This window comes from Paenibacillus sp. PvP094 (assembly GCF_040546835.1).
In the GTDB taxonomy this organism is placed as follows: Bacteria; Bacillota; Bacilli; order Paenibacillales; family Paenibacillaceae; genus Paenibacillus; species Paenibacillus illinoisensis.
Map to the genome: position 1 here is coordinate 2,757,060 of NZ_JBEPOM010000001.1, position 115,343 is coordinate 2,872,402.

Annotated in this window: 103 protein-coding genes, 1 tRNA gene, 3 rRNA genes, 2 pseudogenes and 1 other annotated feature (2 of these 110 cut by a window edge); of the genes and pseudogenes, 103 read left to right on the forward strand and 6 right to left on the reverse strand. The window is 46.8% G+C overall.

Annotated elements, in window-relative coordinates; genetic code table 11:
• The 4 genes from ABIC22_RS12630 to ABIC22_RS12645 form a co-directional block, all read left to right on the forward strand.
• Positions 1–335, forward strand: partial view of an ABC transporter permease gene (locus tag ABIC22_RS12630; protein ID WP_354481200.1) — the final stretch only. 850 nt of this gene lie to the left of the window's left edge; 335 of the gene's 1,185 nt are visible here — the last part of the coding sequence; the start codon falls outside the window, past its left edge; the stop codon is at positions 333–335.
• 340 nt (positions 336–675) lie between these two features.
• Positions 676–2,373, forward strand: coding sequence for a molecular chaperone HscC (locus ABIC22_RS12635; RefSeq protein WP_095359889.1), 1,698 nt, complete (start codon positions 676–678; stop codon positions 2,371–2,373).
• A gap of 7 nt (positions 2,374–2,380) precedes the next feature.
• Positions 2,381–5,014: a tetratricopeptide repeat protein gene (locus ABIC22_RS12640; RefSeq protein WP_354481203.1), complete on the forward strand. Its 2,634-nt coding sequence runs from the start codon at positions 2,381–2,383 to the stop codon at positions 5,012–5,014.
• Between the two features lie 17 nt (positions 5,015–5,031).
• On the forward strand, positions 5,032–5,718 hold the full coding sequence (locus ABIC22_RS12645; protein ID WP_354481206.1) for a DUF1266 domain-containing protein: 687 nt from the start codon (positions 5,032–5,034) through the stop codon (positions 5,716–5,718).
• A gap of 91 nt (positions 5,719–5,809) precedes the next feature.
• On the opposite strand, the gene ABIC22_RS12650 is transcribed toward ABIC22_RS12645, so the two are convergent.
• Both ABIC22_RS12650 and ABIC22_RS12655 read right to left on the reverse strand, forming a co-directional pair.
• Complete coding sequence (locus ABIC22_RS12650; protein WP_354481209.1) at positions 5,810–6,619, reverse strand: flagellar motor protein MotB; 810 nt, start codon at positions 6,617–6,619, stop codon at positions 5,810–5,812.
• Positions 6,603–7,400, reverse strand: coding sequence for a flagellar motor protein (locus ABIC22_RS12655; protein WP_127540963.1), 798 nt, complete (start codon positions 7,398–7,400; stop codon positions 6,603–6,605). The genes ABIC22_RS12650 and ABIC22_RS12655 overlap by 17 nt, the downstream gene beginning before the upstream one ends.
• Before the next feature lie 169 nt (positions 7,401–7,569).
• On the opposite strand from ABIC22_RS12655, the gene uvrB reads away from it, so the two are divergent.
• The 8 genes from uvrB to galU all read left to right on the forward strand — a co-directional run bounded on the left by uvrB (position 7,570) and on the right by galU (position 25,117).
• Positions 7,570–9,561, forward strand: a complete 1,992-nt coding sequence (uvrB, locus tag ABIC22_RS12660) for an excinuclease ABC subunit UvrB (protein ID WP_095291456.1) — start codon at positions 7,570–7,572, stop codon at positions 9,559–9,561.
• 756 nt (positions 9,562–10,317) lie between these two features.
• Positions 10,318–13,176 carry an excinuclease ABC subunit UvrA gene (uvrA, locus tag ABIC22_RS12665; protein WP_154894942.1) on the forward strand — a complete coding sequence of 953 codons (2,859 nt, stop codon included), beginning with the start codon at positions 10,318–10,320 and terminating at the stop codon, positions 13,174–13,176.
• Between the two features lie 443 nt (positions 13,177–13,619).
• A complete protein-coding gene (locus tag ABIC22_RS12670; protein ID WP_095291462.1) occupies positions 13,620–13,829 on the forward strand; it encodes a DUF2759 family protein in 210 nt (69 codons plus the stop codon).
• Between the two features lie 260 nt (positions 13,830–14,089).
• The gene (locus ABIC22_RS12675; protein WP_354481214.1) at positions 14,090–15,256 is read left to right on the forward strand and encodes a S1C family serine protease; all 1,167 of its coding nucleotides are present in this window, start codon (positions 14,090–14,092) and stop codon (positions 15,254–15,256) included.
• A gap of 42 nt (positions 15,257–15,298) precedes the next feature.
• A complete protein-coding gene (locus ABIC22_RS12680) occupies positions 15,299–17,197 on the forward strand; it encodes a stalk domain-containing protein (protein ID WP_354481217.1) in 1,899 nt (632 codons plus the stop codon).
• A gap of 491 nt (positions 17,198–17,688) precedes the next feature.
• On the forward strand, positions 17,689–20,202 hold the full coding sequence (locus ABIC22_RS12685) for a U32 family peptidase (RefSeq protein WP_354481220.1): 2,514 nt from the start codon (positions 17,689–17,691) through the stop codon (positions 20,200–20,202).
• A 172-nt stretch (positions 20,203–20,374) separates the two neighbouring features.
• Positions 20,375–24,160 (forward strand): DEAD/DEAH box helicase, encoded by a 3,786-nt coding sequence (locus tag ABIC22_RS12690; RefSeq protein ID WP_354481223.1) that lies wholly within the window; start codon positions 20,375–20,377, stop codon positions 24,158–24,160.
• A 78-nt stretch (positions 24,161–24,238) separates the two neighbouring features.
• Positions 24,239–25,117, forward strand: a complete 879-nt coding sequence (galU, locus tag ABIC22_RS12695; RefSeq protein WP_354485953.1) for a UTP--glucose-1-phosphate uridylyltransferase GalU — start codon at positions 24,239–24,241, stop codon at positions 25,115–25,117.
• 100 nt (positions 25,118–25,217) lie between these two features.
• Here the strand turns inward: galU and ABIC22_RS12700 are convergent, their stop codons facing one another.
• On the reverse strand, positions 25,218–27,683 hold the full coding sequence (locus tag ABIC22_RS12700) for an O-antigen ligase family protein (protein WP_483312544.1): 2,466 nt from the start codon (positions 27,681–27,683) through the stop codon (positions 25,218–25,220).
• A 108-nt stretch (positions 27,684–27,791) separates the two neighbouring features.
• Here ABIC22_RS12700 and ABIC22_RS12705 point away from each other — a divergent pair, with 108 nt between their 5' ends.
• From ABIC22_RS12705 to ligA, 16 genes are all read left to right on the forward strand, one after another.
• A complete protein-coding gene (locus ABIC22_RS12705) occupies positions 27,792–28,589 on the forward strand; it encodes an ABC transporter permease (protein ID WP_354481229.1) in 798 nt (265 codons plus the stop codon).
• Positions 28,579–29,826: an ABC transporter ATP-binding protein gene (locus tag ABIC22_RS12710; protein WP_354481232.1), complete on the forward strand. Its 1,248-nt coding sequence runs from the start codon at positions 28,579–28,581 to the stop codon at positions 29,824–29,826. The genes ABIC22_RS12705 and ABIC22_RS12710 overlap by 11 nt, the downstream gene beginning before the upstream one ends.
• A 2-nt stretch (positions 29,827–29,828) precedes the next feature.
• Positions 29,829–31,253 carry a class I SAM-dependent methyltransferase gene (locus ABIC22_RS12715; protein ID WP_354481235.1) on the forward strand — a complete coding sequence of 475 codons (1,425 nt, stop codon included), beginning with the start codon at positions 29,829–29,831 and terminating at the stop codon, positions 31,251–31,253.
• A gap of 14 nt (positions 31,254–31,267) precedes the next feature.
• Positions 31,268–33,052 carry a glycosyltransferase family 2 protein gene (locus ABIC22_RS12720; RefSeq protein WP_354481238.1) on the forward strand — a complete coding sequence of 595 codons (1,785 nt, stop codon included), beginning with the start codon at positions 31,268–31,270 and terminating at the stop codon, positions 33,050–33,052.
• Positions 33,053–33,219: 167 nt separating this feature from the next.
• Positions 33,220–35,463, forward strand: a complete 2,244-nt coding sequence (locus ABIC22_RS12725) for an LTA synthase family protein (protein WP_354481241.1) — start codon at positions 33,220–33,222, stop codon at positions 35,461–35,463.
• A gap of 16 nt (positions 35,464–35,479) precedes the next feature.
• On the forward strand, positions 35,480–36,223 hold the full coding sequence (locus tag ABIC22_RS12730; protein ID WP_354481243.1) for a sugar phosphate nucleotidyltransferase: 744 nt from the start codon (positions 35,480–35,482) through the stop codon (positions 36,221–36,223).
• Between the two features lie 22 nt (positions 36,224–36,245).
• Positions 36,246–36,803 carry a dTDP-4-dehydrorhamnose 3,5-epimerase gene (gene rfbC / locus ABIC22_RS12735; protein ID WP_354481246.1) on the forward strand — a complete coding sequence of 186 codons (558 nt, stop codon included), beginning with the start codon at positions 36,246–36,248 and terminating at the stop codon, positions 36,801–36,803.
• A 22-nt stretch (positions 36,804–36,825) separates the two neighbouring features.
• The gene (rfbB, locus tag ABIC22_RS12740; protein WP_354481249.1) at positions 36,826–37,848 is read left to right on the forward strand and encodes a dTDP-glucose 4,6-dehydratase; all 1,023 of its coding nucleotides are present in this window, start codon (positions 36,826–36,828) and stop codon (positions 37,846–37,848) included.
• Positions 37,848–38,711, forward strand: coding sequence for a dTDP-4-dehydrorhamnose reductase (gene rfbD / locus ABIC22_RS12745; protein WP_354481251.1), 864 nt, complete (start codon positions 37,848–37,850; stop codon positions 38,709–38,711). The genes rfbB and rfbD overlap by 1 nt, the downstream gene beginning before the upstream one ends.
• A 93-nt stretch (positions 38,712–38,804) precedes the next feature.
• Positions 38,805–39,740, forward strand: a complete 936-nt coding sequence (locus ABIC22_RS12750; protein ID WP_354481253.1) for a glycosyltransferase family 2 protein — start codon at positions 38,805–38,807, stop codon at positions 39,738–39,740.
• Positions 39,741–39,834: 94 nt separating this feature from the next.
• On the forward strand, positions 39,835–40,827 hold the full coding sequence (locus ABIC22_RS12755; protein WP_354481256.1) for a glycosyltransferase family 2 protein: 993 nt from the start codon (positions 39,835–39,837) through the stop codon (positions 40,825–40,827).
• Complete coding sequence (locus ABIC22_RS12760; RefSeq protein ID WP_354481259.1) at positions 40,824–42,224, forward strand: undecaprenyl-phosphate glucose phosphotransferase; 1,401 nt, start codon at positions 40,824–40,826, stop codon at positions 42,222–42,224. Before ABIC22_RS12755 ends, ABIC22_RS12760 begins: the two co-directional genes overlap by 4 nt.
• Positions 42,225–42,404: 180 nt before the next feature.
• Positions 42,405–43,280 (forward strand): phosphatidylinositol-specific phospholipase C/glycerophosphodiester phosphodiesterase family protein, encoded by an 876-nt coding sequence (locus ABIC22_RS12765; protein ID WP_354481262.1) that lies wholly within the window; start codon positions 42,405–42,407, stop codon positions 43,278–43,280.
• Positions 43,281–43,544: 264 nt separating this feature from the next.
• Positions 43,545–44,240, forward strand: a complete 696-nt coding sequence (pcrB, locus tag ABIC22_RS12770) for a heptaprenylglyceryl phosphate synthase (RefSeq protein WP_095359864.1) — start codon at positions 43,545–43,547, stop codon at positions 44,238–44,240.
• Positions 44,241–44,532: 292 nt separating this feature from the next.
• Positions 44,533–46,893 carry a DNA helicase PcrA gene (pcrA, locus tag ABIC22_RS12775; RefSeq protein ID WP_183526789.1) on the forward strand — a complete coding sequence of 787 codons (2,361 nt, stop codon included), beginning with the start codon at positions 44,533–44,535 and terminating at the stop codon, positions 46,891–46,893.
• Between the two features lie 213 nt (positions 46,894–47,106).
• Positions 47,107–49,125, forward strand: coding sequence for an NAD-dependent DNA ligase LigA (gene ligA / locus ABIC22_RS12780; RefSeq protein WP_354481267.1), 2,019 nt, complete (start codon positions 47,107–47,109; stop codon positions 49,123–49,125).
• Positions 49,126–49,246: 121 nt separating this feature from the next.
• Here the strand turns inward: ligA and ABIC22_RS12785 are convergent, their stop codons facing one another.
• Positions 49,247–50,608 carry a molybdopterin-dependent oxidoreductase gene (locus ABIC22_RS12785; protein ID WP_354481269.1) on the reverse strand — a complete coding sequence of 454 codons (1,362 nt, stop codon included), beginning with the start codon at positions 50,606–50,608 and terminating at the stop codon, positions 49,247–49,249.
• A 561-nt stretch (positions 50,609–51,169) separates the two neighbouring features.
• Between ABIC22_RS12785 and ABIC22_RS12790 the strand changes: the two genes are divergently transcribed.
• The 12 genes from ABIC22_RS12790 to pssA all read left to right on the forward strand — a co-directional run bounded on the left by ABIC22_RS12790 (position 51,170) and on the right by pssA (position 66,432).
• A 16S ribosomal RNA gene (locus ABIC22_RS12790) occupies positions 51,170–52,721 on the forward strand.
• A gap of 107 nt (positions 52,722–52,828) precedes the next feature.
• A tRNA-Ala gene (locus tag ABIC22_RS12795) sits at positions 52,829–52,904 on the forward strand.
• 203 nt (positions 52,905–53,107) lie between these two features.
• Positions 53,108–56,035, forward strand: a 23S ribosomal RNA gene (locus tag ABIC22_RS12800).
• Positions 56,036–56,180: 145 nt separating this feature from the next.
• A 5S ribosomal RNA gene (gene rrf, locus ABIC22_RS12805) occupies positions 56,181–56,297 on the forward strand.
• Together the 16S, 23S and 5S rRNA genes with 1 tRNA gene alongside form the textbook arrangement of a ribosomal RNA operon.
• A 222-nt stretch (positions 56,298–56,519) precedes the next feature.
• Positions 56,520–57,704 carry a GNAT family N-acetyltransferase gene (locus ABIC22_RS12810; RefSeq protein ID WP_354481272.1) on the forward strand — a complete coding sequence of 395 codons (1,185 nt, stop codon included), beginning with the start codon at positions 56,520–56,522 and terminating at the stop codon, positions 57,702–57,704.
• Positions 57,705–58,192: 488 nt separating this feature from the next.
• Entirely contained in the window at positions 58,193–58,654 is a 462-nt protein-coding gene (locus tag ABIC22_RS12815; protein ID WP_095293442.1) for a CtsR family transcriptional regulator, read from the forward strand.
• 32 nt (positions 58,655–58,686) lie between these two features.
• Positions 58,687–59,205, forward strand: a complete 519-nt coding sequence (mcsA, locus tag ABIC22_RS12820) for a protein-arginine kinase activator protein McsA (protein ID WP_154896984.1) — start codon at positions 58,687–58,689, stop codon at positions 59,203–59,205.
• Positions 59,206–59,233: 28 nt separating this feature from the next.
• Positions 59,234–60,304 (forward strand): protein-arginine kinase McsB, encoded by a 1,071-nt coding sequence (mcsB, locus tag ABIC22_RS12825; protein ID WP_127540915.1) that lies wholly within the window; start codon positions 59,234–59,236, stop codon positions 60,302–60,304.
• Positions 60,305–60,492: 188 nt separating this feature from the next.
• Positions 60,493–62,955: an ATP-dependent protease ATP-binding subunit ClpC gene (gene clpC, locus ABIC22_RS12830; protein ID WP_153980071.1), complete on the forward strand. Its 2,463-nt coding sequence runs from the start codon at positions 60,493–60,495 to the stop codon at positions 62,953–62,955.
• A gap of 226 nt (positions 62,956–63,181) precedes the next feature.
• Positions 63,182–64,549: a DNA repair protein RadA gene (gene radA / locus ABIC22_RS12835; protein ID WP_095293438.1), complete on the forward strand. Its 1,368-nt coding sequence runs from the start codon at positions 63,182–63,184 to the stop codon at positions 64,547–64,549.
• Positions 64,550–64,562: 13 nt separating this feature from the next.
• On the forward strand, positions 64,563–65,639 hold the full coding sequence (disA, locus tag ABIC22_RS12840) for a DNA integrity scanning diadenylate cyclase DisA (RefSeq protein ID WP_127540919.1): 1,077 nt from the start codon (positions 64,563–64,565) through the stop codon (positions 65,637–65,639).
• 61 nt (positions 65,640–65,700) lie between these two features.
• Positions 65,701–66,432: a CDP-diacylglycerol--serine O-phosphatidyltransferase gene (gene pssA, locus ABIC22_RS12845; RefSeq protein WP_095293436.1), complete on the forward strand. Its 732-nt coding sequence runs from the start codon at positions 65,701–65,703 to the stop codon at positions 66,430–66,432.
• Between the two features lie 134 nt (positions 66,433–66,566).
• On the opposite strand, the gene ABIC22_RS12850 is transcribed toward pssA, so the two are convergent.
• Positions 66,567–66,962 (reverse strand): nucleoside triphosphate pyrophosphohydrolase family protein, encoded by a 396-nt coding sequence (locus ABIC22_RS12850; RefSeq protein WP_095293446.1) that lies wholly within the window; start codon positions 66,960–66,962, stop codon positions 66,567–66,569.
• 174 nt (positions 66,963–67,136) lie between these two features.
• On the opposite strand from ABIC22_RS12850, the gene ABIC22_RS12855 reads away from it, so the two are divergent.
• The 63 genes and pseudogenes from ABIC22_RS12855 (at position 67,137) to ABIC22_RS13165 (ending at position 114,746) form a co-directional block, all read left to right on the forward strand.
• Positions 67,137–68,222 carry a PIN/TRAM domain-containing protein gene (locus ABIC22_RS12855; protein ID WP_127540921.1) on the forward strand — a complete coding sequence of 362 codons (1,086 nt, stop codon included), beginning with the start codon at positions 67,137–67,139 and terminating at the stop codon, positions 68,220–68,222.
• A 101-nt stretch (positions 68,223–68,323) separates the two neighbouring features.
• A complete protein-coding gene (ispD, locus tag ABIC22_RS12860; RefSeq protein ID WP_336784375.1) occupies positions 68,324–69,016 on the forward strand; it encodes a 2-C-methyl-D-erythritol 4-phosphate cytidylyltransferase in 693 nt (230 codons plus the stop codon).
• Positions 69,013–69,489, forward strand: coding sequence for a 2-C-methyl-D-erythritol 2,4-cyclodiphosphate synthase (gene ispF, locus ABIC22_RS12865; protein ID WP_354481281.1), 477 nt, complete (start codon positions 69,013–69,015; stop codon positions 69,487–69,489). Before ispD ends, ispF begins: the two co-directional genes overlap by 4 nt.
• A gap of 36 nt (positions 69,490–69,525) precedes the next feature.
• Positions 69,526–70,989, forward strand: a complete 1,464-nt coding sequence (gene gltX / locus ABIC22_RS12870; RefSeq protein WP_127540925.1) for a glutamate--tRNA ligase — start codon at positions 69,526–69,528, stop codon at positions 70,987–70,989.
• Positions 70,990–71,587: 598 nt separating this feature from the next.
• Positions 71,588–72,256: a serine O-acetyltransferase gene (cysE, locus tag ABIC22_RS12875; RefSeq protein ID WP_154896980.1), complete on the forward strand. Its 669-nt coding sequence runs from the start codon at positions 71,588–71,590 to the stop codon at positions 72,254–72,256.
• A gap of 27 nt (positions 72,257–72,283) precedes the next feature.
• Entirely contained in the window at positions 72,284–73,684 is a 1,401-nt protein-coding gene (gene cysS, locus ABIC22_RS12880; RefSeq protein ID WP_354481285.1) for a cysteine--tRNA ligase, read from the forward strand.
• Positions 73,681–74,205, forward strand: coding sequence for a Mini-ribonuclease 3 (locus ABIC22_RS12885; RefSeq protein ID WP_154896979.1), 525 nt, complete (start codon positions 73,681–73,683; stop codon positions 74,203–74,205). The genes cysS and ABIC22_RS12885 overlap by 4 nt, the downstream gene beginning before the upstream one ends.
• 79 nt (positions 74,206–74,284) lie before the next feature.
• Entirely contained in the window at positions 74,285–75,031 is a 747-nt protein-coding gene (gene rlmB, locus ABIC22_RS12890) for a 23S rRNA (guanosine(2251)-2'-O)-methyltransferase RlmB (RefSeq protein WP_154896978.1), read from the forward strand.
• A 5-nt stretch (positions 75,032–75,036) separates the two neighbouring features.
• Complete coding sequence (locus tag ABIC22_RS12895; protein WP_095293429.1) at positions 75,037–75,558, forward strand: NYN domain-containing protein; 522 nt, start codon at positions 75,037–75,039, stop codon at positions 75,556–75,558.
• A 171-nt stretch (positions 75,559–75,729) separates the two neighbouring features.
• Entirely contained in the window at positions 75,730–76,374 is a 645-nt protein-coding gene (sigH, locus tag ABIC22_RS12900) for an RNA polymerase sporulation sigma factor SigH (protein ID WP_024633601.1), read from the forward strand.
• A gap of 304 nt (positions 76,375–76,678) precedes the next feature.
• Positions 76,679–76,828: a 50S ribosomal protein L33 gene (gene rpmG / locus ABIC22_RS12905; protein ID WP_072735843.1), complete on the forward strand. Its 150-nt coding sequence runs from the start codon at positions 76,679–76,681 to the stop codon at positions 76,826–76,828.
• Positions 76,829–76,849: 21 nt separating this feature from the next.
• Positions 76,850–77,041 (forward strand): preprotein translocase subunit SecE, encoded by a 192-nt coding sequence (secE, locus tag ABIC22_RS12910; protein WP_024633600.1) that lies wholly within the window; start codon positions 76,850–76,852, stop codon positions 77,039–77,041.
• A 22-nt stretch (positions 77,042–77,063) separates the two neighbouring features.
• Entirely contained in the window at positions 77,064–77,597 is a 534-nt protein-coding gene (nusG, locus tag ABIC22_RS12915; RefSeq protein ID WP_056697652.1) for a transcription termination/antitermination protein NusG, read from the forward strand.
• 68 nt (positions 77,598–77,665) lie between these two features.
• Positions 77,666–78,091, forward strand: a complete 426-nt coding sequence (gene rplK, locus ABIC22_RS12920; RefSeq protein ID WP_053779217.1) for a 50S ribosomal protein L11 — start codon at positions 77,666–77,668, stop codon at positions 78,089–78,091.
• Positions 78,092–78,186: 95 nt separating this feature from the next.
• On the forward strand, positions 78,187–78,879 hold the full coding sequence (gene rplA / locus ABIC22_RS12925; RefSeq protein WP_127540933.1) for a 50S ribosomal protein L1: 693 nt from the start codon (positions 78,187–78,189) through the stop codon (positions 78,877–78,879).
• Between the two features lie 67 nt (positions 78,880–78,946).
• Positions 78,947–79,093: a sequence feature (ribosomal protein L10 leader region), on the forward strand.
• 24 nt (positions 79,094–79,117) lie between these two features.
• Complete coding sequence (rplJ, locus tag ABIC22_RS12930) at positions 79,118–79,621, forward strand: 50S ribosomal protein L10 (RefSeq protein WP_095293427.1); 504 nt, start codon at positions 79,118–79,120, stop codon at positions 79,619–79,621.
• A gap of 73 nt (positions 79,622–79,694) precedes the next feature.
• Positions 79,695–80,057 carry a 50S ribosomal protein L7/L12 gene (gene rplL, locus ABIC22_RS12935; RefSeq protein WP_095293426.1) on the forward strand — a complete coding sequence of 121 codons (363 nt, stop codon included), beginning with the start codon at positions 79,695–79,697 and terminating at the stop codon, positions 80,055–80,057.
• A 96-nt stretch (positions 80,058–80,153) separates the two neighbouring features.
• The gene (locus ABIC22_RS12940; protein ID WP_336784369.1) at positions 80,154–80,771 is read left to right on the forward strand and encodes a class I SAM-dependent methyltransferase; all 618 of its coding nucleotides are present in this window, start codon (positions 80,154–80,156) and stop codon (positions 80,769–80,771) included.
• A gap of 393 nt (positions 80,772–81,164) precedes the next feature.
• Positions 81,165–84,710, forward strand: a complete 3,546-nt coding sequence (gene rpoB / locus ABIC22_RS12945) for a DNA-directed RNA polymerase subunit beta (RefSeq protein WP_354481295.1) — start codon at positions 81,165–81,167, stop codon at positions 84,708–84,710.
• Between the two features lie 112 nt (positions 84,711–84,822).
• Positions 84,823–88,437, forward strand: coding sequence for a DNA-directed RNA polymerase subunit beta' (rpoC, locus tag ABIC22_RS12950; protein WP_154896977.1), 3,615 nt, complete (start codon positions 84,823–84,825; stop codon positions 88,435–88,437).
• A gap of 203 nt (positions 88,438–88,640) precedes the next feature.
• On the forward strand, positions 88,641–88,889 hold the full coding sequence (locus ABIC22_RS12955) for a ribosomal L7Ae/L30e/S12e/Gadd45 family protein (RefSeq protein ID WP_076292165.1): 249 nt from the start codon (positions 88,641–88,643) through the stop codon (positions 88,887–88,889).
• A gap of 154 nt (positions 88,890–89,043) precedes the next feature.
• On the forward strand, positions 89,044–89,466 hold the full coding sequence (gene rpsL, locus ABIC22_RS12960; RefSeq protein ID WP_017692070.1) for a 30S ribosomal protein S12: 423 nt from the start codon (positions 89,044–89,046) through the stop codon (positions 89,464–89,466).
• Positions 89,467–89,552: 86 nt separating this feature from the next.
• Entirely contained in the window at positions 89,553–90,023 is a 471-nt protein-coding gene (rpsG, locus tag ABIC22_RS12965) for a 30S ribosomal protein S7 (RefSeq protein WP_056697679.1), read from the forward strand.
• A 47-nt stretch (positions 90,024–90,070) separates the two neighbouring features.
• The gene (gene fusA / locus ABIC22_RS12970) at positions 90,071–92,149 is read left to right on the forward strand and encodes an elongation factor G (RefSeq protein ID WP_127540939.1); all 2,079 of its coding nucleotides are present in this window, start codon (positions 90,071–90,073) and stop codon (positions 92,147–92,149) included.
• 98 nt (positions 92,150–92,247) lie between these two features.
• Positions 92,248–93,438 (forward strand): elongation factor Tu, encoded by a 1,191-nt coding sequence (gene tuf, locus ABIC22_RS12975; RefSeq protein WP_095293421.1) that lies wholly within the window; start codon positions 92,248–92,250, stop codon positions 93,436–93,438.
• 436 nt (positions 93,439–93,874) lie between these two features.
• The gene (rpsJ, locus tag ABIC22_RS12980; RefSeq protein ID WP_017692074.1) at positions 93,875–94,183 is read left to right on the forward strand and encodes a 30S ribosomal protein S10; all 309 of its coding nucleotides are present in this window, start codon (positions 93,875–93,877) and stop codon (positions 94,181–94,183) included.
• A 43-nt stretch (positions 94,184–94,226) separates the two neighbouring features.
• Positions 94,227–94,850 (forward strand): 50S ribosomal protein L3, encoded by a 624-nt coding sequence (gene rplC, locus ABIC22_RS12985; RefSeq protein ID WP_095293420.1) that lies wholly within the window; start codon positions 94,227–94,229, stop codon positions 94,848–94,850.
• A 25-nt stretch (positions 94,851–94,875) separates the two neighbouring features.
• Positions 94,876–95,499 carry a 50S ribosomal protein L4 gene (rplD, locus tag ABIC22_RS12990; protein WP_095293419.1) on the forward strand — a complete coding sequence of 208 codons (624 nt, stop codon included), beginning with the start codon at positions 94,876–94,878 and terminating at the stop codon, positions 95,497–95,499.
• The gene (gene rplW, locus ABIC22_RS12995) at positions 95,499–95,789 is read left to right on the forward strand and encodes a 50S ribosomal protein L23 (protein WP_024633586.1); all 291 of its coding nucleotides are present in this window, start codon (positions 95,499–95,501) and stop codon (positions 95,787–95,789) included. The genes rplD and rplW overlap by 1 nt, the downstream gene beginning before the upstream one ends.
• A 31-nt stretch (positions 95,790–95,820) precedes the next feature.
• On the forward strand, positions 95,821–96,651 hold the full coding sequence (gene rplB / locus ABIC22_RS13000) for a 50S ribosomal protein L2 (protein ID WP_095293418.1): 831 nt from the start codon (positions 95,821–95,823) through the stop codon (positions 96,649–96,651).
• Between the two features lie 71 nt (positions 96,652–96,722).
• On the forward strand, positions 96,723–97,001 hold the full coding sequence (gene rpsS, locus ABIC22_RS13005) for a 30S ribosomal protein S19 (RefSeq protein WP_095293417.1): 279 nt from the start codon (positions 96,723–96,725) through the stop codon (positions 96,999–97,001).
• Between the two features lie 35 nt (positions 97,002–97,036).
• Entirely contained in the window at positions 97,037–97,369 is a 333-nt protein-coding gene (gene rplV, locus ABIC22_RS13010; RefSeq protein WP_095293416.1) for a 50S ribosomal protein L22, read from the forward strand.
• 15 nt (positions 97,370–97,384) lie between these two features.
• Complete coding sequence (rpsC, locus tag ABIC22_RS13015) at positions 97,385–98,050, forward strand: 30S ribosomal protein S3 (protein ID WP_090924673.1); 666 nt, start codon at positions 97,385–97,387, stop codon at positions 98,048–98,050.
• A gap of 2 nt (positions 98,051–98,052) precedes the next feature.
• The gene (gene rplP, locus ABIC22_RS13020) at positions 98,053–98,487 is read left to right on the forward strand and encodes a 50S ribosomal protein L16 (protein WP_017692082.1); all 435 of its coding nucleotides are present in this window, start codon (positions 98,053–98,055) and stop codon (positions 98,485–98,487) included.
• On the forward strand, positions 98,477–98,674 hold the full coding sequence (gene rpmC, locus ABIC22_RS13025; protein ID WP_017692083.1) for a 50S ribosomal protein L29: 198 nt from the start codon (positions 98,477–98,479) through the stop codon (positions 98,672–98,674). Before rplP ends, rpmC begins: the two co-directional genes overlap by 11 nt.
• Positions 98,675–98,722: 48 nt before the next feature.
• Positions 98,723–98,989, forward strand: coding sequence for a 30S ribosomal protein S17 (gene rpsQ, locus ABIC22_RS13030; protein WP_095293415.1), 267 nt, complete (start codon positions 98,723–98,725; stop codon positions 98,987–98,989).
• A gap of 35 nt (positions 98,990–99,024) precedes the next feature.
• Positions 99,025–99,393: a 50S ribosomal protein L14 gene (gene rplN, locus ABIC22_RS13035; protein WP_090905289.1), complete on the forward strand. Its 369-nt coding sequence runs from the start codon at positions 99,025–99,027 to the stop codon at positions 99,391–99,393.
• A 41-nt stretch (positions 99,394–99,434) separates the two neighbouring features.
• Complete coding sequence (rplX, locus tag ABIC22_RS13040) at positions 99,435–99,788, forward strand: 50S ribosomal protein L24 (protein WP_024633578.1); 354 nt, start codon at positions 99,435–99,437, stop codon at positions 99,786–99,788.
• 32 nt (positions 99,789–99,820) lie between these two features.
• Positions 99,821–100,363: a 50S ribosomal protein L5 gene (rplE, locus tag ABIC22_RS13045; protein ID WP_095293414.1), complete on the forward strand. Its 543-nt coding sequence runs from the start codon at positions 99,821–99,823 to the stop codon at positions 100,361–100,363.
• Positions 100,364–100,437: 74 nt separating this feature from the next.
• Positions 100,438–100,623 carry a type Z 30S ribosomal protein S14 gene (locus ABIC22_RS13050; RefSeq protein WP_095362279.1) on the forward strand — a complete coding sequence of 62 codons (186 nt, stop codon included), beginning with the start codon at positions 100,438–100,440 and terminating at the stop codon, positions 100,621–100,623.
• A 32-nt stretch (positions 100,624–100,655) separates the two neighbouring features.
• Positions 100,656–101,054, forward strand: a complete 399-nt coding sequence (gene rpsH / locus ABIC22_RS13055) for a 30S ribosomal protein S8 (protein WP_095293413.1) — start codon at positions 100,656–100,658, stop codon at positions 101,052–101,054.
• A 30-nt stretch (positions 101,055–101,084) separates the two neighbouring features.
• Positions 101,085–101,627: a 50S ribosomal protein L6 gene (gene rplF, locus ABIC22_RS13060; protein ID WP_090924669.1), complete on the forward strand. Its 543-nt coding sequence runs from the start codon at positions 101,085–101,087 to the stop codon at positions 101,625–101,627.
• Between the two features lie 117 nt (positions 101,628–101,744).
• A complete protein-coding gene (gene rplR, locus ABIC22_RS13065) occupies positions 101,745–102,113 on the forward strand; it encodes a 50S ribosomal protein L18 (protein ID WP_095293412.1) in 369 nt (122 codons plus the stop codon).
• 27 nt (positions 102,114–102,140) lie between these two features.
• Positions 102,141–102,638: a 30S ribosomal protein S5 gene (gene rpsE / locus ABIC22_RS13070; RefSeq protein ID WP_017692091.1), complete on the forward strand. Its 498-nt coding sequence runs from the start codon at positions 102,141–102,143 to the stop codon at positions 102,636–102,638.
• A 12-nt stretch (positions 102,639–102,650) separates the two neighbouring features.
• Positions 102,651–102,836, forward strand: a complete 186-nt coding sequence (gene rpmD / locus ABIC22_RS13075; RefSeq protein WP_017692092.1) for a 50S ribosomal protein L30 — start codon at positions 102,651–102,653, stop codon at positions 102,834–102,836.
• Positions 102,837–102,878: 42 nt separating this feature from the next.
• Entirely contained in the window at positions 102,879–103,319 is a 441-nt protein-coding gene (gene rplO, locus ABIC22_RS13080; RefSeq protein ID WP_095293411.1) for a 50S ribosomal protein L15, read from the forward strand.
• Complete coding sequence (gene secY, locus ABIC22_RS13085; RefSeq protein WP_095293410.1) at positions 103,319–104,617, forward strand: preprotein translocase subunit SecY; 1,299 nt, start codon at positions 103,319–103,321, stop codon at positions 104,615–104,617. Before rplO ends, secY begins: the two co-directional genes overlap by 1 nt.
• Before the next feature lie 90 nt (positions 104,618–104,707).
• On the forward strand, positions 104,708–105,352 hold the full coding sequence (locus ABIC22_RS13090; RefSeq protein ID WP_095293409.1) for an adenylate kinase: 645 nt from the start codon (positions 104,708–104,710) through the stop codon (positions 105,350–105,352).
• 4 nt (positions 105,353–105,356) lie between these two features.
• Complete coding sequence (gene map, locus ABIC22_RS13095; RefSeq protein WP_127540943.1) at positions 105,357–106,109, forward strand: type I methionyl aminopeptidase; 753 nt, start codon at positions 105,357–105,359, stop codon at positions 106,107–106,109.
• Between the two features lie 10 nt (positions 106,110–106,119).
• Positions 106,120–106,428, forward strand: coding sequence for a KOW domain-containing RNA-binding protein (locus ABIC22_RS13100; RefSeq protein ID WP_095293407.1), 309 nt, complete (start codon positions 106,120–106,122; stop codon positions 106,426–106,428).
• Between the two features lie 3 nt (positions 106,429–106,431).
• On the forward strand, positions 106,432–106,647 hold the full coding sequence (gene infA / locus ABIC22_RS13105) for a translation initiation factor IF-1 (protein WP_017692098.1): 216 nt from the start codon (positions 106,432–106,434) through the stop codon (positions 106,645–106,647).
• Between the two features lie 150 nt (positions 106,648–106,797).
• On the forward strand, positions 106,798–106,911 hold the full coding sequence (gene rpmJ / locus ABIC22_RS13110; RefSeq protein WP_003333770.1) for a 50S ribosomal protein L36: 114 nt from the start codon (positions 106,798–106,800) through the stop codon (positions 106,909–106,911).
• Positions 106,912–106,931: 20 nt separating this feature from the next.
• Positions 106,932–107,300, forward strand: coding sequence for a 30S ribosomal protein S13 (gene rpsM, locus ABIC22_RS13115; protein ID WP_095293406.1), 369 nt, complete (start codon positions 106,932–106,934; stop codon positions 107,298–107,300).
• A 19-nt stretch (positions 107,301–107,319) separates the two neighbouring features.
• On the forward strand, positions 107,320–107,715 hold the full coding sequence (rpsK, locus tag ABIC22_RS13120; protein ID WP_017692100.1) for a 30S ribosomal protein S11: 396 nt from the start codon (positions 107,320–107,322) through the stop codon (positions 107,713–107,715).
• Between the two features lie 136 nt (positions 107,716–107,851).
• On the forward strand, positions 107,852–108,796 hold the full coding sequence (locus tag ABIC22_RS13125; RefSeq protein ID WP_024633566.1) for a DNA-directed RNA polymerase subunit alpha: 945 nt from the start codon (positions 107,852–107,854) through the stop codon (positions 108,794–108,796).
• Positions 108,797–108,830: 34 nt separating this feature from the next.
• Positions 108,831–109,196: a 50S ribosomal protein L17 gene (rplQ, locus tag ABIC22_RS13130; protein ID WP_017692102.1), complete on the forward strand. Its 366-nt coding sequence runs from the start codon at positions 108,831–108,833 to the stop codon at positions 109,194–109,196.
• A gap of 158 nt (positions 109,197–109,354) precedes the next feature.
• Positions 109,355–110,128, forward strand: a complete 774-nt coding sequence (truA, locus tag ABIC22_RS13135; protein ID WP_354485955.1) for a tRNA pseudouridine(38-40) synthase TruA — start codon at positions 109,355–109,357, stop codon at positions 110,126–110,128.
• Positions 110,129–110,332: 204 nt separating this feature from the next.
• Positions 110,333–110,770: a 50S ribosomal protein L13 gene (gene rplM / locus ABIC22_RS13140; protein WP_127540947.1), complete on the forward strand. Its 438-nt coding sequence runs from the start codon at positions 110,333–110,335 to the stop codon at positions 110,768–110,770.
• A gap of 19 nt (positions 110,771–110,789) precedes the next feature.
• The gene (gene rpsI / locus ABIC22_RS13145; protein ID WP_056697740.1) at positions 110,790–111,182 is read left to right on the forward strand and encodes a 30S ribosomal protein S9; all 393 of its coding nucleotides are present in this window, start codon (positions 110,790–110,792) and stop codon (positions 111,180–111,182) included.
• 620 nt (positions 111,183–111,802) lie between these two features.
• Positions 111,803–112,495, forward strand: a complete 693-nt coding sequence (locus ABIC22_RS13150) for a phosphoadenylyl-sulfate reductase (protein WP_354481314.1) — start codon at positions 111,803–111,805, stop codon at positions 112,493–112,495.
• A 121-nt stretch (positions 112,496–112,616) separates the two neighbouring features.
• Positions 112,617–112,742: pseudogene (gene sat, locus ABIC22_RS13155) on the forward strand (sulfate adenylyltransferase); the annotation flags it as partial.
• 68 nt (positions 112,743–112,810) lie between these two features.
• Positions 112,811–113,566, forward strand: coding sequence for an N-acetylmuramoyl-L-alanine amidase CwlD (cwlD, locus tag ABIC22_RS13160; protein ID WP_354481316.1), 756 nt, complete (start codon positions 112,811–112,813; stop codon positions 113,564–113,566).
• A 79-nt stretch (positions 113,567–113,645) separates the two neighbouring features.
• A complete protein-coding gene (locus ABIC22_RS13165) occupies positions 113,646–114,746 on the forward strand; it encodes an Mrp/NBP35 family ATP-binding protein (protein ID WP_354481319.1) in 1,101 nt (366 codons plus the stop codon).
• A gap of 113 nt (positions 114,747–114,859) precedes the next feature.
• On the opposite strand, the pseudogene gerD reads toward ABIC22_RS13165, so the two are convergent.
• Positions 114,860–115,343: pseudogene (gerD, locus tag ABIC22_RS13170) on the reverse strand (spore germination lipoprotein GerD); it runs 297 nt beyond the window's last position.

Consider the following 115,343-nt stretch of genomic DNA (forward strand, 5'->3'; position numbering starts at 1 on the left):
CTGCTTTTATGCTGGTATCCATGGGGATTGCGAGTACGGTGGCCGGATTGATTCGCGAATCCAAAAACGCAAACGTCCTGAATTCGCTTATTATCACACCAACCTGCATGATCGGAGGGTGCTTCTGGCCGCTGTCGATTATGCCGGATTATATGCAAAAGCTGGCGAACTTTGTCCCGCAAAAATGGACGATCCAAGCCGTTGAGACGATCTCTGCAGGCGGCACGCTGTCCGACATCAAACTGCCGCTGCTCATTCTGTGCGGCATGGCTGCCATATTGCTGACGGTCGGATCGGTTATTCTCCGTCCCAATCAGCCTGGTGTGGACGCATAACAATGTAAATCTACTGCGACCATTCAGGATTAGTTCATTTAATCACTAGAAAGACTTCCATAAATTCGAACGGCCGGGTGCACATTTGTGTATCCGGTTTTTGGGCTGTAATCAGGTAGGGAAGGTGCCAAGGGTCTGATTCGTGGTGCCTGCTTTTGGGTAAATCAGTGAAGTTATACCTATGTCCTCAGGTTGTTAATCTATGATAAATTGTTCGTTAAGGAATGAATTAGACAGGGTCCATCCGGTATGCCGGACTTGTATATGCCAGCATATAACAAGGCCTGTGGGATTGTCCTGTCATTTTATAGATGTTGAACAGAAAGAGGGTAAGTACTCCATGACAATCATCGGTATTGATCTGGGAACAACGAACAGCCTGGTATCCTGCTGGGCTGGCGGAGAACCCGTTATTATTCCAAATGCACTCGGCAACCGCCTGACGCCTTCCGTCGTTAGTGTCGACGACAACGGGGAGATGCTCGTCGGTGAAGTGGCCAAAGAGCGGCTGATTACACACCCCGAGCGGACAGCTTCTGTCTTCAAGAGGTATATGGGGACCGGGCGAACGTTCCATTTGGGTACATATCATTTTTTGCCGGAAGAATTATCGGCTTTTATATTGAAATCGCTGAAGGCGGATGCTGAAGCCTATCTGGGGGAGTCCGTGACCGAAGCGGTTATTAGCGTGCCTGCGTATTTCAATGATGCCCAGCGCAAGGCTACACAGCGAGCAGGAGAACTGGCTGGCCTCAAGGTGGAGCGCTTGCTCAGTGAGCCTACAGCCGCAGCTATAGCATACGGTCTGCATCAGCAGCAGCCAGAGACGAAATTTCTGGTATTTGATCTGGGCGGCGGTACATTTGATGTATCGGTCCTGGAACTGTTTGATCAGATCATGGAAGTGAAGTCGGTTGCCGGAGATAACTTCCTGGGGGGCGAGGATTTCACAAGACTATTGGCGGACATGTTTGCCGAGCAGCATCAGATTGAGCAGGATACGTTGTCAGGCAAGGCACAGTCAGCCCTTTGGAAGCAGGCCGAATCTTGCAAACGTGCGCTTGTTGATGGACGAGAAGGTACGATGTCCTTAACGCTGGAAGAGGGAGTAAGGGAACTTCGTGTTGACCGTGCAAGATTTGATCAGGCGGCTAAACCGTTATTGGCACGATTACAAAAACCGGTCGAGCGCGCATTGCGTGATGCTTCAGTCAAACTCAATGAGCTGGATGCCGTAATCCTGGTAGGCGGGGCTACGCGTATGCCGCTTATTTATTCTTTTACAGGCAAGTTGTTTGGCAGATTGCCTGCGAACCATCTGCATCCGGATGAGGCTGTAGCCCTCGGTGTGGGAATCCAGGCCGCAATGAAGGAACGCCATGCCGATCTGGAGGAAGTGATTCTGACAGACGTATGCCCGTATACACTGGGAACCTCTGTGTCGATGTCGCTTGGCAATGGACGTTTCGAATCAGGCATGTTTGCGCCGATCATTGAACGGAATACAGTCATCCCCGTTAGTAAAGTCGAGCGATACTATACAATGCACAACAATCAGGCATCCATTACTGCGGATATATATCAGGGAGAGAGCCGGCTGGCGAAGAACAATGTCAAGCTGGGGGAACTGACGATCTCGGTACCGCCTGCACCCGCGGGGCAACAGGCCGTAGATATCCGTTTCACGTACGATATTAACGGCATCCTGGAAGTGGAAGTGTCTTCGGTGGAGACAGGGGAGAAAAAGGTAGCGATCATACAGGGCAAAGAAAGTGACCTGTCCAAAGAGGAAATTGCCGAGCGATTCAAAGCGCTGGAAGCGATCAAGATCCATCCGCGGGACCGGATGGAGAACCGATTGCTTCTGGCTCGCGGAGAACGGATGTATGAAGAATCACTGGCCGAGTACCGTACGATTATTGCCGAGGCCATGCTGCAGTTCGAAGAGACACTCAAACGTCAGGACGACCGTGAAATCAGGAAAGAAGCAGAAAAGTTGAAGGAAGTACTGGATCAAATTGAAAGAGTGCGGGAGTGATATGTGAATGGACATCTGGACAAGATTGGGTCTTGAGCCTACGCAGGATACGGGAGCCATTAGACGTGCGTATGCGAAGCAGCTGCGAAGTACACATCCGGAAGATGATCCGGAGGGGTTCCAAGAATTGCGGTCAGCTTACGAGCAGGCCCTGAAGGCTGCGAAAGAACCGATGCCGGATCAGGAGCAGCTTACGGCGCAGGCCAGCCCGCAAGCACAGAATCAGTCCGATATGGAGCTCCGCTCTGTTCAGGCGGAAGGCTCTATGCATGAAGCGGCTTCCGAATCTGAAGAAGGTCCCGTCTACTTTACCGTGGATCACTGGGAGGCTCCTGTTGAGACGGCAGCCACTTCGCTTCAAGATGCCGCTTCCGTGGATGACACGGTCCACTTGCTTGGACGAGCACGTTTTATTGTAGAGGATGTATTCAAACGGGCAAATTCCGCCGTATGGGAGGACTGGCTGCAGAGCGAGGAACTATGGCAGCTGGACGTGAAATTTTATACGGGAACGGAATTGCTGCGGATGCTGTATGAACGTCCTTTTTTACCGAAAGCCATCTGGGGACGGTTGGATGACTTCTTCAGCTGGACGGAACAGCGGGAAGAGCTGAAAGAGGTGCTTCCGGAGGAAATCGCAGAGTATCCGGGCATGGAACTGGGGCGTCCGTGGGAGCTTCGTTATGACACGTTTGATCCGGGAAGAGAAGTAGACTATGAAACCTTCATTCGTTTGCGTGAAACTGCATTCCAACTGATGCTTCGAGGTGATATTGCGGAAGCCGCATCACACATTGATGCAGGTATGGCACTGTATCCGGATGACCCGGACCTGGTCCGGCTGGCCGCCAAATTCCACCTCTGGAACAAGGAGGAAAACGCCGCATTGGTATTGTTTGAAAGGCTGGCTGCACTCGAACCAGATGCAGTGGACGGGCTGCTGCATAGCGCAAGACTTCTGCATGCCGCCGGGCAGAGGGAGCAGGCTGAGCAGCTATACCGCAAGGTACTGGAACGCGAACCTCACCAACTGGATGCATTGAATGGATTGGCCTTGTTCTATCAGGAGCAGGGGGAATTGGAGACAGCACTCCACATGGTTGAGCAGATCGTTACTCAGTATCCTCACGACCTGGAGATGCAGATTACGCTGCTGGAACTGAAACAGAAACGGGTTGAGCAAAAGATCAGAGCGGCTGAGCAGCAAGCGGATGCGGTCGTTCGTCGCACGCTGCAGCGTGAAGCTGCCGAGGGGTATGCTGAACTGTGGAACGATGAGCAGCTTGTTCAGTATTTGGGCGAAATTAATGTAAACGAGGAGTTGGATGCAGCTTTGTATCTGCTCTGGGCCCAGGGCTTTGTTCGAATAGGCAAAGGCGAGGAAGGGATTGAAGCCCTGCAGTACGCTGAGGCTGCTGCGAGCAGGGAAGGAATCAGCAGCTTTCCGATTTTGCTTGAACGGGGCCAACTACACCTGCGGATGGACAATAATACGGCTGCCATAGAGGATTTGGGTAGAGCAGCAGAGATGGATCCGTCGCATGCGGAGGTCAGGCATTTGCTTGCGAGTGCTTACCAGAGAGAAGATCAGCTTGAGCCTGCCATTGAACTATCCGGTCAGGCGATTGCGCTGAATCCCGAGCCCTATGAATATTATTCGCTGCGGGCGCTTTGTTATTTTAGAATGGGACGTTATGAAGAAGCGCTTGCCGATTATGAGATTGTTGTGGTTAAGGAGCATGATTTTGCAAATGCCTGGTACCGGAAAGGGTTCGCACATTTGAAACTGGGGCAGTATGCTGAGGCCGTACAATCCCTTGAAACTTCTTTGGTCCATGAGCATGAAGCGGTCATTTATTATTATCTGGCCATTGCGCGAACGAAACTGGGGGAGATGGAACAGGCGCTGCACGATATCCGGCAATTCCGGAGCGAGAATCCGGGGGACCAGGACGGCCCTCTGATTGAAGGAGATATCCTGCGTTTACAGGGGCAGCTTATGCCGGCACACGATACATACGTCAACGGGTTAAATGAGCATCCGAACGTATATGAGCTTGCTAAAATGGCAGTCGTTTGCGTGATGGAGTCTGATATGCAGGACAAGGACCCACATTTGAACAAACTTGCGGACATAATGTCCAACATGGAGACCGTCGAAACGTGGGGATTGCTGTTCATTACACGATATCTGGTAGATGTCCAAGACTGGGCAAGTGTCCGAGCATATGTGGAAGCTTATATAGACGGAGAAGAACCGGAGGATATTGATCCTCATATCTGGTTGTATTCCGGGATTGCAGCCTATCATGCGGGGGATATGGACCAAGCCATTCTTGAACTGGGCAAAGCCTACGGCGCAGGTCTGCGGGGCGATGTGTGCAGTGTTCTGAGCATGGTGTATTACGATAAACATGATTGGGATCAGGCGCTAGCCTATGCCGAAGAGGCTATTCACAGTCAGCCAGACCACCCGGATTATGTTACGCGTCGTGACGCTATTTCTGCTCGTGCTGCAGAACGGGGATTTTCCTTTTTGAAAAAGCTTCGCAAATCCAAGCCGGCGTATGAACTGTGGCCTTCGGCTGTACCCCTTCAGCATCTGGAGCCAGATGAAGTCATGGACTTGCATTTTACATAGGAAGGAGGACAAGGATCATGGGACAGGACAGAGGAGCGGCTCAGGCTGTGCAGGGTGTTACGGATAAACAGCTGTGGTTTCGGGGCATGAGCGCCATCATGGATGAGATGAATGGACTGGATATACGCAACGATTACGAACATGATGAGAATGAAGAGGAAAAAGATCGATTCCGTACCTCTCTGGAAGAAGAATGGCGTATTCATAACAGGGAAGAGCTTCTGTCGGGTCTGGAATGGATCCGGGAAGGCGGGCATCGGGTTGCGTTTGAACAAATGAGGACTTTTATGAATGCATTATCGGAAGCCGATCAATGGAAGTGCATTCACTCCCTTAATCCGGAAACGGGCCGATATCATGAATACCTGGTGGTCAAAACGTATATGTACAAACTGCCCCCTGCCGGCATTGCAGCTTGGGATTGGGGAAGATACGCCAACCTGTGCCGTAAGAGTGCATATGTCGGGTTTATCACTGAAGTGGAGGCAGAACAATTGATTTTGGAGGCGGCCCTTGAAGCGCAATCGGCTTATTCTTCGTGGAAAGAGTACGCGATTGCTTTCCTGGCAGGCAGATTGTACTGGTTGGAGCAAACGGCCGAGCCGCTCGTTCAGCGTCAGGTGAATTATGTGCGTAATTTGTTCGTGCAATCGAACAGCATTTATAACAAAGTGGACTGGAATTTGAATTTGTCCCTACAGTAAAATAGAAACACAAAAGCACGTTCTACTGAATTCGGTTCAGCAGGAACGTGCTTTTTTGGTGAAGTGACGGGATGCCTCGTCCAATTGGAAATTAGGCTTGGGGTTGCAGCTGACGCAGTACGGTGATTTCGACCCGGCGGTTCTTTTGCCTACCGGCTGCGGTGGAATTATCACCTGTGGGACGTGTGTCTGCATAGCCTGCGTACTGAAACCCGTCAGGGTCCAGATTTTCTTTGTCCAGGAAAAACCGTAGCACAGATAGTGCGCGTTCACCGGAAAGTTCCCAGTTGTCTTTGTATGTGGAATTCGCGCCGACAGGCACGTTGTCGGTGTGTCCCTCGATGCTGACGACAGTGCTCAGGTCACGAAACAGGCTTGCGAGCTTGCTGAGTGTAGGTGCAGCGTCACTTTTGAGGGCAGCCTGTCCCTGATCGAACAGAAAGCGGTCACTCAGGGTGATGGAGATCCCCTGCGGATTATCTGCCACAAAAATCTGATTTTCCAGTTTATTATCTTCGATATACTGGGTAATCACATTGAACAGATTCTGCAGCTCCTCTTCCTGGGATCGAAACTGTTCTTCCCGCTCGGTCAGTGGCTGACCTTCTTCGGGAGATGTTGTATCTTCACCTTGGACCTCGGTTGGAGGAACTTCAGTGATGGTATGACCTGCAGTTTCATCGACTCCATTGCCAAGGTCAAGAATGGAATCGGATTGATTAAATGTATTTTGCAGTGATTGGGTTACCACGTCGTATTTGCCGGAGTCCAGATTGCTCATGGCGTACATGATGACAAAAAAGATCAGCAGAAGCGTAATGAGATCGGCATAGGTAATCATCCATCGATCCCGATGGTCACCAGGTTCACGTTTTCCGCGCCTTCTACTGCGCCGACTCATCCAATCCCTCCTTCACTACAGAACGTGAGATTTGACGATGAGTGAGTGTGAAGGACTCAAGCCGTTTCCGTACAAGATGAGGATTCTCCCCATTCTGAATGGCGAGCACACCTTCAAGCAGCATCTCCATCATCTGAATATCTTCAGCACCTCTGGACTTAATTTTGGAGGCAATGGGCAAAAAGATAAGATTGGCACTGGCTACCCCGTATAAGGTTGCCGTAAAGGCAACAGCGATGGCCGGGCCCAGTCCGGTAGGATCCGTCAGGCTGCCTAGAACCTGAATCAGTCCCATGACCGTACCGATAATACCCATGGTTGGAGCGTATCCTCCGGCGGACTCGAAGATTTTGGCATAGCCCTCATGCTTCTGTTCTACCGAATCGATCTCCAGCTCCATGATCTGACGGATCACATCCTGATCGGTGCCATCGACAACCATCTGGATACCGTCTTTCAGAAATGGATGCGGATGATCCATCACCTGGCGTTCCAGTGCAAGCACGCCCGAACGACGGGCAATGGAGGACATGTCCACCAATTCTTCCATCCACTTGCGCGGATCATTGTCATTACGACCAAACGCCATGCGCAGTGCTGCCGGAATGGTACGCAGCCGATGAGACGGGAAGCTGGCAACCACTGCAGCAATTGTTCCACCGAATACAATCAGAGCAGCCGTTTTTTGCACGAGGCCGGACAATTGACCGCCTTCCCACAAAAAACCGCTAATCACTGCGGCAATCCCGGCTATAATGCCGATAAGTGTCGCAATATCCATAAATTAACCCACTCCTGTCTTTACTTCACGTTTGCATCACATGTACGAACGAGGTATAATTATACGGGAACAAATATTCCTATTACTATAAGTTTTCCCATATGAAAATTCGGGGAACTTCGACAATATATAGTGACTATTATTTTAGACGATAGGGTGAGATACGGCAATGAGCGATATTATAATGAGCGACAAAACGTTCGAGATCGAGTCCGAGTTTTCTCCCCAAGGTGACCAGCCTGCTGCCATTGAAGAATTGGTGCAGGGTGTTCAGGAAGGGAAAAGATATCAGACGCTGCTGGGTGCAACGGGAACGGGTAAAACCTTCACAATTGCGCAGACGATTGCCAAGCTGCAACGTCCCACGCTGATTATTGCCCACAATAAAACGCTGGCAGCACAGCTTGCGAGTGAATTCAAAGAATTCTTTCCAAATAACATGGTTGAGTATTTTGTCAGTTACTACGATTACTATCAGCCAGAAGCATATATTCCGTCTTCCGATACGTATATCGAGAAGGACTCCAGCATCAACGAGGAAATTGACAAGCTTCGTCACGCCGCGACCAGTTCGCTGTTTGAACGCCGTGATGTCATTATTGTAGCGAGTGTGTCCTGTATCTACGGTTTGGGATCGCCGCATGACTACTCCAGCATGCTGCTGTCACTGCGCGTAGGGATGGAGAAGCCGCGTAATCAGATCTTGTCCCGATTGGTCGAGATTCAATATCAACGGAATGACATCAACTTCGTACGGGGAACATTCCGTGTGCGTGGCGACGTCGTAGAGATTTTCCCGGCATCCAAGGGTGAACATGCGATTCGGGTAGAGCTCTTCGGAGATGAGATTGAGAAAATTACGGAAATTGACGTGTTAACCGGAGAACTGATCGGTGAGCGCGATCATATTGCGATCTTCCCGGCATCTCACTTCGTAACCCAGGAAGAAACGATGCGGGTCGCACTTGTCAACATTGAGCGTGAACTGGAAGAACGGCTTGAAGTGCTGCGCGAACAAGGCAAATTGCTGGAGGCGCAGCGACTGGAGCAGCGTACACGTTATGATATCGAGATGATGAAGGAAGTTGGATTCTGTTCGGGGATCGAGAACTATTCAGGCCCGCTGACATTCCGTGAACGCGGTGATACGCCTTACACGCTGCTGGATTACTTCCCGGACGACATGCTGATCGTTGTCGATGAGTCCCACGTGACCCTGCCGCAGATCCGAGCCATGTATAACGGTGACCAGGCAAGGAAGACTGTTCTGGTGGATCATGGATTCCGCCTGCCGTCAGCACTGGATAACCGTCCGCTGAAATTTGAAGAGTTTGAAGAGAAGATGAACCAGATCATCTATGTATCTGCGACGCCAGGACCGTACGAGATTGAGCATACAGATACAATGGTGCAGCAGATCATTCGTCCGACCGGTCTGCTTGATCCAGTCATTGAACTTCGTCCAACGAAGGGACAGATCGATGACTTGATTGGCGAGATTAATGACCGGATTGCCAAGGACGAACGTGTGCTTATTACAACGCTGACGAAGAAGATGTCCGAGGACCTGACGGATTACCTGAAGGAAATTGGTATCAAGGTCCGCTATCTGCACTCCGAGATCAAGACATTGGAACGTATGGCGATCCTGCGTGATCTGAGGCTGGGAACATTCCATGTGCTGATCGGGATCAACCTGCTAAGAGAAGGTCTCGATTTACCGGAAGTTTCGCTTGTTGCCATTTTGGATGCCGATAAGGAAGGTTTCCTCCGTTCCGAACGTTCACTGATCCAAACGATCGGCCGGGCGGCACGGAACAGCGACGGTAAGGTTATTTTGTACGGTGATAAAGTGACCGATTCGATGGATAAAGCAATAAAAGAGACTGAACGCCGTCGTGAAATTCAAATAGCATATAACGAGAAGCATGGAATTACTCCACAGACGATCCGCAAAAAAGTGCGCGATGTGATCGAGGCAACCAAGGTTGCCGAATCCAAGAACGAGTATCTTACTGGCGCTGCCGAGAAGATGTCGAAGAAGGAGCGTCAGTCGCTTATTCAGCGTCTTGAGGCTGAGATGAAGGACGCCGCGAAGAACCTGCAGTTTGAGCGTGCAGCCGAGCTTCGCGATGCGTTGCTGGAGCTGCGTGCGGAGTAAATTGATAAATAGATATGCAACAAGAGAACGGCCAGTTGGCCGTTCTCTTGTTGAGTAAAGAACCGGCAAGGAATGACCGATAATTAGTCATGTTGAAAACCTGGAATCAGGTCTATACTGATAGAAATGTTGAAATTGGTTAAAAGGTTTATAGGAATGCACTTGGAAGTCGTGTAGAGGGGAGCCGAGCCGAAGGTAATGGCGACCACCGCGAGCGAGGCGGAGCAGTGAGCGCTTGGTGTTTAGTGGAGCCGAGCCAAAGGCAATGGCGACTTACCGCGAACGAGGCAGAGCCGTGAGCGCTTGGTGTTTAGTGGAGCCGAGCCAAAGGCAATGGCGACTTACCGCGAACGAGGCAGAGCCGTGAGCGCTTGGTGTTTAGTGGAGCCGAGCCAAAGGCAATGGCGACTTACCGCGAGCGAGGCAGTGCCGTGAGCGCTTGGTGTTTAGTGGAGCCGAGCCAAAGGCAATGGCGACTTACCGCGAACGAGGCAGAGCCGTGAGCGCCCTCTCGCAGTAGAGCAGCCTTCCAGGAGACCGGCAGTAGGCCGGTCTCCTGGAAGAAGCTGCGGGCACACGACACACCTTCACATAGCAAGACCCGACCCCACACCAAGCACAGCCGGTTTCGGGTGTCCAGAGGGCTGCACCCTATGGGGCCCTCCCTTGGAAGGGAGGGTTTGGGTGGGATCGAAACGCTTGAAATGCCTTAAAAAAGGTTGGATAAGATCACAACATTGAGAGGATGGATAACCATTGGCGAGCGAGAACATTGTCATTAAAGGTGCGCGAGCGCACAACCTAAAGAACATTGATATTACCATCCCGCGTGACCGTTTTGTCGTACTGACCGGTCTGAGTGGCTCAGGCAAGTCCTCGCTGGCTTTTGATACGATTTATGCCGAAGGACAGCGGCGTTACGTGGAATCATTATCTGCTTACGCACGTCAGTTTCTCGGACAGATGGAAAAACCGGATGTCGACTCGATCGAGGGCCTGTCACCGGCCATTTCCATCGATCAAAAAACAACAAGCCGCAACCCGCGTTCCACGGTAGGAACGGTTACAGAGATCTATGACTACCTGCGTTTGCTGTTTGCACGTGTGGGACATCCTCACTGTCCGGATCATGGTGTGGAGATCACATCCCAGACCGTAGAGCAGATGGTAGACCGCGTAATGCAGTACCCGGAACGTACCCGGTTGCAGATCTTGGCACCGATTATCTCCGGCCGTAAGGGCGAGCACAAAAGTGTATTTGCCGATGTATCCAAGCAAGGCTTCGTCCGTGTGCGGGTGAACGGAGAACTGCGTGATTTGTCTGAAGATATTCAGTTGGAGAAAAATAAAAAGCATACCATTGAAGTGGTCGTCGACCGGATTGTAGTCAAGGAAGATGTACAAGCCCGTCTGGCTGATTCCATTGAAACGGCACTGAATCTGTCCGGAGGACAGCTGCTGGTTGATATTATGGGTGAAGAAGAACTGCGCTTCAGTTCCAATTTTGCCTGCCCGGTGTGCGGGTTCAGTATTGAGGAGCTGGCGCCACGGATGTTTTCCTTCAACAGTCCGTTCGGAGCTTGCCCTGATTGTGATGGACTCGGCGTGAAAATGATCGTAGACCCGGATCTGCTCGTTCCGGATCGCAGCAAAACGATTGAAGAAGGTGCGTTTGACGCCTGGACAGGTGGTACGTCCACATACTATCCTCAGTTCCTGAAATCGGTATGCGAGCACTTTAAAATTCCACAGGACGTGCCTGTAGAGGATCTGCCAGCGGATCAGATGAACAAGCTGTTGAATGGTACAGGTTCGGAGAAGGTTCGTTTCCGTTACGAGAATGATTTTGGGCAGCGCAAGGAAGCCATGGTGACTTTTGAAGGAATCGTCAACAACCTGGAACGCCGCTATCGTGAGACGGCATCTGAGGGGATCCGCGAGTTTATCGAAGGTTACATGAGTGCGAAGCCTTGTGGTACCTGCAAAGGAAACCGATTGAAACGGGAAAGCTTAGCTGTTACCATCAACGACCACAACATGGCATATGTGACCGGCCTGTCCATCGGGGAAGCAGGACGTTTCTTCGAATCTCTGCAGCTTAGCGAGAAGGAACAAGCCATTGCCAAACTGATCCTAAAGGAGATTAACAGCCGTCTTGGCTTCCTGGTCAACGTCGGTCTGGATTATTTGACCCTGAGCCGTGCTGCCGGAACATTGTCCGGTGGTGAAGCGCAGCGGATTCGTCTCGCTACCCAGATTGGTTCCAGTCTGATGGGCGTGCTGTACATTCTCGATGAGCCGAGTATCGGTCTGCATCAACGGGATAATGATCGTCTGATCTCCACACTTGCTCACATGCGGGATATCGGTAACACGCTGATTGTCGTAGAGCATGATGAAGACACGATGCTGGCAGCCGACTACATTATCGACATCGGCCCAGGCGCAGGTATTCATGGCGGTACCGTCATGTCACAGGGTACACCGGAAGAGATCATGAATGACGAGAACTCTCTGACGGGGCAGTACCTTAGCGGGCGTAAGTTTATTCCTGTACGGACGGAACGCCGCAGCGTAGGAGATCGCTGGCTGGAAGTGCGCGGTGCGAAGGAAAATAACCTGAAGAACCTGAATGTGAAAATTCCGGTTGGTGTATTCACCGCAGTCACAGGGGTATCCGGATCAGGTAAATCGACACTGATTAACGAAATTTTGTACAAAACGCTCGCACGGGATCTGAACCGTGCACGTGTGCGCCCTGGACAGCACAAAGAGATCCGGGGTCTGGAACATATTGATAAAGTCATCGATATCGACCAGTCGCCAATCGGACGTACACCGCGTTCCAACCCGGCTACGTACACCGGTGTCTTTGATGATATCCGTGATCTGTTTGCACAGACGAATGAAGCGAAAGTTCGTGGTTACAAAAAGGGCCGCTTCAGCTTCAATATCAAGGGCGGACGCTGTGAAGCTTGCCGCGGGGATGGAATTATCAAGATCGAGATGCACTTCCTGCCCGATGTCTACGTCCCTTGCGAAGTCTGCAAAGGGAAACGGTACAACCGGGAAACCCTTGAAGTTAAATATAAAAACAAAAATATTGCGGATGTACTCGAAATGACAGTCGAAGATGCTACACAATTTTTCGAGAACATTCCGAAGATTCATCGCAAAATGCAGACATTGCTTGATGTAGGTCTGGGCTATATTAACCTTGGACAACCTGCAACGACCTTGTCTGGTGGTGAAGCACAGCGTGTGAAGCTTGCTTCCGAGCTGTATCGTCGCAGTACAGGTAAAACAATCTACATTCTGGACGAGCCTACAACAGGTCTGCATGTCGATGATATTGATCGTCTGCTTAATGTACTCCACCGTCTGGTGGATTCCGGTGAATCGGTACTTGTGATCGAGCATAATCTCGACGTCATCAAAACCGCTGATTATATCGTGGATCTAGGTCCTGAAGGTGGTAGTGGCGGCGGAACGATTGTGGCGACAGGGACACCAGAGGACATTATTAAGGTGGAAGCTTCGTATACAGGCAGGTACCTCAAACCGGTATTGGAACGCGACACGGAACGAAGCAAGACGCTGCAATTGACGGAGTAGGTAGCACATTATAGTTCGTTGAAATCAAATGAAACATGAGTGACCATTCACCCTACTTGAATCAAGTACCATTTACTTGTCTCTGTCCTGGCTTCAAGCTGGGTCGAAAACGTAAATTGTTGACTAGCTAAGTGGGGTGGATATATCTCTATAATCAATAACCCTTCTTTTGATGAAGGGCGAGGTATTTATTTTCCGATGAGTGCCTTGCTCCATTCAAAGAGGGGTTATTCCTTTTTCACTGAAGTTAGCATAATAGTTATTTCATTGAAAGTGTTTACATATGAGGTAGGGCAGGCATTACAGCAATCCGAGTTCGAACTGGATTTTTTTCATTTTTCTGGATGATAGGGCTTGCATTACTAGCAGGGGACAGATAACATAGAGGAAGATATTAGGGTATGCGTTAGCTGTTCAACTATGGTGAGGGGGTCTGTCTATCCATGCTGTTTGCAGAAGCTGCCACGGCGAGTACATCCAATTTTAATGCATTTGATATTTTTGTCATTCTGTTTACAATCATTATTTTTATTGGTGTGGTTCGTCTTCTTCGAGCACCGAAGAAGAATCTGTTTGCGATTGGATTTGCAGTAGTTAGTCTGCTTGTCTTCCTAATGACGGACTATGCAATGATTAAGAACTGGTTTAGTTAGGGTGTTCAGAAAATAGCAAACGGAATCAGACAAAACACTTTCCTGGGTAATGGTGGAGGGTGTTTTTTTTGTGTGCTGGTGGGCATGTGTGAAGCAATGTTTTTACGAGTAAAAGTAGGACTGAAAACATTTGTACAGGAAGAATATGTATGTTAAATTGGAGGATACCGGTATAGCAGATGATAGAGACAAGAAATCCATAGAGTTGGATGCTAGGATGTCGCATAACGGAGGATATATGGAGAGGGTTAGGTGAAAAGATGAGATCGTTGGGGAAAAAATGCATGGCGGTGTGTATGGCTGCTGTACTCGGGGTGAGTGTTGCGTCCTCGGCTGGAGCAGCAGAATCGTCAGCTGGCATGAAGGCCAAAGTCGTGGACGGACAAGTGTATGTCAGTGCAGCTGATTTGGTCAAGTCCATCGGTGGGAATGGCCAGTATGATGCAAAAACGGGAACCTATCAGTACAAGGGGAATGAAGCCATTCCTAAAGTAATCGAGAAGGTGTCACCATCTGTTGTTGGTATCATTGGCAAAGCGGATGCAGGGCAGGAAGGGGTCACGACAGACCGCTATAACCTGGCTCATGGGACCGGCGTGATTATACGCTCCAATGGCTGGATTGTGACCAACGCACATGTAGTGGATGGATTAAGCAACGCCTTGGTTGTGACGACCGATGGTAATACATATAAAATTACGAAAACATATAGCGATCCACTGAGTGATCTGGCGCTGATCAAAATCAATGCCAAATCGCTTAAACCGGCGACGTTCGCCAAAGCTTCCCAAACTTCAGTTGGCGAGACGGTTGTCGCTATTGGTACACCTATCTCCTTCTCCCTGCGAAATTCGGCAACCGTGGGTGTCATTAGTGGCCTGAATCGCGGAGTGGAGGCAACCTATCGTTTGATTCAGACGGATACAGCCATTAACCCGGGGAATAGCGGGGGACCTCTCGTTAACCTCAAGGGGGAGGTTGTGGGCATTAATTCCATGAAGTTTTCAGCGGTGGGTGTCGAGAATATGGGATTTTCGATTCCTGTCGATACCGTTGAATATATTATCAATCAGTTTTTTGAATACGGCAAAATCAAACGGGCAAGCCTCGGTCTGCAGCTCGAAGAGAGTTGGTCTGCGATTGTGGGTCTGCCTACGGACGATCCGCTCACAATCACGGGTGTGCTGTCCAGTGAAGCGAAGAAAGCCAAGATCCAGGAAGGAGACGTGTTATACAGCGTAGCAGGTACGCGTGTCTCTTCCGTTGTGGATATTAATGAGCTGCTCAAGAAATATGTACCCGGGCAAAAAGTGAAACTGCTGATGCAAACCGATGGTGATATCGTCACACGTACTTTGGTGCTTGCGGATCGTGCAGATATCCAAGATGAGGATGTAGAGCTGTTTCCGGTAGATGAAGAACAATAAAGCCCGGTGAACGACCCGGATCAGAGAGGACGATGGAACGGAATGAAGAAGTCATTTTTACGTGTGCTGAGCACAGGGGTGTTAACCGGGATGCTGACCATGGGTGCTGTAATGCCTGTATGGGCAGCTGAATATACGACCAACGAGCTGCGTATCCAAGCGGGAAGCACGAGCGCCTACATCAACGGCAGCAAGCAAGCGATCGCCAAACCGTATAAGGTTAAAGGTGTGACGATGGTGCCTGTCGGTGTGTTTAAGAAGGCGTTTGGCAGCGAAATTCGGCTCGAGAATAATGATGTCGTCAAAGTGAAGGAAGGTCCGCATACGGTCACGTTAACGATTGGCAGCTCTATTGCCTGGGTGGATGGGGTCAAAAAGGAAATGGGTGCCGCTCCCAAAATGGTGAATGGCGTGCTTATGGTTCCGCTTCGTCCGGTAGCTGCCGGCATTGGAGCGACGCTCGCTCCAAGCAGTTCCGGGGAAGTGGTCATTCGATTACTGCAAACAGAGGATTCCGTGGAAGAGGATGAGGGCGGTATCGATCTCGACGCAGGCAAAACAAGAATCGGCAACAGCTTTTACGGCTGGTCCATTAATTACCCGGCAGACCTGATGGTTTTGCAAACGGGTGAACAGGAGCGGATGATGACGTTTGGCTCGGCAGACAGCAGCTATTATCTTGAGGTGTATGTTAGCGACCAGGATGTAGCTCTGGATTCGGATGACATGCTGCAGCAGCTGGTGCAGGAGGCCAAGCAATCGGGGGATACGGTGCTGGACCGGGAATCCGTTGCCAAAGGCAAAACGCCTTATGCCCGGATCGTAGTTAAAGATATGGACGGCATGTTATGGGAGATGCGCCAGTACATTAATAATGGGCGTCAATATGACGTTTACCTGGCGGATTACGATGCGATGAACTACAAGGATCTGAACAAACGTGCCGCGTTCCTCAACTCATTCCAGCCTACCTACGTGCAATCGGATCGGACCATTAAGGATCTGTCCACCGTCGATAATGGCATGCGTTCCGCATGGAATGACGATTACGGCATCGAACTGAATGTCCCGGCAGGTTGGTCCATGGATAATACACAGATGACTTATGAGTCCAAGGATGGCGCGTTTTTGCAAATGCGCGTAACCTCAGCGCCAGCCGGGGCAACCGTAAAAGACTGGAGCAGTCAACTGGACAAATGGATGCGAGAAACGTTCACACCTGAAAGTTACGAACCGATTCGTTCGTATACCATTGACGTTTCCGGCGAAACGGCGGAGGTCAATGAGTTCCGTTATAACTTCGGTGACGGATGGCAGACCGAGTTCGATGTACTTTTGCAGAAGAACGGTTATCGGTATTATGCCGAATACACATTCCCTGAGGAGCAGACTCAGGATCGGGAATGGTTTGAGCGGGTGATGAATAGTGTTGTGATTGATTTTGACACCGTATCCGATAACTTTGGACAACTGGATGAAGATCCGTATTTGACGGATAAAACGAAGACTTTAACACGTACGTCCAAACGGTACCATTATAGCGTCGACATTCCGCGTTACTGGACGGCGTATAACGACCGATTCGAATATTCTCCCGTTGTCTATACGTTCACAGGTGGCCAGTTCTCGATTGGCGTGAACGAGGATCAATCGGTCGAAATGACGGTCAGCCAGCTAAGAGAAGCTTATGAGGAAGCCGCGAAAACGCGGAAAAACTTCAAGCTGCTGAACAGTGGGGAGACGACCATTGCTGGTGTTCTGGCGTTCTCCTTCACGTATCATGAACTGGACAATGGCGTACCGTATACCGGGCAGCAGATCGTCTTTGAACAGAATGGAATGACGTATACGATTACGACGGGACTAAATGATGCCAACAAAACGGATGTGCAGACCGCAGCGCTGGAAAAAGCCGTGAAATCATTTACTTTTACAAAATAATGAAGTTTATGCCGGAGGGTCAGAGACCTTCCGGTTTTTATATTTCAAATCAAATGAATCCAATATTACACGGAACGAAGAGTGCAGAACCAATCTGAAGAAGCGGAGCGTTCGCCTTTATCACGGAATTTTCCCCTTTAATAAAGGGAATCAAAAAAATCCGGGGATAACAGCGATCGGAAGATGGTACTGCAATCGGAGTGGTAAAGTGTAAAATTATAAGTCAGCAGATGGAAATGAAAATGGTAAACGGTTTTTTCAGGAAAGCGTAGAAGAGTGAGTGCAGAAGTGGTACAATATCTTAGTTCAGGAGTTATGACTGCTGATCTGATAAATAAAGATGACTGTAGGCTTGGGAATCAGGCAATACAGACATAATGTATAGATATAGCGATACAGTGACAATGCAGGCGTACGGGATGAAGGTACAGGCTAATGTATGAGGTAACAGGGATGAAATCCGGCGGAGGCCGGTTATGGGGAGGATCTACATGAAAACAGCAACATTACGAAGAGAAGACGTCGAGCTTCTGGCACCTGCAGGTGACTGGGATTGTATGCGTTCGGCGGTGGCCAATGGCGCGGATGCGATTTTCTTCGGAGTCGAAAAGTTTAATGCTCGGGCACGCGCGAACAATTTCCGCATGGAAGAGCTGCCGGAGATTATGGCGTTTTTGCACAGTTATGGCGTAAAAGGGTTCTTGACCTTTAATATATTGATTTTTGAAAATGAATTGACGGATGCCAAGGGACTGATCGACGCATGTGTCGATGCTGGCGTGGACGCCGTGATCGTACAGGATCTGGGCTTGGTGAAACTGATTCGCGAGATCTCACCGGATTTCCCGATTCACGGTTCCACTCAAATGACGATTACATCACCGGAAGCGGTTGAGTTTACGAAGCCGTTTGATATGGAGCGTGTCGTTCTTGGACGGGAAAACAATCTGAAGCAGATTCAGAAGATTGGTGAACAGGCGAAACTTCCAATGGAAGTATTCGTGCATGGTGCACTGTGTGTATCGTATTCAGGACAATGTCTGACCTCCGAGATGTGGGGTGGACGTTCTGCCAACCGCGGTGAATGTGCACAGGCTTGTCGTTTGCCATATGACCTGATGATCGACGGAGAGCATAAGCCGATGGGTGATGTCGCATATCTGCTGTCTCCGAAGGATCTGGCTGCCATCGACCTGATGCCAGAACTGATCGAAGCAGGCGTAACTTCCTTCAAAATCGAAGGACGTCTCAAAACGCCTGAATACGTGGCGAACGTAGTCAGCAAATATCGCAAAGCGATCGACCGTTACTTCGATGGTGACAATACGCCACCAAGCAAGGAAGAAATCCGTGAGCTGCAGCAAAGCTTCTCCCGCGGTTTCACACATGGTTTCCTGGACGGGACGAATAACAAACAGCTGGTAGATGGTACATTCCCGAAAAGCCGTGGTGTCTACCTCGGACGTGTGGATCAAGTTCTTCGTGACGGTGTTGTGTTGAAGCTGGACGCACCTGTGAAGCGTGGAGACGGCATCGTGTTTGACGCTGGTGATCCAACGCAGAAGGAAGAAGGCGGACGGGTATACGATGTACGTCGTAAAGGCGTGAAAATCGAAGGCGAAGCCGGTGAAGGCTGGATCGTGGACATCGTGCCAGGTCGTAGTGACGTGGATCTGCGCCGCGTGAAGGTTGGCGACAAAGTGTGGAAAACGAATGACCCTGCGCTGGACAAACGTCTGCGTCAGAGCTTCGAGACTGAGAAGCCGTACCGTGTATTCCCGGTAAAAGTAAAAGTGATCGGCAGCCCAGGGCAGCCGCTTAGCACTTGGTGGACAGACGTGCAGAAGGGCACGACCGTCCGGATCGATTCCGAGATGGAACTGGACATTGCCCAGAAGCGTCCAATGACCTATGAATTGCTCGAGGAGCAATTCGGACGTCTGGGCGGCACCGTGTTCCAGCTGGAAGAGCTTGACGTCAACCTGCACGGTGACGTCATCATCCCGATGCGCGAGCTGAATAACATTCGCCGTCAGGCGGTGGAACAGCTCGCAGGCGAGCGCCCTAAACCGCCCGTCTACGTGAAACGGGCGGTAGAAGTTTACGGCGATGCGGTTAAACCGGCATCGCCAGTGGCTCGCGGTCAAGCGGAGCTGACCGCGCTCTGCCGCAGCCTGCCTCAAGTCGAGGCAGCGCTGGAAGCGGGTGTCGGCATGATCTACGCCGACTTCGAGTTTATCAAGCAGTTCCCGGCAGCCGTAGAAGCCGTACATGCCGCTGGCCGCAAGATTGCCTTGGCAACGCCGCGTATTCACATGCCTGGCGAGAACGGATACCACAACAACATCCTGCGTCTGAAGCCGGACGCTGTGCTGGTACGTAATACAGGTGCGCTGTACTTCTACCTGCGCCACCGGATGGAGAACCCGGATGCGGTTCATCCGGAACTGATTGGTGACTTCTCATTGAACATTGCCAACCATAAGGCTGTTGAACTGTTCCTGGAAGCAGGATGTGACTGGATTACGCCATCCTATGACCTGAACATTCAACAAATGGTTGATCTGCTTGGTAATTCCCGTACAAGCCAGACCGAAGTGGTTATTCATCAGCATCTGCCGATGTTCCATACAGAGCACTGTGTGTACTGTACGTTTATGAGTGAAGGAACGGATTACACGAACTGTGGACGCCCTTGTGAAGAACAGCGTGCATCCCTGCAAGACCGGATTGGCATGTCTCACCCGGTACGTGTGGATGAAGGCTGCCGTAATACCGTTTATAACGCAGTGGAACAGTCGGGTGCCGAGTACCTGACCAACTTCATGGACCTGGGTGTATCCCGTTACCGCGTAGAGTTCTTGGAAGAGACGCCGGAGCAGGTTATGGAGGTTATTGATCTGTACAACCGTGCACTTCGCGGCGAGATCAGTGGTACACAAGTGTGGAAAACATTGAAAGCAACCAACCAACTGGGCGTTACGCGTGGTCAATTGGTGAAATAAAAGGATCGTAGGCTGCAACTATTAGGACGGCAAGCATAATAGCAAGTAACAAGTTACAAGCATGAAGCAACCCCAAACTCTGCTTTACGGAGCTCTTGGGGTTTTTTCTGTAAAAGGGACAGGTGGATTGAGAGATATCATACCCGCCAGAACGCATAAGGAGGCGAAATACGTGGCGCCATTCACCATGATGGATATCAAATTGCTGTGCGGGGTCACGGCATTTAAACGAGGGGAAGCCTATAACCAGTCCGGTAGGGTGAGCAATCTGATTGTCAGTGACGATCAGCGTCATTATGAAGCCATGGTGCGTGGCACGGAACGCTATCAGGTGAAGGTGGATTTGGACGAAAAAGGGGAAGTTGAGGCAGGCTGCACTTGTCCAGGCGATGGCCGGTATTATGACTATTGCAAACATGTCGCTGCAGTTCTGCTGGCGATTCATGAATGGGGTGAGCAGCAGGAGCTTAACGCTGCCGGTACCGGTAGTTCTCAGGCAACATCCAAACCTTCTTCAGGGAATCCTTCTGGCTCCAGTATAGGCTCCGCTTCCAGAGTAGGTACGCTGGTGGAAGAGAAGGAGTGGGAGCGTCCCAACTCTTCTTCAACCTTAGACTCGGCTAGGAATGACAATCCTGAACGATACGAAGGTTCAAGTTCAAAACGGTATACGGAGTCCAGTACGAGTACAACATCGCATTCTTTTGCACAAAAGAATGGATCCTCGGCTTTCGGGCTTAATTCCGCTTCTGATGCGGATCATCAACCGGTTGCCCATTTTGCCCAGGCAGGCCGCCCAAGCTCAGCCCCAGGGTGGGGTCGTTCGGCAGATAAGCCTTCGTATCGCACAGCTGACCAGATTCTGTCCATCTTTGCCAAGGAACGCAGTCCCTTACATGCGGGTGAACGCAAATATACAGCACCTGTCACCCGCTCATCGCTGCGAGAAGAGCTTCAGGTTCAGTTTATATGCAAGCTCGTTCAGGTTCACAAAGGGGGAGCCAAGCTCGCGCTGGAGCTTAAGGTCGGAAGTAAGCGGCTATACGTGGTGCAAAAGGTGAAGCAATTCCTGAACTGCGTTGAAAAGGGCGAGCCAATGTCGTTTACCAAACTGTTTTTCTATGATCCTTCGATGCATTATTTCAGCCCTCAGGATCAGGAGATTCTATCCATGCTGATTCGTATGAGGCAGAGCGAGGAAGCGTATCGTGAATCCATCTCCGGTTATCTGGGTGCTTCGGATGGCCGGGATATATTGATTGCGCCGCTGGTGTGGAAACCGCTGCTGGAATTGCTGCTTCAGGCCGACAGCCGGATGGAAGGTACGGGACTCGCGAACGGACCGCTCACGTTGGGTGAAGGTGCACTGCCTCTGTTTTATCGAATTGCCCAGGGGGACAATGAGGGGTATCAGCTCGAGATCTCGGGTTTGCGCGAGTTGATTCTACTTCCGGCTTATGATGCTGCAGTGGTCGAAGGACAACTTCATATGCTGGAGCCGATGCAGATGCGCAGTCTGGAAGACTTGAGCAGAGCACTCACTTCGTATGGAATTAAGGAAAGCATCGATATTTCCTCTCAGCAAGTCGATGAGTTCGTACAGCATGTGGTGCCAGAACTGCGTACACTTGGACATCTGTCGATCGACTCTCAGGTACGTGAACGAATTGCTGAACCGGAGCTTGCACCGAAGCTCTATATTGATTTTTACCGGGAACGGATCACTGCGCGTCTGGAGTTTGATTATGGTGTAATGGTGATTAACCCGCTGGCGGAGTATCTGATTGATGAAGAAGAGAAAAAGGTTATTTTGGTGCGGGATCGTCATGCCGAGCGGAATCTGATCGAGCGACTGGATCGTTCCTTCCTGGAACGGGAAGGCAGCGTGTGGGCAAGTGAACGTGAAGATGCCATCTATGATGTAATGTATCATTTGGTGCCTGAATTGGAGCATCAGGTGGAGATCTATGTCCCGAATGCGGTGAAGGCCATGATGCAGTCCTATCCGACACCTCCGAAAGTCCGGGCAGATCTGGGGAAAGGGCTGGACTGGCTTGAGATTTCGTTTGAAATGGAAGGTGTGAACGAGCAAGAACTTCAGGAGATCATGCGCAGCATTGTGGAAAAGAAACCGTATTTTCGCTTGCGCAGCGGTGTCTTTCTTTCGCTTGAAAATGAAGGAGCAGACAGCTTCGCCCACATGGCGGATTCGCTGGGACTGGGAGCGGGCGATATCAAAGGCAGCCACATTCGGCTGCCAGCCGTTCGAGCGTTACAGCTTCCGGGCCGGGATGAGGTTTCCGGACATGTGAAATGGGGAGGTTCCCTGAAGCGTTTCCTGGATGATCTTCGTGATCCCGAGCGTATGGATTTTGCGCTGCCGAATGCGCTCGCTCCCGTGCTGCGGGATTATCAGGCCAGTGGCTACCAGTGGCTGCGTACACTTGCCTTTTATCGTTTTGGCGGGATCCTGGCAGATGATATGGGACTTGGCAAAACGTTGCAAAGTATCGCGTATATCACGGCTGAACTAAGTGAGAAACCAATATTAGACGGAGATGTTGGAAGAGAAGATCGTTACGGGAAAAATGGGATACTACGAGAGGGTGCTTCAGAGCCTGCTTATTCAGGGATTGATCCTGTAACCGGATTGCCATGGGATAAGGCGTCTCTGGTGGGGCTAGGGGGTAATTCCCATGCATCAGGAATATCCCAGGATGGCTTAACCATTCGAAGCCAAGCAACCCATCCCCCTGTGCTTGTCGTCGCACCTGCTTCGTTGACCTACAACTGGGCGAACGAATTTGCGCGCTTTGCCCCGCATTTACGCGTTCTTATCGCTGCAGGACAAAAGGAAGAGCGCGCCAACATGCTCGCGGACATGAATCAGGCGGATGTCATCGTAACGTCTTATCCATTGCTGCGTCGAGATCTGGACATGTATTTGGGAAGAACATTCCATACGCTTATCCTGGACGAGGCTCAGGCGATTAAAAATTCTTCCTCTCAGACGGCTCAGGCCGTCAAGCAGATTCAGGCCCCGCGGCGCTTTGCGCTCACAGGAACGCCTGTAGAGAACTCGCTGGATGAGCTTTGGTCCATCTTTGAAGCGATTTTCCCGGGTCTTTTCCCAAGCTATCGCAGATTCCGTGATCTGCCGCCTGAGCGCATTGCCCGGATGGTTCGTCCGTTCATTCTCCGCCGCCTGAAGAAGGACGTGCTGGAGGAATTGCCGGATCGTATTGAGACGGTACAGCGCTCCGAGCTGACGGTTGAGCAGAAGAAGCTGTATGCTGCCTACCTTTCTCAGCTTCAGGATGAGACATCCAAGGATATGGAAGAGAACGGTTTCCAGAAGAATCGGATCAAAATACTCGCAGGCATCACCCGCTTACGCCAGCTGTGCTGTCACCCTTCCCTGTTTGTTGAAGGCTATCAGGGAGACTCGGGCAAAATGGAGCAGCTGCTTGAAACAGTCCAGGATTGTCTCGCTGCAGGCAAACGTATTCTGATTTTCTCCCAGTTTGCAAGCATGCTGAACTTGATTCGGCAGACATTGACTGCGCAGGGTAGGGATCTGTTTTATCTCGATGGCCAGACACCGTCTCAGAGCCGTGTCGACATGTGCCGCAGATTCAACGAGGGGGAAGGCGAGCTGTTCCTGATCTCGATGAAAGCTGGCGGTACCGGACTGAACTTAACGGGTGCCGACACCGTCATTTTATATGATCTGTGGTGGAATCCCGCTGTGGAGGAACAGGCCATTGGGCGCGCCCATCGGATGGGGCAGAAGCAAGTCGTTCAGGTTATTCGTCTGATTACGGAAGGTACCATTGAAGAGAAGATTCTGGAACTGCAGCAGCGAAAGAAGGATCTTATTGCCGAAGTGATCGAACCGGGAGATGGGGGATCAACCACCTTATCTGAGCAGGATATTCGGGAGCTGTTGATGGTATAATGAAGTCCAATCATATTGGAGCGTGCCATCATTAAATATATTAAAATATGACTCTATCTAGCAAAGGAGTGGGTTCAGCTGCGAATCCGCAAAGCCATTATTCCGGCTGCCGGGCTTGGTACCCGGTTTCTGCCTGCAACCAAGGCCATGCCGAAGGAAATGCTGCCCATCGTCGACAAGCCGACAATTCAGTACATTATCGAAGAAGCAGTAGCTTCAGGTATAGAAGATATCATCATCGTTACAGGTAAAGGGAAGCGGGCCATCGAGGATCACTTTGACTATTCATTCGAGTTGGAACAGAATCTGGCGGGGAAAGAGAAGTGGGACTTGCTGAATGAGGTCCGCAAACCCTCAGAGATGGCAGATATTCACTATATCCGGCAAAAAGAACCGAAGGGCCTCGGCCATGCCATCTGGTGCGCTCGCAAGTTTATTGGGAACGAACCGTTCGCTGTCCTTCTCGGGGATGACATCGTGGAATCCAAGCAGCCTTGTTTGGGGCAGATGATGGAAGTCTATGACGCGCTGCAATCCCCTATTGTAGGGGTACAACCGGTCGACTGGAGCGAAGTATCCCGTTACGGAATCGTGGACGGAGAGGTCGTTTCTCCAACTGATGATCGTGTATTCCGTGCACGACGTTTAATCGAGAAACCGAAGATGGAAGATGCACCTTCGAACCTAGCCATCATGGGACGTTATATTCTTACACCCGATATTTTTGATATTCTTGGTCAGCAGTCTGCCGGTGTCGGAGGAGAGATCCAGTTAACGGATGCCTTGTCCCGCTTGAACGATCAGCGGCAGATCCTTGCCTATCATTTTGATGGTCTGCGTCATGACGTTGGAGAAAAGCTTGGCTTTATTGAGACGACCATTCATTTTGCGCTTCAGCGCCCGGATCTTAGGGATGATTTACTGAATTACTTGAAGAAGATCGTGTCATCGAATTAGCTTGCTTCTAAAGGATTAGAGAAAAAAAGGTTTGCCCATCTAGGGCAAACCTTTTTTAAGTGTGAAATATTATTAATAGAATCGTTAGGACACTTTTTTGTTAGAAGTTCAGTTCAGCAATTTGTTTAATTTCGTCGGCTTCATTAGGTGCTACAGCAATCAATTTATCATACACCGCTTGATCCTGTTGTCCGTCCTTAGTCAGAGCTGCGAGATACCAACGGGCAATTTCACGGTTGGTCGCATCGGACAGATCCTTTGCAATTCCACCTTTAAGAATCGTTACAGCTCCGGCAGAATCGTTTGACATGTATTTCATTTTTCCTGCATTCAGAATCATTGTTGGAGTGAGCTCGAATGGCTGTCCTTGAAGCTGTCCTTCAGGGAGAGTCTTCAGGTGTTCTACACCATCCACAACATGCTGGTAAGCATCCAGACCTGATGTGAAGTAGGATTCTTTCTTAGCTGTATCGCCTTGTCCAAGTGCCTGATATCCGAGATCAAACGAACGGCTAATTAGCGTCTCATGCCAATCCATATCCCAGATATAGTTGATAGCATACTCTTTTTGAAGAGCGTAAGCTTGGTCACTATCGCCCTTCAGTTCGTATAGATTCATGAGTTGCTTAACCATGCTCTTATTAAATGGCTCAGCTTTGAGACCGCTTTGGAGCAATCGTACAGAAGCTGTATAGAACTGATCGTCCTGGGTTTGCTGATAGCCCTGTTGATAAAGGGAAGAAAGCATCAGCAACGAATCTGTATGTGTGCTCCGGATAGACAGATCTTTATCGAGTGGAGCTTTGATCTCCTGGAAGTCCTGGCTAACTTGAGCTACTTCTTTTGCTTCGAAAGCATAATGGTTAGCTTGCAGGAAGCGAACAGATATAATGAGTAGGAGAATTACAGCTACTCCGGCAATCGCGCTGTAGATTCCACGTGCTGTGGAGTCACTGAGCTTTAATCGACGCAGCGGCTTAGGATCCATCGCAGCAGCCATTCCCCCGAGACCAAGGAAAACAAGAATTCCAATAAAGACATAACTCATATTGAAATCAAGAATACTCAGTACCAGAATGGACATGGACAGGATGAAGTACACAAAATGAGATTCGCGTTCTTCCTCACTCCTTTTGACATAGCTACGCACATATTGATAGAAAACAAAGAGTATAAATGCCATAAAAATAATAAATCCTACGATTCCAACCTCAACGAGGTACTGCATGAAGAAGTTGTGAGCTTGAGCGCTGACATAAGGATTGTTCTGATACTTTTCATACAAGGTGGTCCAAGCTCCACCCCCGGCACCTATGATTGGATAGTCCGCAAATAGTTTCGTGGCATCTTTATAAAACGTAATCCGTTCGAGTACACTGTGCTGTTGAAAATTGATGTTTTCAAGTCGTGTACTAATACTGTCCGGCAAAATGTTGCGCACACTCGTGCCGAGCAGAAGCATAGCAACAATGACTGTCAAAATAACAGACCCTAGTGGAATCCATAGACTGGAGCCCTTTCGAGCTGACCAGGATTGAAGTTTGTTCTCCAGTCGTGGTGCGATCCAACGCTGGGTAACCCAACATACGAGAGCCACGATTATGGATGCAGCAATTAAATACATCAAACCTTTAACTGCAAGAGAGTTGGTGAACTGTTGTTGCAATTCAAGTCCTGCTGTATTTATTGGATTCAACACAATCAGTGTACCAATTGCAGCTATTCCGCAATAGATAAACCACAGAATTTGCTTAGCAGGTTTCAACATCAATAGCAGAATAACAAATACAATTGGGAGCATAACAAGCCCGGTCCGAGAAAGTGTCAATAGTAGGGACAGAATGATCGGTACAAGCATGAAGCCATGTAGTATTTGGGTGTATACTTTTTTCGCGCGAATCATACTAAAAACGGTAATAAACAAGAAAGCCATCAAAAATGCGGCGTATGTATTAGGATACTGAAATACCGATGCAAGACGTGGGCCGTTTGAGTCGTTCCAGATGGTTTGATTATAGACACCATTCACCACGCCGGATGAGAACCACCCAACTAGCTTGCCCGCAAAACTAAAAGCACCCAACCAATTTAGCAATCCAAATCCGACAATTACATATGCAATTCCTATTAAGGAAGATTGTATGATATGATTGGTTTTGTTGTTTTTGAGCAGATACATAGTCATTACAAAGATCATGGCATAGATACATTGGATAAGGATCATGTTGACTGCCAAATATTTTGATGCTGCACTTATAAGTGACAAGACGTAGGTGAGTGGCAGTAATATCACCGCAATCTTAAGCCAATCTTGCTGTGTTTCTAGTTTCATGTGTTTAAAATAGGTAGCTACCCAAATAACGAATAGGAGGGTTGAAATTGCAACTGCCCAATAAATGGGGCCCTCGTATTGGAGCAATTGCCCATTAAATAACGCAACTTGGAAAGAGGACCAGAGTAAAAATAAGATGAGTCCTATGGTCAATGTCCATAGTAGTGGCGTAGTCGAGTGACTATTCGATTGTCTCGACGTCTTATTAGATTTCCCGTATACTGGATTCGACAAGGTATGATTCTCCTTTTCTTGTAGATACGACAATATTTTAGCATAAGTAATTATGTTGGAGCTACTATACTAACAATTCGGCCATAAGTAAGATATTCAGGAGGAAACATGAAACAGTCATTATTGCTATATAAGAATAATAAACACCTAATATTTCAATTGGTGAAAAGAGATATTCTCCAAAGATACAGGGGGTCCAATCTAGGTCTGCTTTGGTCATTTTTCACCCCTTTATTTATGTTGATTATTTACACTTATTTCTTTGGTTTTGTCTTCAATAATAAATGGGGAGGGGCATTGAGTGATAACAAGTATGAATTTGCATTGGTATTATTCTGTGGACTCCTTGTATTTAACTTTTTTTCGGAGATCATTACCAAATCTCCATCTCTCATGGTTGGTAATACAAATTTGGTGAAAAAGGTTGTTTTTCCTTTAGAGATCTTACCAATAGTGCTTACTGGTTCGGCCTTATTCCATATGTTTGTTAGCATTGTAATTCTATTTATTGGTGTTCTGATAGTTGGTACGGTGCATTGGACAATCATTTTTTTACCGTTAGTGATTTTTCCAGTTATATTGCTTTCGTTAGGATTTTCATGGTTTTTATCCTCTTTGGGGGTATTTATTCGTGACATTTCTCAATTTATTGGACTTGTTATGCAGGCGTTAATGTTTATGAGTCCAATCTTCTATCCGATTTCAGTGATCCCTGAGAAACTAAGGTTTATATACTATATAAACCCATTAACGTATGTTGTAGAGGATGTAAGAAGAGTAGTAATGTGGGGAGTTTTCCCTAACTGGGAATTCACTTTAATAGGATTTTTATTGAGTTTAATGGTCTATTTTCTTGGGTTTTCATGGTTTATAAAAACAAAAGGGGGATTTTCGGATGTCCTCTAACGATGCCATTCAAATTAATAATGTAAATAAATGTTTTCAGATGTATAACAAACCAGTTGATAGGTTGAAACAATTTTTTACTAGAAATAAAAATGATACTAGTAATCTGTTTTGGGCCTTAAGAGATATTTCTATCAATATTCCGAAAGGGAAAACGATAGGGATTATTGGTAAAAATGGTTCTGGTAAAAGTACTTTGTTGCAACTCATTGTGGGCACGATGCTTCCCACCAGCGGTGATGTCCATATTAATGGAAGAATTTCTGCTTTGCTTGAATTAGGAAGTGGGTTTAATCCGGAGTTTACAGGAAGAGAAAATATTTATCTAAACGGCGCTATTATGGGATTGAGCGAGGCTGAAGTTCATGAAAGAGTTCCTGAGATAGAAAAGTTTGCTGATATAGGAGAATTTATAGATCAGCCAGTTAAAACGTATTCTTCGGGGATGTTTGTTCGTTTAGCTTTTGCATGTGCTGTAAATGTGAATCCTGATATTTTAATTGTTGACGAGGCTTTATCGGTTGGAGATATGCAATTTCAACTCAAATGTATTGAAAAGATGAAGAGTTTTAGGGATCAAGGTAAAACAATACTATTTGTAAGTCACGACACATACTCTATACGGAATTTTTGTGATGAAGTTATATGGATTCGTGAAGGACAGGTTCATATGCGTGGTGATGTTAATGGAATTACGAGAGTTTACGAGGATTTCATGAAAAATCTTGTGGATGTTCCTCATAAGAAAGGGAGTAACGACTCGCGAGAGAAAAGTGATTTGCAAGAGAACAATGATTCGGATAGTAATTCACAAGGGAACACATTGACGATTACTAGTGCCAAATTCTTGAATAGAGGAAAAGTCGAGACAAGCAATTTCCATTTTAAAGATGAAATAACTGTTGAAGTTAGTTATACATTGTATAAAAAAATGGAGGATATTGTTGGCGGCGTTGCAATATTCGATAGAGAAAATAATTATATATGTGGATTAAACACAAAACTTGATAATTATCCATTACCTTCTGAACCAGGAGAATATAAACTGCTGATTAAGTATGACAAACTTGCTTTGTTGCCTGGAACTTATTATATAGATGTTGGTTTTTTTGAAAGTTCAGGTTTAATAAGACTTGATTATAAGGCAAGATATAGTTCTTTTTTAATGAATTCTTCGGAATATGTTGCAGAAGGAATTATATATTTTGAACATTCTTGGGCAATAAAGGAGCTATGAGAATGAATTACAATTTTTCTATAGATACTGCGACTGAGAATCCGCTCTCTATAATTGTTAATCATATTAAACCTGGCTCGAAAGTTTTCGAGTTTGGTCCCTCTAAAGGTTACATGACAGCTTACTTAAAAGAAGTGCTCAAATGCACAGTGTACTGTGTTGAGATAAATAGTGAGGCGGCTCAACAAGCTCAAGTGTACTGTGATCATATGATAGTTGGAGACCTAAATGACAGCTCTTGGTATGATCAATTGGCCGAGGATGATTTTGGAACTTTTGATTATTTGATCTATGCAGATGTACTAGAGCATCTTATAGATCCGGAAAAGGTTCTCAAAAATTCAGTTGAGCAGCTATTGAATGATAAGGGTGAAGTGTGCATTTCTATTCCTCATGTCGGACACACAGCTGTAATTTTAGAACTGTTAGATGGAAAGTTTGGGTACCGGGATACTGGACTGTTAGATCAAACTCATTTACGTTTCTTTACTAGAAGTAATCTAGAACTTCTTTTGAAAAATGTAGGTTTGCTTCCTTCGAAATGGAACATGGTCGTTATGCATCCGGAACAGACCGAGATGAAAAGAAGTTATGACGAAGTTCCTGAAGCTGTTAGAAACTATTTGGAAAATAAAATTGATGCCCATGTGTATCAATTTATAGTCTTTTCATCAAAGAGTGATAAAGAAGTAAAAGAAGTTTCTGAAAGATACTCTCCTCGTCATGCCCAATTCCTGCAATTATTTTGGGATATAGGAGATGGATTTAAGGAGACGCAGTCTTCGAGACACCCTATAAATGTTAAAGATAAATATTTCACTTACAAAATTGAATTCCAAGCTGAAAATCTTTGTTCATTAAGATTTGATCCAACTAATTTTCCTAGTTTTATACATCTGAAAAGAGTTGTTTTAAAAGGTATAACTGAAGGGAATAATGATCTAGTTCAATCAGGAAATTTAATTTCAACGATTCGTCCATACAACAAGGTAGAATTTTCTTGTGACGATCTCGGGGCTCACATACTAGCTTTAAATGAAGATCCGCAACTGTTAATTCCTGTTGATGATGTTTATATTGAACCATTTAAAAATTATATATTAGAAATAGAAATGGAAGTAACCTCAAAATTAGACAGTGGTCTAATTTTGAGGTTGTTAAAAAGCAACGAAGAATTATCCAGAAGAGAAGCAGTTTATTTAGATGCTATTCAGCGCAATAAAGAAATCTTGAACCGATTAAATGTAGTTGATGAGATGTTCTTATCATTGAGTGCAGACAAACAACAATTAGAAAATAAGTTGAATCAATTTCAGAAGGATTATGAACAAGAAATTATCGAAAAGGATAAGGTAATCTCGAATATATTATCATCATTTTCTTGGAGGATTACATCGCCATTGAGAAAATTTAGAAGAAGGAAGTAAAGGAGACAGTGAATTTGGAAAATTTGGACATCATCTTAGTGTCGTATAACTCTGAACGATGGATTGATAATTGTTTAAATAGTATACGTAATTCTAATTACCCACTCTCTAACATTTTTATCACTTTTGTAGATAATAATTCGACGGATCATACAAGAGAGAAAATCAAACAATACCAGAAAAAAGAATTGTTTGGTGGATATGAGCTTCATGAGTTGAAAAGTAACCTTGGGTTTGGAAAGGCGAATAATTTTGGTGTAAGACACACTCAACAAGATTATATTTTCTTTTTAAATATTGATACTGAAATTGATACTGATTGTATTAAAGAATTATTTGAGGCAATTAGTTTGAGCGATCCGAATGTAGCTCTGTGGGAGTCTAGACAATTTCCTTATGAACATCCCAAATTATATAATCCAGTTACTTTAGAAACCTCATGGGCGAGCGGTGCATGCTGCTTAGTTCGTAGAGAACTGTTTGAAGAGGTTGGAATGTTTGATGAGAAAATTTTTATGTATGGAGAAGACGTAGACTTAAGTTGGAGATTTCGTGCTCATGGATATATTTTAAAGTATGTGCCAAAGAGTGTAGTACACCATTATACTTATATGAGTGCTGGCGAGGTAAAACCGAATCAATTCTACAATAGTACGTATATTAATTTGATGTTGCGTTTTAAATTTGGCACGATGAGGGACATTATCAAAGGATACTTATTGTTTTTTTCTTTGTTTTTTGTACAAGGTCCTTCTGAAAAACACAAAAGTATCATTTTAAAAAAAATGTTCAATAGCCCAATGGAAGGTTTTCTCTTTAGGAAATGGAAACGGGTTAATATAAATAGAAATTTTATTCCGGACTTTAAAATATGGGACTATGAGCTTGTTCGTGACGGTGCATTCTATATTAATAAAGCACCCAACGTATTACCTTTGGTGTCCATATTAGTTAGAACATGTGGACGTCCGACTGTATTGAGAGAGACATTATTGAGTTTAAGTAATCAGACTTATAAAAATATTGAAATTGTAGTTGTTGAAGATGGGCCGGATATTTCAAGAAGAATGATTGAAACAGAATTTGGAGACTTGAACCTTGTTTACCAATCTACAGGGGAACATGTCGGTCGTTGTGAGGCTGGAAACATAGCTATGGCAACAGCAACAGGAGATTATTTCAATTTTCTGGATGATGATGACTTGTTCTACTCCGATCACGTTGAGGTTTTAGTCAGTCAGTTGTCAGAAAACTCTAACTATAAAGCTGCTTATTCTATTGCATTTGAGGTTCCCACAGAAACGATTAGTAGGGATCCATACAAGTATAAAGAGTTATTCCATAATGTCCAACATAAACAGCCTTTTAATCGACTGGTATTATTACACCATAACTATTTTCCTATTCAGACAGTGATGTTCAAGAGAGAATTGTTTGATCAAGAAGGTGGTTTTGATGCTGAACTGGAGGTTTTGGAAGATTGGGACTTGTGGCTGAAATACGCATTGAAGCACGAATTTTTATTTGTAGAAAAGCTCACTTCACTGTATCGAGTTCCGTCCGGTGCTATTCAAAGTTCGGAAAGGCAGCATTTATTTGATAAATATCTTTTAATTGTACGTGAAAAGCATTTTAATAAAAAGTTCGAAATTGATATTGAAACGGTTTATAGAGATACAGAATTTTTATTAAATAAACCACCTACAATTATTTATCAATTTAAAAAAATGGGGCTAAGAACATTCATGTTTAAATTGAAAAACAAGCTTTTCTACTGGGGTAAAAAAATTTTGAAATAAAGTAGTTAAACAAACTGCTTAGCCAATCTCATTATTTCTATGTCATTGGTACTATTGGTTGCTTTTATATCTTGAAAAAATAAGCATTGAAATTAAAGTGATTAGTTACTAACCTCATTAACTAGATCATAATAGTAATTTACAGCTAAAGAGAACTGAGGGTAAAAATGATAATTAGTTATAGTAAGGGGAAATTGGTTTATTTATCTTATTTTTGGTTTGTAATCTCTTTAAACCTAAAAATTATATTTTTTGCACATCTAACTGAGATAGGATTAGATTTAAATGGTGTACTTCTATCTGTGGCTGTGTCTTTTCTTTTTTCGATTGTATTATTCAGTATTAAAGGCAGAAATCAAAGGTCTGCTATATGGCTATTGATTAATTTCTTGATCAGTTTAATCCTGTGGGGTGATCTGATATATTTTCGTTTTTTTGGTGATGTTCTATCCGTAGCTTCATTATCGTATGCAGATCAAACGGGTTCCCTTTTGAGTACAGTATTAATGTTAACCTCTTGGATAGATGTTTTCTTTTTTATAGATATACTAGTTATTTCACCGATATTGTTTATGGGAAAGTCGAGTTTCACAATAAGAAATGTTAAAAAAATAAGTGCACTATTAATAGTTATCTGTTCGGTCATTATCGGACATAAAACAATGGAAGTAGTATTGGATAAAGAAAATGTTTACGGAAGTGCCATGTATAAGCCATTAATTGTACAAAAGCTAGGAATAGTTAATTATCATATTTATGATATAGGAAAGTATCTAATGAAAGAGATTAATCGGACTAATTTAAGTGATGCAAGGTTAGGCGAGATCCAAGATTGGTTTGTTGACAATAACCAGTTAACAAGTGATGAATTCTTTGGGATTGCTAATGGGAAAAATGTAATCATGATTCAAGAGGAGTCTTTGCAAAACTTTGTGATAAATCTTAAAGTTAATGGAGAAGAGATTACGCCTAATCTTAACAAGCTTATTCAAAATTCAATTTACTTCAGTAATGTTTTTAATCAAACGGCAAATGGGAGAACATCAGATGCTGAATTGCTTGCTCTTGCCTCAATGTATCCGATCAGTGAGGGAGCAGTTAGTACCAAATACCAAAATAATCACTTCAGCACTTTACCGAAGATACTGGCACAGTATGGGTATTCATCATTTTCCGCACATCCTAGCGTACCAAATTATTGGAATAGACAAAATATGCACAAGAGTTACGGTTTTGAGAAGTCAGATTTTGTAGATGATTATCAGGTGGACGATGTTGTAGGTTGGGGGCTGTCTGATCTATCATTTTTCAGGCAAACTTCCAACAAGCTTGATAATTTAGATGAGCCTTTTTTTTCGTTTTTAATAACTTTATCCAATCATACTCCATATAATACGGTCCCGGATGAATATAAAGATATAGACCTTAGCGAAGTAGAGAATGAAGTTCTCCGCAATTATCTTTATTCTGCCCACTATGCAGACATTGCATTAGGTGAGTTTATCGAAATATTAAAGAATAGGGATTTATATGACAATACTATGCTTGTTATTTACGGAGATCATGATTCGGGGATACCGCAGACCGTTATCAATGAACTTAATCTTGTTGAAGACAACAAAACATTTTTACTTAATCAAATCCCATTAATTTTTCATATCCCTGATTCAATTGAAAATGGAGTTATTGATAATTATGCGGGTGAAATAGATATAGCTCCAACTGTTTTGCATCTAATGGGCATCGATCCTGAAAATTCATTTTTCATGGGCAGAAGCATCTTTTCCAAAAATTCAAATGATTCTGTTGCTTTCAGGAATGGATCATACTTAACAAATGAGTTGTTTTATGATGTCTCAAAACAAACATGCTTCTCTATAAAAACGAATCAAATGGTAGATGGTAATTTGTGCGAAAACCATGAGGAGTCCATTTATAAAATGATGGATTTATCCGATTTAGTTTTGGAACATGATTTAATTTATGGTTTTTCAGAATATATAAAAAATTTCAAGACGGTAAACGGGCTAAATTACAAAGAGCAAGACAAAGTTCCAGAAGAGTCAATTGATCTGAAATGGGCTGTTGATCAATTGGGGGAAGATAAAAAGAATATAATGGTTAATGGATGGGCTTTGGATTTCGAAAAAGAGTCTTCATCGAATCAGATTATTTATATATTGCTTCAATCTGAAGCCAACAACAAGTTTTATAGATACCCAACTGAGTTGGTCTATAGGCCCGATGTTACAGAATATTTCAATAATAACAATAACTATGATTATTCCGGCTTCAATTTAACAATAAAAAAGGAAGAACTAGATAGAGGGAAATATAGCATAGGAGTAATAGTGAAAGATAATGGTGAAGAAAAGTATGTGAAAACGGATAAAACTTTCGAAATAAATTAATTAAGGAGACTGATATATGAAAGGCATAATCTTAGCGGGAGGAACAGGCTCACGCCTATATCCTTTGACTAAAGTAACCAATAAGCATCTTCTTCCGGTCGGAAAGTACCCCATGATCTTTCACTCTGTTTACAAGCTTAAACAAGCGGGTATTCATGATATTTTGATTGTTACCGGTAAAGAGCATATGGGAGATGTAGTAAACTTATTAGGAAGCGGAAGTGCTATGGGAGTCACTTTTACGTATAAGGTTCAGGAAGAGGCAGGAGGAATTGCTCAGGCCCTTAATCTTGCCGAACAATATGTTGGTGAAGATCGAGTTGTTGTGGTTTTAGGGGATAATGTTTTTAGTGAGGATATAACCCCGTTTGTTGATAACTATCTTTCTCAGGGGGGAGGTGCTAAGATACTTATCCAAGAGGTATCGGACCCTCAGAGATTTGGAGTACCTGAGATTGAAGGTAAACAAATTCTATCTATTGAAGAAAAGCCTAAAAATCCTAAAAGTACTTTTGCGGTTACAGGCATATATATGTTTGATAGTGAGGTGTTTAAAATCATCAAGACTCTCAAGCCGTCTGCTCGGGGAGAATTGGAGATCACGGACGTCAACAATGCATATATTGAACGAGGAGACTTGACCTACGACATACTTAAGGGCTGGTGGACGGATGCAGGCACTCATGCATCATTAGCCCGGGCCAATGAATTAGCACGTGATATTGTTTTTGGTGAAGAATTTGGAAAATTGAAGTTATAGAAAAGAAGGGATGGCGGAAAATTTGAAAATCACTCCTTCCAAGCTGAATGGCGCCTGTTTAATTGAACCGGTGGTTCACGGGGATCACCGGGGTTTTTTTATGGAAAGTTATAACGATCACGTCATGCAACAAAACGGTCTCCATTACAACTTCGTTCAAGACAACCAATCCTTGTCTGCACAGCCGGGTGTATTGCGTGGATTGCATTACCAGCTCAACCCAAAATGTCAAACGAAATTGATTCGGGTCCTTGCTGGTGCCATTTATGACGTCATTGTTGACATACGTAAGGAATCACCTACGTATGGGCAATGGGAGGGTTATATCCTCAGCGAACATAATCACCGTCAACTTCTCGTGCCCAAAGGCTTTGCCCACGGTTTTTGCACTTTGGTGCCAAACACCCAAGTCTTGTACAAAGTGGACGAATACTATTCCCCGGAGCATGATCGCGGCATATTATGGAGTGATCCGGCACTCGGCATCGATTGGCCTACATCCAATCCGGTTTTATCGGAGAAAGACAAGAAGCACCCGTTGCTTAAAGATGCGGAGATCAATTTTAATTTTGGGTCGTGAAGGATACAGGAGGGTTCAACATATGAAACTGCTCGTGACCGGCGGGGCCGGGTTTATTGGAAGCAATTTTGTGATATATATGCAGCAGCAGCATCCTGATTATGAAATTATCAATGTGGATGCACTTACGTATGCAGGCAATTTGGAAAACCTGAAGTCCCTTGAAGGTAATGCACGCCACACCTTTGTCAAAGCAGATATAACAGATGCTGCTGAAATGGATCGTTTGATCGGTCAAGGCGTAAATGTTGTTGTCAACTTTGCGGCAGAATCTCACGTGGATCGCAGCATACTGGAACCGGATATTTTCGTGCGCACGAATGTGAATGGAACTCAGGCATTGCTTGAAGCCGCCAAAAAACACAATATAACCAAGTTCGTTCAAGTATCGACGGATGAGGTATACGGTTCATTAGGTCCAACAGGTTTATTTACGGAAGAGACACCATTGCAGCCCAACAGCCCATATTCGGCGTCCAAAGCAGGTGGGGATTTGCTTGTGCGTGCGTATCATGAGACCTTTGGGCTTCCAGTGAATATCACCCGTTGCTCCAACAATTACGGCCCTTATCAGTTTCCGGAGAAACTGATTCCACTTATGATTTCCCGCGCTCTGGCTGATAAGGCTCTGCCTGTATATGGAGACGGATTAAACATTAGAGATTGGCTCTATGTTGAAGACCACTGCAGCGCCATTGACTTGGTGATTCATCAAGGACGTAACGGTGAGGTATACAACATCGGTGGCAATAATGAGCGAACCAACGTGCACATCGTCAAAACTATTTTGGAACAGCTTGGCAAACCTGAGTCACTAATTAAATACGTGCAGGACCGTCCGGGGCATGACCGCAGATATGGCATCGATCCGACCAAAACAATGTCTGAACTAGGCTGGAAGCCAAAGCATACGTTTGAGACTGGGATCAAGGAGACCATTCAATGGTACCTGGATAACAAAGAATGGTTGACCCGTATTCAATCCGGAGTGTATCAACAGTACTATGCCAAGCAATATGGCTCTCGATTGGGAGACGTGAAGTAATGAAGGTTTTGGTTACGGGAGCAAACGGACAATTGGGACGGGATGTCGTTCTTCTTTTGGAGAAGGAGGGGCATTCTGTTCTTGCTTGTGCTCGGGATCAGATGGATATAACCAATCAGGCACAGTGTAATGACGTCATTTCCTCCTATCTTCCTGAAGCGGTCATTCATTGTGCAGCTTATACTGCCGTAGATGCAGCGGAAACAGATATCGATGGTGCATATAAGGTGAATGCGGTAGGAACACGCAATGTTGCTGTAGCAGCAGAAAGAGCAGGAGCCAAACTTATCTATATTAGTACGGACTATGTATTTGATGGCAACTCATTAAATCCCTATCAGGAATACGATAACACGAATCCGCAAAGTGTGTATGGCAAGTCCAAACGGGCGGGAGAATTACTGGTACAGTCGTTGTCCTCCAAATGGTTTATTGTGCGTACTTCTTGGGTTTACGGCTTGTACGGGAATAACTTTGTCAAAACGATGCTGAAATTGGGTCAGGAAAAACCCAAGCTTCAAGTAGTGCATGACCAAAAAGGGTCACCCACCTATACCGTAGATTTGGCAAGATTCCTGGTGAAGCTTATGGCAACAGAAATGTATGGTGTATATCATGCCTCCAACTGTGGTACTTGTACATGGTATGAATTCACAGAAGCTATCTTTGCGGAAGCTCGAAATGTTGGAGGGTTTTCCATCCAAGCACAATTGGAGCCTTGTACGACAGAGCAGTTCCCTAGACCAGCTCCAAGGCCGTGCAATTCCGAAATGGACCATCTATCCATTCGAACGAATGGTTTGACGGATATCCGTCCATGGCGGGAGGGCCTGCGTGAATTTATTAGCTTATTGTCAAAATAGGAACGGCCATAGTAGCACAATGTAACTCTCGCTCTTACTTATAGGCGGGAGTTTTCGTATATAATAAAGAAAAGTCAGATGCTGAGGTGGCACGTGAATAAATCTAAAGTATGCATTATGCTTTCTACATATAACGGAGTAAAGTACATTGATGAACAGATGGAAAGCCTTCTCGCACAACATGAGGTGGACGTCCAGATTAATATTAGGGATGATGGCTCATCTGATGGAACTGTACAAAAATTAAACGAATATGCCAAGTCTCATCCGGGCCAAATCCGAGTTTTTGAAGGTGAAAATTTGGGCGTGATCGGGAGTTTTTTTGAACTGATGCGCCTAACGGAGGCAGTATATGATTTTTACGCTTTTTGTGATCAGGACGATGTATGGAAGCCTGACAAACTTAGTAGGGCAGTAACTAAACTGCAATTAAGTCAATCGAACGTACCATTGATGTACTGTTCTTCTACACAAATGGTAGATCAAGATCTGAACAATCTGAATGTGTGGCCAACCCTCCCTCCTAAGCGGTTAAGCATGTATAATGCCATGGTCGAAAACTGCTGCGTGGGCTGCACTATGGTTCTGAATCCAATCGCGTTTGAACGGATTAGAGGAAGTGTTCCCATTGATTTGAAGCCGCTTATTATGCATGATCGATGGATTTATCTGTATGTTAGTGCGTTTGGAGAAGTGATTTTTGATGAAGAGCCAATGATTTTGTACCGTCAACACCAGGGGAACGTTCTTGGTGGGAGTAGCGAAGGTTGGCTCATGAAATGGAAAAATAGAATGAAACGCTTTTTCAGTGAAGGAAGTTTTAGACTGAGTAAACAAGCATCTTTATTTCTTGAAACTTACTGTGAACATTTATCTGCTCAGCAACAAAGGGAAATACGGCACTTTTTAAAACAATTAGACAGCTCTTGGGTTAAACGTATCAGTTATGCGTCCAAAATGCCTTTTTACCGTCAAGCATCTCTTGATAACCTGGTTCTTAAGCTCATATACATCTTTAAGAAGGTATAAGTTGTAGATTGGCTATGCCTTCCACACCTTCGCCCATAATATGCTATACTTTCAATAGATAAACACAGCATTACAAAGTCAGGAGTTTTACAAAATGGTCGAAACAGCAGATATTCCCTTACGAGGGGGATCGAATAATAATAATATCTACGGTCCAGATGTCAGCATCATCATCGTAAACTACAATACACGCAAGTTGACTTTGGACTGTCTGGCATCAGTATATGAATCCATTACTTCCTTTCAATATGAGCTCATCGTCGTTGACAATGCATCTTATGATGGTTCTGTGGAAGCGATCCGTGACGCATACCCAGATGTTAAACTAATTGCCAATCGTGACAATACAGGTTTCGCCGTTGCAAATAACCAAGGAATGGAAATCGCAAAGGGACGCTATATACTACTACTTAATTCAGACACGGTCGTTCAGAAGGATACACTGGAAATCATGATTGGATTCATGGACCGTCATCCTGAAATGGGGGCATCGGGTTGTAAAGTGATACTTCCTGATGGCTCCTTGGATAAAGCGTGCAAGCGGGGATTCCCCACTCCATCGGCTTCATTTTATTATGCATTTGGCATCTCACGGATATTTCCTGATCGTCCGAAGTTTAACCAGTACCAGCTCGGACATCTCAGCCCGGATGATGAGTATCCTGTAGACTGTCTTGTCGGTGCATTCACGCTCGTGCGGCGTGAAACCATCAACCAAGTGGGCGGCTTGGATGAGACTTTCTTCATGTATGGTGAAGATATTGACTGGTGTTATCGCATCAAAGAAGCGGGCTGGGGCATTTATTATTACCCACGTACATATATTGTGCACTACAAGGGTGCAAGTGCCCGGCGCAAACCTATGAAAATCATTTATGAGTTTCATAGAGCCATGTGGGTTTTTCATCGTAAACATTATGCCAAGCGCTATAGCATGTTGACCAACACAGCCGTATGGCTAGGTATTGCACTAAAATTCTCATTGTCTCTGATCAGTAACAAACTAGTTCGGCCGGGTCCACAAAAGAAATCAGTATCCGGCCATACGACAGCAGTTCATGAGACATCTTCCGAGGTGAAAACATGATTCGGCGTAACCAGCAATTTTTGACTCAACTGTACATTGCAGCTGATTTCATGGTGATACAGTTTTCCTTCTTACTGGCTTGGTGGATGAAGTTTGAAAGTGACCTGCTTATCAACCATGGTTCGTTGCCAATCGAGAAGTATTTTGCATGGAGCTTAGTATACGGGGGACTTTCCGTCATTGCGGGTGTGATGTCTTCCCTTTATATGCCCAAACGGAAAAAACGTTTTGTAGATGAATTCATGAAACTGGTTCAGGTCCATGGCATCGCCTTCTTTATGCTGATGAGTTTGATGTTCTTCTTCAAGGAAGTCGATATCTCTCGTGCTTATCTGGCCATGTACATGATCGGCAACGTTGTCTTCACACTAATCTACCGTTTCATCGTCAAGCTGCAACTGAGAAGACTACGCAAAAAGGGCTTCAACCGCCAATTCGTATTAATCCTTGGAGCAGGCTCTCTAGGTCAACGCTTTTATAATAATCTCCGCAGTTATCCGGAACTGGGATATGAAGTATATGGTTTTCTCGATGATTACCGTCGCTGGGATCAAGAGGAGTTGCAGCGCTACAAGCCGATCAGGGGACGGATCAACCAGTTGGAAGAAATCCTGTCGACTCGTATGATCGACGAGGTGATCCTAGCACTTCCTTTGGATGCTCACGATAAGTATCCGCATATCATTGAAGTATGTGAGAAGGCCGGCGTACGGACACTGATTATTCCAGATTTCTTTGATTATCTTCCGGCCCGTCCCCATTTCGACAATTTCGCCGGCATGCCGATGATTAATGTGCGTGATATCCCCCTGGATATGGCGGTAAACCGATTGATGAAGCGTGCGTTTGACATTCTGTTCTCTCTCGTCGCTATTATTCTGACCTCTCCGGTAATGGCTATCGTGGCACTGGGCGTACGATTGACGTCGTCTGGACCGGTCATTTTCAAACAGGAACGTGTTGGACTTAACCGACGTAACTTCATGATGTTTAAGTTCCGCTCCATGAAAGTCATTCCTGAAGGTGTAGTTGACACGGGCTGGTCCACGAAGGATGATCCGCGTCGAACGGCATTCGGTACATTTATAAGACGCACTAGCCTGGATGAGTTGCCTCAATTCTTCAACGTGCTGCTGGGTCATATGAGTGTGGTTGGCCCAAGGCCGGAACGTCCGTACTACGTGAATCAATTCCGGGATGAAATTCCGAAGTATATGATTAAACATCACGTCCGCCCAGGCATTACGGGATTGGCGCAGAGTAAAGGTTTAAGAGGAGATACGTCCATCGAGGATCGGATCGAACAGGACATCTTTTATATTGAAAACTGGTCTTTATTATTCGATATCAAAATCATATGGGAAACCATTCGAAATGGTCTCAAGAATGCGTATTAGATCCAACAAACCAAACAGTACCACCATTTAACAGCTGCCTCCGGGCGGCTTTTTTTGTTTTACACCTCATCAATTCGGGTAGTTAGCTATCAAAAAGGAAATCCGCACATACGCTGTCATATCTTATTAGCTATACAGTTCTCCTCCCTAAATATCACTCCTAAAGGATGTGAACATCATATGAAACGAATCGCTGCCGTCATTACACTACTGATTGTTACCGTGGGTATCCTCTTTTTTGCCTATGAGAGTCAAAGTGAGGAACAGCACGATGGATTTACAGCCTATCGACTGATTGCTCACGCTATGGGCAGTATCCGTGATCAGCCTTATACCAATGCTTATGAAGCGATGATCGCCAATTATGAGAAAGGCACAAGAGTGTTTGAGATCGACTTCATGCTCACCTCAGATCGCGTAGCTGTAGCCAGACATGAATGGACTGCCAATATGAGCAAACTGCTGGGCCAGGAAGAGGAGCTTCCTGAAGACAAACAGGCTGGGGCACTTACGCACGATGAATTTATGAACACCCCAATTTTGGGCATCTACCAACCCATGGACGCGGATGGCATCATTAATGTGCTGGCGCAATATCCCGATATGTATATCGTAACGGATACCAAAGAGCAGAAAGATGAGGATATTCAGCAGGTGCTATCTTCTCTCGTCAACGCTGCCAAAAAGAAAGATCCATCTGTACTGGACCGCATCGTCGTGCAGATTTATAATGAGCCCATGCTGGACACCGTGAAAGAAATCTATGCGTTTCCGTCCATTATTTATACTCTTTATGCAACGCAGGATACCGAAGCACAGGTCGTTGATTTTGTGGAAAAGAATGATATTGATGCCGTAACCATGCCGGAATATAAAGTGAATCAGAATTTCGTCGCCAAGCTGAAGAAGGCGGGCGCTGTTACTTACGTGCATACCATCAATGACACCGACCAGGTGGCCAACTATGAAAAGTGGGGCGTGTATGGCGTCTATTCAGATGTGTTGACGGAAGAAGAGCTGGATCAGATGAATACTCGTTTTGCCTGGAAGCCATAGCATTTATAAGTGGAAAATCAACATTCCAATCACCTCAGAAAAGTAGCCCTTCATTATTACTCGAGATTACTTGAGCATTGTTTGATTAATAGCGAGATAACATCCTTCCTCTTAAAAATTACAGACCGATTCCTGCACTTTACAGGGAAAAGTCTGTGATTTTTTGTTCCCCTTTTTATGCGAACATTGACACTCACTGCCTGCTGACTTAGACTTAGTTTACAAGCTTTTTAGGATGCAGAAGAACCTCTGGAGGAATGTTCGTTGATAGACATGATTAAGCAGTGGAGACACGTATTTAAGCTCGACCCGGACCGGGAAATCACGGATGAAGCACTCGATCTGGTATGTATGTCGGGGACCGATGCTATTATCGTTGGAGGATCTTCGGGAATCACCTATGACAACACAGTAGACCTGATGTCCCGCGTGCGTCGCTACGAGCTGCCCTGTGTGCTGGAAGTATCCGATCTGGAGGCGGTTGTGCCCGGTTTTGACGGATATCTGATCCCGATGGTGCTGAATGCCACGGATAGCAAATGGATGATTGGGCACCACCAACAAGCCATCGAACGTTTTGGTTACCTCATACCGTGGGATCTGCTAATTGCCGAGGGGTATATCGTGCTGAATGCTGACTCCACCGTAGCGCGTTTGACCGGAGCAGATACAGAGCTGACAACTGGTGCGGCAGTGGCGTATGCCCAAGCTGCAGAGCGGCTACTCAATCTTCCTATTGTATATATGGAGTACAGCGGAACGTTTGGCGATATGGAGCTGGTTGGCGAGACACATAGACAACTGGATCGCGCACATCTCATTTATGGCGGGGGAATTGACAATCCCGAGAAAGCAGCACAAGCTTCCGAAGTTGCAGACACCGTCGTCGTGGGTAACATTGTGTACAGCGATTTGAAGAAGGCACTTGAGACGGTACAAGCTGTAAAAGGAACCGTTTAATCGGTTTAGTTTACCATTCCCCCAATTTCCCCTTGCGATCTGTTAAAATAGAACTTTGCCCTACTAAATATAAAATTATATTAAGCACAATGACGTTTACACAACAACGGAGAGGACAGAAGTAAGCAGGAGAAGCGAAGCGCTCGCCTTTATTCCCGGATTTTCACCTTATAAAAGTGATTCAAAAAAATCTGGGAATAACAGCGATCGGATGCTTATTCTGGCCTCGGAGTGCCAAGTGTAACCTTCTGATTTTGCTTAATCGATCAACCAACGAAAGGAGCATGCATGCATGCAACCTGTAAATATACATGATGCCGTGGCACGGCTTAACACCCCTCAGCGGCAAGCCGTCGAGGCAACCGATGGACCGTTACTGATTATGGCCGGAGCGGGCAGTGGTAAGACCCGGGTGCTGACACACCGGATTGCTTACCTTATCGCAACACGCAAGACACCTCCATGGGGCATTTTGGCGATTACGTTTACGAACAAAGCTGCTCGTGAGATGCAGGACCGGGTATCCCAGCTCGTTGGTGGCTCACAGGGCCGCGACATTTGGGTATCCACGTTCCACTCCATGTGTGTGCGCATCCTGCGACGTGACATTGAACGCATTGGTTTTACTTCGAACTTCAGTATCTTGGACTCATCCGATCAGTTATCCGTTATCCGCAGTTGTATGAAAGACCAGAATATCGACACCAAGAAGTTCGAACCCAAAGCCGTTCAGGCCATGATGAGTACCGCGAAAAACGAACTGATCGGTCCTGACCAATATGAGAAGCAGGCTGGAGACTATTTTGAAGGCATTGTGGCGAAGGTATATAAAATGTACCAGAAACGTCTAAGAGCCAACAATTCGCTCGACTTCGACGATCTCATTATGGCAACCATTCAACTGTTCAAAGAAGTGCCGGAAGTCCTCGACTTTTACCAAAAGAAATTCCAATACATCCACGTCGATGAGTATCAGGATACGAACCGTGCGCAGTATATGCTGTGCCGCATGCTGGCTGATAGTCATCACCGGATCTGCGTCGTAGGGGATAGTGACCAATCGATCTATCGCTGGCGTGGAGCGGATATCAGCAATATCCTGAACTTTGAGAAAGACTATCCAGAGGCACAGACCATCTTGCTGGAACAGAATTACCGTTCGACGTCCAACATTCTGAATGCAGCGAATGAGGTCATTGGCCTGAACTCCGGTCGTAAGCCGAAGAAGCTGTGGACGGACAAGGAGGGCGGTTCGAAGATCAAGGTATACCGTGCGGACTCCGAGCATGATGAGGGGTATTTTGTTACCTCTGAGATTAGTAAAAACGTGAAGAACGGCAAATCCTATCAAAACCATGCCATTTTGTACCGTACCAACGCCCAGTCGCGGGTAATAGAGGAAATTCTGATCAAGTCTGATATTCCGTATCAGATTGTCGGCGGCATCAAGTTCTATGATCGTAAAGAGATCAAGGACATTCTGGCGTATCTGCGCCTGCTTTCTAACCCTGACGACGATATCAGCCTCACTCGGATCATTAATGTACCTAAACGCAGCATCGGGGATACAACGGTGGCGAAGCTGGCAGCTGCAGCAGGAGAGCGGGGGATTTCCATATTCCGTGTGCTTCAGGTTGTGGACGATCTCGGCTTTGCGGGCCGCACGCGGAACGCACTGGTGGAGTTCTACGACATGATTGCTGCACTGCATCAGATGGTAGAGTACCTGTCTGTAACCGAACTGACCGAGAAGATTCTGGAGATGAGTCAGTATCGCCTTGAGATGCAGAACGAAAATACACTTGAATCCCGTGCACGCCTGGAAAATATTGAAGAGTTTCTTTCCGTGACCATGGAATTTGAGAAAAATAATGAAGACAAAACGCTCGTCTCGTTCCTCACCGACCTGGCACTCATTGCAGATATCGACAGCATGAACGATGATGAAGAGGATCAGAGCGACGCCGTTACCCTGATGACCATGCACAGTGCCAAAGGTCTGGAATTCCCTGTCGTGTTTATCGTGGGTATGGAGGAAGGCGTCTTCCCGCACAGCCGGGCCTTTATGGATAATGAAGAGTTGGAGGAAGAACGCAGACTTGCTTATGTAGGGATTACTCGTGCAGAAGAACAGCTCTTCTTGTCTTGTGCCCAGATGCGTACCTTGTTTGGACGCACAACGGCGAACCCACCTTCGCGCTTCCTGGATGAAATTCCGGATGAGCTCAAAGAGGATACTTCCATTGCCCGTGACCGTTACCGTCGTGGTGCCAATGCAGGAGGTTCCTATGGAGGACGTGGACTTGGCTCCAGTGGAGGAAGTAACTTTGGTGGTGGAAGTGCGGCCAAGCTCTTTGAACAGCAGAGCAGAAGTGGCTCCTCGGCTACTTCGTCCACGCCAACTTCCCGTGTGACCACAAGTACCTCGCGTCCAACATATGCTACGCCAACATCTGCCTCCAAGCCCGCAGCTTCTAATAGTGAAGCAGGCTTCAAAGCAGGGGATAAAGTGCAGCATGGCAAATGGGGTACGGGCACCATTGTAGCGGTAAAAGGTACCGGCAATGACACGGAACTGCAAATTGCCTTCCCGGCTCCGGTAGGTGTGAAGCGCCTGCTCGCCGGTTTTGCTCCAATTACCAAAGTAGAATAGATTAAGAACGAAACTTTAATATTGCACAATAACGAAGAGGGCAGAAAATCTGTAGAAGCAATGCGTTCGCCTTTGTCACGGGATTTCAACCTTAATGAATATGACAAGAAATTCAGTGACAACAGCGATCGGAGGATTATTCTGCCTGCGGAGTTCAAGTGCAATATAAGTGTTCGTTCTACATAGATTAAATTAACGGAGGGATGGCCCTGTATGGACCCGATGCACCGGATGGAGCAACTCGTTACGGAGCTGAACCAGCATAATTATCAGTACTACACGATGGATCAGCCGCAGATCAGTGACAAGGAATATGATCTCCTGTATGACGAACTGGTTACCCTGGAACAGGAGAGCGGGATGGTTTTGCCTGATTCTCCAACACAGCGTGTCGGTGGCGAACTGCTGAAGGGGTTTACCCCACATCGTCATCTGTCTCCATTGTGGAGCTTGGACAAAGCCCAAAACATTGAGCAGCTGCGGAGCTGGAATACTCGTGTACTGAAGCTCGTGAATGACTACAACAGCAAAAATCCCGGCAACCCTTTACCGGAACCTGGCTACGTTATTGAGTTGAAGTTTGATGGGCTCACCCTGAACCTGACATACACCAATGGTGAATTGGTACAGGCCTCTACACGCGGGAACGGAACGGTTGGCGAAGGGATTTTGGCTCAGGTTAGAACGATCAAATCCGTCCCGCTCCGAATTCCGTATACTGACGGTACGATTGAAGTACAAGGCGAAGGCATCATGAATCTGTCCGTCCTGAACCGGTACAATGAAACGGCAGCGGAGCCGCTCAAAAACGCCCGTAACGCAGCAGCCGGAGCGCTGCGAAACCTGAATCCGAAGACGACGGCAGAGCGCAGGCTCAATGCCTATTTTTACAATGTAGGGTACTCGGACGACATTCAATTTGCCAATCACCAAGAGATGATGGATTTTCTGCGTGAGAACCGTTTCAAAGTTAATCCGTCGATTACGTACTTCCATGAATTTGATGATGTGATGGAACAGCTTGCCGCCATTCAGGAGAATCGGGGTCAGCTGGACTACCTGATTGATGGGGCTGTTATCAAAATCACCGACATGCACACACGTGAAGTGCTGGGTTATACGGACAAGTTCCCACGCTGGGCTGTAGCCTATAAGTTCGAAGCAGAAGAGACCACAACTGTACTCAAATCCGTTGATTGGAATGTGGGCCGTACCGGCAAAGTAACTCCGCTCGCACGTGTAGAACCGGTCGAACTGGCGGGAGTAACGGTTTCGAACTGTACATTGAATAATGTAGGCGATATTGAGCGTAAAAATCTGAAATTTGCCTTGGGCACGCGTGTCTTCATCCGCCGCTCCAATGACGTCATCCCTGAAATCCTGGGTAAAGTGACGGAAGAGAGCGATGGCGAGGAGATTATATATCCAGAGCAGTGTCCGGCTTGTGGATTCCCGCTCGAGCAGCGCGGAGCTCATCTGTTCTGTAATAACAAATTGGCTTGTAAACCACAGACCGTGGCCCGAATCTCCCATTTTGCTTCCCGTGATGCCATGGATATTGAAACATTCAGTGAGAAGACAGCGATTCAGCTGTATGATGAGCTCAGTGTGCGTGAGCCTGCTGATCTGTATACATTGCAATTTGATGATCTGGTGAAGCTGGAGCGGTTTGGTGAAAAGAAAGCCAATAACCTTCTCGCTGCGCTGGAGCATAGTAAGGATCGTGACCTTGCATCGTTCCTGTACGCGCTGGGCATCCCGAATACAGGTAAATCAACGACACGTATGCTGGCCGACCATTATCGTGATCTGCATGCCATTATGAATGCAACCGTGGAGGAACTTGTTGAACTTCCTGACGTAGGCGGCATTGTGGCCGAGAGTATTGTCACGTTCTTCGCAGATCCGTTTACCCAGGCTGCCATCGAAAAGATGCTGGACTTGGGCGTGAAAGCACAGGCACCTGAGGCACCAGCGGTGATAGTCGAAGACTCCTTCTTTAGTGGTAAAACGGTCGTGCTGACCGGAACACTGCATCAACTGACACGTGACGAGGCAACGCAAAGACTGGAAGCGCTCGGAGCGAAAGTGACAGGCAGTGTTTCGAAAAAGACCGACCTTGTCATTGCCGGAGAGAAGGCGGGCAGCAAGTTGGCCAAAGCTCATGATCTGGGCATCCCAACCATTGAGGATGAGGATGAACTCGTTCGTCTTTTGAATCAGCAGGGCTAACCTATAAGCTATGAAATGAAGGAAACCCCCGATCAGCCACATTAGGTGGATCGGGGGTTTTTGCCATGCATCTGTAGGATGTTTTTCAATTCATAGACTCTACATCGTTGGAGGTGAAACGTTAGGAACTGATATTGGGAATGCGCTGTGCTGCGCCTGTAAGCCATGCATCCTTATCATAACCTCGTTCTTCCCAGTAACCGATATGTTCGCTGTCAATGAGTTCAATGCGATTCAACCATTTTACCGACTTATAGGCATACATCTGGGGAATGACAAGTCGTACCGGACCCCCGAGATCTGCCGGGATGGGTTTGCCATCATGCATGACGGCTATCATGATATCTTCCATCTGTGCCTGATCCAGCGTAATGGCATCCGTATATACCCCATCTCCAGAGTAAAATTTGACACTGTGTGCACCGGGCTTCACTCCAGCTTGGGTTAGCAGATGTTTAAGGGGAATGCCTTCCCAGGTGTTTTTGTATACGGACCAACCAGTTACACAATGGAAATCACTGACCTGTACAGTGCGAGTGAGCTTAACGAACTGTTCCCAATTCCAGACCTGCGCCCGTTCGACAAGCCCATCAATCCGGAATGACCAATTCTCATTCGAAAAGGAAGGGATGGGCGTAACCGTATATACTCGGAAATGACCTTCAGCTCCTCCTCCAATGGGAGGGGAAGAGGCAGCCGCAGGTTGCGGCAACGGACTCATCCGATTAGGGTCGTTCTCCAGCATACTGTCGATGCTATTATCGATACTGAGATTACGTCCAACCCAGGAGACAAAGGTAGGGCCGAGGGTAACGGCTAACCCCACACCTACAGCAGACCGAATAAACGCACGCCGTGTATACACGGGTTCGGGTTTCTGGGGTTGGTCAGGCGATTTTGTTGCAGCAGTACGATCCGAACTAAGAGTCGAAATTGCAGCAGCAGTATTTTCTCCAGATGTACCCAATGAATCCGCAGTGCCATGGATGTCTTTCGTCGATGTGGCGGCACTCACCGTGCGGCGTGTCGTATCTTTCAACCATTTGGTGCGGGTAATGGAGTGGTAGATAATATAGGGCAGACCCAACCAAGTCAACAAATCATGAGTTAGTAACGCTGCATTGGACCACTTTGGTCCTGCGAGTTTAAATTGCCACAATACAATGCCTGAGATTAACCAGCCAACCAGCAGAACAAGCACGATGATTGTATTCACTTTTTGCCAAGGTCTGTTCCGGAGCTGTTTCCAGTGTTTACTCCCTAGTATCAAGTAATAAACAACAGGTGCTAGCATAGCCAACCCGACTATAATATGCAGCCATTTTAGCCATACGCGCCCTATACCGAGTAGTTCACGCCAGAATCCACCGACTAGCATGAGTCCCGTTACGGCGAGAATCACTACGATCCAGGCATTCCAGAAGTGGATAGATACGAGTTTCTTGCCGTACCCTTTGCGAAGTTTTTTTAGCCATTGTTCCAAGAGTAATCACCTCAAATAAAGTTATAAGCAGTAAAATTCCTATGTAGTAAGCGGTGAAAATAAAGAACGTATTAAATGATGCTATGTCATTGCTTTCTCTTTATTGTACATACCTCATTATAGAAGCTTTGGATCACTCACATCAAACTGTTACATTAGAGTGCGTTATGAAGGTATGGTCCTTCTTATTACAAATGAAAAGAAAGGTTTATGGCTGCTTATATATATTGAATGCTCTTTGAAAAGAAAGATTAAAAAATGCTTGCTATCTAAATTCAGACATGGTATATTATTTCTTGTCGCTTCAAACGAGTGATTGTCGAAAGAGTTTGAATGGTGACGAAAAAGAATGTTGACAGTTAGTTGGTTAACATGATAAAATAAATATCCTGTCCGGTTGGCATTGATCAACAAAAACGGACAACAAGTTCCTTGAAAACTGAACAAATGGAAAGTAACTTATGATTTACAATGAATCGTCAGATTCAAAATGAGCTAATCGCTCTTTTCAATACCTCAGATGATTTTCATAGCGTCTAACCGCGCTGCTGAAATTCATCTTTATTGGAGAGTTTGATCCTGGCTCAGGACGAACGCTGGCGGCATGCCTAATACATGCAAGTCGAGCGGACTTGATGAGAAGCTTGCTTCTCTGATGGTTAGCGGCGGACGGGTGAGTAACACGTAGGCAACCTGCCCTCAAGCTTGGGACAACTACCGGAAACGGTAGCTAATACCGAATACTTGCTTCCTTCGCCTGAAGGAAGCTGGAAAGACGGAGCGATCTGTCACTTGAGGATGGGCCTGCGGCGCATTAGCTAGTTGGTGAGGTAACGGCTCACCAAGGCGACGATGCGTAGCCGACCTGAGAGGGTGATCGGCCACACTGGGACTGAGACACGGCCCAGACTCCTACGGGAGGCAGCAGTAGGGAATCTTCCGCAATGGGCGAAAGCCTGACGGAGCAATGCCGCGTGAGTGATGAAGGTTTTCGGATCGTAAAGCTCTGTTGCCAGGGAAGAACGTCCTTGAGAGTAACTGCTCAAGGAGTGACGGTACCTGAGAAGAAAGCCCCGGCTAACTACGTGCCAGCAGCCGCGGTAATACGTAGGGGGCAAGCGTTGTCCGGAATTATTGGGCGTAAAGCGCGCGCAGGCGGTCATTTAAGTCTGGTGTTTAATCCCGGGGCTCAACCCCGGATCGCACTGGAAACTGGATGACTTGAGTGCAGAAGAGGAGAGTGGAATTCCACGTGTAGCGGTGAAATGCGTAGAGATGTGGAGGAACACCAGTGGCGAAGGCGACTCTCTGGGCTGTAACTGACGCTGAGGCGCGAAAGCGTGGGGAGCAAACAGGATTAGATACCCTGGTAGTCCACGCCGTAAACGATGAATGCTAGGTGTTAGGGGTTTCGATACCCTTGGTGCCGAAGTTAACACATTAAGCATTCCGCCTGGGGAGTACGGTCGCAAGACTGAAACTCAAAGGAATTGACGGGGACCCGCACAAGCAGTGGAGTATGTGGTTTAATTCGAAGCAACGCGAAGAACCTTACCAGGTCTTGACATCCCTCTGACCGTCCTAGAGATAGGGCTTTCCTTCGGGACAGAGGAGACAGGTGGTGCATGGTTGTCGTCAGCTCGTGTCGTGAGATGTTGGGTTAAGTCCCGCAACGAGCGCAACCCTTGATCTTAGTTGCCAGCACTTCGGGTGGGCACTCTAAGGTGACTGCCGGTGACAAACCGGAGGAAGGTGGGGATGACGTCAAATCATCATGCCCCTTATGACCTGGGCTACACACGTACTACAATGGCCGGTACAACGGGCAGTGAAGCCGCGAGGTGGAACGAATCCTAAAAAGCCGGTCTCAGTTCGGATTGCAGGCTGCAACTCGCCTGCATGAAGTCGGAATTGCTAGTAATCGCGGATCAGCATGCCGCGGTGAATACGTTCCCGGGTCTTGTACACACCGCCCGTCACACCACGAGAGTTTATAACACCCGAAGTCGGTGGGGTAACCGCAAGGAGCCAGCCGCCGAAGGTGGGATAGATGATTGGGGTGAAGTCGTAACAAGGTAGCCGTATCGGAAGGTGCGGCTGGATCACCTCCTTTCTATGGAGAATCGTTTCCCGAGTGGAAACATTCAAATACGCAGGTTCATTGAACCTGCGACAGCAACATCGTTACTTATCCATTTGTTCAGTTTTGATGGAATTTGAGGGGCCATAGCTCAGCTGGGAGAGCGCCTGCCTTGCAAGCAGGAGGTCAGCGGTTCGATCCCGCTTGGCTCCACCAAAGATTTCGTCTATTTAGCTTGTTCTTTGAAAACTAGATATCGAAACGAAAATTGCGAATTAGAACATTCCTTTTAGCTGAACTTGTGTTAAAACAAGTTTCAAATATTAGCGAAAACTGCTTTGCGATGGTATCGAATTGGAACGGCTTTTGGATTTGCGCAAGCAAACCAAGGGAAGAGAGAATTCGAAACCGGAGCATATGGTTAAGCTACTAAGAGCACACGGAGGATGCCTAGGCGCTAGGAGCCGATGAAGGACGTGGCGAACAACGATACTGCCTCGGGGAGCTGTAAGCAAGCTTTGATCCGGGGATGTCCGAATGGGGAAACCCAGCTGGGGTAATATCCAGTTACACCTAACTGAATACATAGGTTAGTGTGAGGCATACCAGGGGAACTGAAACATCTAAGTACCTTGAGGAAGAGAAAACAATAGTGATTCCGTCAGTAGCGGCGAGCGAACGCGGAACAGCCCAAACCAGAGAGCTTGCTCTCTGGGGTTGTGGGACGTCTCACATGGAGTTACAAAGGAACCGGTTAAACGAAGAGGTCTGGAAAGGCCCGCCAAAGAAGGTAAAAGCCCTGTAATTGAAAGTTGGTTCCCTCCGAGACGGATCCCGAGTAGTGCGGGGCACGTGAAACCCCGTATGAATCCGGCAGGACCATCTGCCAAGGCTAAATACTTCCTAGCGACCGATAGTGAAGCAGTACCGTGAGGGAAAGGTGAAAAGCACCCCGGAAGGGGAGTGAAATAGAACCTGAAACCGTGTGCTTACAAGAAGTCAGAGCCCGTTTTAGGGGTGATGGCGTGCCTTTTGTAGAATGAACCGGCGAGTTACGTTCCCGTGCAAGGTTAAGGTGAAGAGCCGGAGCCGCAGCGAAAGCGAGTCTGAATAGGGCGACATAGTACGTGGACGTAGACCCGAAACCGGGTGATCTACCCCTGTCCAGGGTGAAGGTGCGGTAACACGCACTGGAGGCCCGAACCCACGCACGTTGAAAAGTGCGGGGATGAGGTGGGGGTAGCGGAGAAATTCCAATCGAACTCGGAGATAGCTGGTTCTCCCCGAAATAGCTTTAGGGCTAGCCTCGGAAAACAGAGTCGTGGAGGTAGAGCACTGATTGGGTGCGGGGCCCGCAAGGGTTACCAAGCTCAGTCAAACTCCGAATGCCATAGACTTACTTCCGGGAGTCAGACAGTGAGTGCTAAGATCCATTGTCAAAAGGGAAACAGCCCAGACCATCAGCTAAGGTCCCCAAGTGTGTGTTAAGTGGGAAAGGATGTGGAGTTGCACAGACAACCAGGATGTTGGCTTAGAAGCAGCCACCATTGAAAGAGTGCGTAATAGCTCACTGGTCGAGTGACTCTGCGCCGAAAATGTAACGGGGCTAAACACACCACCGAAGCTATGGCTTGATGCTTTGCATCAGGGGTAGGGGAGCGTTGTATAAGGGTTGAAGGTGTACCGTAAGGAGCGCTGGACATTATACAAGTGAGAATGCCGGTATGAGTAACGAAAAGATCAGTGAGAATCTGATCCGCCGAAAGCCTAAGGGTTCCTGAGGAAGGCTCGTCCGCTCAGGGTAAGTCGGGACCTAAGGCGAGGCCGAAAGGCGTAGTCGAAGGACAACAGGTCGAAATTCCTGTACCACCGTAAATCGTTACGAGCGATGGGGGGACGCAGTAGGGTAGTGACGCAGGCTGATGGATGCCTGTCCAAGCAGTAAGGCTGGTTAGTAGGCAAATCCGCTAACCGTAAGGCTGAGCTGTGATGGGGAGTGAAAATTACAGTAGCGAAGGTCATGATCTCACACTGCCAAGAAAAGCCTCTAGCCAGATGAAGGTGCCCGTACCGCAAACCGACACAGGTAGGCGAGAAGAGAATTCTAAGGCGCGCGGAAGAACTCTCGTTAAGGAACTCGGCAAAATGACCCCGTAACTTCGGGAGAAGGGGTGCCCCGGTAGTGTGAATAGCACGAGGGGGCCGCAGTGAAAAGGCCCAAGCGACTGTTTAGCAAAAACACAGGTCTGTGCGAAGCCGTAAGGCGAAGTATACGGGCTGACGCCTGCCCGGTGCTGGAAGGTTAAGGGGAGCGGTTAGGGAGTAATCCCGAAGCTGTGAACCGAAGCCCCAGTAAACGGCGGCCGTAACTATAACGGTCCTAAGGTAGCGAAATTCCTTGTCAGGTAAATTCTGACCCGCACGAATGGCGTAACGACTTGGGCGCTGTCTCAACGAGAGATCCGGTGAAATTTTAATACCTGTGAAGATGCAGGTTACCCGCGACAAGACGGAAAGACCCCATGGAGCTTTACTGCAGCTTGATATTGAATTTGGGTACGATCTGTACAGGATAGGTGGGAGCCTTTGAAGCATGAGCGCCAGCTTGTGTGGAGGCACCGTTGGGATACCACCCTGATCGTATCTAGGTTCTAACCTGGTGCCCTTAGCGGGTACGGGGACAGTGTCAGGTGGGCAGTTTGACTGGGGCGGTCGCCTCCTAAAGAGTAACGGAGGCGCCCAAAGGTTCCCTCAGAATGGTTGGAAATCATTCGAAGAGTGCAAAGGCATAAGGGAGCTTGACTGCGAGACCTACAAGTCGAGCAGGGACGAAAGTCGGGCTTAGTGATCCGGTGGTACCGCATGGAAGGGCCATCGCTCAACGGATAAAAGCTACCCTGGGGATAACAGGCTTATCTCCCCCAAGAGTCCACATCGACGGGGAGGTTTGGCACCTCGATGTCGGCTCATCGCATCCTGGGGCTGAAGTAGGTCCCAAGGGTTGGGCTGTTCGCCCATTAAAGCGGTACGCGAGCTGGGTTCAGAACGTCGTGAGACAGTTCGGTCCCTATCTGTCGTGGGCGTAGGAAATTTGAGAGGAGCTGTCCTTAGTACGAGAGGACCGGGATGGACGTACCGCTGGTGTACCAGTTGTTCCGCCAGGAGCACCGCTGGGTAGCTATGTACGGACGGGATAAGCGCTGAAAGCATCTAAGCGTGAAGCCCCCCTCAAGATGAGATTTCCCAGTATGTAAGACCCCTTGAAGACGACGAGGTAGATAGGCTGGGGGTGGAAGTGCAGTAATGCATGGAGCTGACCAGTACTAATCGGTCGAGGGCTTATCCAAATTGCAGGTTCTTGTCGCAAGTTTCGTTTCGGATCTAGTTTTCAGAGAATAATCTCTGAAATGAAAATCGGTACATCACTCCAATGTGTGTATGATTTTCAGTTCCACTTTTGATTTAAAGAAGCACATGCTTCGACAAATCACGTTTGGTGGCGATGGCGGAGGGGTTCCACACGTACCCATCCCGAACACGACCGTTAAGCCCTCTAGCGCCGATGGTACTTGGACCGAAGGGTCCTGGGAGAGTAGGACGCTGCCAAGCAAAGAACCACTGCCGAAGATTATCGGTGGTGGTTTTTATTTGTTTACTTTTCTTTGTGTACTTCTACTTAACACATCTATATATGAATCCCCGGGAGATGCGTTTGCATCTCTTATTTGACTTTGTACGACGCCTCTGACACACTCATAGAAGATACATACATCACATTTAAGGGCACAATTTGAGTCGCTTACAATTCTGAAGAATGGGGTGCAGGATGTTATGGATATTCGTAAACTAACGACTGATGATTTCGAAGCGTGTATGACGCTTTCGGAGTACGCTTTTCAGTTTGTATTAAACGAGGAACAGGTTGAAAAGCGCCGTGAGGAGTTCGCCTCACACAATGTGTTGGGAGTATATGAGGATGGACAAGTTGGAGCCAAGCTTCAGATCATTCCTTTTCAAACTTATATTCAAGGTCGATCATTTGCGATGGGCGGTATTGCGGGTGTGGCAACATGGCCGGAATACCGGCGCAAAGGTTGGGTAGCGGGGCTGCTTAAATTTGCACTCGAAGAGATGAATCGGAATAAACAAAGTATTTCCTTCCTGCATCCGTTCTCGTTTGCTTTTTATCGGAAATATGGATGGGAGACCTACGTAGAGTTTAAAAATTACAAGCTGTCTACCGATCAATTACCTGCGAAGAAGCCAACTCCAGGTACTCTCCGGCGGGGCAATCCAGAGCTATCGGTGCTGAAAGAGGTATATGACACGTATGCAGAACGTTATAACGGAACCTTAAGCCGGAATGATGCTTGGTGGGAAAATTCAGTTTATGCTAAGAAAGGTAGCCAGCGGGCTGTTTACTATGATGAAGCAGGACTGCCTCAAGGCTATGTACTTTACGAGGTTAAGGAAAGAAAATTTACCATTGGTGAGATGGTGCATCTAAATGAAGAGGCAAGACAAGGGTTATGGACGTTTATCGCCAATCATGATTCGATGATTGATGAAGTGACGTTAAAAGCGCCTGCGAACGATACACTGGCTTTTCAACTGGATAATCCACGGATTCAACAGGAGGTTACCCCATACTTTATGGCGAGAATCGTTAGTGTGGAGCAGTTCATTTCGCAGTATCCTTTTGCAAGCCAAGACTCTCCGGTACAGATTCAGCTTGAGGTAGAAGATGCACATGCACCGTGGAATGAAGGGGTATGGGAATTGAACGTGGCTATGAACGGAACAGCTTCCATCTGGAAAAAGGGGGAGCTTACTACGGAAGATCAGCCTGCTCAGCATATCAGACTTAACATCCAATCGCTCACGGCAGTGTTGATGGGGTATCGCAGACCCGCTGAGATGGCCCGAATCGACAGGATTCAAGGCTCGGAAGAGGATATTCGGGCTTTGGAAAAAGCGATACCTGTTCGCCAAACCTATCTGATGGATTTCTTCTGATTTTTCAAATGTGTTTATGCGTGTATCCAGAGCCAATTCATCTTGGCTGCCTTCCCTTTTCATATTAATAGAAAAACGTTGCTACAGTGAGACAAACGAACTTCTCTGGCTTTTTTGGAGAGGTTTTTTTGTGTCCGGGGAATATTTCGTGTAAAATCGTAAAAAATGAATAGTGACCCCACTTGGCAAAACCACAAAATATGCTATAATGTATATAAAGTCAAAGAAAGTCAAAGTCAACTGAAGGTTAAATACTTACGTAGCTTTCTTTCTACATTCCGGTGATGAGACACATTTCATGAACGATGGATATCATCGGAAAGAGGCAGTACCAAGAGGACCTTCGTGCGTCCTTACTCTTCCGAATAAGCCAGTGGAAATCAAGATTCGTCGTTTCCCTGTTTGGTTAAATGGGTTGAGAAGGTGTACTCTGTGGGGGCGTGTGGGTCCTTATTGACTTAACGTTTCAGACAGTGGAGGATGAGTGGATGCGTAATATCTCTGATATTATCGAACAATATCTGAAGAGTATTTTGCATGAAAGTCCCGAAGGAATGGTTGAAATTCAGCGCAATGATCTTGCAGATCAATTCTCATGCGTACCATCCCAGATCAACTATGTAATAAGTACACGTTTTACTCTTGAAAAGGGATATTTAGTCGAGAGTAAACGTGGTGGTGGCGGTTATGTTCGCATACAGCGGATCGAATTGCCGGCCCACTCTGCTTTGCATAATCATCTGCACCATAGCATCGGGGATGAGATTGGACAGACAGCTGCCGAAGGCTTGATTTATCAGCTGGAAGAAGCACGTTTCCTGAGTAAAAGGGAAGCGGGGTTGATGCGTGCAGCTGTATCAAGAGAAATTTTATTGGTCAAACTTCCTTACCGGGATCAAATTCGTGCCAGAATGTTAAAGGCGATGTTAATATCTTTGCTCGGTAAATGAAAACCTATCGGGATCAAGGAGGTACATCCTAAATGCTGTGCCAAGAATGCGACAAACGTCCGGCGACTCTTCATTTCACCAAAATCGTGAATGGAGAAAAGACGGAATTCCATATTTGTGAGACATGTGCCCGTGAAAAGGGAGAAATGATTCCGGGAACATCGAATGGATTTTCCATTCACAATCTGTTGTCCGGGTTGCTTGATTTCGAACCTAAGAATGGAAATGCCGGGGCTCCCCCTGCTCAGACTCTTCGCTGTGAAGAGTGCGGCATGACTTACTCACAGTTTAGCAAAATCGGCCGTTTCGGCTGCAGTTCTTGTTATAAATATTTTGACAGTCGTCTGGATCCGTTGTTCAAACGGGTTCATGGCAGCACAACCCATGTGGGCAAAGTGCCTGCACGAGCTGGTGGTCGCATTAAAGTGAAGCGGCAGATTGCCGACCTGAAGCGCGATCTTCAGGAGAGTATCGCCCAGGAAGAATTTGAAGAGGCGGCTCATATCCGTGACCAGATCAGGGAACTTGAAAAAGAAATAGCTCAAGAGTAGAGTTTGTCATGAGTAGGAGGGACGCGTAATGCCTAATCTGCGCTTTACAGAGAAGGCGCTCAGCGACTGGATGCGCAGTGAAGCGGCTGATTCCGAAATCGTCATTAGCAGCCGTGTCCGGATCGCACGTAATCTTCAGCATTACCCATTTCCAATGCTTGCTTCCAATGAGCAATCGGAAGAAGTGCTGAATAAGCTGAGCGAAGTACTTCAATATGATGACGTTCATGCCTTTGGAGATTTCCACACCTTGGACCTGATGGATATTGATGATCTCGATAAGCGGGTGCTGGTGGAGAAACATCTGATTAGCCCCAGTCTTGCGAACGAATCAAAAAATGGTGCGGTTATTCTCAGTGAGGATGAATCCGTCAGTATTATGATTAACGAAGAAGACCATCTTCGTATCCAATGCCTCTATCCGGGGTTCCAGGTGAAAGAAGCCTGGGAGAAAGCTTCCGCCATAGACGATGCTTTTGAAGCGCATGTGGATTATGCTTTTGATGATCGGAGAGGATACCTGACCAGCTGTCCTACCAATGTAGGTACAGGGGTAAGAGCATCTGTAATGATGCATCTGCCTGCTCTGGTGATGACACAGCAGATTGGACGCATTCTGACAGCTGTTTCTCAAGTGGGGTTAACCGTGCGTGGGATATATGGCGAAGGCAGCGAAGCGATGGGCAACCTTTTCCAGATCTCCAATCAGATTACGCTTGGACAGACGGAACAAGAGGTTATCGATAATCTGCATAGCGTTGTGCTTCAGATGATTGGGCATGAACGTACTGCCAGAGAGCGGTTGATTTCTGACTCTAGACTACGGATTACCGATAGAGTGATGCGTTCATATGGGATTTTGTCCCATGCAGCCATTATGGATTCCAAGGAAGCCGCGCAGCGTCTCTCGGATGTTCGCTTAGGTGTAGATCTGGGGCTGTTGAATGGATTGTCCATTACGGTAATGAACGAGTTAAACGTGATGACACAACCAGGCTTTTTGCAGAAAACATTCGGAGAAGATATGCGCACAGATGAGCGTGACATCTACCGGGCCCAGTTGATTCGTGATACGATCAATGCAGCCAGTCAATCCTAGTAATTGTTTTCTTCAGATTTAATATTAAGGTTTCATGCCGCATCTGCGGCTTTATATAAAACGGGCATTGGACTAAATGCCAAATGACTTTATTCGCAGCATGGCTGCAAACAAGAATGATATGAATTATACGGCGGGATCATGATCAAGGCCCACGTTTTATCCAAAACCATGGAGGTGCAGGAGATATGATGTTTGGAAGATTTACGGAACGGGCCCAAAAGGTGCTCGCACTCGCGCAGGAAGAAGCTGTCCGTCTCGGTCATAATAACATCGGTACAGAGCACATTTTGCTCGGCCTCATTCGTGAAGGCGAAGGCATCGCAGCCAAAGCGCTAATCGGCCTGGGACTCGGATTGGAAAAAATTCAAGATGAAGTAGAAACGCTGATTGGTCGCGGCCAAGAGCAACCTACGAACATTGCATATACGCCACGTGCGAAAAAAGTAATTGAACTGTCCATGGATGAGGCTCGCAAATTGGGCCACACCTATGTAGGAACAGAGCATATCTTGCTCGGATTGATTCGTGAAGGCGAGGGCGTTGCAGCACGCGTGCTGAACAACCTTGGTATTAGTTTGAACAAAGCACGTCAACAAGTGCTGCAATTGCTTGGCAGCAGTGAGGCTGTATCCAGTCATAATGGAACGCCTGCTAATGTAAGCACACCAACACTGGACAGTCTGGCACGTGATCTTACCGCTTATGCGAAGGAGAACAACCTGGATCCGGTTATCGGCCGCAGCAAAGAAATCGAGCGTGTCATTCAAGTATTGAGCCGTCGTACCAAGAACAACCCTGTATTGATCGGTGAACCTGGTGTAGGTAAAACAGCGATTGCTGAAGGTCTTGCACAGAAAATCATCGCCAACGAAATTCCGGAGACATTGCGCGACAAACGTGTCATGACCCTGGATATGGGTTCTGTTGTTGCCGGAACGAAGTACCGTGGTGAGTTTGAGGATCGCTTGAAAAAAATCATGGATGAGATTCGTCAGGCAGGTAACATTGTCCTGTTCATCGACGAATTGCACACCCTGATCGGTGCAGGCGGAGCTGAGGGCGCCATTGATGCTTCAAACATTTTGAAACCGGCTCTGGCTCGTGGAGAATTGCAATGCATCGGCGCAACTACCCTGGATGAATACCGCAAATATATCGAGAAGGATGCAGCGCTTGAGCGTCGTTTCCAACCGATTACCGTAGATCAGCCTTCTCCGGAAGAAGCCATTCAAATTTTGCACGGATTGCGTGATCGTTATGAAGCTCACCACCGTGTGAAAATTACGGATGAAGCGATTGTACAGGCGGTTAAATTGTCTGACCGTTACATCACAGATCGTTTCCTGCCAGACAAAGCGATTGACCTGATTGATGAAGCGGGTTCCAAAGTAAGATTGAACTCATACACCATTCCGCCGAACCTGAAACAACTGGAAAGCCGTCTCGAAGATATTCGTAAGGAAAAAGACGCAGCGGTCCAAAGCCAGGAGTTCGAAAAAGCAGCAGCACTGCGTGATACGGAACAAAAAATCCGTGAAGAGCTGGATGTAACGAAGAACCAATGGAAAGAAAAACAAGGTCGTACCGATTCCGAAGTAACGCCTGAGGATATCGCACAAGTGGTAGCCAACTGGACGGGAATTCCGGTAAACAAGCTGAAAGAAGAAGAGACTCAACGCCTGATGAATCTGGAATCCATCCTGCATGAACGTGTCATCGGTCAGGATGAAGCCGTGAAATCAGTCAGCCGTGCGGTTCGCCGTGCTCGTGCTGGATTGAAAGATCCAAAACGTCCAATGGGATCCTTCATCTTCCTCGGTCCTACAGGGGTAGGTAAAACCGAGCTGGCTCGTGCGCTTGCCGAAGCGATGTTCGGCGATGAAAATGCAGTGATCCGGATCGACATGTCCGAGTATGGTGAGAAGCACTCGACTTCAAGACTCGTTGGAGCGCCTCCAGGATATGTTGGTTACGAAGAAGGCGGTCAGTTGACAGAGAAAGTTCGTCGCAAACCGTATTCCGTAGTCCTGCTCGACGAGATCGAGAAAGCACATCCAGAAGTATTCAACATCTTGCTGCAAGTGCTTGAGGATGGTCGTCTGACAGACTCAAAAGGTCGTGTCGTGGACTTCCGCAACACATTGATCATTCTGACATCCAACGTGGGTGCCGAAGCGATTAAACGTAACTCTACACTCGGCTTCACAGCTGTTGTGGATGCAGGTGCGGATTACGATAACATGAAGGGTAAAGTCATGGATGAGCTGAAGAAAAGCTTCCGTCCAGAGTTCCTTAACCGGATTGATGAGATCATCGTATTCCACTCTCTTGAAGAGAAACACATTGCTGAGATTGTATCCCTCATGAGCGAGGAGCTCCGCAAACGTCTGCGTGAATACGAAGTCGACTTCGAGCTTACAGACAACGCCAAGGCCTTCCTGGCCAAAGCTGGCTTCGATCCAGCTTACGGTGCTCGTCCGCTTCGCCGGGCAATCCAGAAGCATATCGAAGACAAATTGTCTGAAGAATTGCTTACAGGTACGGTAACCAAAGGCGATTCGTTGTTGATCGACGAAGAGAATGGTGCACTGTCTGTAACCAAAAAGGAAGCTGCTGTTCCTTCCAATGAAGAAATCGAAACCAAATAAGCAAATTTCAAACCTGAGAAATGGTTTATGATCCTTTCCGGCTTCGGCCGGAGAGGATTTTTTATTTTATTGTTGTTCAAGGAACATGTGTAAAGTTTACGATAATCCTTTACGAAAAATCTCAAACAATGGTAAACTTTTATTAACCCTGCACGTCAGAAATTCAGGGCAAAATTCGTCGAAAAATGCAAAATGCTGTTATAAAATAAATCCTAGGAGTGCTGAAGTGGCCAAAGTTAAAACCAAGTTTCAATGTACGGAATGTGGTTATGAAGCCCCCAAATGGTACGGCAAATGTCCGGGGTGTCAGTCATGGAATTCCATGGTGGAAGAAACGGAAACAGTTGTCAAAACACAAGGGAGAAATTCCCCCCTCTTTGACAGTAAAGATAAACCGCTTCCCATCATAGATATAGATAGCGGTCAGGAACCGCGTGTGCAGACTGGAATCGGAGAGCTGAACCGGGTATTGGGTGGCGGAATTGTTCCGGGTTCTCTCGTGTTAGTAGGCGGAGATCCGGGAATCGGAAAATCAACGCTGATGTTGCAAACCTCGCATGCTCTAACGCATTCTGGTTTGCGCGTGTTATATGTTTCGGGTGAGGAATCGGTGAAACAGACCAAATTGCGGGCTGACCGTCTGGATGCACTCTCTCCTGAACTGTATGTGCTGTGTGAAACGAATATGGAACGTGTAGAGGAAGCGGTGGAGCAGATCCAGCCGCATTTTCTTGTCATCGACTCTATTCAAACGGTTTATCTTCCAGAAGTCACCAGTGCACCCGGTAGCGTAGCACAGGTAAGGGAATGTACTTCCCGGTTTATGCGGATCGCCAAAGGCCGAGGCATTGCAACCGTGCTTGTGGGGCATGTTACGAAAGAAGGAGCTATCGCTGGTCCGCGTATGCTGGAACATATGGTTGACTGTGTTCTTTACTTTGAAGGGGAACGTCATCATACGTATAGACTGTTACGTGCTGTCAAAAACCGTTTCGGTTCAACCAATGAAATCGGTATTTTCGAAATGGGCGAAGATGGCTTGCGTGAAGTGGGCAATCCTTCCGAACTCTTTTTGTCGGAACGACCGCTCGGTGTAGCGGGTTCTACGGTAGTTGCAAGTATGGAAGGCACTAGACCGATGCTGGTTGAGCTGCAGGCGCTCATCTCTGCGACACATTTCCCGTCTCCCCGCCGTATGGCAACAGGGATTGATCATCACAGGCTGAACCTGATTATTGCGGTGCTTGAGAAGCGGATGGGCATGTTTTTGCAAACGCAGGATGCGTACCTGAATGTGGCCGGGGGAGTTCGGCTCGATGAACCGGCGGTGGATTTGGCGGTTGCCGTCAGCATAGCATCCAGTCTGAGGGATGTGCCGACCAAGCCAGATGACGTAATATTTGGCGAAATTGGTTTGACAGGTGAGGTTCGGGCCGTATCACGGGCTGAACAACGTGTGAAGGAAGCCGAGAAACTGGGCTTCAAACGAGTCATTTTACCGGAGAAAAGCTTAAAGGGCTGGAAACATCCTCGCGGGATACAACTGATCGGTGTGAATACCGTGGCAGATGCACTAGCGGTTGCTTTAGATTAGGGGGCATAACAAGATGAAAGATTCGAGCCAACTGGATAATATGAATGAATTGTTGAGGCTGATCGCACCAGGTACACCTTTCCGCGAAGGTCTGGAGAACGTGCTGCGCGCCAAGACGGGGGCACTGCTTGTTGTAGGATACAGCCCTGAAGTAATGGAAGTGGTCGACGGGGGCTTCTCGATCAATTGCGATTTCTCCCCCAACTATCTATATGAACTTGCCAAGATGGATGGTGCCATCATTCTTAGCGAGGATTTAAAGCGTATTCTGTATGCCAATACCCAGCTTATTCCCGATTCCTCCATCTCTTCCTCTGAGACAGGGATCCGTCACCGGACAGCAGAACGTGTAGCCAAGCAAACGGGCAAATTGGTCGTATCCATCTCGCAGCGCCGGAATATTATTACCTTATATCAGGGAACGCTTAGATATTCGCTCAAGGAAATTGGAGTTATTCTGACGAAGGCTAACCAGGCGATTCAAACGCTGGAGAAGTACAAAGCTGTACTTACCCAATCCCTTACGAATCTAAGTGCCTCGGAGTTCGAAGAACTTGTCACCATCCCTGAAGTGGTAAATGTCATTCAGCGTACGGAAATGGTGATGCGCATCAAAACGGAAATCAAGCGCTACATCCATGAACTTGGGAATGAAGGACGACTGATCTCCATGCAAATGGAGGAATTGGTTGGAACAACGGAAGAAGAAGCGTGGTTGCTGTACAAGGACTATGCACGAGATGATAGTGACGAGAAGATCCGCGAAATTATCGTGGGCCTCAAGCGTCTGTCAGATGATGAATTGCTGGATGCGCATCACATCGTCCGTCTGCTCGGCTATCCTTCATCGGCTGCTACATCGGAAGATTCGGTTGCACCTCGCGGATATCGGGTATTGAATAAGATACCACGCCTTCCGAATGTCATTATTCATAACCTTGTGGACCAATTTGAACAATTGCCGCATGTGATTATGGCAACGATTGAAGAGCTGGATGAAGTCGACGGTATTGGTGAGGTACGTGCCCGGACCATTAAAGAAGGGCTAAAGCGTCTGCAGGAGCAAATGTTTATCGACAGACAAATGTAATCCAGAGCTATCAGTATAGGTTTGCCTATAACGGCCCTGAAGATGATGAGGTGAAACAACAATGTTAACCAGATTCATTCCGAACCTCTTTACCTTGGGTAATCTGTTTCTTGGAATGATGGCGATACTGCTTGCAATTGATGGGAATTATAGCCTGGCTGCGATTATGGTGATTGTGGCGATGCTGCTGGATGGGTTGGATGGACGGGTAGCGCGTGCACTCAATGCTCAAAGTGAATTTGGCAAGGAGCTTGACTCTTTGTCTGACATGGTTTCGTTTGGTGCAGCCCCGGCACTCATTATGTTTATGGTTTCCTTCCAGGATGCATCACCGGTTCTCGCCTGGATCGCTACGGCAAGCTTCCCCATTTGCGGAGCCATTCGGCTGGCACGCTTTAATGTAAGACCGGGAATTCCCGGATACTTCACCGGCCTGCCCATTCCGGCAGCTGGAGGTGTGCTTGCAACGCTGACGTTGTTTAACAAGGATATTGGTCCTGTTAGCATGATGATAGCTACATTGTTATTATCCTATCTGATGGTCAGCTCGCTTAAATATCCGAATTTCAAAAAGGTCGGTTTGCCGCGAAAAGCGATCTGGATCGCCCCTTGGGTGGTTGTATTCGCTGTAGCGGTTGCCGTCATTTTTCCGGAACAGCTGTCGAAGCTGATCTTTATACCATTGGTGCTGTACGCTCTATATGGAATGAAGCATAATATGCGCACGGCAGCTTCCCGCAACCGGGCGAAGAAGCGCAAGGAAGAGAAGTCTTCCCGTCCTTCCGATCGGTAATGGTTTACGGATTGGCATACTTGCCTTGGATGAATAAGAAAAAGCACGCATTCTCCTTTTAGGAGCGTACGTGCTTTTTTTGTTGATTCGAATCTATACGGTACCTACTCTTGTACGGCAACTTCGCCAATCATTTACGACAAATTGAACATCCCTAACGTCGAACATTTCTGTGACTCGTGATTCACGACTTCTTCCATGTTGATATCCAGCAGATTACAGAGAGCTGACATATAAAACAGGTTCCGCCCCAGTTCGGAGCTGATGACCTCTTTGCAATTCTCACACAATTCACCTTCCACATGCGTTTCCAGCAGGCCCTTGGTTTGAGCAATACCGCTCTCGGGGGCATATTTCTGCTTGGTGGCGTGCAGCTCAATGCAGCCGCATTCGGTAATGGCCTTGGACACGGCACGATTGACAGAAGCTCCGGCTTGTCCTGTTTTGGACAGTACATCAATCAGACTGCGATGACGCAGCAACAGCTCGGAAACCTGATCCTGAAAAGCCTGTAAACTTAGCGTACTCATTTTGCTACTCACCTCGGGATATGAATTGAATTCATTATATGCCAATAATTTACCTTCTTTCAACTGACGATTGCAAACATTTCCAAAAAGTTCTTGTAACCGGGATTAGCAATCCAACAATTGGATCATACTGGATATGAAGATGAAGAACAATTGAAGGAGGTGCAGGGACATATGTGGAAAAAAGGCATTTTAACTTTTACAGGATTGTGCGGTGCATGGTTTGGCTACACGGCATATCATCTGGCAGGAAAATCCGTCCCGTGGATGGCTGAATGGATTCAGTCAGCAGGGCTGCTGGGGGCAGGGGTAGCAACGGCACTGGGCGCTGTATTGTTTATGGCTGTATGTAATATTGGTGGAACCTTACTGGCAAGCAGGCTGCAAAATGGGATTGATGCTTTGGCTAAAATACCGATGAACGAACTGGCTGCTGGCGCAGCAGGTACCGTTGCAGGGTTACTGGTGGCCTTGCTGCTCTATCCATGTCTGACTTGGCTAGGAACAGCAGGAGAGGTGCTTCAGGTGGCTCTGACGGCCGTAAGCGGTTATTCGGGGTACATGCTAGCTATGGCGAAGAAAGACGACCTCGCTGCATTCTGGATGTCTGGGCGATGGGGACACCCCGAGCTGGATGAAGACAGACGGATGGAAGAACACAAGATTTTGGATACCAGTGTCATTATTGATGGCCGTATTGCAGATATATGCAAGACTGGGTTTATCGAAGGTACAATTGTGATTCCGGAATTCGTCCTGGAAGAACTTCAGCATATTGCAGATTCCTCGGATCTGCTGAAGCGGAATAGAGGACGGCGCGGACTCGACATTTTGAATAAAATCCAAAAAGAACTCGACGTGAAGGTTCTCATTTACGAAGGGGATTTCGAAGAAATATCGGAAGTGGACAGCAAGCTGGTCAAACTCGCCAAAGTGCTTCAGGGCAAGGTGGTTACCAATGACTTTAACCTGAACAAGGTTTGCGAGCTCCAGGGTGTATCTGTACTGAACATCAACGATCTGGCGAATGCGGTGAAGCCTGTGGTGCTGCCTGGTGAAGAGATCATGGTGCAGATCATCAAGGATGGCAAGGAGCATGGCCAAGGTGTAGCTTATCTGGATGACGGTACGATGATTGTCGTGGAAGGCGGACGCGAGTATATCGGCATGATGATGGAAGTGTTGGTAACCAGTGTGCTGCAGACTTCCGCGGGAAGAATGATTTTTGCCAAGCCTAAACTGTTGGAAAAAGCCCAATAAAGGGGTATGATGGGTAGTGTATCGTTCACCGATATTTATATCGCTTGAAGATATTCAGTATCGTAGAACGATAAACTGACAGACAAGGCAGGGATTACGGCATGGATAAAGGGTGGGGTGTCGTCATTGTGGCAGCAGGTCGGGGAACCCGGATGGGAACAACCGAGAGCAAGCAGTTTCTGCTGCTGCAGGACAAGCCCGTTTTCATACATACGCTTGAAGTGTTTGCCGCTCTGGACGAGATCAGCGAGATCGTGCTGGTAACCGGAGCCGCAGATGTTGAACGCTGCCTGGATTGGGTAAAAGAATACCGACTGGAGTCGCGTGTCCGTGTCATCCCCGGAGGGAAAGAGAGACAGCATTCTGTTCATGAAGGCCTGAAGGCTTTACAGACGGATTGGGTTCTCGTTCACGACGGGGTACGTCCTTTTGTTGACCGTAAGCAGATTACAGGTTGCATGGAGGCCGCGATGTCGGGGGGAGCCGCTGTACTTGCCGTTCCCGTTAAAGATACGATTAAACAAGTGAATGCGGAAGGAATCGTTACGGCGACGCCTGACCGCAGCAGTCTGTGGAGTATTCAAACCCCGCAGGCTTTTCGTCTTTCTTCACTGCTGCTTGCTTACGAGTCGGCCGCAAGGGACGGATTTCTGGGGACGGATGATGCCATGCTGGCTGAGCGCCAGGGTATGTCCGTCCAGGTTGTGGAAGGAAGTTATACCAACATCAAATTAACGACGCCGGAAGATTTGGAATATGCCGCGTTTTTGCTTGGGGGAGAGAAGAAGCGATGATACGTGTAGGACAGGGATTTGATGTACACCAATTGGTGGAGGGACGTCCGTGCATCATTGGCGGGGTAACGATTCCTTATGAAAAAGGACTGCTTGGTCACTCGGATGCAGATGTGCTGCTGCATGCCATCAGTGATGCCGTTCTGGGTGCACTTGCACTTGGGGACATTGGCAAACACTTTCCGGACACCGATCCGGAGTTCAAGGACGCGGATAGCCTCAAACTGCTGGAGCATGTATGGCAGCTCGTGAAAGAGCGCGGATATCGTTTGGGCAACATCGATTCCACCATTATTGCGCAGAAACCGAAAATGGCACCTTACATTCCACAGATGGCCGAGGTTATTGCCAAGGCGCTGGAAGCGGATGTTGATCAGGTCAATGTCAAAGCAACGACTACGGAGCAGCTCGGATTCCCTGGACGGGGAGAGGGGATTGCGGCCCAATCGGTTGTTTGCCTTGTTCGTGTGTGATATTATCAACCAACTAGTATACGGAGGGGATATTTTATGAGCACAGAAGTTCGTGTGCGTTACGCGCCGAGTCCAACGGGACACCTGCATATCGGGAATGCCCGTACGGCGCTCTTTAACTACTTGTATGCCAAGCATAATAACGGGAAATTTATCATTCGTATTGAAGATACTGACGTAAAACGGAACATTGCGGGTGGCGAGGAAAGCCAGCTTAAATATTTGAAATGGCTCGGAATCGAGTGGGATGAGAGCATTGATGTAGGCGGGGAATACGGACCTTATCGTCAGACGGAACGTTTGGATATTTACCGCAAATACACCCAGGAGCTGCTGGACAAAGGTCTGGCTTACCGCTGCTTCTGCACGGAAGAAGAGCTGGAGCAAGAGCGCGAGGAGCAAACGGCACGTGGAGAAACGCCGCGTTATTCGGGCAAACACCGCGACCTGACGCCAGAGCAGATCAGTGCTTTTGAAGCGGAAGGCCGCGTTGCGAGCATTCGTTTCCGTGTACCGGAAGAGCGCACATATACGTTCGATGACATGGTTAAAGGCACCATTTCATTTAACAGCAAGGAATCCGGGGACTTCGTCATTGTGAAAAAAGACGGCATTCCCACGTACAACTATGCCGTTGCAGTGGATGATCACCTGATGAAAATCTCCCACGTTCTTCGCGGGGAAGATCACATCTCTAATACGCCGCGTCAGCTGATGATCTATGAAGCGCTCGGCTGGGAGCCGCCGCAATTCGGTCATATGACCCTAATCGTGAATGAAAATCACAAGAAGCTGAGTAAACGGGACGAATCCGTCATTCAGTTTATCGAACAATATGATCAGCTCGGCTACTTGCCAGAGGCGATGTTCAACTTCATTTCCCTGCTTGGCTGGTCGCCGGAAGGGGAAGAAGAGATCTTCTCGCAGGAACAGTTGATCTCCATCTTTGATACCAAACGTTTGTCCAAGAGCCCGGCTGTATTTGATACGCATAAGCTGGCGCACTTGAACAATCACTATATTAAACATGCAGACCCGGATCGTATTGCTGAAATGGCGATTCCGCATCTACAAAAGGCAGGACGCATTGCAGCTGAGCTGTCCCCTGAGCAGAAGGAATGGGCGTATACACTCGTTCATCTGTACCAGGAGCAAATGACTGCAGCCTCCGACATTGTGGAACTGTCTGAAGTGTTCTTCCGCTCCCATCTGGAGCTGGATGCAGAAGCGACTGCCGTGCTTGGAGAAGAGCAGGTGCCAACTGTTCTGAAGGCCTTTGCCGACAAAGTGCAGGCGAGTGAAGAGTTTACCCCAAGTAAAATGGCCGCATTGATCAAGGAAGTACAGAAGGAAACCGGATTTAAAGGCAAACAGCTCTTTATGCCTATCCGTGTAGCATTGACTGGACAGACCCATGGACGTGACCTGAATCAAACCATTGTACTGCTCGGCCGGGATACGGTTGTTGAGCGTCTGCATGCACAGGTGAAAGGCGCGTAATCCAGGAACGCTGTACATCCTGGTACTGCCGCCGGTGAGGGTCGTTATCGCCTGGGGATGAAGTTATTGCAAGGTTGTTGTCAGTCCAGTACCTTTTCGCTATAATAGCAACACAAAGGTTAAATGACATGTTTCAGCATTCATCATAGAACAGCAAAGACCGGGAGGAGTAAACCGAATTGGACAGTTCCAGAGAGGATGGTCCCGCAACGAAGAATAAATTTCTTATGCTGCGGTGGCTGTGAGCCATCCACTGTCCGTCGGTCGAAATGCGCCCGTGAGCTGCATAGCCGAATCCGGCCCCGCCTCTTGTACGTGTAGGAGAGGAAAACGTCAGGATAGGTTGTGACGGTTGGTTTCCGTTACCGAACCGCTTGAGGGTTCATTCTTATTTGTCAGAACAGGTGGCAGCCATTCGCTGACTGTCTAATTCTGATACATAAGTTTAGGCCGAGCAGAGTGGGACCGCGATTAACGCCTCTGCAGCATTATGCTGCAGAGGCGTTTTTTGTTTGGGGCGAGTCAGCAGTACACTACCAAGAGGGCTGCGCCGTCCGGTATGCCGGAGGACGAAGACCTGAACAAGAGGGGAACGAGCATGTTCAAGAAGATCAGATCAGATATCCAGGCGGTGTTTGAAAACGATCCGGCTGCCCGGGGATGGTTCGAGGTTGTATTTACCTATTCGGGGCTGCATGCGATATGGGCTCATCGGATCGCGCACTTTTTCTATAAACGCAAATGGTTCTCGGTTGCCCGGTTCATCTCGCAGATCAGCCGTTTTATGACAGGAATCGAGATTCACCCTGGAGCGACCATAGGGAATCGGCTGTTTATTGACCACGGAATGGGTGTAGTTATTGGTGAAACCTGTGAGATTGGCGATGATGTTGTTATTTACCAGGGGGTTACACTTGGCGGAACAGGGAAAGAAAAAGGAAAGAGGCACCCGACGATTGGCAATAATGTGGTTATCTCATCGGGAGCCAAAGTGCTCGGTTCATTCAGCGTTGGTGATCAAAGTAACATTGGAGCCAACTCGGTCGTATTGAAAGAAGTGCCATCCAACAGTACAGTTGTAGGCATACCGGGAAGAATCGTCAAGCAGGACGGACGCCGGGTGGATCGTCTGAATCAGCAGCTGCCCGATCCGGTCATTGACTCTCTGCGCAGTATGCAGCAAGAGATCGAACGATTGCGTGAAGAAGTGCGTACACTACAGGATAGCCGTAAGAATGAGACTTCGCGTGATACAATAAATAAATAGGGAAGTATGAATGAAAGGAAAGTGACCATGACGCTTCAAATTTACAATACGATGAGTCGTACCAAAGAGAATTTCGTTCCCCAAGAACCGGGGAAGGTAAAAATGTATGTGTGCGGACCGACAGTGTATGATTACATTCATATCGGGAATGCACGTCCGGTTATTTTTTTCGACACCGTTCGCGGCTACTTGGAACAGACAGGACATGAAGTGAACTACGTTGTAAACTTCACGGATGTTGATGATAAATTAATTCGCAAAGCCGAACAGCTGGGTACTGACGTTCCTCATGTTGCGGAGAAGTTTATTGCTGCGTACTACGAGGATATTGAGGGATTGGGGATTCCCAAAGCCAGCAGCAATCCGAGAGTTACAGAGAATATGCCGCTCATTATCGATTTTATCCGTGAGTTGGTTGAAAAAGGCTTTGCTTACGAAAATGGTGGGGACGTATATTACCGCACAGGCAAATTCGAAGAGTACGGCAAGCTGTCGAAGCAGAATCTGCAGGAATTGCAGTTCGGTATCCGGATTGGTGTAGATGAGCGCAAAGAACATCCCGAAGATTTCGTGCTCTGGAAAGCAGCTAAACCAGGTGAGATCTACTGGTCCAGTCCTTGGGGCAATGGTCGTCCGGGCTGGCATATCGAATGCTCTGCTATGGCGCGTGAATACCTGGGAGATACGCTCGATATCCATGGAGGTGGACAGGATCTGCAGTTCCCTCACCATGAGTGCGAATGCGCACAATCCGAGGTGCTGACGGGCAAACCGCTTGCCAACTACTGGATGCATAACGGATTTATCCGTATCGATAACGAAAAAATGTCGAAATCACTCGGTAACGGAGTGCTTGTAAAAGACCTTCGAACCCAGTACAAACGTGAAGCTATTCGTTATTTCATGCTTTCGACACATTACCGAAATCCGCTTAACTTTACCGAAGATACAATGGAGCAAGCGCAAAACAGTGTGGATCGGATCGCGAATGCCGTTGGCAATCTGAAGCATCGTTTGCAGGCAGTAACAGTAGATCAGGATATTACAGCGGAATTTGCTGCTAAACTGGAGCAGATTCGTCAGCAGTATCACGAGAAAATGCAGGATGATTTCAATACTCCGGATGCAATTACCGCATTGTTCGAATGGGCTGCGGAAGCAAACCAGCTGCTGCAAAAAGAAGTCGTAAACGCTGCGGAAATTCGTGCATTGCTTGAGCTGTTTGGTGAGTTGAATGCGGTGCTTCGCATTTATACGGAAGCAGAACCGGAGCTCCTGGATGAAGAGATTGAACGCCTGATTGAAGAGCGTACGGAAGCGCGCAAGTCCAAGAACTGGGCACGGGCTGATGAAATTAGAGACGAATTGTCAGCGCAGGGCATCCTGCTTGAAGATACGGCTCAAGGGATGAGATGGCGGCGCAAATGAACGAGGACCAGGTGAAAAATTTGTCTGATTCTGTCGATCATTCGGAGCAGGGGGAACGGCCTGCTGAAGAGCAGACAGAGGCTGTGGCACAGGGAGGGTGGTTTCCGTACCCGCCTTCCCGGCCTGCAAGATTGATTCCTCCGATTGCACTCGCCTATATCGGTGATGCAGTGTATGAGGTAGCGGTAAGGCAGTATCTGTTGTCCAAAGCCAATATGCGTCCGAATCACTTGCATCGCAGTGCGACGGGTCTTGTATCAGCCAAGGCACAGAGTCGTATCCTTACAGGGATCGAGGAACAATTGACCGAAGAAGAGCGCGACGTTGTAAGACAGGGGCGGAATGCGAAGTCGGGCAGTATTCCCAAGAACGCCGATGTGCTGGAATACAGACACGCCACTGCTCTAGAGTGCCTTGTAGGTTACCTGTACAGTAGTGGTCGGCATGAGCGCATGATCCAACTGATTACGCAGGGAATTGAGCATGCAGAACAGCAATCACCGCCACCAAACAAAAAATAAAAATAACAACTTAGTCGTTCCTGTGGTACAAGCCAACTAGGAGGTATATGCAGGACGTAATAGAGAGGACCGAAGCAATATGGAAGAAGAATGGATTGCTGGTAAGCACTCCGTGACGGAGGCGCTGCGTTCAGGCCGGACCATCAACAAAATATGGATCGCTGATACAGCGCAGAAACACTTGACCCAACCAATTATCGCGGAAGCCAAAAAACTCGGTATCGTGATTCAGCATGTGGACAAGCGCAAATTGGATCAAACCGTGCCGGGCATTCAGCATCAGGGTGTTGTCGCGCAAGCGGCCCCTTATGCTTATGCTGAGGTAGAGGATATTTTGGAAGCGGCAAAATCGAAGAATGAGCATGCGTTTTTGATTTTACTGGACGAAATTGAAGATCCGCATAACCTGGGTTCCATTCTGCGGACAGCTGACTGCACGGGGGCTCACGGTGTTATTGTCCCTAAGCGGCGTTCAGCAGCAGTGACTGCAACGGTGTCAAAAACTTCTGCAGGTGCGGCTGAATATGTACCGGTTGCTAGGGTTAGTAACCTGGCTCAGACGATTGATCGTCTCAAGGAAGAGGGCGTGTGGGTTGTGGGTACTGATGTGACTGCACGTGAGCCGGTATTTGGCAATGGTGTATTCACAGGACCGGTAGCACTGGTTATCGGGAACGAAAACAAAGGTATGGGCCGTCTGATTCGTGAGAAGTGTGATGTACTGGTCAAATTGCCGATGCAGGGACAGATTAACTCCCTGAATGCTTCCGTGGCGGCGGGTGTTGTCATGTACGAAGTGCTTCGTTCGCGCCAAGCACAGGGATAGATGGTATGGCTGATTCCCGGGATGTGCTTCTGGTAGACGGGTATAACATGATTGGTGACTGGCCAGAACTGTCCAGACTGGCAGAGAGTGGGCTCGAGGAGGCGCGGAATCGTCTTCTCTTCCGTCTTGCCGACTATCAGGCGTTCTCCGGTCGCAAGGTCATCGTTGTTTTTGATGCCTATCTCGTACCCGGACTTGGTAAAACATACACACAGAGCAAGGTACAGATCTATTTTACCAAGGAAAAAGAGACGGCTGACGAATGCATTGAGAGACTCGTACGGGAACTAAGCTCGCGGAGACGCCAAATCTATGTAGCCACAAGTGATATGGTAGAACAGCATGTCATTTTTGGACAGGGAGCATTACGTGTATCTGCCAGGGAACTGCTGATCGAAGTGGAGCAGAATGAGAAAGAATTGCAGAAACGTCTGGAGGAGGATCAGGCCAAGTCCACACGCAATACACTGGGAGCCAAGCTTAGCCCAGATGTGTTGAAGCAATTCGAGCGCTGGCGGCGTGAATAGGGAAACTGTTTTACAAATATTTCAATCTTGAAAGTCTTGACAATTATGTTATTGATGTTCTTTTTTAGGGATAGCGTGGTTGACGGTGTGAGGTGCCATCATATATACTGTTCGTATATTTCATAGAGTAGAGTAACGGTGTACCTTGCGTTGCAGCCGGAGGGATTGTCTGTGAGTGTCGACCTCAAAGATATCATGTTATCAAAGTATGATTACCAAAGTGACGAAGACATTGTCGAAGCGGTCCGTGAAGGTGAGAGCGAAGCGCTGGAGTTTTTGATTAACAAATATCGCAACTTTGTACGCGCCAAGGCAAGATCTTATTTTCTGATTGGGGCAGACCGGGAAGATATCATTCAGGAAGGAATGATTGGTCTCTACAAATCCATTCGCGATTTTAAGGGAGACAAGCTGGCTTCGTTCAAAGCTTTTGCCGAGCTGTGTATCACCAGACAGATTATTACGGCAATCAAGACGGCAACACGTCAGAAACATATTCCGCTTAATTCCTATGTATCGTTGGACAAGCCAATCTATGATGAAGAATCCGATCGTACGTTACTCGATGTGATTTGTGGAACCCAGGTCAGTGATCCGGAAGAGCTTATCATTAACCAGGAAGAGTTTGTGGGTCTGGAAGATAAGATGTCGGAGATTCTAAGTGACTTGGAACGAAAAGTATTGATGTTGTATCTGGACGGGAGATCTTATCAAGAGATTGCAGTAGATTTGGACCGGCATGTGAAGTCCATTGATAATGCACTGCAGCGCGTCAAGCGCAAACTTGAAAAGTACCTGGAAGTTCGAGATAATTGAACAATGTTGCTGTTGACGGAAAAGGCTCGGAGTTTGAGTCTTTTTTTGCTGCTCTAAGTTTATAAGTCAAAAGTTTGATAATACTAGTAATCGCTTGGTCCAAGCAGGAGAAGAGAAAAATCAGAGACGCCTGAACTACACGTTTTTCGAACGGAACTTTTACCAGTGATGAAAGGCTATTCTTTCATTGACATGGTTATACCCTTATGATAAAGTGTTTTAGGTAGGCCTAAATTCGCGGCTTTTTTTTAGGATCAATTTAGAGACTCTGCTTTAAAGTGGAAGTCTTCGGGAGGTGTACATCATGCGGGTAATTATTACTTTGGCTTGTACAAACTGCAAACAAAGAAATTACACTACGACAAAAAACAAGCGTAATCACCCCGACCGCATGGAGATGAAGAAATTTTGCAAGTTTTGTAACGAGCAGACTTCTCATCGCGAAACCAGATAGTTTTTGGGAGGTGTAGTCGGCGTGAAACGTAGTTTCAAATCTCTGATTTCCTTTTTCTCAGAAAGCTGGGCTGAACTTAAAAAAGTTCGCTGGCCTAATCGTAAAGAGCTGACCAACTACACATTGATCGTTCTTGGTACTGTTGTGGTTATGACGCTGTTTTTTTGGGTCGTTGATATCGGCATCTCCGCTGTGATCGAAGCGATTATTTAAGAAGGGTCCCAGGTGGCTTGATATGGAAAAAAGATGGTACGTCGTTCATACCTACTCAGGGTATGAGAATAAGGTCAAAGCCAATTTGGAAAAACGCGTAGAGTCCATGGGCATGGAAGACAAGATATTCCGCGTTCTTGTTCCTATGGAAGAAGAAGTGGTAAACAAGGACGGTAAGAAAAAGACCGTTATGCGTAAAGTTTACCCCGGCTATGTCTTGGTGGAAATGATCCAAACGGATGACTCTTGGTATGTTGTTCGCAATACACCGGGTGTTACGGGATTTGTCGGTTCGACAGGTTCCGGGTCCAAACCAACTGCTCTGTTGCCTGAAGAAGTGGAACAAATTCTGAAGCACATGGGCATGGTTGAGCCGAAGCCGAAAATTGAATTCGACATTAAGGAATCCGTACGAATTAAAGTTGGTCCTTTTGCGAATTTTGTGGGCTCCGTGGAAGAAATTTTGGTAGACAAAAGCAAGTTGAAAGTGCATGTGAACATGTTTGGACGGGAAACGCCGCTTGAGTTGGAATATACACAAGTGGAGAAGATATAGTCTCTTCAAGTTTCTTGTGGGAGGACCGAAAGGTTCGTTAACCACTATTTTGCAAGGAGGTGTCAATCATGGCAAAAAAGGTAATCAAAATGGTAAAACTGCAAATTCCAGCAGGTAAAGCGAATCCAGCGCCTCCGGTAGGTCCAGCTTTGGGTCAAGCAGGTGTCAACATCATGGCATTCTGTAAAGAGTTCAACGCTCGTACAGCCGATCAAGCGGGATTGATTATTCCTGTTGAAATCACAGTATTCGAGGACCGTTCCTTTACTTTCATCACTAAAACTCCACCAGCAGCAGTTCTGTTGAAAGTGGCAGCTAAAGTGGAAAAAGGATCCGGCGAACCGAACAAGAAAAAAGTTGCTACTGTTAAACGTGATGCGGTACGTCAAATCGCAGAACAAAAAATGCCTGACCTGAATGCAGCGAACGTTGAGTCCGCAATGCGTATGGTCGAAGGTACTGCCCGTAGCATGGGTATCACCATCGAAGACTAATTTTTCATCTGAAACATGGCTTCGTAAAGCCGGCCGATTCGCGGCCGGTTGATGTGGGAGGTATATCCGCTAAAACCACAAAGGAGGAATATAACATGGCTAAACACGGTAAAAAATACCTGGAAGCTGCTAAGCTGATCGACAGCGAAGCAACTTACGAGCCTTCAGAAGCTGTAGAGCTTGTGAAAAAGGCAGCCACTGCAAAATTCGATGAAACAATCGAAGCAGCAGTACGCTTGGGCGTTGACCCACGTAAGCAAGACCAGGCTGTACGTGGTGTAGTTGTCTTGCCACACGGCACAGGTAAAACACAACGCGTATTGGTATTTGCAAAAGGTGACAAAGCGAAAGAAGCGGAAGCGGCTGGCGCGGACTATGTTGGTGATGCAGACATGATCAACAAAATCCAACAAGGCTGGTTCGAATTCGACGTCTGCGTAGCGACACCAGATATGATGAGTGAAGTAGGTAAATTGGGCCGACTGCTCGGCGGTAAAGGTCTGATGCCTAACCCTAAAGCCGGAACGGTAACTTTCGATGTAACTAAGGCTGTTCAAGAAATCAAAGCCGGTAAAATCGAATATCGTCTGGATCGTGCAGGTCAAATTCATGCACCGATCGGTAAAGCATCTTTCTCTGCAGAGCAACTGAATGAGAACTTGAAAGCTCTCATGGACGCTCTGAACCGTGCTAAACCGGCGGCAGCAAAAGGTGTTTATCTGAAGAATGTTTCTCTTTCTTCCACGATGGGCCCTGGCGCACGCGTGAACGCAGCATCTTTTAGATAATATCTGTTGACAGACTTGTTCTGTTTTGATATGATATAAAAGTTGTGAGTCCGAGTGACTGACCGTTGACATTTGAATATGCTTGCCGTAGACAGTAGGTGCCATCAGGCTTAATTTCCTACCGAGGTATGATTATAGAACTTAGAACGATGTAAATCGATGATGAGTATATATCAAGCCTTCGTGATTCTACGGAGGCTTTTCTTAATGGGATAAATTTGATCAGGAGGTGTACAGTTTGGCAAACGCAAAAGTGATTCAAGCAAAACAAGAGTCCGTTGATGCAGTAACAGCGAAATTGCGCGAGAGCGCTACGACAGTTGTTGTTGACTATCGCGGTCTGAACGTTGCCCAAGTAACTGAGCTGCGTAAGCAGCTTCGTGAAGCCGGAATCGAATTCCAAGTGCTGAAAAACACATTGCTTCGCCGTGCGACTGCTGCAGCAGAACTGACAGAACTCGATAGCGTTCTTACAGGTCCTACTGCAATTGCATTCAGCGCCGAAGATGCTGTGGCTCCAGCCAAAATTCTGAACGACTTCGCTAAAAAGAACGACGCACTGGAATTGAAAGGTGCAGTTGTTGAAGGTCGTGTAATCGGAGTAGAAGAAGTTAAGGCATTGGCAGAACTGCCATCCCGCGAAGGTCTCCTCTCCATGCTCCTCAGCGTGCTTCAAGCGCCAGTGCGCAACTTCGCGCTTGCGGTTAAAGCTGTTGCGGAAAAAGAAGAACAAGGCGCGTAAGCTACTTGATCTGATCGCTGCTTAGGCAGCATTGAATGACAAAAAAAATAAAATTATATATGGAGGTTCAATCATGAGTAAAGAGCAAATCTTGGAAGCAATCAAAGGCATGACTGTACTGGAACTGAACGATCTTGTTAAAGCAATCGAAGAAGAATTCGGCGTAACTGCTGCAGCTCCAGTAGCTGTTGCAGGTGGCGGAGCTGCTGCAGCAGAAGCTGAGCAATCCGAGTTCGACGTAATCTTGGCAAGCGCTGGCGCTTCCAAAATCAACGTTATCAAAGCAGTTCGTGAAATCACAGGTCTTGGCCTGAAAGAAGCTAAAGAAGTAGTTGACAATGCTCCAAAAGCATTGAAAGAAAAAGTTAGCAAAGAAGAAGCTGAATCCATCAAAGCTAAATTGGAAGAAGCAGGCGCTACAATCGAAGTTAAATAATTTGGCTTTTACAAGCTAAATGAACAAAACAACAAACCCCTTGACTTATATCAAGGGGTTTGTTGCTGTAATTGTATATGGAAAGTGAGTGAGGACATGTCCAATCATTATTATTCGGACAAACCGCAGGTCGCACATGACAGACGGGCAACGGAAGCGGAGCTTCGTGGATGGAAATTGCGATTCGTTACCGATGCAGGTGTATTTTCCAAGAGCGGAATCGATTACGGCAGCAGAGTACTGATTGATGCAATAGAGTTAACTGCTGGGGCTCATGTTCTGGATGTGGGTTGCGGGTATGGACCAATTGGTCTTACGGCAGCCAAGCTTGTACCCGAAGGACATGTCACCATGATCGATATCAACGAGAGAGCGGTTGAGCTTTCCAGAGAGAATGCAAAAGCAAATGGAATCACGAATGTAACGGTAATGCAAAGTAATCTACTTTCTGAAGTGAACCAGAAGGATTTTGACGCAGTTCTAACCAACCCGCCGATTCGAGCAGGGAAGGAAACCGTTCATACCATTTTTGAGCAGGCACATCAGCATCTGAAGGTAGGTGGTTCGTTGTGGATTGTCATTCAGAAAAAGCAAGGGGCTCCTTCGGCAAAAGCGAAGCTGGAATCCTTGTTTGGCAGAGTGGAAGAAGTAACGAAAGATAAAGGCTACCGGATTTTCAAAGCGGTGAAAACGGAGGACTCGTCCGAAGGATAGTTTCCGATTTGTAAAGTAAGCAGGGGAGCATTTTTTTTGCAATAGGACTATTGACTTGAAATTCAGGTCGTGGTATTATTGTAAAATGTCAGTATTAAGATGCCCTACTTGGCTTTAGCTAACTAAAAATGTCAATCTTTTTTTACGCCGAACGGGCTTATTATGCCTACGTTTGGCGTATAATATGTACATTTTGGGCAAACTGGGGATAAGTATGATTTTGGAAGACATCCGCCGATCAAAGTTGCTCTTTTTTCGAACGACATTCGAGTAAGGGCTTTTCTTTATTTGTGGATGCATTGCTTTGCTCTGTATGTGTACCATTATAAGGTTACAAACAGAGGTTCGCAACGAAATTTTTAAAGTGAGTAGACATTGAGGGGTGAGTTTAAGTTGGCAGGACATCTTGTTCAATATGGTCGACGCACTCGGCGCAGTTATGCACGAATTAACGAGATACTCGAAGTTCCGAACCTGATTGAGATCCAACAAAAATCTTACGATTGGTTTTTGGAGGAAGGGTTGCGCGAAATGTTCCAGGATATCTCGCCGATCCAGGATTTTACAGGCAACTTGATTTTGGAATTTATCGATTACAGTCTCGGTGAACCGAAGTATACAGTAGACGACGCGAAAGAGCGTGACGTTACTTATGCAGCACCGCTTCGGGTCAAAGTCCGGCTCATTAATAAGGAAACCGGCGAAGTCAAAGAGCAGGAAGTATTCATGGGAGATTTCCCGCTGATGACCGAAACCGGCACATTTATTATTAATGGTGCGGAACGGGTTATTGTCAGCCAGTTGGTTCGCTCTCCTAGCGTTTACTTCAGTACCAAAGTAGATAAGAACGCCAAAAAAACGTATACCGCTACAGTTATTCCTAACCGCGGCGCTTGGCTCGAATTGGAGATGGACGCGAAGGATGTTGTATACGTCCGGATCGACCGTACACGTAAAATTCCAGTTACGGTTCTCCTGCGTGCTCTTGGTTTTGGCACAGACGCTGAGATTCTGGATCTGCTCGGTAATGACGAATATATTCGCAACACGCTGGACAAAGACAATACGGATTCCACGGAGAAAGCGCTGATTGAAATTTATGAGCGTCTTCGTCCGGGCGAGCCACCAACGCTGGATAATGCGAAAAGCTTGCTCGTAGCTCGTTTCTTTGATCCAAAACGCTATGACCTAGCTAATGTAGGTCGTTACAAAATCAACAAAAAGCTCCACATCAAAAACCGTTTGTTCAATCAACGTTTGGCTGAGTCTCTCGTTGATACTGAAACTGGCGAAATTATCGCCGAAGCAGGTCAAATGGTTGACCGTCGTTTGCTCGATGAAATCATGCCACATCTGGAGAAGAGTGTTGGCTTCCGTACGTATCACGTAGCTAACGGAGTTCTGGATGCGAATGATATTCCAATGCAAACAATTGATGTGTTCTCGCCGATTGAAGATGGTAAAGTCGTTAAGCTGATTGCCAATGCTAACATTGATAAATCAGTGAAGAACGTAACACCGGCAGATATCATTTCTTCAATCAGTTATTTCATTAACCTTCTGCACGGCATCGGAAGCACAGATGATATCGATCACCTGGGTAACCGTCGTCTGCGTTCGGTTGGTGAACTCTTGCAAAACCAGTTCCGTATCGGTTTGTCCCGTATGGAACGTGTTGTTCGTGAGAGAATGTCCATTCAGGATGCTAACGTGATCACGCCACAGGCATTGATTAACATACGTCCTGTAATTGCATCCATTAAGGAGTTCTTCGGTAGCTCCCAATTGTCACAGTTTATGGATCAAACGAACCCTCTGGGTGAGTTGACGCATAAACGTCGTCTGTCCGCACTCGGACCGGGCGGTTTGACACGTGAGCGTGCAGGCATGGAAGTCCGTGACGTCCATCCATCCCACTATGGCCGGATGTGTCCAATCGAGACTCCAGAGGGACCAAACATTGGTTTGATTAACTCCTTGTCTACATTTGCCCGTGTGAACGAATATGGTTTCATCGAAGCTCCATATCGCTGGGTAGATCCGAAGACTGGTGTCGTAACCGAGCAAATCGATTATCTGACAGCAGATGAAGAGGACAACTACGTTGTCGCTCAAGCGAACGCGAAACTGAATGAAGATGGAACTTTTGCAGAAGAAGCGATCATTGTACGTTACAACAAACAATCGGATAACATCCTTACGATGCCGAGCGAGCGTGTTGACTACATGGACGTATCTCCTAAACAAGTTGTATCTGTCGCTACGGCGCTCATTCCGTTCCTTGAGAACGATGACTCCAACCGCGCACTGATGGGATCCAACATGCAGCGGCAGGCGGTTCCTCTCTTGATTCCTAAAGCTCCGCTCGTAGGAACAGGTATGGAACACAAAGCTGCAAAAGATTCCGGTGTATGTATTGTCTCCAAATATGACGGGATTATTGAACGTTCTTCTGCGAATGAAATCTGGCTCCGTCGTGTGGAAGAGGTAGATGGCCAAGAAGTTAAAGGCGATATCGTTAAATATAAATTACACAAATTTATGCGTTCGAACCAAGGAACATGCATTAACCAACGTCCGATTGTCAAACGTGGTGCTGTTGTCAAAGCTGGCGACATCCTCGCTGACGGTCCTTCGACGGAAATGGGAGAATTGGCTTTGGGACGCAACGTCGTTGTTGCCTTCATGACTTGGGAAGGTTACAACTATGAGGATGCGATTCTGCTTAGTGAAAAACTCGTGAAGGAAGATGTCTACACATCCATCCACATCGAGGAGTATGAGTCAGAAGCGCGTGATACCAAGCTCGGACCTGAAGAGATCACACGTGACATCCCTAACGTAGGGGAAGAAGCGCTGCGTAACCTCGATGAGCGTGGTATTATCCGCATTGGTGCCGAAATCGCTGCTGGCGATATCCTGGTTGGTAAAGTAACGCCTAAAGGTGTAACTGAACTGACTGCGGAAGAACGTCTCCTGCATGCAATCTTCGGTGAGAAAGCACGCGAAGTTCGTGATACGTCCTTGCGTGTGCCTCACGGTACTGACGGGATCGTCGTAGACGTGAAAGTATTTACCCGTGAAAACGGTGATGAACTGCCTCCAGGTGTTAACCAGCTCGTTCGTGTCTATATCGCTCAAAAACGGAAAATCTCCGAGGGTGATAAAATGGCCGGACGTCACGGTAACAAAGGGGTCGTGGCTCGTATCCTGCCGGAAGAAGATATGCCATTCCTGCCGGACGGAACACCGGTTCAAATCGTTCTTAACCCGCTGGGCGTACCTTCCCGGATGAACATCGGTCAAGTGCTCGAAGTTCACTTGGGTATGGCTGCTATGCAGCTCGGTATCCACGTAGCTACCCCTGTATTCGACGGAGCGAAAGAGTATGACGTCTTCGATACGATGGAAGAAGCAGGCATGCAGCGTAATGGTAAAACCGTTCTGTACGATGGTCGTACGGGTGAAGAGTTTGAACGTGAAGTAACTGTCGGCGTCATGCACATGATCAAGCTGGCGCACATGGTTGATGATAAAATCCATGCCCGTTCCACAGGTCCTTACTCACTCGTTACGCAACAGCCGCTGGGTGGTAAAGCCCAATTTGGTGGACAGCGTTTCGGGGAGATGGAGGTTTGGGCGCTTGAAGCATACGGCGCTGCCTATACTCTGCAAGAAATCTTGACTGTTAAGTCCGATGATGTTGTTGGTCGGGTGAAAACATATGAGTCCATTGTCAAAGGTGAGAATGTTCCGGAACCAGGTGTTCCTGAATCATTCAAAGTATTGATCAAAGAGCTGCAAAGCTTGGGTATGGACGTTAAGATTTTGAGCGAAGATGAGCAAGAGATTGAAATGAAAGAAATGGACGATGAAGATGACGCTGCGAGCGATAAGCTCAGCCTCAACCTTGAGGGTACAGAGGTCGGAGCGGAGTAACCGCTTCGGGCGCATGATGACCGGCGTTTTTCATCAGGCTCGCGTCTTGCTCCGGCTTCGGCCGGAGAAGGCGTAACCTAGAATACAGGAATTGGTTAAGGAGGGTTGCTCCTTGTTGGACGTCAACAATTTCGAATACATGAAGATCGGGCTTGCTTCCCCAGAAAAAATTCGTTCTTGGTCCCGCGGAGAAGTGAAAAAACCGGAAACGATCAACTATCGTACGTTGAAACCGGAAAAAGAAGGGCTGTTCTGCGAAAAGATTTTTGGCCCTACGAAAGACTGGGAATGTCACTGTGGTAAATACAAACGCGTTCGTTATAAAGGCGTTGTCTGTGACCGCTGTGGTGTTGAAGTAACACGTGCCAAAGTACGCCGTGAACGGATGGGCCATATTGAGCTCGCTGCTCCGGTATCGCACATTTGGTACTTCAAAGGTATTCCGAGCCGCATGGGTCTCGCTTTGGATATGTCTCCAAGATCACTTGAGGAGATTATCTATTTTGCATCTTATGTAGTAACTGATCCAGGAGAAACTCCACTGGAGAAAAAACAGCTGTTGTCCGAGAAAGAATACCGCAGCTACCGTGAAAAATACGGATATGGTTTCCAAGCTGGCATGGGTGCAGAAGCGGTTAAAAAACTGCTTCAAGACCTTGATGTAGACAAAGAGCTTGAATTCCTGAAGGAAGAGCTCCGCACTGCACAAGGACAACGTCGTAACCGTGCAATCAAACGTTTGGAAGTTATTGAAGCTTTCCGCAACTCAGGTAACAAACCTGAGTGGATGATCATGGATGTACTTCCTGTTATCCCGCCGGAGCTTCGTCCAATGGTACAATTGGATGGTGGACGTTTTGCAACGTCTGACCTGAATGATCTGTACCGCCGTGTAATTAACCGGAACAACCGTCTGAAACGCTTGCTTGATCTGGGCGCACCAGACATTATCGTGCAGAACGAAAAACGGATGCTGCAGGAAGCTGTTGACGCATTGATCGACAACGGCCGTCGCGGACGCCCGGTAACGGGTCCTGGTAACCGTCCATTGAAATCCCTCAGCCACATGCTGAAAGGTAAACAAGGACGTTTCCGTCAAAACTTGCTCGGTAAACGTGTTGACTATTCTGGTCGTTCCGTTATCGTTGTCGGACCTTACCTGAAGATGTATCAGTGTGGTCTGCCAAAAGATATGGCACTTGAACTGTTTAAGCCTTTCGTTATGAAAGAGCTTGTGAATAAAGGGCTTGCCCACAACATCAAGAGCGCGAAACGTAAAGTAGAGCGTGTAAGTCCTGAAGTATGGGATGTTCTTGAAGAGGTAATTAAGGAGCATCCGGTTCTACTCAACCGTGCCCCTACGCTTCACCGTCTCGGTATTCAAGCATTCGAACCAATTCTGGTTGAAGGTAAAGCCATTCGTCTTCACCCACTCGTATGTACGGCATACAATGCCGACTTTGACGGTGACCAAATGGCCGTGCACGTTCCGTTGTCTGCTGAGGCACAAGCGGAAGCGCGTATCCTGATGCTTGCATCTGGTAACATTTTGAACCCTAAAGACGGTAAACCGGTTGTTACTCCTTCCCAGGATATGGTCCTAGGTTCTTACTACCTGACCATGGACAATAAGGAAGAAAAGGGAACTGGCATGATCCTGCGTACGGTGAACGAAGCTGTGTCTGCGTATCAACGTGGTACGGCCGGCTTGCATGCTCGCGTAGCGATTCCGGTTAAAGCTCTGGGTAAAACTAGCTTTACTGAAAAACAACAAGATGCAATGTTGCTGACAACTGTCGGTAAAATCATCTTTAATGAAATCTTCCCAGCAAGTTTCCCTTACATCAACGATGCAACTCGTGCAAACCTTTATCAAGGTACTGCAGAGCATTTCTTTGTGTATGAAAAGGGGACTGACCTGAGAGAAGCAATCATGAACGCACCTCTAGCAGGTGGTGTTGGTAAGGAATATCTGGGTACAATCATCGCTCGTTGTTTTGAAATTTACCATACAACGGAAACAGCCGTTATTCTGGATAAAATCAAACAGCTTGGTTTCACATACTCGACTCGTGCCGGTATTACGGTTGCGGTTTCGGACGTTGTGGTACCAGATGAGAAAACAGAGATCCTCAGACAATCCGAAGAAAAAGCACAAATCGTTACGAACCAGTACCGTCGTGGTCTGATTACGAACGAAGAGCGCTATGACCGCATCATTGATATCTGGTCTAAATCGAAAGATGATATCACCGAGATTCTGATGAAGTCGATGGATCGTTACAACTCCATCATGATGATGGTTGACTCCAAAGCACGGGGTAACAAATCGCAAATCACCCAATTGGGCGGTATGCGTGGTCTGATGGCCAACCCGTCCGGTCGTATCATCGAACTCCCAATCAAATCGAACTTCCGTGAAGGTCTTACGGTACTCGAGTACTTCATCTCGACACACGGTGCCCGTAAAGGTTTGGCCGATACGGCCTTGCGTACAGCCGACTCAGGTTACCTGACTCGTCGTCTCGTAGACGTGGCACAAGATGTGATCGTGCGTGAAGATGATTGTGGTACAGATAAAGGATTTACGGTTAGCCGTATCCAGGATGGTAAAGAGGTTATTGAAGATCTCTACGACCGTATCGAAGGAAGATACTGCTTCGAAACTGTTCGTCATCCGGAAACAAAAGAAATTATTGCACATCGCAATGAATTGATTGACTCCGACAAAGCAGAGGCAATCATCAAAGCAGGTGTAACCAAATTGCAAATCCGCTCCGTGCTCAGCTGCCGTGCTCGTCATGGTGTCTGCAAAAAATGTTACGGTCGCAACCTGGCGACTGGTAAACACGTGGAGATCGGTGAAGCAGTTGGTATTATCGCTGCGCAATCCATTGGTGAGCCAGGAACACAGCTGACAATGCGTACGTTCCACACCGGTGGTGTAGCCGGAGACGATATCACGCAAGGTTTGCCGCGTATCCAGGAGTTGTTTGAGGCTCGTAATCCTAAGGGTCAAGCAACGATCAGTGAGATTGACGGTATTGTCAAAGAGATTCGCGAAGCAAAAGACCGTCGCGAAATCGAAATTCAAGGTGAAGCGGAATCCAAAGTTTACTCCGTTACCTACGGTTCCCGTGTTCGCGTAAGCGAAGGCATGGAGATCGAAGCAGGCGACGAGCTGACTGATGGTTCCATCGATCCAAAAGAAATGCTGCGCATTAAAGGCGTACGTGGTGTACAGAACTACATTCTGCAGGAAGTACAACGCGTATACCGTAACCAGGGCGTAGAAATTAATGATAAACACGTTGAAGTTATGATCCGTCAAATGCTGCGTAAAATCCGCATCGTTGATGCAGGAGATACAACGCTGCTGCCAGGATCGTTCGTGGATACGCATGAGTACGAAAGAGCTAACAAAACAGCGATTCTTAGTGATAAGGAGCCAGCGGTTGCGAAACCAATCTTGCTCGGTATCACAAAAGCATCTCTCGAAACAGACTCCTTCCTCTCTGCGGCATCGTTCCAAGAGACTACGCGTGTACTGACAGATGCAGCGATCAAAGGTAAAGTCGATCAGTTGCTCGGTCTGAAGGAAAATGTAATCATCGGTAAACTGATCCCTGCAGGTACAGGTATGAACCGTTACCGCAGTATCAAATTTGCTGAGCCGGAAGATGGTCAATCTTCAGTTGAAGAACTTGAGCCTGTTTCCGTTGATTAAATAGATTCCCCCTGTTTAGGGTGAATATAAAGTTTTGTATGTCAGGGGATGGACGTCTGTTTAATGCAGACGGACATTTCCTGATGTGCGAAAACTTTGAATAAATGTTTTACGATTAGCATTGACATTGCTTGCGCTAGATGCTAATATATCAAAGGTGCGTGAGCAGCTGATTGTATATGTCCTATTCGGAGGAATGAACAATGTCTAATGAAAAAGGCCTGCAAGATGCTCATGTCAAAATAGGTACAAAACAGACCATGCGGATGGTCCAGTCAGGAATGGCTGCTGAGGTCTATGTGGCCGAAGATAGTGATCCGCAGCTCACTTCCAAAATCATTGCCTTGTGTGAACAACACAATGTGAAGTACACGAAAGTGGACACAATGAAAAATCTCGGCAAAGCTTGCGGGATTGGAGTGGGAGCAGCAATGGCTGCTGTCGCAAAATGATAGGGTAAGGAACGTTTTTGTCCGAGAACTTTTTAGGGATTCTCCAAGGCAAAAACTTTTCATTTGTCTTTTTATGAACCGCCTGGGTCTGTGGACTTAGCGATAAGAGGTTTATAAAGAAACATGAACAATTGAGGAAGGGGGTGGCAATCACATGCCAACTATTAACCAACTGGTACGCAAAGGACGTCAAGCTAAAGTTGAAAAGTCCAAATCACCAGCATTGCAAAAAGGGTTCAACGCTTTGAAACGTGAATCTACTAACATCAGTGCCCCACAAAAACGTGGTGTCTGCACTCGTGTAGGTACAATGACTCCACGTAAACCGAACTCTGCACTTCGTAAATATGCCCGTGTTCGTTTGACGAACCGTCTCGAGGTAACTGCTTATATCCCGGGTATCGGACATAACTTGCAAGAGCACAGTGTTGTATTGATTCGCGGAGGTAAAGTTAAGGACCTTGCAGGGGTTCGTTACCACATCGTTCGTGGAGCACTCGATACTGCAGGCGTGAACAACCGTATGCAAGCTCGTTCTAAATACGGTGCTAAACGTCCTAAAGCTAAAAAAGCCTAACACATTATAAGAAGCGATCCTGAATATCCTTTGGCTTAATGTCCAGAGTACAGGATCAGCTTAGCAAGAAAGAAAGGGGGATATCCATGCCACGCAAAGGTCCAGTTACGAAAAGAGACGTGTTGCCAGATCCGGTATACAACTCCAAGTTGGTTACTCGTTTGATCAACCGCATCATGCTCGACGGAAAACGCGGTGTTGCTCAAAGCATTCTGTATAATGCGTTCAAGTTGATCCAAGAACGCACGGGTAATGACCCGATGGAAGTATTTGAGACAGCAATCAAGAATATCATGCCAGTCCTGGAAGTTAAAGCTCGCCGTGTCGGCGGTGCCAACTACCAAGTACCAATCGAGGTAAAACCAGAGAGACGTACTGCTTTGGGTTTACGTTGGCTCGTGAACTACTCCCGCAACCGCGGTGAGAAAACAATGGAAGAGCGTTTGGCGGCTGAGATCATCGACGCTTCCAACAACACAGGCGCTTCCGTTAAGAAACGTGAAGATACGCACAAAATGGCTGAAGCGAACAAAGCGTTTGCTCACTACCGTTGGTAGGATTCAGTTCACAATAAAAACTTCAATTTTGAAGGGAGACCCATTTCATGGCAAGAGAGTTCTCCTTGAAAAATACACGTAATATCGGGATCATGGCTCATATTGATGCGGGTAAAACCACGACAACTGAGCGGATCTTGTTCTACACAGGCCGTACGCACAAAATCGGTGAAGTTCACGAAGGCGCTGCGACAATGGACTGGATGGAACAGGAACAGGAGCGCGGAATTACGATTACTTCCGCTGCGACTACCGCTGCTTGGAAAGGCCACCGCGTTAATATCATTGATACCCCGGGACACGTTGACTTCACTGTTGAAGTTGAACGTTCCCTTCGTGTATTGGACGGAGCAGTTGGTGTATTCAGTGCGAAAGAAGGCGTTGAGCCTCAGTCTGAAACTGTATGGAGACAGGCTGACCGTTACGGCGTACCTCGTATCGCTTACGTAAATAAAATGGATATCATCGGTGCTGACTTTTTGAACGTTGTCGCTGACATGCGTGATCGCCTTCAAGCGAACGCTGTTGCGATTCAACTGCCAATCGGCGCTGAAAATGATTTCATTGGTATCATCGATATCGTTGAACAAAAGGCTCATATGTACAAAGATGACCTTGGACAAAATATCGAAGAAACCGAAATTCCTGCGGAATTTGCTGATCAAGTTGAAGAACTCCGCAACGAATTGATTGAGCGGGTTGCAGAACTCGACGAAGAATTGACTATGAAATACCTGGAAGGCGAAGAGATCACTGTTGAAGAGATCAAATCTGCTCTCCGTAAAGGTGTAGTAGAAGTTAAGATCTTCCCAGTAATCTGTGGATCCTCTTATCGTAACAAAGGTGTTCAACTGATGTTGGACGCTGTTATCGACTACTTGCCAGCTCCAGTTGACGTTCCAGCAATCAAGGGTCTCCTTGAAGACGGAACAGAAGCAGTTCGCAAGTCTTCCGATGAAGAGCCATTCTCTGCATTGGCTTTCAAAATCATGACTGACCCTTACGTTGGTAAATTGACATTCTTCCGCGTATACTCCGGTGTTCTTCAATCCGGTTCTTACGTATTGAATGCGACTAAAAACAAACGTGAGCGTATCGGTCGTATCCTTCAAATGCACGCGAACAGCCGTCAAGAGATCACTGAAGTTTACTCCGGTGACATTGCAGCTGCCGTAGGTTTGAAAGATACAGGTACAGGTGATACACTATGTGATGAGAAAAACCCGGTTATCTTGGAATCGATGAACTTCCCTGATCCGGTTATCGAAATCGCCGTTGAACCTAAAACCAAAGCTGACCAAGATAAAATGGGTGTTGCTCTCGGCAAGTTGACAGAAGAGGATCCAACTCTTCGCGCTCACACTGACGAAGAAACAGGCCAAACAATCTTGGCAGGTATGGGTGAGCTTCACCTTGATATCATCATCGACCGTATGCGTCGTGAGTTCAAGGTTGAAACTACTGTGGGTAAACCACAAGTAGCTTACCGTGAAACATTCCGTGCTCCAGCGCGCGTTGAAGGTAAATTCGTACGTCAATCCGGTGGTCGTGGTCAATACGGTCACGTATGGGTTGAATTCGAACCTCTCGAGCCGGGTACAGGCAGCCAGTTCGAAAGTAAGGTTGTCGGTGGTTCCGTTCCAAGAGAATACATTCAACCTGCACTGTCAGGGATTGAAGAGCAAATGAAAAACGGCGTTATTGCAGGCTTCCCGCTTGTAGACGTTAAGGCTACAATCGTAGACGGATCTTACCATGATGTCGATTCCAATGAGATGGCATTTAAAATTGCCGGATCTATGGCGCTTAAAGCGGCTAAAGACAAGTGTAAACCAGTTCTGCTTGAGCCAATCATGAAAGTAGAAGTAACCGTTCCGGAAGAGTACATGGGTGACGTTATGGGTATGTTGAACTCCCGTCGTGGCCGCATCGAAGGTATGGATTCCCGTAGTGGAGCTCAAATCATTCGTGCTAAAGTACCTTTGTCCGAAATGTTCGGATACTCTACAACTCTTCGTTCCGGTACTCAAGGACGCGGCGTATTCTCCATGGAGCTTTCTCACTATGAAGAAGTTCCTAAGAGCATCGCTGAAGAGATCGTTGCCAAAACAAAAGGCACCGAGTAGTTTTCTCACACTGGACGCTGTGCATAGGGATATAATCTTCTAGGTGCTAACGTCCAGTGAAAACATAAAATTTAACATTTTAAGGAGGCCACGTTCAAATGGCAAAGGCTAAATACGAACGTAATAAACCACACGTTAACATTGGTACTATCGGTCACGTCGACCATGGTAAAACAACTCTGACTGCTGCAATCACTACTGTATTGTCCAAAACTTACGGTGGCGCAGCGATCGCTTTCGATCAAATCGACAAAGCTCCAGAAGAGCGCGAACGCGGTATCACAATCTCCACAGCTCACGTTGAGTACGAAACTGACGCTCGTCACTACGCTCACGTTGACTGCCCAGGTCACGCCGACTATGTTAAAAACATGATCACTGGCGCGGCTCAAATGGACGGAGCTATCTTGGTAGTATCCGCAGCTGACGGCCCAATGCCACAAACTCGTGAGCACATCTTGCTCTCCCGTCAAGTAGGCGTACCTTACATCGTTGTATTCTTGAACAAATGCGACATGGTTGAAGACGAAGAGTTGTTGGAATTGGTTGAAATGGAAGTTCGCGACTTGCTCAACGAATATGAGTTCCCAGGTGACGATACTCCAATCACTCGTGGATCCGCTCGTGAAGCTCTGCAAAACCCTGAAGGTGAGTGGGCTCAAAAAATCGTTGAGATGTTCAAAGAAATCGATACTTACATCCCAACTCCAGAGCGCGACACTGACAAACCTTTCTTGATGCCAGTAGAGGACGTATTCTCCATCACTGGTCGTGGTACAGTTGCTACAGGTCGTGTAGAGCGTGGTACTGTTAAAGTCGGTGAAGAGATCGAAATCGTGGGTATCCACGAAGAAACTAAAAAATCCGTAGTTACGGGCGTTGAAATGTTCCGTAAATTGCTGGATTCCGCTCAAGCGGGTGACAACATCGGCGCATTGCTGCGTGGTGTTGACCGTGAAAGCATCGAGCGTGGACAAGTACTTGCTAAACCAGGTTCTGTTAAACCACACACAGAATTTACAGCTCAAGTATACGTTCTGACTAAAGAAGAGGGTGGACGTCACAAACCTTTCTTCACAGGATACCGTCCACAATTCTATTTCCGTACAACTGACGTAACAGGTATCATCAACCTGCCAGAAGGTACTGAAATGGTAATGCCAGGCGACAACATCACAGTAACTGTACAACTGATCAATCCAATTGCGATTGAAGAAGGTACACGCTTCGCGATCCGCGAAGGTGGACGTACAGTTGGTGCCGGTGCAGTAGCATCCATCCAAAAATAATTCAGCTTTTCGCTGAGTAAGCATATGCAACAGTGTACTGGAACGAGTAACATTGTACTGTAACGAAGCTTCGGAAGAGTTCTTTATCCGACATCGGATAAAGAACTCTTTTATTATGTATAAGAGATTCGGAACCTGCGTCATAATGTGAATAGCAATCAGATGTATATAAAAGATTGGTTAAGGCAGCTTGCATAACAATGGAACAACACATTAAACAACGTCATTTCGATATGAAAAGATTAGTTTAAATGTTTTTCTTAAATATGCTTGCAATACGCCCATTTTTTCTATATAATAATGAATGTTGTTCTGAGACGTTGCGATGATGTGAGAGGTTACTGACACACCCGGCCCCTTTGCCATGGGAGGGTTGTCGGAAAATTTTCACGGAGTATGTCCGATAATAAATTGGGCGATAGAAGGAGGGACTAAAATGGCAAAGCAAAAAATTCGTATTCGTTTGAAAGCTTACGACCACAGAATTCTTGATCAATCCGCGGAGAAAATTGTTGAAACAGCAAAACGTTCGGGTGCTGGTGTATCCGGTCCGATTCCGCTTCCAACTGAAAAACAAATCATTACTATTCTTCGTGCGGTACACAAGTACAAGGATTCTCGGGAGCAATTCGAGCAACGCACACATAAGCGTTTGATCGACATCGTTAACCCGACTCCACAAACTGTGGATGCCTTGATGCGCTTGGATCTGCCGTCCGGTGTAGATATCGAAATCAAACTGTAATATAAATCAACAAGACCATGTATAAAGGAAAAGAGGTGTCAACATGAAAGGTATCTTAGGAAAAAAACTTGGAATGACTCAAGTGTTTACCGCTGATGGTAACGTAGTACCAGTAACAGTTATCGAAGCAGGACCTTGTGTTGTTTTGCAAAAGAAAGATCTTGAGAACGATGGCTACGAAGCAGTTCAAATCGGTTACTCCGATAAGAAAGAGAAAAATGCCAACAAGCCAGAAGCAGGACACGCTAAAAAAGCGAATACTGCCCCTAAGCGCTACGTTCGTGAACTTCGCGGCATCAACATCGCGGAATATGAAGTTGGCCAAGAGTTGAAAGCTGACATTTTCGCAGAAGGCGAATTCGTTGACGTAACGGGTATTTCTAAAGGTAAAGGTTTTGCCGGCGTAATCAAACGTTGGGGACAAAGCACTGGACCTATGTCTCACGGTTCTCGTTATCACCGTGGCCCGGGTTCGATGGGTTCGATCCAAGCTAACCGCGTTCCTAAAGGCAAACACTTGCCAGGACACATGGGTCATGAGACTGTTACAATCCAACGTCTTGAAGTTGTTAAAGTAGACGCTGAGCGTAACGTGTTGCTCGTGAAGGGTTCCATTCCTGGACCGAAAAACAGTCTTGTAAAAGTTAAAGAAACGGTGAAAAAATAACCACTGAAGAAAGGAGGAACACAAAATGCCAAAAGTATCAGTTTACAATGTAGATGGTAGCCAAGTGGGCGAAGTTGAACTGAACGATGCAGTATTCGGAGTAGAGCCGAACACTTCCGTTCTGTACGATGCAGTGCTTATGCAACGCGCTTCCCTTCGTCAAGGTACCCACAAAGTAAAAGGACGTTCTGAAGTACGTGGCGGTGGACGTAAGCCTTGGAAACAAAAAGGTACAGGTCGCGCTCGTCAAGGTTCGATTCGTTCTCCACAATGGAAAGGCGGCGGTATCGTATTTGGTCCGACACCACGGAGCTATGCGTACAAACTGCCTAAGAAAGTTCGCCGTCTGGCGATCAAATCAGCTCTTTCATCCAAAGTGCTCGACAATGACATTATCGTTTTGGACGCTCTTTCGCTGAGCACACCTAAAACAAAAGAATTTGCAGCCATCTTGAACAACTTGAAAGTTGGACGCAAAGCTTTGATCGTAGCTCCTAGCTATGATGATAATGTGGCTCTTTCCGCACGGAATATTCCTGGCGTGAAATTCGTAGCAGCTGACGGCATTAATGTTCTTGACGTGCTTGCGCACGACAAACTGATCATTACGAAAGAAGCAGTTCAGAAGGTAGAGGAGGTGCTCGCGTAATGAAGGATCCTCGTGATATTGTTAAACGTCCGATTATTACGGAACGTACTGCTGACATGATGAATGACTTGAAATATGTATTTGAAGTCGATATCCGTGCAAACAAAACCGAGATCAAAAAAGCCGTGGAAGCTATTTTCAACGTAAAAGTGAAAAACGTGAACACTCTTCGTGTTCCAGCTAAGCCTAAACGGTACGGACGTTATTCCGGATATACTAGCGAATGGAAAAAAGCGTTTGTAACACTGACACAAGATAGCAAAACGCTTGAGTTCTTTGAAACTGTATAATTGAAATTGTTGAAGTAAGGAGGGAAACCCAGTGCCAATCAAAAAGTATAAACCGACATCCCCGGCAAGACGGAACATGTCCGTATCTACATTTGAGGAAATCACCACAGATCAGCCGGAGAAATCGTTGTTGGCCCCACTGAGCAAAAAGGCTGGCCGCAACAACCAAGGTAAAATTACAGTTCGTCACCACGGTGGTGGACACAAACGTAAATACCGTATCATTGACTTCAAACGTACTAAAGATGGAATACCGGGCCGCGTTGCTACGATCGAGTATGACCCGAACCGTACATCGAACATCGCCCTGATCCACTATGCTGATGGTGAGAAACGTTACATCATCGCTCCTAAAGGATTGAAAGTTGGAGATCAAATCTTCTCCGGTCCTGAATCCGACATCAAAATCGGTAACGCACTGCCACTCGAAAACATTCCAGTAGGTACCGTTATCCACAACATCGAGTTGAAACCAGGTAAAGGCGGACAATTGGTTCGTGCTGCTGGTACAGAAGCTCAATTGCTTGGTAAAGAAGAAAAATACGTTTCCGTTCGTCTCTCTTCCGGAGAAGTTCGTCGTATTCTGAAAGTTTGCCGTGCAACAATCGGTTCTGTTGGTAACCAAGACCACGAGCTCATCAAAATCGGTAAAGCCGGTCGTAGCCGTTGGTTGGGACAACGTCCTGAAGTTCGTGGTGTAGTAATGAACCCTAACGATCACCCACACGGTGGTGGTGAAGGTCGTGCTCCAATCGGACGTAAATCGCCAATGTCACCATGGGGTAAACCTACTCTGGGTTACAAAACGCGTAAGAAAAATAAAGCTTCTGATAAATACATCATTCGCCGCCGCACGAAGTAATACACACTGTGCATAACTTCGTGAGGCATCTGCGGATGCATAAACGCTACGTTTGAAGGGAGGATCTCCACATGGGTCGCAGTTTGAAAAAAGGGCCATTCATTGATGGCTACATGCTGAAAAAGGTAGAAGAGATGGACGCTTCCGGTAAAAAGAACGTTATCAAAACCTGGTCCCGTCGCTCTACAATTTTCCCACAATTCATCGGACACACATTCGGCGTATATGACGGACGTAAACACGTGCCAGTATACGTGACTGAGGACATGGTCGGACACAAATTGGGTGAGTTCGCTCCAACCCGTACGTACAAAGGCCATACTGATGATGACAAGAAAACAAGAAGATAAATGAACATCTTTAATGTTTGAGAGGAGGTTACACAATGGAAGCAAAAGCACATGCTAAGTTTATCCGGATTGCTCCTCGTAAAGTTCAACTCGTTGTTGACTTGATTCGCGGCAAGCAAGTTGGTGAGGCGGTTGCCATTCTCCGTCACACTCCGAAATCCGCTTCTCCAATCGTTGAGAAGTTGCTTAACTCCGCTATTGCGAATGCGGAACATAACTATTCTATGGATGTTAATAACTTGGTCATTTCGCAAGCTTACGTGAACCAAGGACCGACAATGAAACGTTTCCGCCCTCGTGCAATGGGACGTGCAAGTCGTATTAACAAACGTACTAGCCACATCACTTTGGTGGTATCTGAAAAGTAGAAGGAGGGAAAACGTGTGGGCCAAAAGGTAAATCCGGTCGGACTCCGTGTCGGAGTTATCCGTGACTGGGAATCTAAATGGTATGCAGGCAAAGACTTCGGTGATCTTTTGATGGAAGACGTGAAAATTCGTGAATTCCTGAAAAATAAATTGAAAGACTCCGCTATGTCTCGTGTTGAAATCGAGAGAGCGGCTAACCGCGTGAACGTAACGATTCACACAGCGAAACCAGGTATGGTAATCGGTAAAGGTGGATCTGAAGTTGAGAATCTTCGTAACCAAATTACGAAAATTGCTGGCGGTAAAAAAGTACACATCAACATCTCTGAAATTAAGAACCAAGACCTGGACGCAATCCTGGTAGCAGAAAGCATTGCACAACAACTGGAACGTCGCGTTTCTTTCCGTCGTGCTCTGAAACAAGCTATTCAAAGAACTATGCGCTCTGGTGCAAAAGGTATTAAAACTCAAGTGGGCGGACGTCTTGGCGGAGCTGAGATCGCACGTTCGGAAGGCTACAGCGAAGGAACTGTTCCACTGCACACGCTTCGTGCCGACATCGACTACGGTACAGCAGAGGCTCATACAACTTACGGCCGTATCGGCGTAAAAGTATGGATCTATCGTGGAGAGGTTCTTCCTACGGCTAAGAAACAAGCTGCTAAGGAAGGAGGCAACTAATCATGTTGGTACCAAAACGTGTAAAACACCGTAAGCAACAACGTGGACATATGAAAGGCCAAGCAAAAGGCGGAACTACGCTGAACTTTGGCGAATACGGTCTGCAAGCTACGGAACCGGCTTGGATTACGAACCGTCAAATCGAAGCGGCTCGTATTGCGATGACTCGTTACATCAAACGTGGTGGTAAAGTCTGGATCAAAATTTTCCCTGACAAACCAATCACTCAAAAGCCTCTCGAGGTTCGGATGGGTAGCGGTAAAGGTAACGTAGAAAAATGGGTTGCAGTTGTGAAACCAGGTAAGATCATGTTTGAACTTGCTGGTGTACCGGAGGAGATCGCACGCGAAGCGATGCGTCTTGCCGCTCACAAACTGCCAATCAAAACGAAGTTTGTGAAACGTGAAGAATTGGGTGGTGAAGCAAATGAAAGCTAGTGAATTTCGCAACCTAACCTCTGCTGAAATCGAGCAAAAGATTGCCGGATTTAAAGAAGAACTCTTTAACCTCCGCTTTCAACTCGCTACCGGTCAGCTGGATAACCCGACTCGAATCCGTGATGTGCGGAAAGAAATAGCTCGTGCTAAAACCATCATCCGTGAAAGAGAACTGGGTATCGGTTAATTAGAGGTCGGATATACATTCCGTCCGTAATCAGGAAGGAGGCCAACAATGAGCGAAGAACGTAACGCACGTAAAGTGCAAACTGGTAAAGTTGTTAGCGATAAAATGGATAAAACGATTGTTGTTGCTGTAGAAACTTACAAAAACCATAAATTGTACCATAAACGCATCAAGGTTACTAAAAAGTTCAAAGCGCATGACGAAGAAAACACTGCGAAAATCGGTGACACGGTGAAAATCATGGAGACTCGTCCGCTTTCGAAAGATAAACGCTGGAGACTTACTGAAATCGTAGAAAAAGCGGTTATCATCTAATGCATTATCAGCATAGCTGGAAGGAGGAATACTAAATGATTCAACCATTTACACGTTTGGCTGTAGCCGACAACTCCGGTGCGAAGGAACTGATGTGTATCCGCGTACTCGGCGGTACGGGACGTCGTACAGCACAAATCGGTGATCTGATCGTTTGTTCTGTAAAACAAGCAACACCAGGCGGCGTTGTCAAAAAAGGTGATGTAGTTAGAGCGGTTGTCGTTCGTACGAAACGTTCTGTACGTCGTAAAGACGGTTCCTACATCGGTTTTGATGAAAATGCAGCTGTTGTTGTAAAAGACGACAGAAGCCCACGTGGAACACGTATTTTCGGACCTGTTGCTCGTGAACTTCGCGAGAAAGACTTCATGAAAATCGTTTCCTTGGCCCCAGAGGTTATCTAATAGATTAAGCTCGTGATGTTTAGAAACAGGAGGTGTACGAAATGCCAAGAGTGAAAAAAGTTCTGGAATCCCATAACAACAAACTTCACGTTAAAAAAGAAGATACGGTTATGGTGATCAGCGGTAAAGACAAAGGTAAAAAAGGCCGTGTCATCGCTGCTTATCCTCGTGAGAACCGCGTCCTTGTGGAAGGTGTTAACATGATTAAAAAACACCAGAAGCCTAACCAGCAAAATCCGCAAGGCGGCATTATCGAGAAGGAAGCTCCGATTCACGTTTCCAACGTGATGCACATCGATCCAAAGAGCGGAAAAGTAACCCGTGTTGGTTACAAAGTGTTGGATAACGGAAAGAAAGTGCGCGTTGCTAAACGTTCCGGAGAAATTATCGACTAATTGAACCGAATGAGAAAGGAGGGCTATGATTCATGGCATCAAGAATGAAAGAACGTTACCTGCAAGAAATCGCTCCTGGTTTGATGCAGAAGTTTAACTATACAACGGTAATGCAAGTGCCTAAAATCGAGAAAATCGTTATCAACATGGGTGTGGGCGACGCTGTCCAAAACTCCAAAGTGTTGGATTCCGCAGTAAACGATTTGCAACTGATCGCAGGTCAAAAACCTGTAATCACTCGTGCTAAAAAATCTATCGCAGGTTTCAAACTGCGTGAGAACATGCCTATCGGTGTGAAAGTTACATTGCGCGGCGAGCGTATGTACTACTTCCTCGATAAATTGTTTAACGTTACATTGCCTCGTGTCCGCGACTTCCGCGGTGTATCGAGCAAAGCGTTCGACGGACGTGGTAACTACACACTGGGTCTGAAAGAACAATTGATCTTCCCAGAGATCGAGTATGATAAAGTAGACAAAGTCCGCGGTATGGACATTGTTATTGTAACAACGGCGAAAACAGACGAAGAGTCCCGTGAGTTGCTCACGCAACTGGGAATGCCTTTCGTAAAATAAAGTTGGCATAACGTTTCCGGGTGTCTGGAAGGACTCCCTTTTCTCCGAAATTATTTAGGAGGTGTCAGGCTAAAGTGGCAAAAACTTCGATGAAAGTTAAACAACAACGTACACCAAAGTTTAAAGTGCGTTCTTATACACGCTGTGAGCGTTGCGGACGTCCACATTCGGTGCTGCAAAAGTTCAAAATTTGCAGAATTTGCTTCCGTGAATTAGCTTATAAAGGCCAGATTCCTGGCGTGAAAAAAGCAAGCTGGTAAAAAGTCCTGAACGGGAAGGAGGTTAACTCACAATGACTATGTCTGATCCAATTGCAGATATGCTTACTCGTATTCGTAACGCGAACACTGTTCGTCACGAAACAGTAGAAATGCCTGCTTCGACAATGAAAAAACAAATCGCCGATATCCTGAAGCGTGAAGGTTTCATCCGTGACGCTGAAGTTATCGATGATAACAAACAAGGGATTATCCGTGTTTTCCTGAAATACGGTCAAAATAACGAGCGCGTTATCACTGGTCTGAAAAGAATCAGTAAACCTGGTCTTCGTGTTTACACGAAAAGCAACGAAGTACCTCGTGTACTTGGTGGCCTGGGTATCGCGATCATCTCGACATCCAAAGGTGTTATGACGGACAAAGAAGCTCGTCAATCGAAATCCGGCGGAGAAGTCGTTTGCTACGTTTGGTAATATAACGTCACAAGATAGGAGGTGCAACATATGTCTCGTATTGGTCGCAAACCAATTACAGTACCAAGTGGTGTGGACATCACACTGGACAACACCGTTATTACGGTAAAAGGACCAAAAGGAACTCTGACTCGTGAACTTCATAAAGACATGAAGGTTACAGTTGAGAACAACGAAATTACAGTTGTGCGTCCTTCCGATAACAAAACTCACCGTTCTTTGCACGGCACAACGCGCAGCGTTGTAAGCAACATGGTGAGCGGCGTTACTGAAGGATTCGCAAAATCTCTGGAGTTGGTTGGGGTCGGATATCGTGCAAGCAAATCCGGAGATAAAATCGTTCTGAACGTTGGATACTCTCACCCGGTTGAAATTACACCGGAAGCGGGAATTGAATTCGAAGTTCCTTCGAATACAAAAATCATCGTTCGCGGGATCGACAAAGAGCGCGTAGGTGCTTACGCTGCTAAAATCCGTTCCGTTCGTGAACCTGAGCCGTACAAAGGTAAAGGTATTAAATATGAAGGCGAGCGTATCATCCGTAAGGAAGGTAAAGCCGGTAAGAAGAAATAAGATTTCTCTTACCGCCTTTGCGCGGCTTTCGGCTTGCTTGCTTCGTGTGTTTCTAATATACCCCGTGGCTTCCGGTTTGAAGCCAGCGAGGTAACCTGAAAGGAGTGAATCCCTGAGATGATTACGAAACAAGATAAAAACAAGGCTCGTCTGAAAAGACACCTGCGTGTTCGTAAGAAAATCCAAGGAACGGCAGCACGTCCTCGTTTGAACGTATTCCGTTCTGGTAAACATATGTACGCTCAAATTATCGATGACGTAGCTGGTGTAACGATCGCTTCCGCGTCTACTGTAGACAAAGAACTGAGCAGCGACATCAAAAACGGCGCTTCTGTTGAGTCAGCTCGTAAAGTTGGCGAACTCGTTGCAAAACGTGCGAAAGACAAAGGCGTTTCTAACATCGTATTTGACCGTAGCGGATATCTGTACCATGGTCGTATCGCAGCATTGGCTGAAGCGGCTCGTGAAGCAGGACTTGAGTTTTAAGATATTTTTCAAAAGGAGGTTAACGACTTGCGTGTAGATCCGAATACTTTGGAACTGACTGAAAGAGTTGTAAATATTAATCGCGTAGCTAAAGTAGTAAAAGGCGGACGCCGTTTCAGCTTTAGCGCACTGGTTGTAGTCGGCGACGGCAACGGCTGGGTTGGAGCTGGTATCGGTAAAGCGGGCGAAGTACCTGATGCAATTCGCAAAGGTATTGAAGACGCTAAGAAAAACCTTGTACACGTTCCACTCGTAGGAACATCGATTCCTCACTTGGTAACAGGTAAGTTCGGCGCAGGACGCGTTCTGTTGAAACCAGCATCTGAAGGTACTGGTGTTATCGCTGGTGGTCCTGTACGTGCGGTTCTCGAACTTGCTGGTGTAGGTGACATTTTGACAAAATCTCTGGGTTCTTCGAATTCCATGAACATGGTCAATGCGACTTTGGAAGGTTTGTCCCGTTTGAAGCGTGCTGAAGACGTGGCTAAACTGCGCGGAAAATCCGTCGAAGAGCTTCTGGGTTAAGGAGGGAATCTCATGGCTAAATTGGAAATTACCCTCGTCCGCAGCTTGATCGGACGTCCGGAGACGCAAAGAACAACTGTGAAAACATTGGGCTTGCGCAAAATCAACAGCAAAGTGGTTCAAAACGATAATCCAGCCATTCGTGGTATGATTAACAAAGTAAGTCACTTGGTAGCTGTTAAAGAAGTAGAAGCTTAATACGGGATATTCCCATAAATCTTTAAGGAGGTGCAACGAACGATGAAGTTACATGAGCTTTCCCCAGCTCCTGGATCCCGCAAAGAGCGTAAACGTCTTGGTCGCGGTCCAAGTAGTGGTACGGGTAAAACATCAGGTCGCGGTCACAAAGGACAAAACGCTCGTTCCGGCGGTGGTGTACGTCCGGGCTTCGAAGGTGGACAAAATCCATTGTATCGTCGCTTGCCAAAACGTGGTTTCGTAAACCCAACTCGCAAGGAATATGCGGTTGTGAATATTGAAGACCTGAACAGTTTTGCTGCGGGTACTGAAGTAACTCCAGAATTCTTGATGACGAACGGCGTAGTTAAAAACGCTAAATCCGGAATCAAGATCCTGGGTAACGGTGAAGTCACTGTGAAGCTGACTGTTAAAGCTAACAAGTTTTCTCAATCTGCGGTGGAGAAAATTGAAGCTGCCGGCGGTACAACCGAGGTGATTTAATGTTCAAGACCCTAAAGAATATCTGGCGGGTTGAAGATCTGCGCAAAAGGGTATTATTTACCCTTTTTGTACTGATCATTTACCGCATCGGATCCTTCGTTCCAGTACCTGGAGTAAACAAAGAGGTTTTCGAAGCGACAAATTCTGCGGGTAAAGAAGTTTTTGGACTTCTCAATACGTTCTCGGGTGGAGCACTGTTCCAGTTCTCGATCTTTGCACTCGGGATCGTACCTTACATCACTGCGTCTATCATAGTACAGTTGCTTTCCATGGACGTTATCCCTAAGTTAGCGGAATGGGCTAAGCAAGGTGAACAAGGTAAGAAAAAATCAGCTCAGCTGACTCGTTATTTAACGATCGGTCTGGCATTGATTCAAGCGTTTGGTACGTCGATCGGATTCAACCGCTTGTACAATACAGAGATGGTGCCTAACGCCACTTTTGCTGATTATATCTTGATCGCGATTGTACTTACGGCCGGTACTTCATTCCTGATGTGGCTTGGTGAGCAGATCACCGAGAAGGGCATAGGAAACGGGATTTCGATTTTGATCTTTGCGGGTATCCTCTCAACGGTGCCTAACATTATCAAACAGACAATCGAGTCCGACTTCATTCAACCTGATCAGTTGTTCATGAACATCCTTAAAGGTGTAATCGTCGCAATTGTTATTGTGTTGATTATCATCGGTGTCATTTACATTCAGCAGGCGATTCGGAAAATTCCTGTACAGTACGCGAAACGCGTCGTAGGTAACAAAATGTACGGTGGACAGAATACACATATCCCGCTGAAGATTAACGCAGCAGGTGTTATCCCTGTCATCTTTGCTTCATCTCTGTTGATGTTCCCAACGATTATCGCCAACTTCTGGGCTGATCGTTTATGGGCACAGTGGATCGGACAAAATCTGACTACTCACAAACCTCTGGGTATGTTATTGTATGTCGTGATGATCTTCGGTTTCACTTTCTTCTATACTTTTGTACAGATGAATCCACAGCAGATGGCTGATAATATGAAAAAGAACGGCGGTTACATCCCAGGCATTCGTCCGGGTAAAGCAACCGAGAAATATCTGACCCGTGTCATGACTCGTTTGACAATGGCCGGAGCCATCTTCTTGGCAGTCATTTCCGTTCTGCCTGTATTCTTAGGGGCACTTTCTGGTTTGCCTCAATCGGCGCAAATTGGAGGAACGTCTCTCCTGATCGTTATCGGTGTTGCGCTCGATACCATGAAGCAAATCGAAAGCCAATTGATCAAACGCCACTACAAAGGTTTTATCAATAAATAGGCAATAGGTACCGGTCAAGCTAAGATTTACTTGCCGGCACCTATTGTGCTGTTTGTTGATGTAGGGTAGTCTTGGAGGGAGTGACATAACGTGAACATCCTATTCATGGGCCCTCCGGGGGCAGGAAAAGGAACGCAAGCAGACGTCATCGTGAAAGAGTTCGGTATTCCCCACATTTCAACAGGCGATGCATTTCGTCTGGCGATTAAGCAGGGAACTCCCATTGGCCTGAAAGCCAAGGAATATATGGATCAAGGATTGCTTGTACCAGATGATGTAACCATCGGCATCGTTGAAGAACGATTGCAGCAGCCTGACTGCAGAGAAGGTTTCCTCTTGGATGGTTTTCCAAGAACCCTGTCTCAAGCAGAAGCGCTTGATGGCATCCTGGACCGACTGAACTCAGGTCTCGATCATGTAATCAACCTGAAAGTGGACCGCGACAAATTGCTGGCTCGTTTGACGGGTCGTCGCATTTGCAAAAACTGTGGCGCCACTTATCATGTCGTATTCAATCCGCCTAAGCAGGAAGGTATTTGTGATAAATGCGGCGGCGAGTTGTACCAACGCTCGGATGATAACGAAGAGAGCGTAGGAACCCGTCTTGACGAATATATCAACAAAACAGCACCACTCCTCACGTTTTATGAGAACAAAGGTCTTCTTCGTCAAATGAACGGAGAACAGGATATTGATCAAGTCTCTCAAGAGATCGTGTCCTTACTGCGAGGTTAATTGAATGATCATTGGTAAGTCCGAAACGGAACTGGGCTTGATGAGGGAAGCAGGGAGAATCGTTGCGGAAACGCATCGTCTCTTGGCAGAGCATATCGCTCCCGGTATTACGACTGGAGAACTTGACCATATGGCCGATCAATACATCCGCAGTCAAGGAGCTGTGCCGTCTTTCAAAGGTTATAACGGTTTTCCTGCCAGTGTGTGCGCTTCAGTAAATGAAGAGTTGGTGCATGGATTTCCCGGCAAACGCAAGTTGAACGAGGGCGATATCGTTACGTTTGACATTGGCGCGCAGTACCAGGGGTATCATGGAGATTCTGCCTGGACTTATCCGGTCGGCCGTATTTCCGAAGAAGCCCGTCGTCTTCTGGACGTTACCGAGGCTTCGTTATACGCAGGTCTGGCGCTGGTTAAACCGGACATTCGCTTGTTTACTATATCTCATGCGATTCAGAAATATATTGAGGATGCCGGTTTTTCGGTAGTTCGGGAATATGTCGGTCACGGCATAGGAGCGGATCTGCACGAAGAACCCCAAATTCCGAACTATGGTCTTCCTGATCGGGGACCACGGCTTAAAGCGGGCATGGTGCTGGCCATAGAGCCGATGGTTAACGCAGGTAGCCGGTATGTGAAAACGTTGGAAGATAACTGGACTGTCGTTACTGTTGACGGATCGTTATGTGCCCACTTTGAACACACCGTAGCAGTTACACCAGATGGCATGGAAATTTTCACAAAACTGAATGCGTAGGTGATGAGGCATGAATAATCAGTCTAATCCGCAGCTCGGTCAACTTGTGAAGATCCGTAAAGGCCGCAATGCGGACCAAGCCGCGGTAATTGTTGCTATAGCGGACAGTAGGTTCGTGTATATAGCGGATGGAGACAAACGTAAGTTTGATCAACCCAAGAAGAAGAATATTCTTCATCTGGAGCTCCAGCCGATGATCAGCAGCGAGGTTGTAAACAGTTTAAACGAGAGTGGTCGGGTGACAAACGGAAAGCTCCGCTATGCGGTTCATTCGTTTCTGGAATCCACCAACATTCAAGCTGAAGAGAAAGGAGACTGACTAATGGCCAAGGAAGATGTCATTGAAGTGGAAGGCACGGTTCTTGAACCGCTGCCGAATGCAACATTCAAGGTTGAGCTTGAGAACGGTCATCAAATTCTCGCTCACGTTTCCGGCAAGCTGCGGATGCACTTTATCCGTATCCTGACTGGTGACAAAGTAGTTGTTCAGTTATCGCCTTATGATCTGACAAAAGGACGTATAACTTACCGTAAATAGTAGTAGACAGTTGCAATGAACTGTGAAGCTTGAAGCGGGTTTTGCCCGGCAAAACTTGCGAAAGCTTCGAAGCCGGTTTTACAATGGTAAAACGAGGTCAATGCTTACGAAGAGAGTTTTGCTAAGCAGAACTTTGAGGAGGTAATTCACATGAAGGTAAGACCTTCGGTCAAACCGATTTGCGAAAAATGCAAAGTCATTCGCCGCAAAGGGAATGTTATGGTTATCTGTGAAAATCCGAAACACAAACAAAAACAAGGTTAATGAAGGGGGTGTAGCGTAAAATGGCACGTATAGCTGGTGTGGATTTGCCACGTGATAAGCGCGTTGAGATCGCCTTGACTTATATTTTCGGAATCGGTAAAACGACTTCCCAGAAAATTCTGAGCTCTACAGGCATCAATCCGGACACTCGTGTTCGTGATTTGACGGAAGATGAAGTCAGCAAATTGCGTGAAAGTATCGACAAAGAGGTCAAAGTAGAAGGTGACCTGCGTCGTGAAATCTCTTTGAATATTAAACGTTTGACGGAGATCGGTTGTTACCGTGGAGTTCGTCATCGTCGTGGTCTGCCTGTTCGTGGACAACGTACGAAAACGAATGCTCGTACTCGTAAAGGTCCTCGTCGTACAGTAGCGAACAAGAAGAAATAATAAGGGGGGATAAGAGAAAATGGCTAAACCGAAAAAAGTCGTACGTACTAAACGTCGTGACCGTAAAAATATTGAATCTGGCGTGGCACATATCCGTTCCACTTTCAATAACACTATCGTTACCATTACGGATCCTCACGGAAACGCAATTTCGTGGGCAAGCTCCGGCGGCCTCGGATTCAGAGGTTCCCGTAAATCGACTCCGTTTGCTGCACAAATGGCTGCTGAGACTGCTGCCAAAGCTGCAATGGAACATGGGATGAAAGCCGTTGAGGTTATGGTTAAAGGACCAGGCGCAGGCCGTGAAGCAGCGATCCGCTCTTTGCAAGCTGCAGGTCTGGAAGTTAACCTGATCAAAGACGTAACTCCAGTCCCACACAACGGATGCCGTCCTCCAAAACGTCGTCGTGTCTAATGAGATTTGCCCCTGCGTGTGGTATAAATCCAGCACAATCTGCTAATAATGGTTGTTTAGGCATACTACTACATGTTTTCGCAAGAGAAGGTAAATGTTTCATAGAGGACCGACGTTTTGAAGGAGGGGTATTGCAGTGATTGAAATCGAAAAGCCGAAAATTGAGACGGTTGACGTCAACGATGATGGCACCTATGGGAAATTCGTAGTAGAACCGCTGGAGCGCGGATACGGAACGACGCTTGGAAACTCGCTTCGCCGAATCTTGCTCTCGTCACTGCCGGGTGCGGCAGTGTCTTCGGTTCAAATCGATGGCGTTCTGCATGAATTTGCTACAGTTCCTGGCGTAATGGAAGATGTAACGGAGATTATTCTTAACCTGAAAGCTTTGTCGCTTAAAATTCATTCGGATGAGGAGAAAGTGCTCGAGATTGATGCTGAAGGCGAAGGAGCAATCACGGCTGGAGATATCCGTGCTGATTCCGATGTGGAAATCCTTAACCCGGATCTGCACATTGCTACGCTCGGACCAGGTTCGAGACTTCACATGCGTATTTTTGCCAATCGCGGTCGCGGCTACGTCCAGGCAGATCGGAATAAACGCGATGACCAGCCGATCGGCGTCATCCCAGTCGATTCCATCTTCACCCCGATCAGCCGCGTTAACTACGCTGTGGAAAATACGCGTGTTGGCCAAGTAACCAACTATGACAAGCTCACGTTGGAAGTTTGGACAGACGGAAGTATTCGTCCTGAAGAGGCTGTAAGCCTCGGCGCTAAAATTTTGACCGAGCATTTGATGCTCTTCGTGGGTCTTACAGACGAAGCGAAAGATGCTGAGATCATGGTCGAAAAAGAAGAAGACAAAAAAGAAAAAGTACTCGAAATGACGATCGAAGAGCTGGATCTCTCTGTTCGTTCCTACAACTGCCTGAAACGTGCCGGTATTAATACTGTGCAAGAGCTGACTACGAAAACGGAAGAAGACATGATGAAAGTCCGTAACCTCGGACGCAAGTCTTTGGAAGAAGTTCAAGAGAAGCTCGAAGAATTGGGTCTGGGACTCCGTACAGAAGAATAGACAGCTGAGTGCTTGAAGTGAAGGAGGGAAAACAATGGCATACCAAAAGTTGGGCCGTAATTCCAGCGCGCGTAAAGCTTTGTTCCGTGACCTGGTAACCGACCTGTTCTTGTACGAGCGCATTCAGACAACTGAAGCGAAAGCAAAAGAGGTTCGCTCTATTGCTGAAAAACTGATCACTAAAGCGAAAAAGGGAGATCTTCATGCCCGTCGCCAAGTGGCAGCTTATGTTCGCCGCGAAACTATCGATGGTGAGCAAGATGCAATCCAAAAACTGTTTAGCGAATTGTCCGGTCGTTACGCTGAGCGTCCAGGTGGATACACTCGTATCCTTAAACTGGGACCTCGTCGTGGTGACGCAGCGCCTATGGTTTACTTGGAACTGGTTGACCGCGCGTAAAACAGATGAGATGAGGAAAGGGGACAGAGTCGTTGATTCTGGATTAACCCTTTTTTTCACTTCATTTCGGAATTCGTGCTGTAATAGAAGCTCCGGAAGGGGCTTCTTTTGCTGTTCGGGGTAGGGTATGTATAGTATGGAACAAAGGTGTGGTAATGATGCGCAACTTGTGCATGACGCTTGCTTATGATGGCACTGCTTATTATGGCTTCCAGGTACAGCCGGGGGGGAATACGATTCAGGATCATCTTGAAGATGCCATTCATGCATTGACAGGTGAGACGGTCAAGATAACGGGGTCAGGTAGAACTGACGCGGGTGTTCATGCTCGCAGGCAGATCTTCAACTTTGCTACCGAATCTCAAATCCCGATTGAAAGATGGTGTATTGCACTTAATTCTAGATTACCCTCTGATATTGTTGTTATTGATGCGATAGAGGTACCGCTTGAGTTTCATTCTCGCTATGCAGCGAAAACGAAGACGTACCGCTATACGATCAATGCAAATCAATTTCCGGATGTATTCAACAGAAGGCTGCAATATCATCATCATGCCAGGTTAGACGTAACTGCAATGCAGGAGGGGCTTCGTCATTTTATTGGTACGTATGATTTCACCTCCTTTGCTTCTCGCAAGTCTCAGAAAGACAATCATATTCGTTCGGTATACGACGCATGGATAGAGGTTGACCGTTCAATGTGCAGAGATCATCCGCGCGATCAGGGAGTCATTCATATTTATGTGAGCGGCAACGGCTTTTTGCAGCATATGGTTCGCATTATTGTAGGTACACTGCTGGAGATCGGAGAGGGCAAACGGAAAGCCTCTGATGTACCGAATATGATTGCCGCATGTAATCGCTCTGCTGCAGGACCAACTGCGGTAAGTTGCGGTTTAATGCTCTGGGATCTTGAATACAAAAAAGATTAAATTTGGTGAGTGAAAAGGTTAATTAACACTTGCGATTTAATCTCCTATCATGTAATATAAAAGTTGTGTTTTCTTAATGGCTTTCCCACAGCCCCAATTAAGAGGGTCACATCGTAACAACTATCCATCAACACCTAAAGTTATCACTTAATGAACGAAGATAAATGAAAATGAGATTTTGAACATTTTAAGGAGGAACTTTTCATGCGTACAACGTACATGGCGAAGCCTAACGAAGTTGAGCGCCAATGGCACATCATTGATGCCGAAGGCAAAACGCTCGGACGTTTGGCGAGCGAAGCAGCTGCTTTGATCCGCGGCAAACACAAGCCACAATTCACTCCACATGTGGACACTGGCGATTTCGTAGTTATCATCAACGCTGAGAAAATCGTATTGACTGGTAAAAAAATGCAAGACAAGAAATACTACCGTCACTCGATGCACCCAGGTGGTTTGAAAGTAACTTCTGCAGAAGATATGGTTAAAAACAAACCGGAACGTATGTTGGAATTGGCTGTTCGCGGTATGCTTCCTAAAACTCGCATGGGCGAAAAAATGAAGCTGAGACTTAAAGCGTACAGAGGCACTGAGCATCCACATGCAGCACAAAAACCAGAAGTTTACGAACTTCGCGGTTAATTAAAAGGAGGACAGTTTCATGGCACAAGTACAATACTATGGGACAGGTCGTCGTAAACATTCGGTAGCTCGTGTTCGCCTTGTACCGGGTGAAGGACGCATTGTCATCAACAAACGTGATATTAATGAATACTTCGGTTTGGAAACACTCAAACTGATCGTAAAACAACCACTGACTTTGACAGAAACGCTTAGCAACTATGACGTTTTGGTTATCGCTCATGGTGGCGGAATCTCCGGTCAAGCTGGAGCAATCCGTCATGGTATCTCCCGCGCTCTGCTCAAAGCAGATCCGGAATACCGTGCTTCCCTGAAAAAAGCAGGATTCCTGACTCGTGACCCACGGATGAAAGAACGTAAAAAATACGGTCTCAAAGCCGCTCGTCGCGCTCCTCAATTCTCCAAACGTTAATATGTATTACAAGCCTCTGGCCTCGGCCAGAGGTTTTTTGTTGCCTATAAAACGTGGATTAGTTGTTCCAAGGATTGCTCAAACAACAATTTCTCATATGTATATGATCTAACATGGCTTATTTCTCATCTTAGATTTGGCTGCAGATAGATCATTCCAGACAGGGTTATACGAGACCCCAATCATCAGTTTTTCTTATGAATTCAATAAAAGTCACTTACATGTATGCACAGAGAATTCAAATTTTTTCATGCACGGTTGGTCCCTTTGCATCTCATATTTGGTCTTAGCACAAGCATTATCATTACGGATTTTAGTACAGTTTAATGCAGATAACCCTATAGGGACAAAGGATTTCACGATTAGCATAGCAAATTGGACTCTAATGCCTTCTTTCCTGCTTAAGTTAATTGCAATGGATTCATTTGAAGAGAACCTAAAGAGAATCTAAGTATTCACAAAATGATTGGTAATCCACTCACAAAAATGGGCTGCGAATGAATCATTTTACCATGTGGCAGGCATTGACATCCCCCCTGAAAGATTTATACTATACATAATTCTTATTAGATTGGTCGGCATTAAAGTTTTCGGTAAAAGCAGAATGGGGGAAATTCAGAATGAACTTGTTGGAAAAAGAAAATCTTGCTCGGACGAAAGCAGAAGAATTGGAAAACGCAAGCCCTGAGGATATTATCCGTTACGCTGTTGAGACATTCCCAAATATCACTTTTGCATGCAGCTTTGGTGCGGAAGATGTTGTACTTGTAGATATGCTGCAGAAGGTAAGTCCATCTACGGATGTTTTTTATCTCGACACTGATTTTCATTTCAAGGAAACGTATGAGACTCGTGATCTTATGAAAGAGAAATACAATATGGATTTTGTGCGTGTCTCTCCCAAAATTACGCCTGAAGAGCAGGCGGCCCAACATGGAGAGGAATTGTGGAAATCGGATCCTAATGCTTGCTGCAATATTCGCAAGGTTGAGCCGCTGACACGTATTCTTTCCAAGTATGATGCATGGATCACGGGAATTCGCAGAGATCAAGCACCGACTCGTGCTAATGCGAAGAAGGTGGAATACGATACGAAGTTTGGACTTATGAAATTTAACCCGATCGCTCATTGGACTTCTGAGGATGTGTGGGAATATATTCGGGCCAATAACGTTGTATATAACCCTCTCCATGATCAGAACTATCCGAGCATTGGTTGTGAACATTGCACCCGTCAAGTTATGCCAGGTGAAGATCCGCGTGCAGGACGATGGTCCGGTAATGATAAAACAGAATGCGGACTTCATAAATAAAGTATTCGAAATAGCGTGAACATCCTTTAGACCTTAGATCATAGCTTTGAACATTTCTCTATCGAACCTCCACTATGAAGAGAATTTAGGGGGCTGACAAAATGACATCGCTTCTGCCTCTATGACGTTATCCGGTATAAAAGTACGTGGTCAGCTCCGTGATGGAGAGTACCCGCCACCAGAATTTACTCGTTCTGAGGTAGCTGAAGTGTTGATTAAGGGAATGGCGGAGCAAGTCCGCTCCTAACGGTATATTTGTCCATCTTGTCCCATATAGATGATTAGAGTCATTTATAGGGACGAGGTGGTTTTTTTATGCGTAAAAATATGGGGAAGCATTTTGTGGTATGGATCCGGTTGCGTACAGTAAAGCGTGTGCTGCTAAGCCTCTGTCTACTTGCGATGTTGGTGGCTGTGGTGACGTATGAACTTCCTTCATCGAAGACGTCCGGATATTGGGGGCTGCCGCTAGCAGGTAAAGTCATTGCGATCGATGCAGGGCATGGTGGACCAGACGGGGGGGCTGTGAGCAAGCAGGGGGTCATCGAGAAGGATATCAATTTGTCGATTGCTTTGTATGTACGGGACTATCTGCAGCAAGCTGGAGCACTGGTGGTCATGACACGAGAGATTGACACAGATCTTGCAGAGGCAGATACCAGAGGATATTCCAAACGGAAGACAGAAGATCTCAAGCAAAGAGTAAGACGAATTGAAGACAAGCAGGCAGATCTGTTTATCAGCATTCACATGAACAGTGTCCCTTCGAACCGCTGGAGTGGCGCACAGGTCTTTTATACACCCAACCACCCGGACAATGAAGGCTTGGCCAATCTGTTGCAGCAAGAGATGATCCGTAATCTTGAAAATACAGATCGAATTGCAAAAACGGTAAATACCGTATATCTGCTTCAAGCATTGAAAATTCCGTCTGCTCTCGTAGAAGTTGGTTTCTTATCTCATCCGGATGAGGCACGTCTTCTTGCCGATGAAGCATATCAGCGTAAAGTAGCCGCTTCCATCTATAATGGAATATTGAGGTATTCCTCGGGGGAACGTCCCAAAAATTAGTTACAAAGAGAAGGAGAATGTTATAATTAACACAGCATACCTAATTACATGCCAATAGATAAAGCTGAGGTGCTGTCTGATGATATCAAAAGAACAGATACTTGAACTATTGCAACCTTTACAGGAACCACAATTGGGAGTGAGTCTGACCGAGCTTCAATGGATTCGTGATGTCATGGTAAAAGAAAATCATGTGGCACTGACCATTGTTACATTGGACAATCAGACTGAGGATACAACTGCTCTTAGTGATGCCGCACGTAACCTATTGTCTCAACATGGGATTCAGGATGTACATATACGCCTGCGTGCAGCATCAGAACATGAACGAGAGAGTGTGAATGCAGGACAACCTGGGAATGAGCAGAATGACGAAGAAGTGCTTGTAAAAGGCCACGCTGCAGGTTTGGATGGTCATGAGTTATTAAGCCCTGAATCGGGTGTTCGCTATATTGCAGTAGCAAGTGGCAAAGGTGGGGTAGGTAAATCTACAGTCACAGTGAATCTGGCTGCTGCCCTCGCTCGGCAAGGTAAAAAAGTTGGATTAATTGATGCGGACATCTATGGTTTCAGTGTACCTGATATGATGGGGATTGAAGAATACCCAGTTGTAGAGGATGGAATCATTCAGCCGGTCGAGCGTTTCGGTGTGAAAGTGATGTCGATGGGATTTTTCATTCGTGAAAATAACCCTGTAATCTGGCGTGGTCCCATGCTGGGTCGCATGCTGCGTCAGTTCTTTACAGATGTAAATTGGGGAGAACTGGACTACATGCTGCTTGATTTGCCTCCAGGCACAGGTGACATAGCCCTGGATGTGCATCAAATGCTGCCACAGAGCAAGGAGATCATCGTGACAACGCCGCACGCAACAGCAGCATTTGTAGCCGCGAGAGCGGGTGCAATGGCGATTCAGACCGAGCATGAGCTGCTGGGTGTGGTAGAGAACATGGCTTATTACGAATGTGGCAAATGTGGAGAGAAAGACTATGTCTTTGGTCGTGGGGGCGGTGGACGTCTTGCGGAAAGCCTGCACACAGAGCTGCTCGCACAGATTCCTCTCGGTTCACCGGACAATCATCCATCGGAGCCTGATTTCTCGCCATCTGTATATAAGGCTGATACACGCATCGGTGCCATATACGATGAAGTAGCGCAGACAATTGAGACTAAGTTTTAGCATATTGAAAAAATCAGCACAACATCAAAAAGCCTGCATCCATCGGATGCGGGCTTTTATAACGTATAACATGGTTCCGTTCCTGAAATCAGGATTAACTGTCTCGACAGGGATTATGATCCTCCTCCACTTCCGGAGTCACCACCACTTCCGCCATCTCCACTGTCGCCGCCGCCACCACCTTCACCTTCTTGGCCACCGCCGCCGCCCTCCTGCTGTCCGCCTTGTTCTTGACCGCCGGATTCAACTTTTGGTTGCAGTTCTTCCTGTACTACTTTTTTGAGCAGCGTGAGCACTTCCATCCGAAATAGCGGATTCTGCATGACTTCTTGCATTACGGTCATGGTCTGTTTACGATACTCTGGGGTTTTGGTCATGTCCATAAACATTTTGGACACTTCCGGTGATTTCATGATATCCCCAACCGATTTCTGATAAGTGGGATCTTTAATCAACTGCATATGCAGCTGCTTGCTTTGTGAGTTAATGGCTTTGGCAAATTCACTTGCAAATTGTGGATCTGTCATGATTTTCTCGAATTCCTTTTGGTACTCGGGAGCCGTGATGGTATCTTTAACAGCAATACGTATTTGTTCT

Coding starts and splice junctions, on each gene's coding strand:
- ABIC22_RS12635 (WP_095359889.1), top strand. CDS start 676: ATGACAATCATCGGTATTGATCTGGGAACAACGAACAGCCTGGTATCC.
- ABIC22_RS12640 (WP_354481203.1), top strand. CDS start 2,381: ATGGACATCTGGACAAGATTGGGTCTTGAGCCTACGCAGGATACGGGA.
- ABIC22_RS12645 (WP_354481206.1), top strand. CDS start 5,032: ATGGGACAGGACAGAGGAGCGGCTCAGGCTGTGCAGGGTGTTACGGAT.
- ABIC22_RS12650 (WP_354481209.1), bottom strand. CDS start 6,619: ATGAGTCGGCGCAGTAGAAGGCGCGGAAAACGTGAACCTGGTGACCAT.
- ABIC22_RS12655 (WP_127540963.1), bottom strand. CDS start 7,400: ATGGATATTGCGACACTTATCGGCATTATAGCCGGGATTGCCGCAGTG.
- uvrB (WP_095291456.1), top strand. CDS start 7,570: ATGAGCGATATTATAATGAGCGACAAAACGTTCGAGATCGAGTCCGAG.
- ABIC22_RS12670 (WP_095291462.1), top strand. CDS start 13,620: ATGCTGTTTGCAGAAGCTGCCACGGCGAGTACATCCAATTTTAATGCA.
- ABIC22_RS12675 (WP_354481214.1), top strand. CDS start 14,090: ATGAGATCGTTGGGGAAAAAATGCATGGCGGTGTGTATGGCTGCTGTA.
- ABIC22_RS12680 (WP_354481217.1), top strand. CDS start 15,299: ATGAAGAAGTCATTTTTACGTGTGCTGAGCACAGGGGTGTTAACCGGG.
- ABIC22_RS12685 (WP_354481220.1), top strand. CDS start 17,689: ATGAAAACAGCAACATTACGAAGAGAAGACGTCGAGCTTCTGGCACCT.
- ABIC22_RS12705 (WP_354481229.1), top strand. CDS start 27,792: ATGAAACAGTCATTATTGCTATATAAGAATAATAAACACCTAATATTT.
- ABIC22_RS12710 (WP_354481232.1), top strand. CDS start 28,579: ATGTCCTCTAACGATGCCATTCAAATTAATAATGTAAATAAATGTTTT.
- ABIC22_RS12715 (WP_354481235.1), top strand. CDS start 29,829: ATGAATTACAATTTTTCTATAGATACTGCGACTGAGAATCCGCTCTCT.
- ABIC22_RS12725 (WP_354481241.1), top strand. CDS start 33,220: ATGATAATTAGTTATAGTAAGGGGAAATTGGTTTATTTATCTTATTTT.
- ABIC22_RS12730 (WP_354481243.1), top strand. CDS start 35,480: ATGAAAGGCATAATCTTAGCGGGAGGAACAGGCTCACGCCTATATCCT.
- rfbB (WP_354481249.1), top strand. CDS start 36,826: ATGAAACTGCTCGTGACCGGCGGGGCCGGGTTTATTGGAAGCAATTTT.
- rfbD (WP_354481251.1), top strand. CDS start 37,848: ATGAAGGTTTTGGTTACGGGAGCAAACGGACAATTGGGACGGGATGTC.
- ABIC22_RS12755 (WP_354481256.1), top strand. CDS start 39,835: ATGGTCGAAACAGCAGATATTCCCTTACGAGGGGGATCGAATAATAAT.
- ABIC22_RS12760 (WP_354481259.1), top strand. CDS start 40,824: ATGATTCGGCGTAACCAGCAATTTTTGACTCAACTGTACATTGCAGCT.
- ABIC22_RS12765 (WP_354481262.1), top strand. CDS start 42,405: ATGAAACGAATCGCTGCCGTCATTACACTACTGATTGTTACCGTGGGT.
- pcrA (WP_183526789.1), top strand. CDS start 44,533: ATGCAACCTGTAAATATACATGATGCCGTGGCACGGCTTAACACCCCT.
- ligA (WP_354481267.1), top strand. CDS start 47,107: ATGGACCCGATGCACCGGATGGAGCAACTCGTTACGGAGCTGAACCAG.
- ABIC22_RS12810 (WP_354481272.1), top strand. CDS start 56,520: ATGGATATTCGTAAACTAACGACTGATGATTTCGAAGCGTGTATGACG.
- ABIC22_RS12815 (WP_095293442.1), top strand. CDS start 58,193: ATGCGTAATATCTCTGATATTATCGAACAATATCTGAAGAGTATTTTG.
- mcsA (WP_154896984.1), top strand. CDS start 58,687: ATGCTGTGCCAAGAATGCGACAAACGTCCGGCGACTCTTCATTTCACC.
- mcsB (WP_127540915.1), top strand. CDS start 59,234: ATGCCTAATCTGCGCTTTACAGAGAAGGCGCTCAGCGACTGGATGCGC.
- clpC (WP_153980071.1), top strand. CDS start 60,493: ATGATGTTTGGAAGATTTACGGAACGGGCCCAAAAGGTGCTCGCACTC.
- disA (WP_127540919.1), top strand. CDS start 64,563: ATGAAAGATTCGAGCCAACTGGATAATATGAATGAATTGTTGAGGCTG.
- pssA (WP_095293436.1), top strand. CDS start 65,701: ATGTTAACCAGATTCATTCCGAACCTCTTTACCTTGGGTAATCTGTTT.
- ABIC22_RS12850 (WP_095293446.1), bottom strand. CDS start 66,962: ATGAGTACGCTAAGTTTACAGGCTTTTCAGGATCAGGTTTCCGAGCTG.
- ABIC22_RS12855 (WP_127540921.1), top strand. CDS start 67,137: ATGTGGAAAAAAGGCATTTTAACTTTTACAGGATTGTGCGGTGCATGG.
- ispD (WP_336784375.1), top strand. CDS start 68,324: ATGGATAAAGGGTGGGGTGTCGTCATTGTGGCAGCAGGTCGGGGAACC.
- ispF (WP_354481281.1), top strand. CDS start 69,013: ATGATACGTGTAGGACAGGGATTTGATGTACACCAATTGGTGGAGGGA.
- gltX (WP_127540925.1), top strand. CDS start 69,526: ATGAGCACAGAAGTTCGTGTGCGTTACGCGCCGAGTCCAACGGGACAC.
- cysE (WP_154896980.1), top strand. CDS start 71,588: ATGTTCAAGAAGATCAGATCAGATATCCAGGCGGTGTTTGAAAACGAT.
- cysS (WP_354481285.1), top strand. CDS start 72,284: ATGACGCTTCAAATTTACAATACGATGAGTCGTACCAAAGAGAATTTC.
- ABIC22_RS12885 (WP_154896979.1), top strand. CDS start 73,681: ATGAACGAGGACCAGGTGAAAAATTTGTCTGATTCTGTCGATCATTCG.
- rlmB (WP_154896978.1), top strand. CDS start 74,285: ATGGAAGAAGAATGGATTGCTGGTAAGCACTCCGTGACGGAGGCGCTG.
- ABIC22_RS12895 (WP_095293429.1), top strand. CDS start 75,037: ATGGCTGATTCCCGGGATGTGCTTCTGGTAGACGGGTATAACATGATT.
- rpmG (WP_072735843.1), top strand. CDS start 76,679: ATGCGGGTAATTATTACTTTGGCTTGTACAAACTGCAAACAAAGAAAT.
- nusG (WP_056697652.1), top strand. CDS start 77,064: ATGGAAAAAAGATGGTACGTCGTTCATACCTACTCAGGGTATGAGAAT.
- rplK (WP_053779217.1), top strand. CDS start 77,666: ATGGCAAAAAAGGTAATCAAAATGGTAAAACTGCAAATTCCAGCAGGT.
- rplA (WP_127540933.1), top strand. CDS start 78,187: ATGGCTAAACACGGTAAAAAATACCTGGAAGCTGCTAAGCTGATCGAC.
- rplL (WP_095293426.1), top strand. CDS start 79,695: ATGAGTAAAGAGCAAATCTTGGAAGCAATCAAAGGCATGACTGTACTG.
- ABIC22_RS12940 (WP_336784369.1), top strand. CDS start 80,154: ATGTCCAATCATTATTATTCGGACAAACCGCAGGTCGCACATGACAGA.
- ABIC22_RS12955 (WP_076292165.1), top strand. CDS start 88,641: ATGTCTAATGAAAAAGGCCTGCAAGATGCTCATGTCAAAATAGGTACA.
- rpsL (WP_017692070.1), top strand. CDS start 89,044: ATGCCAACTATTAACCAACTGGTACGCAAAGGACGTCAAGCTAAAGTT.
- rpsG (WP_056697679.1), top strand. CDS start 89,553: ATGCCACGCAAAGGTCCAGTTACGAAAAGAGACGTGTTGCCAGATCCG.
- fusA (WP_127540939.1), top strand. CDS start 90,071: ATGGCAAGAGAGTTCTCCTTGAAAAATACACGTAATATCGGGATCATG.
- tuf (WP_095293421.1), top strand. CDS start 92,248: ATGGCAAAGGCTAAATACGAACGTAATAAACCACACGTTAACATTGGT.
- rpsJ (WP_017692074.1), top strand. CDS start 93,875: ATGGCAAAGCAAAAAATTCGTATTCGTTTGAAAGCTTACGACCACAGA.
- rplC (WP_095293420.1), top strand. CDS start 94,227: ATGAAAGGTATCTTAGGAAAAAAACTTGGAATGACTCAAGTGTTTACC.
- rplD (WP_095293419.1), top strand. CDS start 94,876: ATGCCAAAAGTATCAGTTTACAATGTAGATGGTAGCCAAGTGGGCGAA.
- rplW (WP_024633586.1), top strand. CDS start 95,499: ATGAAGGATCCTCGTGATATTGTTAAACGTCCGATTATTACGGAACGT.
- rpsS (WP_095293417.1), top strand. CDS start 96,723: ATGGGTCGCAGTTTGAAAAAAGGGCCATTCATTGATGGCTACATGCTG.
- rplV (WP_095293416.1), top strand. CDS start 97,037: ATGGAAGCAAAAGCACATGCTAAGTTTATCCGGATTGCTCCTCGTAAA.
- rplP (WP_017692082.1), top strand. CDS start 98,053: ATGTTGGTACCAAAACGTGTAAAACACCGTAAGCAACAACGTGGACAT.
- rpmC (WP_017692083.1), top strand. CDS start 98,477: ATGAAAGCTAGTGAATTTCGCAACCTAACCTCTGCTGAAATCGAGCAA.
- rpsQ (WP_095293415.1), top strand. CDS start 98,723: ATGAGCGAAGAACGTAACGCACGTAAAGTGCAAACTGGTAAAGTTGTT.
- rplN (WP_090905289.1), top strand. CDS start 99,025: ATGATTCAACCATTTACACGTTTGGCTGTAGCCGACAACTCCGGTGCG.
- rplX (WP_024633578.1), top strand. CDS start 99,435: ATGCCAAGAGTGAAAAAAGTTCTGGAATCCCATAACAACAAACTTCAC.
- rplE (WP_095293414.1), top strand. CDS start 99,821: ATGGCATCAAGAATGAAAGAACGTTACCTGCAAGAAATCGCTCCTGGT.
- rpsH (WP_095293413.1), top strand. CDS start 100,656: ATGACTATGTCTGATCCAATTGCAGATATGCTTACTCGTATTCGTAAC.
- rplF (WP_090924669.1), top strand. CDS start 101,085: ATGTCTCGTATTGGTCGCAAACCAATTACAGTACCAAGTGGTGTGGAC.
- rplR (WP_095293412.1), top strand. CDS start 101,745: ATGATTACGAAACAAGATAAAAACAAGGCTCGTCTGAAAAGACACCTG.
- rpmD (WP_017692092.1), top strand. CDS start 102,651: ATGGCTAAATTGGAAATTACCCTCGTCCGCAGCTTGATCGGACGTCCG.
- rplO (WP_095293411.1), top strand. CDS start 102,879: ATGAAGTTACATGAGCTTTCCCCAGCTCCTGGATCCCGCAAAGAGCGT.
- secY (WP_095293410.1), top strand. CDS start 103,319: ATGTTCAAGACCCTAAAGAATATCTGGCGGGTTGAAGATCTGCGCAAA.
- map (WP_127540943.1), top strand. CDS start 105,357: ATGATCATTGGTAAGTCCGAAACGGAACTGGGCTTGATGAGGGAAGCA.
- ABIC22_RS13100 (WP_095293407.1), top strand. CDS start 106,120: ATGAATAATCAGTCTAATCCGCAGCTCGGTCAACTTGTGAAGATCCGT.
- infA (WP_017692098.1), top strand. CDS start 106,432: ATGGCCAAGGAAGATGTCATTGAAGTGGAAGGCACGGTTCTTGAACCG.
- rpmJ (WP_003333770.1), top strand. CDS start 106,798: ATGAAGGTAAGACCTTCGGTCAAACCGATTTGCGAAAAATGCAAAGTC.
- rpsM (WP_095293406.1), top strand. CDS start 106,932: ATGGCACGTATAGCTGGTGTGGATTTGCCACGTGATAAGCGCGTTGAG.
- rpsK (WP_017692100.1), top strand. CDS start 107,320: ATGGCTAAACCGAAAAAAGTCGTACGTACTAAACGTCGTGACCGTAAA.
- rplQ (WP_017692102.1), top strand. CDS start 108,831: ATGGCATACCAAAAGTTGGGCCGTAATTCCAGCGCGCGTAAAGCTTTG.
- truA (WP_354485955.1), top strand. CDS start 109,355: ATGCGCAACTTGTGCATGACGCTTGCTTATGATGGCACTGCTTATTAT.
- rplM (WP_127540947.1), top strand. CDS start 110,333: ATGCGTACAACGTACATGGCGAAGCCTAACGAAGTTGAGCGCCAATGG.
- rpsI (WP_056697740.1), top strand. CDS start 110,790: ATGGCACAAGTACAATACTATGGGACAGGTCGTCGTAAACATTCGGTA.
- ABIC22_RS13150 (WP_354481314.1), top strand. CDS start 111,803: ATGAACTTGTTGGAAAAAGAAAATCTTGCTCGGACGAAAGCAGAAGAA.
- cwlD (WP_354481316.1), top strand. CDS start 112,811: ATGCGTAAAAATATGGGGAAGCATTTTGTGGTATGGATCCGGTTGCGT.
- ABIC22_RS13165 (WP_354481319.1), top strand. CDS start 113,646: ATGATATCAAAAGAACAGATACTTGAACTATTGCAACCTTTACAGGAA.